Origin of the sequence: Rhodopila sp. (genome assembly GCF_965277825.1) — a bacterium.
Taxonomy (GTDB): Bacteria; Pseudomonadota; Alphaproteobacteria; order Acetobacterales; family Acetobacteraceae; genus Rhodopila.
Genome location: NZ_OZ255846.1, coordinates 397472 through 512370 on the forward strand (window position 1 = coordinate 397472; position 114899 = coordinate 512370).

Here is a 114899-nt window from a genome sequence, read left to right on the forward strand (position 1 = left end):
TGGTGCGGATCGAGCAGGCGTTGGGGGTCCGGCTGTCGTGCCGGGGCAATCGGGTGGCGATCGCGGGGGACGCGGTTCGGGTGGATGTGGCCCAGGAGATGCTGCGCGGGCTGTGGCGGCGGCTGGAACGCGGCGAAAGCGTCGGGCGGGCCGAGATCGAGGCGGCGATCCGACTGGCGGATGCGGAGAACGATCCGCGATTGCCGCTGTCGGACCTGCCGGCGATCCGCACCCGGCGAGGCGAGGTCGGTCCGCGCAGTCCGGGCCAGGCGGAATATATCGAAGCGTTGGCCAATCAGGAGATGGTGTTCGGGGTCGGGCCGGCCGGGACCGGCAAGACCTACCTGGCGGTGGCGCAGGCGGTGGCCATGCTGCAGGCCGGCAAGGTGGACCGTATCGTGTTGTCGCGTCCGGCGGTCGAGGCCGGCGAACGGCTGGGGTTCCTGCCCGGCGACATGAAGGAAAAGATCGATCCGTATCTGCGGCCGCTGTATGACGCGCTGCACGACATGATGCCGGCCGACCAGGTGATCCGGCGCATGACCAACGGCGAGATCGAGGTGGCGCCGCTGGCGTTCATGCGCGGGCGGACGCTGGCGCATTGCTACGCCATCCTGGACGAGGCGCAGAATACCACGCCGATGCAGATGAAGATGTTTCTGACCCGGATGGGGGACGGGACCCGCATGGTGGTCACCGGCGACCTCAGTCAGGTGGATCTGCCGAACGGGGTCCGCTCCGGTTTGCGGGATGCGCTGGACACCTTGGAGGGTATCCAGGGTATCGGCGTGGTGCGGTTCGGACAGCGCGACGTGGTGCGGCATCCCCTGGTGGCGCGGATTGTTGGCGCGTATGATCAGCGCGATGCGGCTTTGGGAGAGGCGCGCCGGGAACGGGAGCGGCCGAAAACCAGCGAGCAATTGAACAGCGATGGAACCTCCTAGTAGCCGTCCGTCCGACGCAGGTGGTGGCGCCATCGAGATCGTCGTGACGGATCCGGCCTGGCACCGACTGATACCGAACGCTGGTGCGATCGTGCGTCGTGCGGCCTGTGCCGCCGGTATGGCCGGCACCGTGGTGCTGGCCTCCGACCGTGTGCTGCGGGGTTTGAACGGGCGCCATCGCGGCAGGAACAAGCCGACCAACGTGCTGACCTACGCGCAGCCGGCGCCGGAGGTCATTCTGGCATTGGGTGTGGTGCGTGCCGAGGCCGCCGCGCAGGGCCGGCGGCCGGCCGATCACCTGGCCCACCTGGTGGTGCATGGCGCGCTGCATCTGGGCGGCGCGGAGCACGATCATCCGGGCCAGGCGCGTCGCATGGAAATGGCGGAGGCGCGGATCCTGCACCGTATCGGTGTGCCCAATCCGTGGAAACACCGATGAGCAGCCATCGCGGCACGTTCCTGGGCCGGCTGGGTCATCTGCTGGGGCGCAGGCAGGGCGAGCACTCGCTGCGCGAATCGATCGCCGAACTGGTGCAGGAAGCCGCCGACGCGCAGCAGCTTCCCGGCGAGCAGCCGGAGCTGGATCGGCATGAGCGGCTGCTGATCGCCAATGTGCTGCGGCTGCGCGAGACCACCGCTGACGACGTGATGTTGCCGCGGGCCGATATCGTGGCGATGCGCGCGGACGTGACGTTGGCGCAGGCGATCGAATTGATCCGCAATGACGGCCATTCCAGGCTGCCGGTGTATCGCGAGCAACTGGACGATGTGATCGGCATGATCCACATCAAGGATGTGTTCGCCTATGTCGGCCGGCCGGAGGCGTTTTCGCTGGAGGCGATCCTGCGCAAGCCGCTGATGGTGGCGCCGCAGTTGCCGGTGCTGGACCTGCTGCTGCAGATGCGCACGCAGCGTATCCATCTGGCGCTGGTGGTGGACGAATATGGCGGTATCGACGGGCTGGTGACGATCGAGGACCTGGTGGAGACCATCACCGGCGACATCGCCGACGAGCACGACGACGTCGAGGCGCCGATGATCAGCGAACGCCCGGATGGCGCGATGGACCTGAATGCTCGGATGCCGATCGAGGATTTCGAGAGCAAGGTGGGCCGCATCCTGACCGAGGACGAGCGTGACGCCGACATCGACACGGTCGGTGGGCTGGTGTTCACGCTTGCCGGGCGGGTGCCGACGAGGGGCGAGGTGATCAGCCATCCGTCTGGCATTGAATTCCGCGTGCTGGACGCCGATGCAAGGCGGATCCGGCGGTTGCGCGCGCGGCGGACGCAGACCGAAGCGGCCGCCGCTGCTTGAGGTTTGGTGCCAGGCCGGTCGTGCGGCGATCGCCTCAGGCCGCCGGCGATAGCACGTGGAGTGCCAGGCCGGCGTGCCGCGATCGCGTCAGGTCGCCGGCGACAGCACGTGGATCACCCGGCTGGCGATCAGATCCTTGGTCTTGGCGGCGTATTCGGCCATGTGGGCGGACGCGCCGTGGGCTTTGAGGTGGTCCATGCTCTGCCATTTCTCGATCACCACGAAGGTGTCGGCGCCGAACGGGGTCTGGATACGGCCGGCGTCTTCGGCGTCCACGGCGGGACCGTACTCGATGCAGCCGGCCTCGGCGTGGACGGCGGGCATGTTGGCGCGAAAGGCTTGCAGGAGGTTCTCGCGGTTGCCTGGCTTGGCGGTGATGATGGCGAGGACGTTGATCATTCGGTGGTTTCCTTCTGTCGGATCGGCGCGGTTTCGGGAGAGAGGTCCGGGTCCGCGCACGACCCGGGGGATGATGCGCCGATTGGGCCGGCGCGCGAAGACCGTCGGGGTCGGGCTGGTGGCTGGTCGGGCGGTTTCGTTGCTGTGTTCGGGGCTGCCGCGACGGTCGGGGTGCGGTTTGATGTCGCGGCGCTCGGTGCGGATCGGTTATCACCGCGGTCCCCCGATGTGAGCATGACGCCTTATGACGAACGCCTCCACGATCCTGCTGTTGCCGTTCATCGTCGCGTTTCTGATCTTCGTGCTGCGGTTCTACAGTCGCGAGGGGGCGGCTTCGATGGGGCAGCCGAGTTTCCTGCTGGCCGGGCTGACGGTGCTGATCGCCGGGGGCTATCTGGTGCTGGGGGTGATGGGGGTGTTGCCGCCGTACAGCACCGCGGGCTTCGCCGCGATCGGGCTGATCCTGCTGGGCACCGCGATCCTGCGCATGTTCATGATCTGACGGCGGGCGTTATACGAACCCGGCGTCAAGTGAACCCGGCGTCATCCGAAGCGGGCGTCATCCGGGCTCGAGCGCAATCCGGGCCCGAGCGTCATCTGAACCGGGGCGTCATCCTAATCTGGGCATCGTCCGAACCTGGCGTCATCCGAACCTGGGCATCGTCCGAACTGGGCGTCGTCCGAACCTGGCGCCGAACCGCGCGTGATCCGAATCTGGGCGTGATCCGAATCTGGGTGTGATCCGCATCGGGCGTCATTGCTGTAGCAGGCGGGACCAGAATCCGGTGGTGGCGCGTTTGGCGTTGGCTACATGGGGGGTGTGCGAGGGCGGCGGCAATGCGCTGCTGATCAGGTGGCGGCCGATGTCGCGCGCGGCGATCCGGCTGCGCTGGAAGGCAATGAGCTTGGCGGCGAGCTCGTCCGGTCCGTGCTGGGACATGTGGGTTGCCCAGGCCTCGGCTTCCTGGAACAGGGCGGCGCGGCGCAGCACGTCCAGCCGGCGCAGACCGAGTTCGACGTCGGTGGTGGCGTCCCACAGCGCCGCGACCTCGGTCCTGAGGCGAGCCGGTTCGGTCATCGCAGCGGCATCGTCGGCCGCCCAGGCGGCCTGCAGCAGGGCCTCGGCCTGGGCCGGACGGTCGCCGGTGCGCTGGCAGATCAGCGCCCAGCGGCGGAACGGCAGGGTTTCCTCGGGCGCCGAGGTGGTCAGTGTGCGGTATTCGTCAGAATCCACCACCGCGCGCGCGGTGGACGGCAGGGCGGCGAGATCCGGCGCGGCGGCGCCGCAGGTGGGGCAGAGTTGGATCCAGTCGCGCAGGGTGGAGCGTGCCGGTTCGCCTGGGCGCATGTCGAGGTCGGGAGCGATTTCGGGGGCAGGGGCCCGGAACGGTGAGCGGACCGGGCCGCCGCAGGCTCCGCAAACAGGTTCGGTCATCGTGCCATCTCCGCCCGTATGCCATCACGCAGGCGCTGCATCGCCCGCTCCATCAATCCGGCCGATTGCGCGAAACAGACCCGCAGCCAGCCTTCGCCGGCTGATCCGAACGCCACGCCCGGTGCGACGGCAACGCCGTGGCGGGTCACCAGTTGCTTCGCCAAGTCGAGGCTGTCGCGCAATCCGTCGACCTGCAGGAAGGCATAGAATGCGCCGGCGGGTGGCTGGTAGCGGATCCCGCCTAGTCCGGTCAGGGCTTGGGTGGCGAGGTCGCGGCCGATGGCGCAATGGGCGCGGAACCGGTGCAGTGTGTCGGTGTCGGCGATGGCGGCGACGCCGGCGAGCTGGATGAAGGGCGCGACGCCGGAATGCAGGGTCTCGACCAGGTCGACGATGAGTTCGCTGGTTCCGGCCGGCACCACCAGCCAGCCGAGCCGCCAGCCGGTCATCATCCAGGTCTTGGAAAAGCTGTTGCAGACGATGATGCGGTCGTCCGGTTCGGCGATGTCCAGCATCGAGGCGGCGGCGTCGCTGCCGTCGTAGACCAGGCGGGAATAGACCTCGTCGCTGATCAGCCAGGCGCCGTGGCGCTGGGCGATGTCGCGGATGGCACGCAGTTCGGCCTCGGTCGCGGTCCAGCCGGTGGGATTGCCGGGCGAGTTCAGCACCAGGGCGCGGGCGCCGTCCATCATCATGTCCAGGCGATCGAGATCGAGGCTGAAGCTGCCGTCGGGCTGGACGTCGAGGTCGATCTGTTCGACCACGGCGCCGCGCAGCACGGCGGCGCTGGCGATGTTGGGCCAGGCCGGGCTGGGCATCAACACGCGATGACCGGGACGCAGCACCGCGGACATCGCGACCGCGAGCGCGGTCATGCCCGACGCGGTCACCTGGATGCGGGCTTCCGCCACCGGTTTGGCATGCAGCCGGGTCAGGTAGCCGGCCAATGCTTCTCGGAGTGCGGGCAGGCCGCGGACGTCCGGGTAGCGCGTATGTCCTTCGGCCAGGGCGCGGGTTGCGGCGTCGCGGGCCGCCAGCGGGCTGGGCTGATCGGACTCACCGAAGCAGAGCAGATCGACGTCTGGGGTGGAAAACGCGAGGCGGGCGACCTCTAGGATGCGCGAGCCCGGAATGACGGTAAGGTCCATGGGCGACCGTATAACGGCTTTTGCTTTGATTCGGTATCATTCCCGATGCGCCTCGAGCCGGGATCGGGATTAAATCTGCCTCCGCCGTGGTGTCGGGCGGCGATCCGCAACGATCCCGGCGTTGTCCGGAGCCTGGACTGGCGTGGCGTGGCCGCGCTGGTCAGCGCGGGAGCGGGGGCGAAGCGGGTGGGGTGCGTTCCGTGTTGGTGCCGGTGTTGCGGATGCAGTTGCTGACCATGCGGTCGTGCACGAACAGGTCGGACAGGCCGCGGGTCGAATCGCCCGAGACGTAGTTGGCTGAATATGGGGTGTTGACCTGTGATTGGGGGCCGTAGATCTCGGCGCGGTTCTGCTGTTCGTAGGCTTGTTCGGCGCGGTTTTCACAGGCGGCGCGGGTCTCGGCATCGGCTCGGGCCTGCCCGGTTGGCGCGGGGCGATCGCAGCCGGCCAGGGCGACCGCGAGCAACAGGGCGACGGCTGGGATTTGGCCGAGGTCGAGGCGGGGGCGGTGCATCAGCGGGCTCCTGACAAGCGTTGCGCCGGTTGCGCGGTTTCGATCTGAAAGCCGCTGATGAAGCGCGACAGCCGGGTTCGGAAGCCGGCTTCATCGAAGCGGGCCTCGGTGGTGAGTGGCTGGCTGGCGGCGGCCTTGAGCAGAGCGGGATGAAATTCGGCACCGTCGCGTGCCAGGTGGAACAGCGAGCGGGCCCAGGGCGCGCGCGCCAGCAGATCGATCAGTGCCAAGAGACGCAGGCACAGGGACAGGCCGGTGGTGTTGGCGATACCGACCGAACGATCGACCGCGCCGACCCAGCAGCGCGCGTCGCGGTCGGCCAAAGCGAGGTCGGTGTGGCTGCCGTCCGGGCGGTTGAAGCGAAAGCCGCGCACCGCGCCCTGGCGTTCCGCAAGTGCGGCTTCGCGGGCGGCGTACCAGGCTCGTTCCAGGTCGCGGCGGCCGACGCTGGGCAACGCCTCGGGCGGCAGATCGATCAGATAGGTCATGAGCCCATCGGGATCGCCGCCGACGCGGATGGCGGCGCCGGACGCATCATTGTCCGGGGGCGGATGTCGAACGTTCATCGCGGTCAGGATGGACCCGCGCGCGCCGCGGCGCCAGTGTCGCCTGATTTCGAGGACGAGAATTCCGTGCTGTGGGTGGGTTTGCGCAGGGCTTCGTGGCGGTGGGTCGGCGGCGTTGCCGGCGGGTTGGGTGACGGTAAGGCAGCGTCGCTAGCCTGCACCGGCGTGCCGGGTCGGGACGCGTGGCGGTCAGCGGCGACATCGCGTTGGGTCGCAAGGCGGCCGGCCGATCGCTGGAATCCGTCAACAGGACCATGCAACAGGCCGGGTGCTGGCCTATTGCATGGTTGTGGGCGTCAGGCGGCAGGATCGTCGCGTCTTGGCTGCAAGCAATGGTCGCGTTGGGCGTGCTAGGTCGCCTTGGGCGTACTAGGCGGACGGGCGTTTCAGGCCGATGTCGGGGACTTGCGACGCCGGCTTGCCGCCAGTCCCAGCACGCCGGCGCCGAGCAGGGCCAATGAAGCGGGCTCCGGGACGAGGGCAGGATCACCGGTAACCAAGGTCTGCGTGCCCTGTTGGGAGATCAGCGCGATGACGTTGCCGCCATAGAGGGCTGCCTGCTTCGGGTCGCTCACAACGGTCAGATAATTGCTGATGAGACCGTTCAAGGTGGTGTTTCCCTGGTAGGTGAAGCTGGGGTATTCGACCTGCCAGATGGCGAGCTGGATCGCAGCCGAGACATTGTTGCTGGCGGTGGCGGGGTTGGCGAGCAGCGCGTCGCCGTAATTGACCAGCGCCCTGATCTTGCTGATCTGATCGTCGGTCAGTGCAACGGCGGTGGGTGTCGCATTGTTGGTTGTGATCGGGCCGGTGACGTAGGCGACGTTCTGGTTGGGGCCGACTTGATCGTCGTGGTAGATGTCGATGCACCAGGCATCGATGGTGCCGATACTGGTCGTCAGCACTTGCTGACCGACGTACGCCGTACCCGAGGTGGGTCCGTTGATGGTTAGGATGTCGTTGTATGGCAGCTCGATATCATTGATGGTGAAGGGACCGGCCATGGCTGGGGTGGCGAGGGCCAACGATACCGCCCCGGTGAGCGCGGCAAGGCCGAGGATTGCAGTCCGCATGAGAGTCTCCTGTCGCGAAGCCCATTGCTTCAAGGAAACCAATTCAATAAGCGTGCCAAGTTGTTTGTTGGCCGGATTTAGGTTACTTCTGTATGTCTGATCGGTTTTTACTGGTTATGGACATACGAGACGATGCAGAAAGCCTTTCTCGGCGGGAATTCTTCCGTGCGAGCAGGCTGACGCGGCGCTGCCGCGCTGGTAAAATCGCGGGAGCATTTGCCGTCTTACGGTAGTGTCTGGTGTGTCTATCTCTTTGTTTCGTTGTATCATTTAGATGAGGGGAACGATCGCGGATGGCGGTCCGGTGTCGAACATTCGTCGGGCGGTCGGTAATTCTTACACTGTTTTGATCGACCAAATCGGGTTTACCAACTCGATATTGGCTGAAGTCGGGCGTTTCGTGACACGAAGCAAGCGTGGCTGTGAATGCCGAAAGGGTCTAGCTCTTTGTTTTGTCGCATGATTCATGGGACTGGAACGTTCCGTTCAACGCGATCATGCTTCAAATCGGCTGGTCCGGAAATGCATGGGTATGGTCAGCCAAATTTACACCGACGGGTCACCGGGGGCGCCCTGCATCAAGGATTGGCGAATCATCCGGTGCATCAGCAGTTGCGGGCGGAGAATCGGGATCCGTTTTTAACTTGGCACGAGCTTGCTGACGATGCTTGATGTTGATTTTGTCATGACTGATCGCCGACCGCTTATTTACATACAGGAGTGTATATCATGCTTCCATTCAAGAAGACGGCGTTCGCCGGCATAGTGGCCGCTGCCGCATTGAGCGCGTCCTATGCTCCCGCTTCGGCTACGATTTATGATTGGACGTTCAGCGACGCCGCTGCATCGATCACCGGCAGCGGCCAGTTAACGACCTCGGATACTCCGGACGGCAAGGGCTATGACATCACGTCGATCACCGGCCTATTGGGGGGCGAGACGGTGACCGGTCTGGTCGGTGGTAATCCAGGTTACAGCACTGGCAACGGGTCTTCTCCGTCGATACTGACGCTTGACGGGCTGTTTTATTACGACAACATCCTATATGCCGCCGCCAACTCCGACCAAGGCTCGTTGCTCGACAATAGCGGCCTGCTGTTCTCCACGGCGGGTCATGTGGAAGCCAACATATTCGGCAATTTCTATGACTTCGGATATGCCAGCAGCATTTCAGGGCCAGCCGTCGGCTACGACCACAATGACGGCTCCGGCGCGACGTTCGCCGTTGCCGCGGTTCCTGAGCCGGCTTCGATAGCTGTCGTCGCCGGCGGGTTGATCGGTCTCGGCGTGATCCGGCGCCCCCAGCGCCGGCTTGCGCAAGCGCGGGTCTGAGTTGCCCGGTGATCCGGCAGGTCGGGTGGTCCGCTGCGTCTCGGTCGGTGGTGTTGGTCGGACCGAGTTGGCGGTGCGTTCGGTGCGGTTTGCGCCTGCAATGACGACGCCGACCGGGCCGGCTGGGCAAAACCTTCCGCGCTGCCTTGCTGGTGGGTCAGTTCTGCGGGCCGACCAGTCCGCGAGCAATGATCTGGGCCTGAATTTCCGCGGCGCCTTCAAAGATTGAAAGGATGCGGGCGTCGCAGAGCACGCGGCTGATAGGATACTCGACCGCGTAGCCGTTGCCGCCATGCACCTGCACCGCGCTGTCGGCGTTCGACCAGGCGACCCTGGCGGCGAGCAGCTTTGCCATCCCGGCCTCGATGTCGCAGCGTTGGCCGCTGTCCTTCTGCCGGGCGGCGAAATAGGTGAGTTGGCGGGCGAGCATGGTTTCGGTGGCCATCCAGGCAATTTTCCCGCTGACGCGGGGGAACGCCATGATGGGTCGGCCGAACTGGTTGCGTTCGGTGGCATAGGCGGTGGCGAGTTCCAGGGCGTTCTGAGCCACGCCCAAGGACCGGGCGCCGGTCTGAATGCGGGCGCTTTCGAAGGTCTGCATCAGTTGTTTGAACCCCTGGCCCTCTTCCCCGCCGAGCAGGGCGGATACCGGGACGCGGAAATCCTCGAACCCAATTTCGTATTCCTTCATGCCGCGATAGCCCAGCACGCGGATCTCGGTGCCGGTCATACCGGGTGCCGGGAACGGATCGTCGGGTGTTCCGCGCGGTTTGCCGGCGAGCAGCATGGACAGGCCGCGGTAGCCGGCGGCGGCCGGATCGGTTCTGACAAGCAACGTCATCAGGTCGGACCGTGACCCATGGGTGATCCAGGTCTTGGCGCCGGTGACACGATAGAAGTCGCCGTCGCGCACCGCGCGGGTTCGCAGGCTGCCGAGATCGGACCCGGTGTTGGGTTCGGTGAACACCGCGGTCGGCAGGATGGCGCCGGAGGCGATGCCCGGCAGCCACTGCTGCTTTTGCGCTTCGGTTCCGGCCAGCCCCACGAGTTCGGCGGCGATTTCCGATCGGGTGCCGAGCGAACCGACGCCGATATAGCCGCCGCTGAGCGCCTCGGACACCACGCACATGGCGATCTTGCCGAGGCCTGAGCCGCCGCGGTCCTCGGGAACGGTCAGGCCGAACACGCCCATCTCGGCCAGTTGCTGGACGATTTCGGTGGGGATCAGTTCGTTGCGCTGGTGCCAGGCTTGGGCGTGGGGTGCGATCTCGGCCTCGGCATAGCGGAGGAATTGCTCGCGGATCGCGGCGATGGTTCCGTCGGCGATGCCGACATCGCCGAAGGTGCGCAGTGCGGCGGCCTCGACGATGCGGTGGCGCGCGGCGGCCAAGGCGGCGGGGTCGCTGAGTTCGGCCAGAACCGGATCGCGCAGGAAGGTCCACAGCGCCTCGGGGTCGGTGCCGACGTCGGCGGGGCGGACCATCTCGGTCTGGCTGATGGCGATGCCGCCGCCCAATTGTGCGAGGTATTCGGCGAAGCCGAGGCGGAGCATGGCGGCCTCGACCGGGGTCAGGGCGTCGGTTTCGCGCAACGTGCGGGCCCAGATCAGGGTGCGGCGCAGCGCCTCGACATAGGTGGCCTGCCAGGCGAAGCCGTGCGCCGCGAGTTGATGGGCATCGAGAAGTTGCGGGTCGATGCGGCCGTCGCGGATCACCGCCGAGGCGACGGCGCGGCGGGAATGGGCGAGCAACTGTTCGGCGAGCGCGAGGCCGCGGTCGCACAGGATCAGGACGGCGTCGAGGTCGGGGGTGGTTTCGTTGGTCACCAATCGGTCCGTGATCAGCGTTTCGGGCCGGCGACCACGCCGGCATCGTGCAGCCGGGCATACTCGGCGGACGGCAGGCCGAGGATTTCGGTGAGTACGGCTTCGGTGTGCTCGCCGAGGCGGGGCGCGGCGGTCGGCCGGCGGCCGGCGGTGGCGGCGAAATTCAATGGCTGGGTGTTGACCATCAACGGGCCGACGCCGGGTTGGTGGATATCGCCGAACATGGGGTTGGCCAGGGAGCATAGCGGGTCGTCATGCAGCAACTGGCGGAAATCCTGGTACGGTCCCCATAACACGCCACTGCCTTGGAACGCGGCGCCGATTTCGGCCAGCGTGTGTTGGGCGAACCATGGTTCGAGCACCGCGGCGATGGCATGACGGGCTTCGAACCGGCCGCCTTCGGTGTCGAGGTCGACCTGCATCATCGGGCCGATCATGGCGAGGCGTTCGGATAATCCGGTGGCCTTGCCGATGGCGCGCCATTGCCGGTTGGAAATCGCCGCCAGCATGATGCGCCGGTGATCGGCGGTGGCGAAGTCTCGTCCGAAGGCGCCGTATAGATCGTTGCCCATCGGTGGCCGCACCGCGTCGTTGATCTGGACGTCGGCGAGGTAGCCCAGGTTGGACACGGTGGCGAGCATCACGTCGGACAGCGCGAGGGTGACTTCCTGGCCTTGGCCGGTTGCGCGCCGGGCGCGTTCCGCGGCGAGAAAGCCGGTGGACAAATAGAGCGCGGCGGTGACGTCCCAGGCTGGCAGCACGTGGTTGACCGGATTGTCCCCGGTGCCGGTGGTGAGCGGGAAGCCGCTGGCGGAGTTGACGGTGTAGTCGATCGCGTTGCCGCCGGCCGACGTGCCGGTCAGGCGCGTCATGATCAGGTCGGAGCGCACCTCGGACAGGGCCTGATAGGTCATCCAGCCGGCGGCGGGCAGGTTGGTCAACAGGTTGCCGCCTCCGGCCCCTGGGGCGCAGATCAGGGCGCGGGCGAGGTCCTGTCCCTGCGGCGTGTTCAGTGCCAGGGTGACCGAGCGCTTGGCTTTGTTGAGGCTGGCCCAGTACAGGCTGTTGCCGTCGCGGGCCAGCGGCCAGCGGCCGATGTCGATGTTGCCGCCGATCGCATCGACGCGGATGACGTCGGCGCCGAGCTGGGCCAGCGTCATGCCGCCAAGCGGCGCGGCGACGAAGGCCGATACCTCGACAATTCGGAGGTCGCTGAGCGGATGAGCCACGACGGTCAGGGTCCGCGGACCGGGGTGCGGTGGCGGTTGCCGCTGGTCTGTCGGACCGATCGGACTGCATCCGGGATGCCCGAAGGGCGGCTTGGCATGGCGGACATTCAGCGCGCTTTCGCGGTGTCGCGTAAGCCTCGGAGTGCGAGATAGTAGCCGAACACACCGAAGCCGGTCACCATGCCGAGGCTGACTGTCGCGGTGTCCGACACCGGGCCGCGGCGCACCGGATTGGAGATGTGCACCTCGATCACCGGGAAGCTGACCTGGCTGATGGCGGCGGTGAGTGCGGGGTAGCCGCGCGAGAAGCCGGCCGGATTAAATAGCGCGCCGTCACAGGCCTGGTCGTTTGCCTGGTATAGGCGGTTGATGACCTCGCCCTCTATATTGGAGTGGAAGATGTCGACCTGGATATCCAGTTCGGTGGCGTATTGACGGATGTGCTGGTTGTACTGGTCCAGTGTCATGGTGCCGAAAATCTCGGTTTGGGTTTTGCCGCGCATGTTCATGCCGGCGCCCTGGACAACGAGGATTTTCATCGCGAAGCTTCCTGTTGGATCGACACCGGTAGACGGTAGGCGTGCGGTCGGCGGCTGACAAGCGGTTCCGGCCGGGTGTCGATCGATGGGGAGCAGGTGGCGATCGGGGCGGGGATGCGGGGCTGCGTTCGCTGCATTCGACCGTATGGCTGGTGGGGAAGTTAGGTGCGGCGATGTTCGCATAGTTGTACCCACGGAAGCGGTCGACCCGCGGACGGGTCGACCAACTCCCTACTTACGCGGAACCCGTTTTGGCGACGCCTTGCCAAGCCGGCGGTCCAGCAGCCCAGCCTCGCCATCCGCCTCGAAGCGAACGCACCAGCAACGAAACGTCCGTTCGGTGATGCCGAGCAGCTCAGCCGCTTCGATCTGATTAAGTTCGGTCGATCCATAGCGGCCCAAAACACTCCGGAACTTGATCACTCGCACACCCTGAAGGGCTTCCGTCCAGCGCATTCAGGCTCTCTCCAAAGAGCCCAGTATCACCGGACAGATCGTGTCCTACCTAAACCGGACATATCGTGTGCTAGGGACATGCGCCCAGCTTTATCAGGCGGAGTAAACCGAGATGAAAATCGCCACCTGGAACGTCAATTCGATCCGCCAGCGCGAAGCCCACCTGCAACGCTGGCTGGGTCTATCGCAGCCCGATGTGGTGTTCCTGCAAGAGATCAAGTGCGAGACCGGCGCCTTCCCGCAGCTTCCGTTCCACGCCCTCGGCTACACCGCCGAGGCGGTCGGGCAGAAGTCCTACAACGGCGTCGCCGTCCTGGCGCGCAGGCCGTTCACGGTGGTTAATCGAGCGCTGCCGGGCCTGCCGGAAGACGACGGCCAGGCGCGTTACATCGAGATCGAGATCGACGACGTCACGCTGATCGGCGTGTATGCACCGAATGGCAACTCACGCGGCGACGAAGGGTTCGCATACAAGCTCGCCTGGATGGACCTATTAGCCGATCATGCCCAAGCGTTGCTGGAAGCCGACCGGCCGTTCGTGATCACCGGCGACTTCAATATTTGTCCGACGGACGAGGATTTCGCACCGGGGGCGTTGCCGCCGAGCGATGCATTGGTTCGTCCGGAGAGCCGACAGCGCCATCGCCGGATGATCTGGATGGGACTGACCGACGCGGTTCGGGCGGTGCATCCACACGGAGCGGTTTACACTTTCTGGGACTACCAGGGGGGCGCCTGGCAGCGCGACAGGGGCCTGCGGATCGATCACGCCTTGGTCTCGCCGAGCTTGGCGGAGCGGCTTGTTTCAGCCGATCCCGACAAGGACGAACGCGGCCAGCCGCAACCGTCGGACCACGTACCGGTGACGATCGACCTGCACTGACCCGGCTGGTTTTTCACGCTGCAGCTCGGCGACAGAGTCTACCCGCCGGGCCGGTCGCCTGCGGGTATTTTTTCACTCCCAGTGGGCAGGGCGCCAAATCCAGCGACGCTCCCGTGGACCCCAGATCCAGCGGCCTTGGAGGTAATGCCCGTAATGCGGTCCGCTCTCCACGTAGCGGCCTGGACGCCACCCGTAGCGAACCCCATCCCACTGCCAGTGCCCCGGCTCCCAGACCATGCGTCCGCCCGGGGGTGGTGGCACCACCTCCTCGCGCGGCGGTGGGATCGGTGCGTAGGCCGGCGGTGGGGGCGGCTGCGCATTGGCAGTTCCCATAGCAGTCACGCAGACCGCTGCTCCCGCAACGAACCACTTCATCGCCAAACTCCTCAAACCCTGCCGAGCGCCGACCTAGCACCGCCATCCGTAACCATGGGTGGAAGAATGTAACAGCCGAACGAAGGCGATTGCCGTACTAGATGTCGGCGTAACAATGCGTCTCCGACGCGGTGCCGGGGTGGGTCACCGCACCCAGATGGGCCGGCCCGACCAGTTGGGCATATTTCCAAATTGCGCCCGCGTTGTAGTCGGTCTTTCTCGATGTCCAGGCCGCCTTGCGCCGCGCCATTTCCGCGTCCGAGACGAACAGGTCGATGGTGCCGTTTTCGGCATCGATGACGATCTTGTCGCCGTTCTGCACCAGCGCGATCGGGCCGCCCACCGCCGCCTCCGGTCCGACATGGCCAATGCAGAAGCCGCGGGTGGCACCGGAAAACCGCCCGTCGGTGATCAGCGCGATCTTCTCGCCCATGCCCTGGCCATAGATCGCGCCTGTTGTAGAAAGCATCTCGCGCATGCCGGGACCACCCTTGGGTCCTTCGTAGCGGATGATGACAACATCGCCGGCCTTGTAGGCACGCGCTTCGACCGCCGCGAAGGCCGCTTCCTCCGAGTCGAAGCACAGCGCGGTTCCCTCGAACCGCAGAGCGTGCAGGCCAGCCACTTTCACGATCGCGCCGTCCGGCGCCAGGCTACCCTTCAGGCCCACGACGCCCCCAGTTGGGGATATTGGCCGCGACACCGGATAGATCACGTCCTGATCCGTGGGAAACACCACGTCCTTGTGGTTCTCCGCCAGCGTCCGGCCGGTGACGGTCAGACAATCGCCGTGCAACAGACCGCCGTCCAGCAGGGCCTTGATGATCACCGGAATGCCGCCGACGTTGTGAACGTCGAACGCTACGTATTTACCCCCGGGTTTGAGGTCAGCGATGTAGGGCGTGCGGCGCATGATCTCGACCACGTCGTCCATGGTGAAGCGAATGCCGGCCTCGTGCGCCATCGCCGGCAGATGCAGGCCGGCATTGGTCGACCCACCAGTGGCACCGACGACAACCGCGGCATTTTGCAACGCCTTCAAGGTCACGATGTCACGCGGGCGGATCCGCTGCTCGATCAGGTTCATCACCGCGCGCCCTGACTCCGCCGCGAACCGGTCGCGCTCCTCATACGGCGCCGGCGAGCCCGCCGAGCCCGGCAGCGCGAGGCCGATGGCCTCGGACACCGTTGCCATGGTGTTGGCGGTGAACTGGCCGCCGCAGGCTCCGGCCGAGGGACAGGCGGCACATTCCAACTCGTGCAGTTCGGCATCCGACATGCCTCCGGCGGCGTGCATACCGACCGCCTCGAACACATCGACGACGGTGACGTCGCGACCTTTGAATTTCCCCGGCAGGATCGATCCGCCATACATGAAGACGCTCGGCACGTTCAGCCGCAACATTGCCATCATCATGCCCGGCAGCGACTTGTCGCATCCGGCCAGGCCCACCAGAGCGTCGTAGCAATGGCCGCGGACGGTCAGTTCCACGCTGTCGGCGATCAGATCGCGGGACACCAGGGATGACTTCATCCCCTGATGACCCATGGCGATTCCGTCGGTAACGGTGATGGTAGTGAACTCGCGCGGCGTGCCGCCGGTTTCCGCAACACCTTTCTTGACCGATTGGGCCTGACGACTCAGCGCGATATTGCAGGGTGCGGCCTCGTTCCAGCAGGTGGCTACGCCCACAAAGGGCTGGTCAATCTCAGCCTCGGTCAGCCCCATCGCGTAATAGTAGCTGCGATGTGGAGCTCGACTTGGCCCGATCGTCACATGGCGGGACGGCATTCTTGATTTGTCCCAGCGCTTGATCGGCATTGCTGTTTTCCTTTCTCCGGTCTCGAGCCGGGGTTATAGACTCGGCACGAAGCCATGCCAAAGACCGTGACGCCGTTCATCCAGGTGGGGCCTCGCCAGCACGGGTTTATTGCAGAAGATTTCTCATAACCTGCAGGCCTCTGATGATTGATGGACACGGTCCGCACCGTTTTTGCCGATCCGTTGCCGGATGTGACCCTATTGACCAGGGCCACGGGACTCCGGTCCGACAGCGAACGCCGGCCTTGGTTTTGCCTAACTTCACGCGCCGTAGATATCCGGCCCAACGCGATAAAGCGGCTGATAATGACTTTCCGATTGCGATCCGAGTCTGTATCGGCCTTAGATCCCCCCCCGAGCCGGATGATTAAGCAAAGGTCGCTGTCGATGTATCGCTGTTATTTCACGCAACACGGGCAAGTCGAAGACGGCTACAATCTGGACGTGTCTACACTTGATGCCGCAATTGCCACTGGCCGAAAAATCCTGGCCGACGAACTAGAGCTGGATCGGTGCAACGGGCTTGAGATCTGGCTGGACCGCGCCTTGCTCTATCGGTTTTCGGCTTGAGCAGCAGCTAGACCGTAAATCTACTCTTATCGGCTTTTTCGTTACATATTACTTAAAAGTGTGTTGTCGTATCGATCCGCAGATGTCATCTGGGTGACTTCGGTTTCAGCACCTGGAGCACGTATCGAAATGAGGATTACCAAGGAAGAACTTTCTACCAAAGTGGTCGTACGCCGAGCTCGCAGAGGCGCAGCCCCGTTTGTGTGGGAGATCAACCGGGAAAATATGGCTGAACCGGTTTATGTTTCGTCCGACGGCTTCGAAAACATGGAGGATGCTTATCACGCCGGACGAGCCCGGCTGTCCGATTTCGTTTCATCGGCAAGTTCCCTAGCCGCTGCCACCAGGCATCAGCTTTGGCGGTCGGACCAACTCGGTGCATTGGACACTTGTTCGGCGGCCTTCGAGGCCTAAACTGCATCGCATTATGCGTCCGAGTTTGTCCGCCGGGACACTGAATCAATCGCCTGTTTACTCACACCAGAGCGAGCAACTCTATAGCCTGACTTTCTCGTCAGGCTGACGTTACTCTAGAGCGCTTTCTGGGTAAATGGTCACCGCGCTCTAGCTCTTTTTTTGAGCGAGCAACTTATCAGCCCGACTTTCCTGTCAGGCTGACGTTACTCCAGGAGGCAAGGGTCAGCGGACTAGGGTGCCGTTAATCCATCTTTAGGGTTTCTTCGCGACACTGCCGCCGGGCGGCAGGCGGGACGGCAATGCGACGGATGCGACGGGCGATTCTATTGGCGGCGGGTCTGACGGCCGGTCCAGCCTGTGCATTCGACCCGGCCGGTGTTGACATCATCGGCCTCCGCCTCGGGATGCAGATCCCCGAGGTTGTTTCTTGCCTCGGGCGTCAAGGCTATAAGCCGAACCTTACTCCGACTGTGATCACGGCCAATACCCTGGATGGGCGATTGAAGGTCATGGTCTCCGCTGAACGCGGCGTGACCGAAGTGCGCTACGTGTTTCGCGGGCACGGGGCGGGGGAGTTGGCGTTTATCCCTGAGTCGGTACGGGCCCGATTTGGCGATCCAGACCAGGCCAAGCCGCCCACTTGGTGTCGGGCGGTGTCACCCGACGGGACTTGTCCCGATGGCGAGCCGTCGCTGACGTTTCTGCCGGAAACGCTGACCTTGATCCTACGCGCTCAGGCCGACAGCGGGCCGTGAGAGAAAGCGGTCGCGGTCCCACACGGTTTGACCGCGTTCATCAACTTTTTGTTCATCTCCCGCTTGTAGGAAAGGCGGATGAATGGTCGGACGTTCGTTTTCCTGCTGGTGTTGCTCACTCCGTATTTAGCTTGTGCGGATACCGCCCCGATTCCGTCACTGGGCGCCAACGCTGCCTGCCGCCAGGCGATCGCGGCCGCCGAGCGCGCGCATCGTATTCCGACACATTTGCTGTCGGCGATCGCGCGGGTGGAGAGCGGCCGCAGGGACCAAGCCTCCGGTACGTTCAACCCGTGGCCCTGGACCATCAACATGGACGGCCAGGGCAGCTTTTATGACAACAAGGCGCAGGCGGTCGCCGCCGCCGTTTCGATGCGACCCCATGTCAGCCGATCGATCGATGTCGGCTGCATGCAGATCAGCCTGACCAATCATCCGGATGCGTTTTCCAGCATGGACCAGGCATTCGACCCCGCCTCGAACGCGGAGTATGGCGCTCGATTTCTAGTGCAACTATTCGAGAAGACGAACTCTTGGCCAAGAGCGGTGGAAATGTATCATTCCGCCACACCGGAAATCGGACAGGAGTATGGCCGCCTGGTTTATGCCGCGTTGCCCGAGGAGCAGAAGCTGGCCGAGGTGGCGCCACCTTATTTGCTGGCCAGTCCATGGGGTCCGGCTTTCGGCCGATCCACGATGCTCGCGCCACTACGCTCGGGCGCACCGCATATGATCCCACAGACTCTTAGCCTGGTAGGGGGAGTAACGGTCGGCCGGTCGCTGGCGTCCTACCGCGCGGCGCCGGTGCGGATGGCGTACCGCGCGCCGTAGTCAGGCCCGCATCGCTTCCAAACCATGCCGCAGGTCGGCGATCAGATCGTCGACGTCCTCCAGCCCGATGTGGATGCGCACGATCGGCCCGGAGAACGATGGGGCTCCAGCAGTTCGGGTGATAAAGCCGGTTGTCGGCACCGCCAGGCTCTCGTAACCGCCCCACGATGCGCCGATGCCAAACAGCTCCAGTGCTTCAACGAAACGATGAGTCGCCGCAGTGGTGATCTCGCGCCCAAATTCGACACCGAACAGACTGCAGGCGCCGGTAAAATCGCGGCGCCACAATTCGTGTCCCGGTGCGCCGGGAAGGGCGGGATGCAGCACCTGGGCGACCTCGGGCTGCTGGCGCAACCAGTGTGCCACCTGCAGACCAGACTCCATCTGCGCCTGCAGACGTACCCCCATGGTGCGGATGCCGCGCAGCGTCAGCCAGCAATCGTCGGGACTGGCGTATTGCCCCAGTGTTCGCCCGGCGGCGTGCAGAATTTGCCAATCGGTGTCGTTGTTCACCGTGATCGAGCCGATCAGCACATCCGAATGCCCGGCCAGATACTTGGTCGCCGCCTGGATCGACACATCCACGCCGTGCGTGAACGGCTGGAAATGATGGATGCCCCACGTGTTATCCATCAACAGCTTCGCTCCGCCGGCGTGCGCCGCTTTGGCGATGGCCGGCACGTCCTGCACCTCGAAGGTGTGGCTGCCGGGGCTCTCGGTGTAGACAACCTTGGTGTTCGGCCGCATTAGCGCGGCCAGTCCGGCCGCATCGATTTCCGGCAGATAGAACGTTGTCTCCACGCCGAAGTCGCGCAGCATCGTGGTGGCGAAGTTGCGCGCCGGGCCGTAGACATGATCCGGCATCAGCAAATGATCGCCGGCCTTCAGCCACGCCAGCAGCGGGGTGGTTACCGCCGCCAGCCCGGTCGAGACGATGTAGCAGCGGGTGCCCCCCTCGACCGCGGCGATCGCATCTTCCAGCGCCCAGTGCGTGGCGGAACCGCCGGTGCCGTAGGTCAAGACCCGTTCACCGCGCCTGGCCTGCAAGGCCTGACGTTCGGCAACCGTCGGGACCAGGACGGTGGACCCGCGCAGCAGCGGCGGGTTGACGAAACCATGCTCCCGCTTGGTTGCCCGCCCGACATGCGACAGGGTGGTGCGGAAGCCGCGTTTCTTGGTTTCGTCTGCCATAGGTTCAGCCTACCTCGATCGGCGTGTCGGAGCGCCCGCCCCATTCCGTCCAAGACCCGTCATACACCGCACCCTGGGGTATGCCGGCGATGCGCAGCCCCAATGTGAGGATGCAGGCGGTGACGCCGGAGCCGCAACTTGTTACCAGCGGCCGCGTGCCGTCGACGCCGGCGGACTTGAAGCGCTGGCGCAACTCGGCGGCGGAGCGGAAGGTGCCATCATCGTGCAGCAGGTCGGTGTAGGGAAGGCTGGTCGAGCCGGGGATGTGGCCGCTGCGCATGCCTGCGCGCGGTTCCGGCACCGCACCGCTGAACCGACCGGCGGCACGGGCGTCGAGCACCTGCTCGGATTTTTTGCCGACGTTGGCCAACATGTCGCCGATGCCGCGCACCTGGCCGGCGCGGTAGTCAGGGCGGAATGCAGCCGGCGCGGGCGCGGCCGGTTCGCCGTCCTGCACCGGCCGGCCTTGCTTCAGCCACTTCGGCAGGCCGCCATCCAGCACGGCGGCGTGGTCATGGCCAAACAGGCCCATCAGCCACCAGCCCCGGGCAGCCGACGCCAGGCCTTTCTGATCGTAGAAAATGGTTCTCGAGGTATTGCCGACGCCGAACCCGACCATGAGTTTGGCGAAGCGGCCGACAGAGGGCACCATGTGCGGCAAGTCGGTGTCCAGGTCGGCGATCTGGGCGATGTCGAAGTATCGAGCACCTGGAATGTGACACTTGAGGAATTCGCTGTGGCCGTCCTTCGGCTCGTTCGGCAGGTATTTCGTCGCATCGAACAGCACGAGATCGGTCTTGCCCAGCTCCCCTGCCAGCCATTCCGTCGTTACAAGCGGCCCCATGTGCATCCCCGTCGCCGACATCGGGGCATCCTAGAGCCAGTTTCGGTTGGGTCAAAATTGAGCGGCGAGCCGTCGCATTGCCCGACTGCTCGGGCGTTACCGACCTTGCGCGCTCAGGTGCTGCTGGTCTGCTTCCTCGATGCCAGCAATGCACCGATCCGATCGACCAACTGAGTGCCGGATACCGGCTTGCGCAATAGCGAGAACGCGCCGCTGATCGCGCCCCCGACCGCCAGCGCAGCGCCATCGCCGGCTTATCCGGTCAGCAACACGGCGGGCAGGCCGGGACGCCGCTCTTGCGCTGCCCGGATCAGTGTCAGGCCGTCCATCGCCGGCATCGTCAGGTCGGAAACGATGATGTCCACGCGCTGGCGCGTCTCCAGTTGGAGCAGCGCCGCTGCCCCGCTTTGAACCGGCAGCACGACATACCCTGCGTCTTCCAACGACAGCGTCAACACATCCAGCACAATGGCATCATCGTCGACGATCAACACACACGACTTATCCGGGCCGGCTTGTGGCTTTGCATGCTGGTCTGAAGCCAACGACTCCGCGGAAGCAGCGACGCTGGGCAGCCAAAGAACGATCCGCGTGCCGCGACCGATCACGCTGTCGATCGACAGACTCCCGCCGCTCTGCTCGACGAACCCTTTTGCCATCGCCAGTCCGAGGCCGGTTCCCTTGCCGGGTTGCTTGGTGGTGAAAAATGGTTCAGTCACCCTGGCAAGTACGGTTCGATCCATGCCGACGCCGGTGTCGCTCACGGCGATCCGCACGTAGCTGCCGGCTGCCAGTCCAGCCGGGTGCGGCGGACCGGGAGAGACGATCTCGGCATCCGCGGCGAGGGTCAGCGTGCCGCCGGACGCCATCGCGTCGCGTGCGTTGGTTGCCAGATTGACCAGCACCGTTTCCAACTGGCCACGATCCGCCAACAGCGGCGGCAAGCCGGCCGCAAGGTCCAGCTTGCAGACGACAGATCCACCCAGGGTGTGGGTCAGCACCTCGGCCATGTCGGTCAACAGCGTGGCGGCGTCGACGCGTTCGGCGCGCAGGTCGCCGCGGCGGGAGAATGTGAGCAGCCGGCTGGTAATGGCGGCGCCGCGCTTGGCCGCATCCAGCACCATGCGGGCATTGCGCAGGACGCGTTGCGCGTCCTGCGGATGGCGCTCGATGAGGGCCGCACCGCCGGAAACCGCCTGCAGCACATTGTTGAAGTCATGCGCGATGCCGCCGGCGATCTGACCTAGCGCATGCATCCGTTCGGCGTGGGCGGCACGCTGCTGGGCGGCTTCTCGCGCGGCCATTTCCTCGCGCACCTGCTGTTCGAGCGCCGTATTGATTCTTTGCTGTATATCTATCAGCCGTTTTTCGGAGTCTATGTCGGCAAAGATCGCCAGCACCTCCTGAACCTGGCCAGCGTCCCAACGTAGCGGGACGGCGCCGACCCTGAACCAGTTCTCCGTGCCATCGCCGTCGCGGAGTAGGTACTCGGCCCCCGGCAGAGTGGTTTCGCCGAGCCGCAGCGCTCGTTGAATCGGAAAGTCCTCGGGCGCCAGCCGAGTGCCATCCGAATCGGTAGCGATCCATGCACCGCGCGGCGGCGCTCCGGCGATTTGGGTGACCGGTCCGTTCAGGCGTTTCATCACGGCATTGCCCAGCACGACGTGGCCTTTGGTGTCGATGATACCCACGCCGATCGGCACCGCCTCGATGATTTCCGACAGCCGGCTCCGCTCGGTCTCCAGCATCAAGATCAACCGGTCGCGTGCCAACTCGGCTTCGTATCGGGCGGTTACATCCATGTTGATGCCGACCATCCGCACCGCACGGCCATCGGCGCCACGAATTGTCTGGCCGCGGCCCAATAGCCTGCGGCTCGACCCGTCGGAAAGAACCACGGTGTATTCGCTTGTGTATAGATGGCCTGGCGCCTTCAGCGCAGCCAGCAGTTCAGCTTGCGTGCGCTGCAGATCATTCGGATGAACCACCTGCCGCCAGAGCTCCGGAGAGGGTCCGCCTTGCTGCGATGGCAAACCGTGCAGCGTCCACTGATGGTCGCTCCAACTCAGCGTATCATTGGCGATATCCCAGTCCCAGATACCGAGGTTGGCGCCCTCTCGCGCCAGTTCCAACCGCTCTTCATTGGCTCGCAGGCCGGCCTCGGCACGCCTCAGATCGGTGACATCGATCTGATTGATCAGCATGAGGGTCCGGCCGGCCACTTGTACTGGCGCCACCGCGACCAGGACATCACGCGGCCCCAGCCGCCCCTTGATGCGTGTTTCGTATCGAAAGTTGGCGCCCGCGGCGGCCGATCGGCACAGCTCTGCGATGCGCTCCGGACTCGTCTGCAAGGCGAATTCGGTGATCGGGCGGCCGCGAAATTCCTCGACCGAATAACCGACATAGGCGGCCGCGGCGGCGTTGCCGTCGACAACCCGCGCGGTGGCGGGATCGAGAAGGATCGCTCCGCTGGGTGATAGCTCGAACAGCGCGCGGAACCGAGCCTCGCTCTCGGCTAAGGCCTTCGCGGCTTCGCGACGCCCCGCCGCCGCGGTCACCAGCGCGCGGGCGACCATGTCGGCTTCCGGCAGACCGCTTGTGGGAGGGCCGACCGGACCGACCCGGTCGTCGTCGACGGCAAGGCGGCGCAACTGTTCGATGGGGCGCATGATGTCCCTGGAGGCGAACAGCGCCAGACCCAGTCCTGCCGCCAGCACGATCGCACCAAGCCCGGCGGCCCGCAGGATCGCCTCTCGCAGCGGCCCGAAGAGGATCTCTTCGGGGGCACCGACGACCACGGCCCAACCGAACGGTGAGACATGCGTATAAGCGGCGAGCGCCGGAACGCCCTCCAGGGTCGGCACTTTCGTTACGTCCGAGTCATTGGTTCGCATCGCCTGCCACAGTGCCGGAACGATATGCGAGCCAACGAAACGGTCTTGATCTGGCAGTCTGGCGACGACTTTACCTGCGCTGTCGACAACAGTGAGGACACCGCCGTGGAACAGGTGCTGACCTGCAATCAGGTCCTGCATGCTTGCCGGCAGCAACCTGATATACAGGTCATAGGCTACTCGGCCGTCGCGGAACACCGGAACGTCGACGCTGAAGCCTTTCAGGCCGGTGATCCGGCCAAGGTGAATATCGGTCACGACCGGGCGGCCGGTTTCGAATACCTTGGCGCCGCCGGGGAACGATTCGCGTCGTTTCATCGGGTTGGGGAAATCTGGCGATGCTCCGTAGGCGCGAAGACGTCGCGGGTCGGGACCTGCCAGGCCCATGATCGACCCTGGCGGCTGCCGCGCCAGAAAGGCCGCGGCCTGCTTGTCGAAGTCGGCCAGATCGTCGGCTTGCAGAGCCGGCGACATGGCGAGGATTTCGAGTGCCGACACCCGAAGCTGCAGGTCGCGCTCGACCGAGACGGCCATCCCGCGGGCGATGACCAGAAGCCCCTGGTAAACCCTGTCCCGATCGGCCCGGTAGTCCAGATATTCCCGGACAACGCCCATGCAGGCCAACGGCACGACACTGGCGATGACCAGCATCAGCAATCTGGATCGCAGCGACAGGCTGAGCCGCCGACGGCGGCGAGGCCGGACCCGCGACGCGAAAGCGGCGTTCGGTTCATCATCGGCCGCGGACTTTTCCATCGGGGTTGCATCCCGGCGAGGCGCCAGGCTGGCTCACTCCTTCGCTTGAAGGAATGGTTATTAATCGAATCCATACCCGGCCAGGTAGTGATCGAAAATGCCGCGTTATCACAGTTCCGTGATCTGATCGCGAGCGCAGCGCCTGGGCTGAACCCCCTCGGGCTACCTTACGGCCAGTTCCCAGGCCAACTCGTCGACACTCTCGCGCTGGTCACCGGGCTGCGATGCCCGAGCCATTACATTTGATCGCAGCGCGACAAGGCGGGTGGTGGCCCAGTATCCGGCACCGGTGATCACCACGGTGCAGAGGGTCTGAATGAAGGCCTGGGGGATGACGAACATGTAGATCAGAAAGCCGGCGACGGTCCAAAGCGCCGCGATCGGATTGAACCCATGCCAGTAATCGTATGGGCCACCGCGCTCGAACAGGGCGACCACGTCGATCTGCATCCGCTTGACGAACACGTAGTCGGCGACGAGCACGCCGGCGATTGGCGAGAAGAAGTTGCCGAGCACGCCGACATAGCTGGTGTAGCCGTTCACCACGTCGGGCACGACGGACAGCGCGATGCCCAGCGCGCTGATGATCAGCGTACTCCAGAACCGGCCGAGTCGCTCGAAGATGTTGAGCAGGGAGAGACCGCCGGTGTAGAGGTTGAGGACGTTGATGGTCCAGTTGTCCAGCGCGATCACCACGACGAAGGCGAGCAGCGGCAGCCACCAAGTGGACAGCCCGGCGACGACCTGAAACATGTTGGCGGTGTGACCAAGGGTGGCGGAGGCGGCGTAGGCGCCAAGAACCGCGGAGAAGAAGGCGCCCCCGAGTTTGCCGGCGGTGGTTCCCCACCACATGTCCCATCGACTGCGTGTGTAGCGGCAGAAATCCGCCGAATCGGTCACCATTGTCAGCGAGTTTGCCGCCAGCACATTGATCCAGGTGATGAAGGTCAACCAGGTTCCCTTCGCTGTGCCGGCATAGTTCAGTACGGCGGCGGGGCTGAAATGGGGGTCGGAACTGGTTGCCATCAGCAGCAGGGCGTAGCCGAGAATGCCAAGTTTCAGCGGCAGCGCAATGCGCGACAGTTGCTTGAGGCTACTGTAGCCGACGATGGCGACGAAGGCCTGCAACACGGCGAACATCAAACTGACGTTGATCAGCGAGAAGCTATGGCCGGTCCAGCGCTGCAGAACGGCGACAAGGGCGATCGAACCGGCAACGGTCTGGAACGCGAACCAATAGACCGATGCGAAGGTGCGGATCAGCGACGGGATCCATTTCGCACCGCGCAGGCCGTAGGCCATGCGGGTACCGACCTGACCGGGCAGGCCGTAATCGACGCCCACCGTCGCCATGATGGTGTAGGGAACGACGGCGATTGCCATGCCCAGCGTGATCGCGGTGACGGCCCTGACGAAGGACAGGCCTGACAGGACCGCCAGACCACCGACCATGATCGAGCCCGGGCTGAGACATAGGCCGATGATGATGGAGAAGATGTCCAATCCGCGGACGGTTTTTTTCTCCTCCGGGATTGGCTCGACGCCGAATTGCTCGATGCCCTTGGGTTGGCGATAGCGGCGGCGGATCCGTTCCTCGATGGCGACGTTGTCGTGCATGGAGCGGGGTTCCCTGATGCCGATGAACCGTACATGCGGTCATGGGGTCCGGCAACCATGTTTGCCGTTATATTTGGCAATTTTCTGCCACCGGCGTGAGGGATTGTGTATGTTTTGCGCTATAAGCTCAAATCGCAGGCTGTGACTGGCTGATATTTGCGCATACTGCGACCTTACTGTTGCTGTTGCCGGGTCGGCAAGCTTGCTTAGAAGGTTGGGATGGCTTGGCGGGTGACCGCCCGGGAATTACTCCGCCGGCAGCGCGATCGCTTGAGCTGTCTTGGCGGAAACCTTCGCCGAGCCGGCACACAGCAGGCTGAGCAGCAGGATCACAGCGACCAGGACCAGGACCATTTCGGGGTGACCATGATCGATCAGCATACCGAACGGCACCGGCGTGACCGCGCTGCCGAGCGGCAGGCCGGCGCTGACGAAGCCGAACACCTTGCCGATCTGCCCTGGCGGGGCGGCATCCTTGACCATGATATCGCGGGGCGTGCGGCTGGCGCCGAGCGCCAGGCCGGATAGGAAGGTCATGCCGATGATCGCCATGATCGGCAGGTTGAGCCAGTCAACCGCGACAATCAGCAGCGCCGACAGGATCGTCAGTCCGGTCACGAACGGCAGCACGTGGTGATTGAACCGGTCGGCGAACCAGCCGCCGAACAATACGCCGGTCGTCGAGCCCAGCATGTAGGCGGTGAGCGCGGTGGCCGCGACCTCCAGCTCGATGCCCTTGAAGTCGTGCAGCACGGTCACCAGCCACGACTGCACGCCGCCGCCGGCCATGGCGCCCAGCATGAAGAAAAGGAAAAACAGGATCATGGTGCGGGAGGTGAGCAGGTCTCGGCCGGACATCGTGGTGGCGCCGTGCACCATTTCGCGCGCCTGATCCTTCAGCACGCGACTTTGCAGCAGGATCGAGAACACGACGGGGACGCCGAGCAGGCCGACTGTCAGCAACGCGCCGCGCCAGCCGATCCAGGCCATCAAGAGTGCCGCGACCGGGGGGCCGGCGGAAAATCCCAGGTTGCCGCTGAACGTATGCAGGGCAAACGAGCGGCCCATCCGGTCCTTGGCGACCGAACCGGAGAGAATGGCATAGTCGGCAGGATGGATGACGGAGTTGCCGACCCCCGACAGCGTGGCCAGCGCCAGGATTTGCCAGAACTGGGTGGCCAGCCCCATGGCGGCGAGGGAAAGCGACATCAAGAGGGTGCCCCCGATCAGGAACGGGCGCGCGCCGTGGCGATCCACCAGGAAGCCGACCGGGGTTTGCAGGATGGCGGTGGTGCCGGACATCAGCATGATGGTCATGCCAAGTTCGGCGAAACTGACGTCGAATGCGCGCTGCCAGGCGATGAACATCGGCGGCAGGCACAGCACGTAGAAATGCGACAGGAAATGCCCGTTGCCGATCAGGAAATTTACACGGGTGGTGCGGCTGAACGCCATGCAGGTTGAGCCTTGGATGGATTTTCGGTAATTTTGACGCGGGTTGCATGAGGGGTCAAGGAAATCGGCGGTCCGTTCGGATTGTCCGTTGCAGGCGGTCGCCGCGGTTCCAGCGGGATGGACAAATCGCCACAATCGAGGTGGCGGGCGTATTGCGTGGCCCCATACCCCATGCTAGACGCCGCCGCGCCGGTTCGGCCGGCCGGTCCTGACACTCGCCCGCGCCGGCTCCGGTATTTCCAGGATCCGGCCCAACGTATGGAAACCCAGGTGGCTTCTGAGGCTACGACCATTTCTTCCGGCGGCGGCCTCGCCGACCGGTATGCCGCCGCGCTTTATGCGCATGCCGATGACAACCACGCGCTCGACACAGTGGTGTCGCAGATGGAAGACCTCGGACGAATGATCGACACCAGCAGCGACTTCCGCCGCTTGCTGGAATCACCGCTGATCGATGTCAAGACCGCGACCGAAGCTGCCCAGGCGGTGCTTACGCAGGAAGGCTTCTGCAAGGAAGTCCGCGATTTCGTCGGCGTCATCTCGGTCAATCGCCGGCTGCGGGCGCTGCGCGACATCGTCTCCGCGTTCGCCGCGCTGGTGGCGCAACGACGCGGCATCATCACGGCCCATGTCGCATCGGCGCATCCGTTGAATGACGTGCAGCGCCAGCAACTGCGCGCCCGGCTGATCGAGGCCGGTTACGGCAACGTCAACATCGACGAACGGGTCGAACCCGACCTGCTCGGCGGCCTTGTGGTCCGCATCGGGGCCCGGCTTTATGACACCAGTTTGAAAGCGCGGCTGCAACGTCTGCAGTACGCCATGAAGGGAGCCGCCTGAGATGGAGATCCGCCCAGCCGAGATCTCGGAGATCCTGAAGAAGCAGATCGCCGCGTTCGACACCGAGGCCAACGTCGCCGAGACCGGCCAGGTGCTGTCGGTGGGCGACGGCATCGCGCGGGTGTTCGGACTGCAGAACGTGATGGCCGGCGAGATGGTGGAGTTTCCCTCGGCCGGGCTGCGCGGCATGGCGCTGAACCTGGAGACCGACAACGTCGGCGTGGTGATTTTCGGCGACGACAAGCAGATCCGCGAGGGCGACACGGTGTCGCGCACCGGCTCGATCGTGGAAGTGCCGGTGGGTCCTGGGTTGCTGGGGCGCGTGGTTGACGGCCTCGGCAATCCGATCGACGGCAAGGGCGCGATCGATGCCGCCGAACAGCGTCGTGTCGAAGTCAAGGCGCCAGGCATCATCCCGCGCAAATCGGTGCATGAGCCGATGCAGACCGGCCTGAAGGCGATCGATGCGCTGATCCCGGTGGGACGCGGTCAGCGGGAACTGATCATCGGCGACCGGCAGACCGGTAAGACCGCGGTGATCATTGACACGATCATCAACCAGAAGGGCATCAACGGCGGCGACGACGACAAGAAGAAACTGTTCTGCATCTACGTCGCGATCGGCCAGAAACGCTCGACCGTTGCGCAACTGGTGCGCACGCTGGAAGAGAACGGCGCGATGCAGTATACCATCGTAGTGGCGGCCACGGCTTCGGATCCGGCGCCGATGCAGTTCCTAGCGCCCTATACCGGCTGCACGATGGGTGAGTATTTCCGCGACAACAGCCAGCACGCGGTGATCTTCTATGACGATCTGTCGAAGCAGGCGGTGGCGTATCGGCAGATGTCATTGCTGCTGCGCCGGCCGCCGGGGCGCGAGGCGTATCCGGGGGACGTGTTCTATCTGCACTCCCGGCTGCTGGAGCGTGCGGCCAAGCTGAACGACAGCCTTGGCGCCGGATCGCTGACCGCGTTGCCGGTGATCGAAACGCAGGCCGGCGACGTGTCCGCCTATATTCCGACCAACGTGATCTCGATCACCGACGGGCAGATCTTTCTGGAAACCGAGCTGTTCTTCCGCGGCATCCGTCCGGCGGTGAATGTCGGGCTGTCGGTGTCGCGGGTCGGGTCGGCGGCGCAGGTCAAGGCGATGAAGCAGGTGGCCGGGCGCATCAAGCTGGAACTGGCGCAATACCGGGAAATGGCGGCGTTCGCGCAGTTCTCCTCCGATCTCGACGCTTCCACCCAGCAGTTGCTGGCGCGCGGGTCGCGTCTGACCGAATTGCTGAAGCAGCCGCAATACCACCCGCTGCCGATCGAGGAGCAGGTGGTGGCGATCTTTGCTGGGGTGCGCGGCTATCTGGACAAGATCGACGTGGGCAAGGTCGGGGCGTTCGAATCGCGCTTCATCTCCGAGTTGAAGTCGAAGGACCCGGGTATACTGGAGGCGATCCGCACCCAGTTGGAACTGAAGCCGGACACCGAGAAACAGTTGACCGGCTTTCTCGACAACTTCGCCAAATCGTTCAGCTAGAAGCCGCGGACAATGCCCAGCCTGAAGGCGCTCCGGACGCGCATCAACAGCGTGAAGTCGACGCAGAAGATCACCTCCGCGATGAAAATGGTGGCGGCATCCAAGCTGCGCCGGGCGCAGCAGCAGGCCGAGGCGGCACGTCCGTATGCCGAACGGATGGACCGCATGCTGCGGGCGCTGGCGGCTTCGGTCAGTGATTCGCCGACCGCGCCGGCGTTGCTGGTGGGCACCGGGCAGGACAGGACGCAGTTACTGATCGCGGTGACGGCGGATCGCGGACTGGCCGGCGCGTTCAATTCGCAGGTCGGGCGGGCGACCCGCAATCTGGCCCGGCGCCTGGAGTCCGAAGGCAAGACGGTGAAGATCCTCTCGGTCGGCCGCAAGGGGCGCGACTACCTGCGCCGTGAGTTGAGCGACCGGATCGTTGGCGACATCACTTTCGCCGGCAGACGCCGTGTCGAGTTTGCCGATGCGCAGGAGATCGGCGCCCGCGTTGCGCAAATGCTGGCGGCGGGTGAGATCGATGTGGCGACCATCGTCTACAACCGCTTCGCCTCCGTCATCTCCCAGGTGGTCACCGAACAGCAGATCATTCCCGCCCCGCCACCGCCCGAGGGCGAGCAGGACGATACCGGCGGCGCGATGTACGATTTCGAACCGGACGAAGAGACCATCCTGGCCAAGCTGCTGCCGCAGGCGCTGGCGATCCAGGCCTATCGGGCGCTGCTGGAAAGCTCGGCCGGGGAGCACGGCGCGCGGATGACCGCGATGGACAATGCCACGCGCAACGCCGGCGATATGATCAAGCGGCTGTCGCAGAACTACAACCGCGCCCGCCAGGCCAATATCACCAAGGAACTGATCGAGATCATCTCCGGCGCGGAGGCGGTTTAGGCGTGCCTTCGCCAGACGCCGTATAGGCGTGCCTTCGCAGTCGCGTTTTGGGCGTGCCTCCGCACGCGGGCTGATCTCGGAATAAAGGAGCTTATCGATGGCAAGCAATATCGTTGGACGCGTCACCCAGGTTCTCGGGGCCGTCGTGGACGTGCAGTTCGACGGCGAACTGCCGTTCATCCAGAACGCGCTGACCTGCAAGATCGAAGACCGCACGCTCGTGCTGGAGGTGGCGCAGGAACTGGGTGAACGCACCGTGCGCTGCATCGCCATGGACGTCACCGACGGCATGGTCCGCGGCCAGGAAGTCACCGACACCGGCGGACCGATCACGGTGCCGGTCGGCCCCGAAACCCTCGGGCGGATCATGAACGTCATCGGCGAACCGATCGATGACAAGGGCCCGGTCAACACCGCCCAGCGTTACCCGATCCACCGCGAGGCCCCGTCGTTCGAGGATCAGGCAACGTCGGCGGAAATCCTGGTCACCGGCATCAAGGTGGTCGACCTGCTCGCCCCCTACCTGAAGGGCGGCAAGGTCGGCCTGTTCGGCGGCGCCGGCGTCGGCAAGACGGTGCTGATCCAGGAGCTGATCAACAACATCGCCAAGGGTCACGGCGGCGTCTCGGTGTTTGCCGGGGTCGGCGAGCGTACCCGCGAAGGCAACGACCTGTATCACGAAATGATCGACGCCGGCGTGATCAAGGTCGATGAGCAGGGCAACCTGCTGGAAGGCTCCAAGGTCGCGCTGATGTATGGCCAGATGAACGAGCCGCCGGGCGCCCGTGCTCGGGTCGGCCTGTCGGGTCTGACCATGGCGGAATATTTCCGCGACGAGGAAGGCCAGGACGTGCTGTTCTTCGTCGACAACATCTTCCGCTTCACCCAGGCCGGCGCCGAAGTGTCCGCACTGCTGGGCCGCATCCCCTCGGCGGTGGGCTATCAGCCCACCCTGGCGACCGACATGGGCGCGCTGCAGGAGCGGATCACCTCCACCAACAAGGGGTCGATCACCTCGGTGCAGGCGATCTACGTCCCCGCCGACGACCTCACCGACCCTGCCCCCGCCACGTCATTCGCCCACCTGGACGCGACCACGACACTCAGCCGCCAGATCGCCGAGCTGGGGATCTATCCGGCTGTGGACCCGCTGGATTCGACCTCGCGCTCGCTCGACCCGCGGGTGGTGGGCGAGGAGCACTACAACGTGGCGCGCGAGACCCAGCGCATCCTGCAGACCTACAAGTCGCTGCAGGACATCATCGCCATTCTGGGCATGGACGAGCTGTCGGAGGAGGACAAGCTGGTGGTTGCCCGCGCGCGCAAGATCCAGCGCTTCCTGTCGCAGCCGTTTCACGTGGCCGAGGTGTTCACCGGGTTCCCCGGCAAGTTCGTGCCGGTGGCGGACACCGTGCGCAGCTTCAAGGCGATCTGCGCCGGCGAATACGACCACCTGCCGGAAGCCGCGTTCTACATGGTCGGCACGATCGAGGAAGCGGTGCAGAAGGCCGAGACGCTGAAGACGAATGCGTAAGGCGCGATTGGCGGGAGGCCACCTGCCTGAAGACGTCGATCGCCGTTTCAAAGGATAAGTCATGCCGACCAACCTGGAGATAGTCAGTCCGGAGAAGTTGCTGCTGTCCCGTCCGGTGGACATGGCCGTCATCCCGGCCTCGGAGGGCGATATGGGGGTGCTGGAGGGGCACGCGCCGATGATCGTCATGCTGCGCGGCGGCACGATCGACCTGTATGAGGGTGACCGGGTCATCGACCGGCTGTTCGTCGATGGCGGCTTCGCTGAGGTGACGCCGGAGCGCTGCACGGTGCTGGCGAACCACGCGATTCCGTTGGCCGAGGTCAACAAGGCTGATGCCGAACGGCGGCTGGCCGAGGCGGAAGCGGCGTATGAGGAGGCCGACAAATCCGACGTGGCGGTCGAGGACGCGGCTCTGGATGCTGTCCAATCCGCCCGCGCGATGGTCGAGGCAGCCGGATAGTTTAATCTGGCTCCCCCGGCGGGTTTATCTGAAGCCGACCGTGCGGCCCAGCGCTGCCGTGGGCAAGCCGCCAATGTGGCCGATTGGCATCGCCACCCAACTGTGACGCCTTGCAACGAACCCGATCGTGGCTTGGGCGGTTTCATCCTCGGTTCAGCATTCCTATAGTCAAGGCTGTTGACAGTCCCTGCCTTCAGTACAGCGAGCGTGATGACAGGATGAAACACTGGCGGATCGAAGATGTGGCTTGGGACCGGTTTGATCCGGTGGCGGTCGATCCGGCGCTCGTGCCGCTGGTCAAAGCCGCCGCGATGGTCGAGCGCAACGGCCGGGATTACGCCGTCTACCTCGGCCGGGTGTTCAGCGACGATCCGGATTTCCGTCAGGCGGCGGACCACTGGGCGGAGGAGGAGGTCCAGCACGGCGACGCGCTGGCGAAATGGGCCAGTCTCGCTGACCCGGCCTGGGATTTCGAGGTCGCTTTCGGTCGCTACCGCGCCGGCTATTCGGTCCAGGTCGACGCCGACGCCTCGATCCGTGGGTCCCGCACCGGGGAACTCATCGCCCGCTGCATGGTGGAGACCGGCACCTCCAGCTATTACACCGCCTTGGGCGAGGCGGCCACCGAACCGGTGCTGCGGCAAGTCTGCAAGCTGATCGCCGCGGACGAGTATCGGCACTTCAAGCTGTTTTACGACCACATGCGCCGCTATTTGTCGCGCGAGAAGCTGGGGGTCGTCACCCGTCTGCGCATCGCGCTGGGACGCATCGGCGAATCAGAGGACGATGAGCTGGCCTACGCGTACCACTGCGGCAACGAACCCGAATCGCAGGCTTATCAGCACGGCCGCTGCACCGCCGCCTACATGGCGAGTGCGATGGGGTTCTATCGCTATCGCCACATCGAACGCAGCACCGGGATGATCCTCAAGTCGGTCGGGCTGCCGCCACGCGGCCGGCTGTCGGTCGGCGCCACCAAGCTGGCCTGGAAGCTTTTGCAGTGGCGCCAGCGGCGCTTCGAGCAACAGTTGGCGGCGTAGGCCAAGCCGCGATCATGGTTTGACGAGCGCGGCCGGGGTCACCTTTTGCCGCGGCGATTGGCGCACCGGCTCAGCGTTATCCAAGAACCATTGCCGTCGGCATCAATCCTGTCCATCCAGGAAATCCAGCATGGCGGCATTGAATAGCGCCGGATCCTGCAGGAAAGCAAAATGGCTGACATTCGGCAGGATCAGCAAACCCGCTCGGGGAATCGTTGCCGCCATGTATTCGGTATGGTCGCGCCGAATCGCCTCGTCGTGTTGGCCATCGGCGATCAGCACCCGAACCCCGATCTTGCGAAGCTGATCATCCGTCCAGTTCGGCTGAGTGCGCCACATCTGTCCGATTTGGGTCAGGAACGCCGCGTAATCATGCGGCGTGGGGGACAGCTCGATGTATTCCTCCCGCGCCCGAGCGATGAACCGCGCGAAGGTCGGGTTGTGTTCGACATCCGGTTTCAGTCCGCTGGTGCGGGTGTTGGCGCCGAACGCGAACACCCGGTCCACTCGATCCGGATGGCGCATGGCCATATCGAGCCCGATGATTGCGCCGTCACTCCAGCCAACGATCCGGGCACGTGCGATGCCGAGCTGTTCGAGCAGCGCCACTACATCGTCGGTCATGAGGTCGTAGCTGAAGGGCTGTGCGTTTCGGGAGCTGCGACCGTGGCCGCGACTATCGAGAAGGATGATGCGATGATGCGGCGCGAGAGCGGGGACCTGATTGCCAAAATAGTCCGAGTTCGCGAGGCCGCCGTGCAGCATCACCACCGGCGTACCCGCAGCTGCGCGAGAACCTGCCTCCAGATAGTACAACTTGATGCCGTCAACCTGGGCATAGCCTGCCCGACCCTTTGGAGGCGGCGGCGTAGGCGGTAGAATCTGCCACCGCTCGGCTGCCAGCGCGCTATGAGGCAGGGCCAGCGCTGCGGCCAGACCAGCGGAGAAGGTTCGCCGTGAAGTGATGGCTGCGCTGATCAAGTCAGATATACGATATCCTCCTTATCGCTGTCCTGGAGCGCCGCTAGCCGAGGTCCGTCCGACGGCCGCGTGGTCGTGCGGCGGCGTAGCGTTTCGTTGGAAACTAACTGATGATGGCGATTTGTTCGCGTCGGAGTTGCACCGTCAAGTCATCCAGTGCCTGGCCGATCCGGTTGAGCATTTCGTCGATGTCCGCCTTGGAGATCACCAGCGGTGGACTGAAGCAAAGTGAATCGTTTGCCACGACCCGGACGATCACGCCATTCGCCTCGCATAGCGCGGTCAGGCGGCTCCCAACCTTCGCCTTCGGATCGAAGTTCTTGTGGCTCGGTTTTTCCGCTACCAGTTCGACCGCCGCGATCAGTCCCGTGCCGCGCACTTCGCCGACCAGCGGGTGATCGGCGAAGCGGCGGCGCAGTTCGGATTGCAGATGGGGCCCGACCGATCCGACATGGGCGCCGATTTCCATCTCGTCGTAGATCTTCAATGTTTCGATCGCCACCGCCGCCGGGACTGGATGGCCGGAGTAGGTGAAGCCGTGGCCGAACGTGCCGATGGTGTGGCTTTCCTTGGCCAGCGCCTGGAACACCCGGTCGTTCACCATCACCGCGCTGATCGGCAGATAGGACGATGACAGCGCCTTCGCGCACACCATCATGTCGGGCTGAATATCCAGCGTCTGGCTGCCCCAGTAGTTGCCGGTGCGCCAGAAGCCACAGATGACCTCGTCCACCACCAGCAGCACGTCATATTTGCGTAGCACGGCCTGAATCTTCGGGAAATAACCACGCGGGGGCAGGATCACGCCGCCCGCACCCATGATCGGTTCCGCCCACATCGCGGCGACCGTGTCAGGCCCCTCGGCCAGGATCATCTTCTCCAGTTCATCGGCGCAGCGCGAGGCGAAGTCGTCCTCCGATTCGCCGGGTAGCGCGCCGTGGTAGAAATGCGGCGTCATGGTGTGGATGAAGCCCGGCAGCGGCACGTCGAAACTGCGGTGATTGGCTGCCAGCCCGGTCAGCGAAGCCGATCCGATGGTGATCCCGTGGTAGCCCTTCAGCCGGCCGATGATCTTCTTCTTGTTTGGCCGACCGAGCGCATTGTTGAGATACCAGACCATTTTGATTGCGGAATCGTTCGCCTCGGAGCCGGAGTTGGCGAAGAATACCTTGCTCATGGGCAGCGGCGCCCGGGCGATCAGCATCTCCGCGAGGTCGATCATCGGCTCGTGCGACTTGGCGGTGAAGGCGTGGTAGAACGGCAGCTTGCGCATCTGGTTGGCGGCGGCCTGGACCAGGCGCTCGTTGTCGAAGCCAAGCGCCGCGCACCATAGGCCGGCGACGGATTCGATGTATTCCTTGCCGGTCTCGTCCCAGACCCGGACGCCCTTGCCGTGGGAAATGACGACGGGACCGGTCTGCTGGTGGGCCTCGAGGTCGGTATAGGGATGCAGCACGTTGGCGATGTCGCGTGCAGCCGCGGAGTTCGCGCCGAAGGGCGGGGGCGGTGCCATGGATGCTCCTGATTGGCTGGATGACTTAGGCTGGACACCCTAAACCCAGCGGGTGCCCGCGCAAACCCGTCGTTGAAGATCCCGCGGTAATACATTATGTAGCAGCGGTAATACCGAATGGACATCACATGAGCACCGTCACCGTCAAAGGTCAGGTCACGATCCCCAAACCGATCCGCGAGATTCTGGATATTCACCCCGGCAGCGCCGTGGACTTCATTATGGGCTCGGCCGGGGAGGTCGTGCTGCGCAAGGCAGGGGCAGCGGCTGGGGCTGGTGAGCGGGCCATACTGCGGTTCGACCGCGCGGTTGGCAGCGCTGGTCCTGGCATGACCACCGACGAGATCATGGCGCTGCTTCGCGGCGAGAACTGATTGACCCTAGTCGATACCAATGTCCTGCTGGATATCGTGACCAACGACCCGCGATGGATGTCGTGGTCGCGTCTGCAACTCGCGAGGGCGTCCGCTACCGGACCGCTGTTAATCAACGACGTGGTCTATGCCGAGTTGTCCGTGCGTTTCGAGTCGATCGAGAACCTCGAAGCCGCCCTCGCCGAGATCGGCACGCGGCTTGACGCAATCCCTCGCGCGGGCCTGTTTCTGGCGGCCAAGGCCTATCGGCTCTACCGCGGGCGAGGCGGAATACGCACAGGGGTCTTGGCCGACTTCGTCATCGGCGCGCACGCATCGGTTCTGGACTGCATTCTGCTGACACGAGACCGAGCGCGATACCGGGACTATTTTCCGGCGCTGCGCCTGATCGTGCCTGATTGAACCGTCGAAGCGAAGCCTGCCCGGAACGGCTTCGCAACCGGGTTCGGTTCCCTATTTGCCCAGCGTCTTGCGCAGGAACCCGGTGCGCGATTGCGCGCCCGCGAGCATGAAGGACGCGTCCTGGCCGGACAGGATGAACCGCGCACCCATGTCGATGTAGCGCGGCATGATAGCCTCGTTGTAGATGCCTGCCATGCCCGGGAATTTCCGGTGTTTCGCGCAGGCGGCGATCATCGTGCGGTAGGCCTCGGCCAGTCGGTCGTTGGCGAAATCGCCGGGGATGCCCATCTCCGCGCACAGATCGTTCGACCCGATCAGCAGCACGTCCACGCCGGGGACTGACGCGATCTCGGCTGCGTTGGCGATGGCGGTCGGGGTTTCCAGCATCACCACGGTCAGGTTGGCCGCGTTCAGCGCCTTCACCGCCTCGCCGGTGGTCAGCTTCTGCAACTGATAGTGCGGCCCCCAACCGCCAACCGAACGATGACCGATCGGCGGATACTTCAGTCTCTCGACCACCTCGCGCGCCTCGGCGGCGGTATCGACATGCGGCATGACGATGCCCATCGCGCCGTTGTCCAGCGCCCGTGTCGCGATTGCGTATTGCCCGTTCGGCACCCGAGCGATCGGGGCGATGCCGGCGTCAAGCGCGGCGGCGGAAATCTGCGCGCAGGCGTCCAGCGACATCGTGCCGTGTTCCATGTCCAGGAACAGCCAGTCGAAGCCTGCCGTGGCCATCATCTTGGCCACTTCCACGCTGCGCGTGGTGCGGATGCCGACCCCGAGCGATAGGTGTCCTTGCCGTAGTTGGTCGTGGGCGACGTTACGGACGGTCATGGTGCTTTCCTCGTCTTGCAGAGACCGAGCGGCGCCATTGTTGGTGCTGCATCATATCGAAGTTCGGTTGAACGGCCCTATTGCGCCGCTGCCATGTCAAAGGACCGCGACTTCATTCCCTTCTGGTTTTCGTAAAGCGAACCCTGGCGTGAAGCCGGCGGCAATGGCAAACGCACCGGCGCCGGGGCAAGTCTCGGGGGCTGCGGTTGGCCGGCGACCATCAGCCCGTCGAATGCCTCGATGCCGCCGGAAAAACCCAGGATCGGCCACGCGTCGCCGGCGCGGAACTGAAACAGCAACAGGCGCCGGTCGCGGTCGGAGACGTTCGGAGCGGACCCATGCACGGCGCGAACATGATGCACCGTAATCGAACCTGCCTTGCCGGTCAGCGGGATCGCTTTGGTATAATCGACGTCGTGATTGTCCGGACTCATCGCGCCGCAGAACACACCGTCGGCATGATGATCGAACGTCGGGCCTTTGTGGCTGCCGGGAATGATCATCAGCGGACCGTTTTCAATCGCCATGTCGTCGAACATGACACCGACAGCCGCGAGGTTCTCGTTGGTGTGGGGATAGAACGCCCAGTCCTGGTGCCATTCCACCGGCGCCCCGAAACCGGCACACTTCATGTTCAGCTTGGCGGTATCGAACCGGATGTGCGGGCCCCACAGCGCCTGCAACACGCCGATGATCTTCGGATGCCGGGTCAGCGCGGCATAAGCCGGATCGTGCAGGTTCGCGGCCTTGATCCGGCGCACCCTGGGATTGGCGGCGGAGTGGCTGTCTTCCAAGTCATAGATCTCGGTGTGGCTGGTCAGCCCGGCGGCGCGCTGGACGAAACTATTGGTGACGTCGCTGAGCGTGCGAACCTCGTCAGGGGTCAGCACGTCCGGCACGACGATGGCGCCGACATCGTTATATTCCTCGATCTGGGCCTTGTTGAGCATGAATTCCTCCGCGCTTTGCAGCAACCCTACATCGGCGCGCGACAAGGGTCGAGGCTGACCGAGTGACCAATCCGGCCCAACGGTGGTAACACGGCTGGACATCGAGAAAGGATCACCGATGGCGGCGCACTACGACCTTCTGATTCGCAACGGCACCTGCGTGCTGCCGTGGAGTTCGGAACGTATCGACGTCGGGGTGCGCGGAGGCAAGATCGCCTCGCTTGGCGTGGGCTCGGATGCCACCGCGGACGACACGCTGGATGCCACCGGCCTGCATGTGCTGCCCGGCCTGATCGACCCGCACGTGCATCTGCGCGATCCGGGTGACAAGACGGTCGAAACCATTCCCACCGGCACAAGAGGCGCCGTGCTCGGCGGCCTTACCACCGTGTTCGACATGCCGAACACCAGCCCGTCCATTACGGATCAGGATCGCTTGAGCTGGAAGCAGGACTACGTCCAGCAGGTCGCCTGGTGCGACATGGGACTCTATGTCGGGGGCACCAAGACCAACATCGCTTCGCTGGCTTCGCTGGAAGTGGGCGAGGGTGTCTGCGGCATAAAGATCTTTGCCGGCAGTTCGACCGGCGACCTGATGATCGAGGACGACGAGCACCTGGAAAAAGCCATGCGCGCCGGGCGCCGCCGGATCGCCTTCCACAGCGAGGACGAATACCGTCTGCAGGCACGCAAGCCACTGTTCAAGTCCGGCGATCCCCATGCCAACCACATGGTCTGGCGCGACGAGGAGTGCGCCTTCCTCGGCACCCGGCGGCTGGTGGCGCTGGCCCGAAAGACCGGACGCCCGGCGCATATCCTGCACGTTTCGACCGCGCAAGAATTGGACTACCTGAAGGACTACCGCGACATCGCGACATGCGAGGTTCTGGTCAACCATCTGACTCAGGTTGCGCCGGATTGCTACGAGCGACTGGAGGGCTTCGGCGTGATGAACCCGCCGATTCGTGGCCAGCAGCATATGGATGCGGCCTGGAGAGCGATCAACGACGGCACGGTTGATACGGTCGGGTCCGACCATGCGCCGCATCCGCGCGACAAGAAGCTGCTGCCCTGGCCGGAGTGCCCGGCCGGCCTGACCGGAGTGCAGACTTTGGTGCCGATCATGCTGGATCACGTCAATGCCGGTCGTCTGTCGCTGGCGCGTATGGTCGATCTGATGTGCGCCGGGCCCGCCAGGGTTTACGGCGTTCTCGGCAAGGGACGGCTGGCGGCCGGATACGATGGAGACTTCACTCTGGTGGACCTGCAACGCCGCCGGCGCATCGAGGAATCCTGGATCGCCGCGCCGTGCGGATGGACCCCGTTCGCCGGGATGCAGATCACCGGCTGGCCGGTGGCGACGATCGTGCGCGGCCAGATCGTCATGCGGGACGACGAAGTGCTGGACTCGCCATCCGGCCGGCTGGTGAACTTCAACGGGTGATGCGCGGCACCACGCGCGGGCCGCGCGATGACGGGCCAGTCCCGAACCACGTGATGACGAGCGATGCAATGCCGAGCCACCCGATAAAGGAAACGCCCAACCATGAGCAGCACAACCACCCCAAGCCCGTATTTGCCCGTGCGCGACGACTGGCTGGCACGCCGCCGCGAGCCGATCCTCGACCCGGCGCTGCCGATCGTCGATCCGCATCACCACCTGTGGGAGCGGCCGGACTGGCGCTACATGCTGGACGACCTGTTGGCGGATACGAACAGCGGCCACAACATAATCGGGACAGTGTTCGTTCAGTGCCGTTCGATGCATCGCGCATCGGGTCCCGAGGCGTTCAGGCCGGTCGGGGAGACCGAGTTCGTCAACGGCGTCGCGGCCATGAGCGCATCCGGGGGTTATGGTCCATCGAAGATCTGTGCCGGCATTGTCGGCCATGTCGATCTGCGCAATGGCGACAGATCACGCGAGGTGCTGGAGGCGCATATTCGCGCCGGCGGCGGTCGGTTCCGCGGCATCAGGCATATCACGGCGAATGACCCTGATCCGACCCTGATGAACCCGGCCTACGCGCCACCTTCGCGGCTGATGTACGACGAGACGTTCCGCCAGGGATTTGCCTGCCTGGCGCCGCTCAATCTGTCGTTCGATGCGTGGTTGTATCATCCTCAGATCGGCGACGTGACCGCGCTGGCTCGGACATTCCCCGGCACGCCGATATGCCTGAACCACGTCGGTGGCCCGTTGGCAATCGGTTCCTATGAAGGCAAACGCGCCGAGATTTCTGCCGAATGGTCGAAGTCGATCCGAGAGCTGGCGGCGTGCCCGAACGTGGTGGTGAAACTGGGCGGCATGGCGATGCGGATCAACGGCTGGGATTTCCATACCAAGGCGGAACCGCCATCATCGCAGGAGCTTGCCGCCGCCTGGAAACCCTACGTCGAGACCTGCATCGAGGCATTCGGCGCGGCCCGCTGCATGTTCGAAAGCAACTTCCCGGTGGACAAGGGGTCGTACGGCTATGCGGCGTTTTGGAACGCTTGCAAGATCCTGGCGAAGGACGCCTCGGCCGAGGAGAGGACCGCGCTATTCAGCGGCACCGCGGCGCGGTTCTACCGTCTGGAATTCTGAGGATCATGCCATCACCGGGATGTGCGCCACCGGGATGTGCGACGAGGCGCGCGAACTAGTATCACCAGGAACAAACGATGCAAGGTCTGAAGATCGGCGACATCGAGATAACCAGCATCATTGAGCGCGATGGTCCTTGGCGTAAGCCAGCCGACATGTTTCCGGCCTATGATCCCCAGGTGGCTGCGCGACATCTGAAGACATTGGATCCCATCGTGTTCGATCCGGTCTCCGGGATGATGTATATCACCTACCAGACATTTGTAGTGCGAACCCCGCATCATACGATCCTGATCGACACCTGCACCGGCGAGGACAAGGGTTACCCCGCGCCAATGGATTTTCCCAAGCAGCGCTATTTGGAGGAGTTCAAGGCCGCCGGACTTTCGTTCGACAAGATCGACTATGTTTTCTGCACCCATCTGCATATCGATCATTGCGGCTGGAACACAATCTTGCGTGACGGACGCTGGGTCCCGACCTTCCCGAATGCAAAATACGTGTTCCATAAGAACGAATACGCGGCGTGGGAGCAGGCGACGAAGGAAGATAAGCAGCCACCCGGGAATGTCTGGCGCTTCAACTGCCTGCCGATCGTCGAAGCCGGTCAGGCCCTGTTGGTGGATGATGGCTACACCCTTGACGATACCGTCTGGCTTACGCCGACGCCGGGTCACTCGCCGTGCCATTGTTGCGTGAACATCAAATCGGGCGGTCAACACGCGGTGGTCACGGGCGACCTGATGCACCATGCATTGCAGGTCCGCGAGCCAAGCTGGTCCACGATCTTTGACTGGGACGCGAAGCAAGCCGAGGCATCGCGGCGCCGGTTCCTGGGTGATATCGCGGGAACCGGAACGTTTGTACTGCCGATCCACTTTCCCAGCCCCACGGTCGGACTGGTGGAGGCGGCGGGAGACGCGTTCGACTATAAGTTCATCGCCTGAGGGCCGGGTCTCGGCTCTATCCCCGGGGCCGATACCCCAAAATCCGCGCGAAACGGTCGCAGTAAACATCCCAAACTTCGGGATTAAGCAGGCGCGGAGGCCGCTTCCCATCCAGGATATCGAGCATCTGCTCGGCGGCGATCTTGGCGATATTGTGCCGCGACTGCCGGGTTATCCCGGCAGTGTGCGGACTGACCACTACGTTGTCGAAGCCAAGCAACGGATGGTCGGACGGCGGCGGCTCGTCTTCCCAAACGTCCAGCCCGGCTCCGGCGATCTGACGCGCCGTCAGTGCCTGGGCTAGGGCGTGCTCGTCATGGATCCCGCCGCGCGCGGTGGTAATGAAATAGCCGTGCGCCGGCATCACCGCGAACTGCGCGGCGCCCATCATCCCCCTGGTTTCCGCGGTGTGCGGACAGTTGACCGAGATGTAGTCGGCGATCCGCAGCATCGCTTCCAGCGTCGGGACCTTCTCGGCGCCCTTCGCCGCGATCTGCTCCGCCGTCTGATACGGGTCGTAGGCGAGCACCCGCATCTGAAACAACCCGCGGCAAAGCTCCGCTACCCGAGCGCCGACATGGCCAAGACCGATGATCCCGATGGTACGGCCCTGCACGTCGTCGCCCATGAAGTCTTGCCGCCGATACGCGCTGCCACTGCGCATCGCATGGTCCGAGACGACGATGCGCTTCGACAGCGCCAGCATCATCGCCATCACATGTTCGGCCACGCCCTCTTTGTTGCCGCCCGCCTGGTTCACCACCATGACACCGGCAGAAGTGGCGTCAGCCAAGCTCACCGTATCGAACCCGGCGCCGTTGGTCGAAAGCACAAGCAGATTGGGACAACGGGCCAGCAACGGCGCGTAGCCTTGCAGCGCGATCGCCAGTTCCTGGCGGCTACTGCCGATCTGATAGGCATGCGCCTGTGACAGTACCGGTTCGACTTCGTCGGCCGGAGAATCGTTGACCAGCTTGTCCACCTGGAGGTCCGCGCGCGCCGCCAGGATATCGAGATAAATCTGCGCAGAAACGTTGTTTACGTAAAACACTCGCTTGGTATTCGGCGCCATCGGTGGCCCTTCGCTGCTCGGTCAAGATCCGGCAGATAGCCCGATGTTCGGCGTACAGGCAAATCGACCGCTCGGCTCGCTGGAGGACGATAACGGGCTTCCTTTGACCGACCCCGAGCTCCGTCGTTGATCGATCCAAGCCGACACATGCGCCAGCGATTGGCTGATGACCTGATGCATATCGAGATACTGATACGTTCCGCAGCGACCGATAAAGCTAACATTCGCGACCGCGGCCGCCAGCGCCTTGTAACGGCTGTAAAGCACCTGATACCTCCCGTCGGAGGTCTTCACGGGATAATATCGTTCATGGTTGTTTTCGGAGTAATCGCAAGGCTCCTCCCGCGTGATCGTCTTGCTCGGCCCTTGCCGGACGACGTGGCCCTGTATCCGGGTCCAGTCGGTCTCTCGCGTCAACGGACCGGCGTCGGTGAAGTTGATTGTCGCGGCCGACCCGCAGCCGTAATCGAACCGGACAGTGTGATGGTGGAAGCGTATGGATCGATATGGCAGCCGGCCGATCCGGTAATCGAAAAACGCATCTATCGGCATGCTGTTGAAACAATGCACGTAGCCACGAAGCATCGAGGCATCGAACGACTGATTCAGGCACACGCGGATACAAGGATGATCTAGTATAACCTCGAAAAGACGCGTGTAGCCCAGGCGCGGCATCACCTGGTAGGTTTCGCCCGGAAAGTAGCGATCCTCATTGTCGTAACGCAGTGGAATCCGCTTTACGACCGAGGCATCCAGATCTTCCAGATCGAGGCCCCACATCTTCCTGGTGTAAGGGCGAAAAAACAGATCCGACAATATCACGCCGACCTTGGTCGCGAGGTACTCGGCAGCATTGGCCGGATGAGCAATATCGACAGCCTGGGTCAGCAGAAAGGCGCGCACCGCCTCACTGTCGTTCAGCGTCACGCCAAAGACATCGTTGATGGTTGCGCGGTTGATCGGCAGCACGACGCACCGTCCGTCCGGCAACCGCGCTTGAACGCGATGCTCATAAGTGACGAACTCGCCGAACCGGGCGATCCAATCGATGACCCTTTTGTTGGAGGTGTGGAAGAGATGCGGCCCGTAGCGATGGATCCGAATGCCGTTGCAGTCGATTTCGTCGAATGCGTTGCCAGCGATATGGCTACGCTGGTCGATCATATCGACCTCCCATCCGGCGTCGGCCAGTTCGCGCGCGACTGTAGCGCCTGCGAAACCGCATCCGACAACCAGAATTCGGGTCATTTCGTAGTGTTTACAGGGTTTCCTGCGCTATCGCAACAACTTCGCCACGCCGGTTCATCGATCGTCGGCGGGAGGCGGATCGGCGGCGAGGCGAAAAACTGCCGCCAATGGAGCTTAAAACCGAAAATAGTGCGTCACCCGCGAGCACCCCACCGGCAGACACGGCAACTACCCGAGAGGACGCAATCGCCGGACCAAGCGCCCGCGTGGAGCTCGTCGGACATCGTGATGAAGTCGAAGCATACCAACCAGGATGTTCATGGGCGGAGCACGGTCATCTTGAAGGCGCCCCCATTGGCCGCGGCATGAGCGACCGCCTGATTCACATCGGCCAGATGGAACTCGGTGACTTCGAAGCCACCCAGATCCAGCAACCCAGAACGGATCAGCCCGATGAGGCGAATACAGGCCTCGGCCGGGTACATCCATTGACCGCGTATGGTGATGTTGTTCCGCATTATCCAGGGGTACGGCAGCGCGAGGTCCTCACCCCCCAACATCCCGACGCCGCCCATCAGCACGACCCTGCCGAATTCCCGCACCGTCATCGCCGCGGTCCGCACCGGCCGCGTGCCGGCGAACGGCGGCAGCAGGTCGAGCACACAATCGATCGGGCCCGGGGCCGCTTGCCTCATCCGCTGACCATCCTCCGCCTCTTCGCCAGTCAACGTCACCGTCCTGACCCGAGACCCGAAGCGCCGCGACAGATCCGCCAGCATCGTCTTGTTGCGGCCGGGTGCCACGACGCAGCCGGCGCCCATCGCCAGCGCGACGGCGACGCCGGCACTGCCGAAGTTGCCGGTGGCGCCGCTGACCAGGATCGTCTCGCCTGCCTGAAGGTCCGCCGCCAACAAGCCGCCATACGGCACCAGCAGGTGGTTCAACGCGCACCACCGTCCCGCCTCGGCCGGCTCGATCGGACCGATCGGCACCGCGTTCTCGGTCGGGACCAGCATCTGTTCGGCGAACGGACCGTGGTGGAAATGCTTCTGCAGGTGCAGGCCGCCTTCACCGCGAGCGCTCCAGCCTTGCAGGGTGATGTCGGGGGCCAGCGCATCGTCACGCGACCGCACGGTCGGATCGCAGCACACCCAGTCGCCGACCGCCAGGCGGGTGGCATCCGGTCCAACTGCCCTCACTCGTGCGATCGCCCCGCATCCAGGCGCCACCGGCAAGGTGAGCAGGTATTTTCGCTCGCCGCTGAACACCTCGCGCGCATAGGGCAGAACGGTAGTCGCGACGACATCGACAACGACCTCACCTGTGCCGAGGATCGGATCAGGCAGGGTATCGATCTCCAGCGGCGATCCAAGCGCGTTCAGGATTGCAGCTTTCATGTATGTGTCTTCCCCTTTTACCGGCGCTATCGTGACATACTCACGGCGCCCATCCAGGCCTGGCAGTATCCTAGGACTGTGTAATCCCTGCCTGGCCGCGCGGAACCAGAAGCCCACAGTTAAACAAGTCCTTCCGGCGCAGGAGCAAAGCTCATGGCGGACCCAAACAGAGACGCGTTCGGTGATTTCCTCAGATCGCGACGGGAACGGCTGAATCCTAAGGCTGTCGGATTGTCAACGGCGCGACGGCGCCGGACCCCGGGTCTGCGACGCGAGGAGGTAGCCGAACTCGCAGGCATCGGCGTTGACTGGTATATCCGGCTGGAACAGGGACGCGCCATTCGTCCGTCGGTTACCACGGTCGATGCCCTGGCACGCGCGCTGCGCCTCAACAAGGCCGAGCATGCCCATCTACGAGCGCTGACACGAGACGCTGACCGCCGCCGGTTCACTCGCGAGACCGTGCCTGAAACGCTTCGACGTATGGTCGAAAGCCTGGATCAGCCCGCGTATGTCACCGGACGCCGATGGGACGTCCTGGCGTGGAATGCCGCGGCGGCCGACATCTTCATCGACTTCGGCCGTCTGGCGGAGGCCGACCGCAATACCCTTCTCTATATGCTGACCGACCCGGGGGCTCGGCGGCTTTTCGCGGCAACCTGGGCGGCCGAGGCAAAGCGCATGGTGGCCCAGTTCAGGGCAACGCATGACCTGTGGGCGGCCGATCCGGCGTTTCTCGACCTTCTGCGCCGGCTTCGAATGGGCAGCAGCGAGTTCGCGATATGGTGGGAGGCCCACGATATCCGCGGCAACGGGGCTGGGCAGAAACTGCTGAACCACCCGGAGCGAGGCTTGCTGCGCTTCGAGTATGCAACATTTCAGGCCAATGACGATCCGACGCTGAAGCTGGCGATCTATACGCCGGTATAGCAGCGACTGAAGCCGTCCGCCAAACCGCTTGGGCGGCATGGCGTCGGGAACGGCCCTGGCTCGCCCATGGTCCCGCCTTGCTCAGCCGCCGCCACCGCCACCGCCGCCCTGACGCGCGAAATAACTCCCCAAACGCAATTTGAAGGTTTGCCCGTCGCAGGCGCGTCCCGCGGCCACGCCATGGATGGAAATCGTGCTTACCTGCGAGGTGAATTGCCCTGTCACGCTCGCTGTCCGACCGCCAGCAACGTCCGTGGCCGTGATCTGAAAGCTGTCGTCGTTGTTGAGCAGGCCGGACAAGTTAGCGATGCGCTGTTGCCCCTCGCTTGCCAGGAAGCCATTGATCGTCCGGTTTGAGTCAACCACAAACCGCCATTCAAGACGCGGACACGCTCCTGCCGGCGGAGTATGGACGCTGTACCACTGCCCGATCAGAAGTTGTTCGATCATGCAACCAGGCAGGAGGCCGGCAACCAGCACAACCAAGATCACGCCTGCGATAAGCGGACTCGGGCGTCTTGTTGTCATGGTCGCATGGCGCCTAACCGGCCGGTTTCGCAACGCCTCGACGACGGCCGCACGAAGGTTCGTCGGCCCCTTCCTGCCCGAATGTTCCATGCGATCGAACGCCAGCGTTCGCCAGTTTTGTTGGCCCATCGTGTTGGCCGTCTCCTGTTCTGTCTTTGCCAGTATATCGCGAGCTAGATTTGCTTCACCGCGAGTGTGTCCCACCGGCTTGACGCTCCAGGATGCATGATGAACCGATAACAGCTTGATTCGCTTCGCTCCCCTGGTGGCCATCGGCCATCTCGTCGATATGGACGGCAACGAAATTGATCAATGGCTGCACTTTGGCTGCCGGCGAAGGTCGTCGACCGAGATCGGCAGGCGAAGGGCACGATTCATATGCCGCGACAGCGAAAACAAGCGCGGCTGCACGCCAACAAGCCGGTCGGCGGCTTGATTGAGACGGCAGGAACCCGGCGGAAAAATCGAGCGTTGAAGCGCCCTTTGGGCGGCCCCGCAGGTTGACGGCAAAACCTTCGCGGACCACCTGACATTCGGGCCGAGAGCGGTCTGCTATGACCAGCCTAGTGCCGAAAGTGCCGCATCCCGGTGAACACCATCGCCACCCCGGCCGCATCCGCCGCCGCGATCACCTCGGCGTCCCGTTTCGATCCGCCCGGCTGGATCACCGCGGTCGCGCCCGCGGCGACCACCGCCTGCAACCCATCGGCGAACGGGAAGAATGCATCCGATGCTGCCACGCTGCCGTGCGTCAACCGTTCCGGCAGCCCCGCCGCCTTGGCGGCTTCCTCACCCTTCCACGCCGCGATCCGCGCCGAGTCGATCCGGTTCGGCTGGCCGGCACCGATGCCGACGGTGGCGCCCGCTTTCGCGTAGACGATCGCGTTCGATCTGACGTGCTTGCAGACCCGGAAGGCGAACAATAGGTCGGCGGTCTCGGCATCGGTCGGGGTACGGCGGGTCACCACACGCAGGTCAGCCGCGCCGACCCGCCCGGTATCCCGCGTCTGCGCCAGGAACCCGCCCGCCAGGCTGCGGAACGTCAGGCCGTCGGCGGCCGGATCGGGAATCCCGCCCGTCAGCAGCAACCGCAAAGTCTTCTTCCGAGCCAGAACCGCCCTCGCGGCTTCATCGGCATCAGGGGCGATGATGACCTCGGTGAAGATGGCTGCGATCTTTTCCGCCGCCGCCGCATCCAAGGTCCGGTTGACCGCGACGATGCCGCCAAACGGCGATATCGGGTCGCAACGAAACGCCGCGTCCCAAGCCTCCACCAGCCGATCGGCGCTGGCCACGCCGCACGGGTTGGCGTGCTTGATGATGGCGACAGTCGGCGCCTCGAACTCCGCCACGCACTCGAACGCGGCGTCGGTATCGTTCAGATTGTTGTACGACAATTCCTTGCCCTGAACCTGCACCGAAGTGGCCACACCGAACCGCCTGCCCCAGGCATAGAATGCCGCTGCCTGATGCGGGTTCTCGCCATATCGCAGGGTCTGCAGCCGGTCGCCCGATATTGTCAGTCGCTGGGGAAACGTATCCTCGCGCTGCGTCGAAAACCAGCTTCCGATCGCCGCGTCGTAAGCCGCCGTGCGGGCATAGGCTTCCCCCGCCAAACGACGGCGCAGCAGCTGCGAGGTGCCCCCGGATGACGCCAACTGCTCCAGCATTTCATCGTATTGCGCCGGGTCGACCAGTACAGTAACAAAATCATGGTTCTTCGCCGCGGCACGGATCAGCGCGGGACCGCCGATGTCAATCTCTTCGATGCAGGCGTCGTAGGCGGCGTCCTTGGCGACCGTTGCCTCGAACGGATACAGATTGACCACCACCAAATCGATCGGCGCGATCCCGAGCTGGCGCATCTGCTCTAGGTGCTCGGGCCGATCTCGGCGCCCCAGGATGCCGCCATGGATTTGCGGCACCAGCGTCTTGACGCGCCCGTCCATGATCTCGGGGAACCCGGTGTGTTCGGAGACCTCCTTCACCAACACACCCGCCTCGCGCAGCGTTTTTGCCGATCCGCCAGTGGACAGGATCTCGACCCCGTGCGCCGCGAGCGCCTGGGCGAACCGCACCAGGGCGGTCTTGTCGGACACCGATATCAACGCCCGGCGGATGGGAACGATGTCGATCATGGTGGCGTCCAGTCGTGCTGCAATCGCGGCGGGATAAACCTACAGCCCCAGCAGGTCCAGCGTTCGTGACAGAACCTTGGCCTCGTCGTAATGCTCCAGCGCCCGCCGCCGACCAGTCTGGCCCATCCGGCCACGCAGAGCGGGGTCGCGCACCAATCGTCCCAGAGCCGAGCCAAGGGCAGCCGGATCGCCGGGCGGCACCGATAGCCCGGATACCTCGTTGACCACCTGCTCCGCCGGTCCCCGCACGTTCGTCGCGACCACCGGCAGAGCGGTCAGCATCGCTTCGATCACCGACATCGGCAGGCCCTCAAACCGGCTGGGCAGGGTGAAGATGTCGGCGGCCGCCAGCAGCGCCGCGATGTCGGTGCGATAGCCCAGCATGCGAAGCCGGCTGCCCAGACCGGCCGCGCGCAACACCGCGGCCACGTCGACGCCGCGGTCGCTGTCCAACCGTTCTCCCACCACCCAGAGTTCCGCCTCCGGCACCAACTGCATCGCGGCGGCAAGTTCGGGATAGCCCTTGTGCCAGACCAGCCGCGACACCGCGATGATCACCGTTCGGTCCGTCGCCACGCCCAGTTCGCCGCGAATCCGCGCACGAGCCGAGGGGTCGGGACGAAACAGCGCCGGGTCGCGGCCGTTGCGGACAGCCTCGGCTAGCGGCGCGATATGCAGACGCCGGGCGTCGCGCGCCTCGGCTTCCGAGACGGTCAGGAACACATCGGTCACTCGACCGGCGGTCCACTCCATGACGAGCGACAACGCGCGTCGGGGCAGCGACGACGACGCGTGATTGAACAGAAACCCGTGGCAGGTATAGGCGATCCGCGGGACGCCGGCGACGCGGGCGGCCAAGCGGGCGAGGAAGCCGCTGATCGGCATATGGGCGTGCACGAGGTCGGGCTTTTCCGCCCGCAAGATGGCGACCAGGGAGTTGAAGGCCCGGATATGCGCCAACGGCGACATCCGACGGACGAACGGGATCGCAATGACACGAAATCCCTCGGCCCGCACATCGGCCAACAAGGGACCTTCGGCGCAGGCCCCGACGACTTCGTGGCCCCTTGCTCGGATGGCGCGCATCAGCGGCAGCAGGAAATGCCGCAGCGAAAAGTCGACATTGGTGATCTCGATGACCTTCACCGGCGCCAGCCGCCAAGTCGATGTCGCTCGGATCCCGCGGCGGCCGGGACTACCCGGACCCGACCTTGCGCGCGCGGCGCCAAGGCTGACACAGCGGGCTCCATCAGCCCGCGCGTTCGACCTTGCTGAGCGCCCATTTGATGTGTTGCGGCCCGTCAGCAAAGCCGGTCAGCAAGATCTGCTCGCCGCGGCGCGGTTCGGCGCCCCCCAGGTAGATCGTCTCTTCCAGGGACAACTGTGCGCCATCCGCACGCAATCGCCAAAAGGTGCCGGATTTCAACCGCAGCAGCACGGCCGCGCCATCCTGCTGCACACTCGCCTGCACATCCGGATGCAGATGAAAGCGCAACGTGAACGGCTGCGGTTCCAGCGCCTCGATCAGGTCCTCGCCGCGGATGTCCTCGCCGCTTTCCGCCATGTATAGGCGGCGGCGGTGAACCGCATTGAAGGTTTTCCGCCAGCCGTCATGCGACACGTCCAGCCAGTGCGCTCCGGCGGCCTCCTGGCGGTTCACCTCCACCGTTTCCGGGCGGCGGCCCAGGCCTTCCGGCTTCAACTCGCTGCTGTTCAGATCACCGATGACCAGCGTCGAGTGGGCCGCGGTGGCGCGTGCCGCATCGTGCCATTCCGGCGGACCAGCCACGAATGCCCCGCAATTGACGATGACCCGGTCGCGCATGATCGACAGTTCCATCGACAACGTTCCGGCATGCGCCAGGCGATCCAGCCCAGGCGGTGCCGGCACACCGCAGTCCACGATCAATACGCTGCGGCCGGCCTGCATGCGATGGAATCCGCCCTCGATCAGCGCCGAGGGACCGCGCCCGCCCTGACCCGCCTGGGTCAACACCAGTTCGACCAGCGCGTTGGTTTCTTCCCGGCTGCCGTTGAACAGTGCCAGGCCGCCATCGCCGTGCCGCATCACCCGTAGCGCCGTTGACATGCGTTCGATCGCATGGGCCAGGACCGGCGGTGCTTGGGTCTGTGAGGTGCGCAACAGCGCCCGAATCTCCGTCAGATCCTGCAGCGCCGACAACTGCGCCGCTGGGCTGCGTTCAGCATGGCAGCCGTCCGGCAGAATCTGGCGGCCGATTTCCTGCGGCAGGAACCTGAGCGCTCGGGTCAGAAAACCGGACTGCTCGCGCAGCGCGACCGCGGCAGCCACCAGTCCCTTCAACGCGGTCAGCGCGCGGGCGTCCAGTTCCTCGACCGGCAACGCCGCCGACAACCCGCGCGCATCCGACACCAGCCGACCCATCAACCGTTGGCGGAACGCATCGTCGGCGGTGGCGGCAAAAAACTCGTAGTGCCCAAGCCAGGCGGTTATGCGGGCGCCGACGACGTCGGGCCGATGCGCAACCGCGTCCGAGGGCGGGTTGGCGATCCAGTCCGACACCAGGGCACGGGCACGCAAGCGAGCTGCATCGGTGCCCAGCGCCTGCAGGTCGCGCAGCCAGGAGAAGCCGTGCGCACCGGCCCGCAGAACGGCGGAACCGCCAATCTGTTGCCAGCCGCCTTGCCGCAGCGGCTGCACCGCGCCGCCAAACTGCAGCTCGCCCTTGATTAACTGCGCGCCCCGATTGGCGTCGCCGGGCCACGGGTCGCGCACTGACAACGCTGGGGCGTCGGGCACTCGCCCCATCCGCAGGCTCGGCAGCCGAGCCATGGCCCTGCGCGCGCCTCGGATCCAACGGCTTGGACTCGAAGCGTTCATGCGCCGCTCCGCAGCGCCCCGATTGCTTGGGCGTAGTCGGGGGCGCGGAACACCGAGGTTCCGGCGATCAGCGTGTCGGCTCCCGCGGCCAGCACGGCCTTCGCTGTGGCGGGGATTATCCCGCCATCGACCGCCAGGGCGATCGGATGATCGGCGGCGTCGATCAATTGTCTCAGTTGGGCGATTTTCGGCAGTTGCGATGGCAGGAAGGACTGGCCGCCGAATCCGGGATTGACCGACATCACCAGGATGATGTCGGTCAGATCCAGTGCCCAGGCGATCGTGTCGGGTGACGTCGCGGGATTCAGCACAACGCCGGCTTTCTTGCCGGCATCGCGGATGTGCTGCAGCGAGCGATGCAGATGCGGCCCGGCCTCGGGGTGCAGGCTGATATGGTCGGCGCCGGCGTCGATATACGCGTCCAGGTACGGATCCACCGGGGCGATCATCAGATGCACGTCGAACGGCATCTTGGTGTGCTTGCGCAACGCCGCCAGGACCGGCGGACCGAAGCTGAGGTTGGGCACGAAATGGCCGTCCATGATGTCGAGATGCAGCCAATCGGCGCCAGCCGCCTCGATCGCGGCGACCTCCTCCTTCAGGCGGCCGAAATCGGCGGCGAGCAGACTGGGGGCGATGGTGACGTGCCGGGAGACGGGAGCAACCATGCGATGCTTCTAGACAACGGGACCGTTGTCACACAAGGAAACATCAGCCGTTGACCAGCCGCGCCGCGAAGAATCCGTCCATCCCGCCGCGATCGCGCCAGAGTCCGGGGTGGGTGCGCAAGAAGCCCTCCGAGGTTAAAGCCTCGGGCAGGGCGGCCAGTTCGTCGGCGCGGAACGGATCGTGCCGCAGTCCGGTCGTGGCAATCGAGGCGGCAATCCGCGATGCGCCTTCCTCAGGCTGTAGCGAGCAAACGGCGTAGATCAGCCGGCCACCTTTGCGAAGCATCCCGGCGGCATTTCGCAGCAGGTGGTCCTGCACCTGGACCACCGTCTGAACGTCGCGCGGCCGCTTGACGCGCGCGATATCCGGGTGGCGGCGGATGGTACCCGTGCTGCTGCACGGCGCATCCAGCAGCACGGCGTCGAACGGCTGCGAAGGCATCCACTCGGTCGCATCGGCATTGATCACGTCCGCGCGCAGACCCCATCGCGCCAGATTGGCTACCAGTCGATCGGTGCGGGCCGGATCGCGCTCGACCGCTGTCACGGCGGCTCCGGCAGCGGCAAGCTGGGCGGTCTTGCCACCGGGTGCGGCACACAGGTCGGCAACCCGCTCACCCGGTCCGGCCGCCAGAAGTCTGGCGGGCAATGCTGCCGCGGCGTCCTGGACCCAGAGCTCACCCGTCTCGAAGCCGGGCACGCAGGCAACCCCCGTTCCGGCTGGGAAGCGCACCGTTCCGGTCGGCAGCAGCACACCGCCCTGGGGCGTTGGGATACCCGGCTTAAGGCTGAAATCGAGTGGCGCCTCGGTCTGATGCGATGTAGCGATCGCTCGGGCGGATTTGCCCCACGCCGCCCAGAGCCACGCAGGTGTATCGAGCCGAGCGGTATCCAGATCCCCCAGCACCCCCGGTCCAGCCGCGGCAACCTTGCGCAGCACCGCGTTGACCAGACCGGCGAACGGCGCCAGGCCGCGGCGCTTGGCAAGGCTGACCGCAGTGGCGACAGCGGCGTGAGCCGGCGTTTCCAGCAGCAGCAGGCCAGCGGCACCGATACGCAGAACGTTGCGAACCGGGTCGGGGGGTTCCCGGCGCAGAAATGGCTCGAGCACCGCATCCAGTGTACCCATCCTGCGAAGAACAGCGGCGGCGAGGCGATGCGCCGCTGCACGGTCTCGCGGTTCAAGCTCCGACAGGCTGTCCAGCGCTTCTTGTAGCGGACGGAGCCGTTCCAGGACCGCGGTCAACAGGTCGAAGGCGGACTCGCGAGTCGGATCGGCCATCAGACCAACGGTCGCCCAACCCCATGATAGGCGAATCCGGCCTCGCGCATGGCAACCGGATCATAGACGTTGCGCAGGTCCACCAGCACCCGGCCGCGCATTGCATCGCGCAGCCGCTCAGGCGCCAGTGCGCGGAATTCGTTCCATTCGGTGATCAACACCAGCGCATCGGCGCCCGCCGCGGCATCCAGGGCGTCCGCACAGTAGTGAACCTGGTCTGGCAACAGCGGACGCGCCTGGTCCATGCCCTCGGGATCAAAGGCGCGGATGCTGGCACCGTCACCGGCCAGACGAGAGATGATCGACAGCGACGGCGAGTCACGCATGTCGTCGGTCTCCGGCTTGAAGGTCAATCCTAGCACGGCAATGGTCTTGCCGCGGACGGACCCGCCGCAGGCGGATATGACCCGCATAGCCATGCTGGACTTGCGTGCATCGTTGACCGCGACGGTGGCTTCGACCAGGCGAGACGGGGCGCCGTAGTCCTGCGCGGTGCGAACCAGCGCCAAGGTATCCTTGGGGAAACAGGATCCGCCGTAACCCGGTCCGGGATGCAGAAATTTGCGGCCGATGCGCCCGTCCAGGCCGATACCGCGTGCGACGTCGTGTACGTCCGCGCCGACCTTCTCGCATAGGTCAGCGACCTCGTTGATGAAGGTCACCTTCATCGCCAGGAACGCATTGGCGGCGTACTTAGTCAGTTCCGCGGTCTCGATGGCGGTAAACACGATCGGGGCCTCGATCAGGTAAAGCGGCCGATAAAGCCGCCGCATCACCTCCTTGGCGCGGTCGGATTCGGCGCCGATCACCACTCGATCCGGTCGCATGAAATCCCCGATGGCGTTGCCCTCGCGTAGAAATTCTGGATTCGACGCGACGTCGAATTCCAGATCGGGGCGGGTCGCGCGGACGATCTGCTGAATGTGGCGGCCGGTGCCAACCGGAACGGTTGACTTCGTAACGATTACCGCGTAGCCGGTCAGTGCACGAGCGACCTGCTCGGCAGCGGCGTAGACGTAGGTCAGGTCGGCATGCCCATCGCCGCGCCTGGTCGGCGTACCCACCGCGATGAACACCGCCTCCGTCCCGTCCACCGCTGCGGTCAGGTCGCCGGCGAAGGCCAGGCGGCCGGCCTTGACATTTTCCGCAACAAGCTGTTCCAGGCCGGGTTCGTAGATCGGCATCCGCCCCTCGCGTAGCGCGGCGAGTTTGCGAACGTCGGTTTCAACGATCGTGACTTCGGTGCCAAATTCCGCGAAACAGGCTCCGGAGACGAGGCCAACATAGCCGCCGCCAATCATCGTTATACGCACGTGTCGGGTTCCTCACGCGAATGCGACGCTGATTCAGCACAAGGCGACGGTCGATTCCAGCAAATTACCCAGGCGACCACTGCTTGGCGTCACCGAAACACGCTTGACAGGGCCACGAACGCGCGTGTGTCTGAGCAGACGTTGACTCAAGACCGGGGTTTCCATGCCGAACTCAGTGCTTCGGATCGGTATCGCGGGCGCGGGCCACTTCGGCCGCTACCACGCGCTGAAGGTCGCCGCATCCGGCCGTTGCCATCTGACCGGCGTCTTCGATCCCGACCTGGAACGGGCAAAGACCGTGGGTTGGGAGGCCGGCGCAAAGGAAGTCTGCTTCGAAGATTTGCTCGACATATCGGATGCGCTGATCGTCGCCGCCCCGGCCGAGGTCCATTATCAACTGGCTGCCCAGGCCCTCAACGCCGGCAAACACGTGCTGGTCGAAAAGCCGATTGCCGCCACTCTGACACAGGCGGATGAACTCGGCGCCTTGGCGAAACAGCGCGGCCTGGTGTTGCAGGTCGGCCATCTGGAGCGATTCTCAGCCGCATATCAGGCCATGGCGAGCAGAATCAACGCGCCGTTATATATCGAGGCAACCCGGATCGCACCGTTCAAGCCACGCGGCACCGACGTTTCCGTCATTCTGGATCTGATGATCCACGACCTGGACCTTGTGCTCGCCCTGGTCGACAGCGAGATCGAGAGCGTCGATGCGGTCGGTGCGGCGGTTGCCAGTCGCCACGAGGACATCGCCAATGCCCGGCTGAGATTCCGCAACGGCGCGGTGGCGACCATCACCGCCAGCCGGATTTCACCCCGAACCGAACGGCGCATGCGTATTTTCGGGCAAGAATGTTACATCGCCGCGGACTTCTCGGCCCGCAAGCTGACGGTGATCGCTCGCATTGCGGCCGACGGTGGCGGCCTGCCGCCCGGCCAGCAAGCGGTACCTGGGGTCGCCGGCTTCGCCAACGAGAATGTGTCATGGGAGGATCATGATTCGCTCGCGGCCGAACATGCGGCGTTCGCCGCCTCGGTGCTGGATGGCGCGCCGGTGCTGGTCGATGCCGCAGCGGGGCGCCGGGCGCTGGCGGCGGCGCTGGCGGTTGGCGAGAGCATGCGGGAGTCGCGCGAGAAGATGGCGGCCTCGGGACTTATCGAGGTCGCCGGCTCGGCGCATCATCCGAGCGGCATCACATGACCCGGATCGCTTCAATGTTAGCGGAAAGCGGTTCGCCTTGGACGCGTTCTTCGCCATCCATGCGCTGATGAACGCCCCTGGGCCTCGCGACCGGCTTCGCGGCATCGACCGCACGCTGCGCGCCGTCGCCATCGGCGCTCTGTTGTTGCTGGCCGCCAAGCTTTTGCAGGACGTCCTGCTACTGATTTTCGCCGCCATCCTTGCCGCCTGTATTCTGCACGGAGCGGCGGATTGGCTGCATCGACGTCTCGGACTACCGACCGGTTTATGGCTGTGCGTGGTCATCGTAGCGATCACCCTGTTGGTCGGCGGCGGTTTTTGGCTGCAAGGTCCGCGCGTGACCGCGCAGGCCGCCAGTGTTGCCGATACCGTCAGCCAACAGGTCCAGCACCTGTGGCAGACCGTGCAGGACAACCCGCTGATTCAGCGACTGATGCCGCAGATTAAGGCCAAGGCCGGGTCGGTGATGAGCAGTCTGTCGTCGATGGTGCCTGGCATGGCGTCTTCCACCATCGGGATCGGCGGTGATCTGGTGGTGATCCTGGCGACCGGTATCTTCCTGGCCGCCTCGCCTTCGACCTACGTCGCCGGGTTCCTGCGATTGCTGCCACCGGGTTGGCGACCGCGCGGGCGCGAGGTGATGGACGACCTGGGGAACACGTTACAGCTCTGGTTCCTTGGGCAGCTCGCCGACATGATCGTCGTGGCCGTGCTGACCGGGGCAGGTCTGTTTTTCCTTGGTGTGCCGCTTGCGCTGACCCTGGCGCTGATCGCCGGGCTGTTCAACTTCGTGCCCTATATCGGCGCCTTGGCCGGAGCTGTCCCTGCCCTGGCGGTCGCGGTGGCACATTCGCCGCAAACGGCGTTGTACGCCGCCATCCTGTTCGCTGTCGTGCAAACCCTGGAGGGGAACGTGATCGCGCCGCTGATACAGAAGCGCACCGTCGATCTGCCGCCCGCGCTCACGATCCTGTCGCAGACCGTGCTGGGCGCGTTGTTCGGTATCATGGGGTTGATCCTGGCCACGCCGCTGACCGCGGCGGCTACCGTCGCGGTGCGAATGATTTACGTTGAGAGCGTGCTGGAGAACGACGGCGACGGTCGGGAGGCCCGCAGGAGGTAGTTGTTCGTCATTGCGTTCCTTGTTGGGGATCAGGGTTCAGCCGAGACGGCGGCGATACAATGCGATCAGGCGCTCCCAGTGCCGTTCGGCGGCCGCCTTGTCGTAGCACCAGCGCTGCGGGAAAGCGAAGCCGTGGTGGACTTCGGAATACATTTCCAATTCCCCACTGTTGCCGGATTTGTCGAACAGTTCCTTCAGCTCCGCAACCATCGGCAATGGAGCCAGATCGTCGTGTTCGGCACAGGCAATATACAGTTCGCCCCTGGCCCTGCCCAGGTTGAGATGCGGGCTCTCCTGGTTCTCGCTGACCAGCCAGGTGCCGTAGAACGATGCGGCGGCGGCTACCCGATCGGGGTAGCGAGCGGCGGCGGCCAGCGAGTACGGTCCGCTCATGCAATAGCCGTGCGTGCCGACCATGCCGGCTTTGGCTTCCGGCTGTGAGTCGACGAAAGCCAGCATATCGGCGAAATCCTGCATCACCGGCGGGATGCTCATCTTGGTCCGGACCGCGCGCATCCGCGCCTGCTCGGGGCTGCCCTTGGTGGTGACGTCCGGCCCATACTTGGTGTCCCTGCCGGCGCGGTAATAAAGGTTTGGCAGCACGACGTAATAGCCGACGCTGCACAGGCGGCGCGCCATGTCATACAGTTCCTCGCGGATGCCGGGGGCATCCATCAGCAGGAACACAACGGGATGCGGGCCGTGACGATCAGGACGGACGAGAAACGTCTCCATCGCACCCGCCCGGGTGGTGAGATCGCGGATTTCTTCGATCATGGTCGTTCCTTCAGCCTCGCAGCCGATGCTTTCACGTGGCGCTTGGGCCGGCAAGATGGCCGCAATCCCGAAACCACGCGCGGCGCGCTTCGGCTCTTCCCGCACGTACGCCAGCAACGCTGGTGGTCTCGGCTGTCTCGGCGAGACGTTTGGCCGAACCAGGCGATCCGTCCGATGCGAATGTCAGAGTATTTCTTCCTATACCATATCAGATTCTATACCGTAACTTTTTACGCGCATAATGTGGCTAAATCGCTTATAACTACGTTATTAGGATCGGAACATCTTTAATTATTCAGCAAGGTTCGAAAATTTGGCTTATTTAAAGGTATGATATTACAGAGAAATAACGTAATTATCGGCAAAGTTCGATATGTTTCGCTAATAAGTTTCGATTCGCATTGCGCAAGATCACGTATCCGTGACTATCCTGCTGAATTATTACACGTTCCCGGGAGCATTGCAGAACATGGGTACCCAGACCACCAGCCAACCCGCCGCGCCGGGAAACTGGAGCGTTCAGTCGATAAACGGCATGCAATACATGGTCTTGTTGCCGGCCAACTACGATCCGAGCGTGAAGTATTCCACCGTGCTATACTTGCACCAATTGGACCAGGGCACCTACGGCCCGCAGAACCTGCAGAACCAGATCAATGCATGGTTCAACACGTCGACTTTCCGCACCGACTATCCCTCGATCATCGTCGCGCCGTTGCTTGATCAATCGGCCGACCTGTCCGGTCAGACGATAAACTTCGGCGGTGTCGACACGGCTGACAGTGCCGGTGAGGACAACGCCATCGCTGCGTTGAAGCAAGTCATGTCGCAATATTCCACTGATCCGTCGCGGGTCTACGTCACCGGCAACAGCATGGGTGGCATCGGCACTGAAGACATGATCATCAAATACAATGCCTATACTGGAACCGAGGGCAGAATTTTTGCCGCCGGCCTGTCGCTGGCGGGCGCCGACTACGGGCAAGGCTATCCGCAACCCAATCAGTCGGTTGTGAGCGGACTGAAGAACGTGCCGTTCTGGGCCATCCACGGCGGCCAGGACGGCCAAGTGCCGCTGGCCTGGGATCAGAACCTGTATGCCGCGGAACAGGCAATCGGCGGCGACATGAAATATACTCAGGACAACAGCCTGGGTCACGACGTCTGGGATACCTACTACCCGCAGACTGGCGCCGGTTCGCCGCTCGGCTGGCTGTTCAGCCAGTCGACCGGTGGTGCGGTAACGCCGACGCCGACCCCCGCGCCCACTCCCACGCCGACGCCGACGCCGTCGAAGAACGACACCGTGGTCACCGGCACCAGTGCCGCGATCATCGATGCCAGCGGCAACAAATGGACCATCACCGGCGGCGGTCAGGTGGCGATCAACGGTGTCGCCGACAGCACCACCGGCAACGTCATCGAACTGGCCTATGTCAACGGCACCATCTGGCAGGAGAACGCCGCCAAGCTGTGGTGGGGCGAGACCAAGAACAACGCCGCATGGTCACCCAGCGCCGGCACCGCCACCAGCCCGCTGCCGGCGACGCCGGCCCCGACGCCGACGCCGGCTCCCACGCCGACACCCACGCCAACACCCACGCCAACGCCGACACCCGCGCCGACGCCGACCCCCGCGCCCACTCCGACGCCGGCCCCCGCGCCGACACCGACGCCGGCCCCCGCGCCGACACCGACGCCGTCGAAGAACGACACCGTGGTCACTGGCACCAGTGCCGCGATCGTCGATGCCAGCGGCAACAAGTGGACCATCACCGGCGGCGGTCAGGTGGCGATCAACGGTGTCGCCGACAGCACCACCGGCAACGTCATCGAACTGGCCTATGTCAACGGCACCATCTGGCAGGAGAACGCCGCCAAGCTGTGGTGGGGCGAGACCAAGAACAACGCCGCATGGTCACCCAGCGCCGGCACCGCCACCAGCCCGCTGCCGGCAACGCCGGCCCCGACGCCGACGCCGGCTCCCACGCCAACGCCGACACCCGCGCCAACCCCGACGCCGACGCCGACGCCGACGCCCACGCCCACCCCCACGCCGTCGAAGAACGACACCGTGGTCACCGGCACCAGTGCCGCGATCGTCGATGCCAGCGGCAACAAGTGGACCATCACCGGCGGCGGTCAGGTGGCGGTCAACGGCGTCGCCGACAGCACCACCGGCAACGTCATCGAATTGGCCTATGTCAACGGCACCATCTGGCAGGAGAACGCCGCCAAGCTGTGGTGGGGCGAGACCAAGAACAACGCCGCATGGTCACCCAGCGCCGGCACCGCCACCAGCCCGCTGCCGGCAACGCCGGCTCCGACGCCGACCCCCGCACCGACGCCCAAGCCGACGCCAGCACCAACACCGACCCCTGCCCCGACACCAACGCCGACTCCCACCCCGCCGCCGACCTCGGCGAACGACACCATGGTGCTGGCCGGTGGCGCCAATGCGATCATCGATGCCAGCGGCAACAAATGGACCATCACCGGCAGCGGGCAGGTCGCGGTCAACGGTGTCGCCGATACGACCACCGCCAACGTCGCCGAACTGGCCTACGTCAACAAGCAGGTCTGGCAGGAGAACGCCAGCCAACTGTGGTGGGGCAAGACCACCCCGAACGCGGCCTGGGCGCCCGATCCGGGGACCAGCACCAGCCCACTGCCGGCACCGATCACGCTGGCCAGCGCCAGCGCAACGGTCAGCGCCAGCCAGGTCTCGGTGGTGGCGACCGCGGGGGCACACATGCTGTTCCTCAAGGGTGTGGGCGATGTGGTCAGCCTGTCGGGCGGTGCCGAGACCGTCACCGACAGCGGCGGCAACAACACCTTCGTGCTGCCGGCGGCGGGCCATGGCAGCGTCAGCTTCACCAGCAATATCCTGAGCAATATCCTGACCCTTGCCGATGTGCTGGACCTGAAGCCGGCGCTGGCCGCCACCAACTGGAACGGCGCGGCGGCGACGCTGGCGAACTACCTGACGGTGACCGACCAGGCTGGGGGCGCCACGCTGTCGATCTCCGCGACCGCGGGCGGGGCGAAGCTGGCAATCGCCTCGATCGCCGGGGCCTCCACCGCCAACCTGAACAGCCTGCTGGCGCACGCGATCACCTGATCGGGCGAGTCGCGCGGGAGGGTGGGCGCCGCCGAGGGGGACCTCGGCGGCGCGCTACCATCTATGGGGCCACTTTTGGGGCTAAACCACTATCCCTAGCGGTCAATGCGGAGGGTTATCCACATGATTTTGTGCGCCCCCACCGGATTCTCGTTGACCGTCCGCCGAGCAGCGGATAGTTCGGAACTGTGACATCGCATGACACAAAATCGCTGATCCGACTGCGCGGCCGCTCCATCATGGCGCTGGTGTTGGCGCCAGACGTGCCTTTGAACGACTGGCTCAACGCGCTGGATGCGCAAATGGAACGCTCGCCCAATTTCTTCGATGCGCGCCCTGTCGTGGTGGATCTCGGGGCCGTCCCGCGGGAACAACCCGGCGTGGCGCAATTCCTGCAGCTTCTGGAACAACGCGGCATCCGCATCATCGGCACCGAGGGCGCGCATCCGTCGTGGGACGGCATTGAAGCCTGGGGTCGGCCGCTGCCGGTGTCCAGCCGTCCAGGCCGCGAAATCGAGCCGCCCGAGGGGCGGCCCGCGCAAGGCCTGCCTGCGGTCGAGGCCACGCCGTCAACCGCCGAGGTCAACACGCTGCTGATTGACCAACCGGTGCGCTCCGGCCAGTCGATCGTGTTCGAGCGCGGCGACATCACCATTCTGGGGTCGGTCGCATCAGGCGCCGAAGTCATGGCCGGAGGATCGATCCATGTCTATGGAACGTTGCGTGGCCGCGCCGTCGCCGGGCTCTCCGGACATCCCGGCGCACGGATATTCTGCAGCAAGTTGCAGGCGGAACTACTGGCGATCGATGGCGTCTACCAGACCGCGGACGGCATGCCCGCCAATGCTCTGGGCAAGCCGGTGCAAGTCTGGCTGGACGGCGAGCAGATGAAAATATCAGTTCTGGATTAGGAGAAACCTATGGGCAAGGTGCTGGTGGTTACATCTGGCAAGGGCGGAGTCGGCAAGACGACCTCCACCGCCGCGCTGGGTGCCGCACTCGCGCGGAGCGGTGAGAACGTCGTGGTCATCGACTTCGACGTCGGATTGAGAAACCTCGATCTGGTGATGGGCGCGGAACGCCGGGTTGTGTTCGACCTGATCAACGTGGTGCAAGGCGACGCCAAACTGGCGCAGGCGCTGATCCGCGATAAGCGGATCGATACGCTGTCACTGCTGCCGGCATCGCAGACCCGCGACAAGGATGCGCTGACCATGGAAGGCGTCGACAAGGTCATCGCCGAGTTGCGCGAGAAGTTCGACTGGGTGATCTGCGACAGCCCCGCCGGCATCGAGCGCGGCGCGTTACTTGCGATGCGCAATGCAGATCTGGCGGTGGTGGTCACCAACCCCGAGGTTTCATCGGTGCGCGATTCGGATCGTATCATCGGGATGCTGGATTCGAAGACCATTCGGGCGGAAAAGGGCGAGAAGATCGACAAGCATCTGTTGGTTACGCGTTACGATGCCGGCCGCGCGGCCCGCAACGAAATGCTGAAGGTCGAGGATGTGCTGGAAATCCTGTCGATCCCTCTGCTGGGGATCATTCCGGAAAGCGAGGAGGTGCTCAAGGCCTCCAACATCGGGTCACCGGTGACCCTTAACAATCCCGCCAGCGTGCCGTCACGGGCCTACTTCGACGCCGCAAAGCGGCTCAAAGGCGAGACCGTCGATGTCGTTGTTCCGATGCAGCGCACCGGCTTTATCGGACGCCTGTTCGGACGGAGGGTGGCATGAGCCTGTTCGAGCTTTTTCGCAAGAAAACCACCGCACCGGTGGCTCGGGACCGGTTGCAGGTGCTGCTTGCCCACGAGCGCAGCGTGATCGGCAAATCCGATCTGCTGGCGACTTTGCAGGAAGAAATCCTCGCGGTCATCGCCAAGCATATAACCGTCGATCGGGACGCGGTTCAGATCAAGCTCGACCGCGGCGCGTCGTTCTCGACATTGGAAATCGATGTCGAAGTCCCGCTGGATGCGGCGAAGATGGCGAAAGCGCCGAACGAGCCCGGCGTTGCCGCGTCAGCCTGATCCGCGCTCAGGACCATTGCCGCCGAAGTAACGAGGCGGGACAGGACTGTGCCCGCCCCGCCGCAGGCTTGGTCAGCCCTCCTTGCTCTGATCCTTCAGCGTAACACCGACAAACACCGGCTGACCGTTGCGGATCACCCGCAATGCCATCGCATGGTCGCTGCCATTCATCGCCGTGCGCATGGCCCGCGCTGCCTCGCCCGGGGACCCAACCGGGTGGGTGCCCACGCCGACGATGACGTCGCCGGGCTGCAGGCCCGCCGCTTCAGCCGGAGAGTTAGGCTGTACCCCCTGCACCACCGCGCCGTTTGTTCCGTCCGGGACATCTAGCTGATTGCGCATATCGGGCGACAGCGGTGCCAGCGCCAGGCCAATTTTGGCGTGGTGCTCATCGCCCTGGTCTTCGTTGCTTGCGGTTTGCTCGTTCGGCAGGGTTCCGACCTTGACGCTCACATCCTTGACCTGGCCATCATGCAACACGCTTAGGTGCGCTTGATCGCCCGGTTGAATGCCGGCGACATCCAGCGCCAGTTCCTTCGGATCGGCGACTTTGGCGCCATTCACTGCCTGAATTACGTCGCCAGGTTCCAATCCGGCATGAGCTGCCGGGCTGTCCGACTGAACGCCGGCCAGCAGGGCGCCGTCATTGACCTTGAGATGCATCGCCTGCGCCGTTGTCGGGGTGATTTGTTGCGCCTCGACCCCGACATAGCCGCGAACCACCTTGCCGCTCTTTTCAAGCTGCGCCGAGACAGTGCGGATCATGTCGGACGGGATCGCGAAGCCGATGCCGACCGACCCGCCGGTTGGCGACAGAATCGCGGTGTTCATGCCAATGACCTTGCCGTCCTGGGTAAACAACGGACCGCCGGAATTGCCCTGATTGATCGGCGCGTCGACCTGGATGAACTGGTCATAAGGCCCGGCGCCGATATCGCGGCTTACGGCGGACACGATCCCGGCGGTAACGGTGCTGCTAAGGCCGAACGGATTGCCCATCGCGACGACCCATTCGCCCGGCTTCACATCGCGTGAATTGCCAAGCTGGATGAATGGCAGTGGATGCGAAGCATTGACCTTGAGGACCGCAATGTCGGTGCGAGGATCGGTGCCGATCACCTTGGCCGGCAGAACGGTCCCATCATCCAGCGTGACGCTGAGCGTGCGGGCGCCCTTCACCACATGGTTGTTGGTCACGATCGTGCCGTTGGCGTCGATGATGAAGCCCGAGCCTCGGGCCTCAACAGCGTGTTCTTGCTGCTGCTGCCCATGCGGGATCATCTGGTTGAATGGGAAGGGTAGTTGCGGCATCTGCTCACCTTGTTCCAGAGCTGCCGGGGTGGCTTTCAGCTTGTTGGTGATGGAAACGACCGCCGGCTTGACCTGGGTCACCAGACCAGTGAAGTCAGGCAGTGTATGCGGTTGCAGTTGCGCGCCGGGTGGATTGACCGGCGCGATATCGCCGGCCCAGGCGCTATGCCCCAGAGCGAAACCGCCGAGGCTGGTGCCGGCCAGCAGGGTGGCGGCCAGCGCGGCACGCCGAATGTGACTTGTTTGAGGTTTGGTGTTCATGCGAAGCATCTCCTGGTCGCCATTTGGGTTCGCGACGCGGAGCCGGTTTCGGATGGCCGCATCGACAACAGCGTGCACATAGCGACGCTGATGTGACCGTTCCCTTGGCGGAGCAATTAAACTCGTGTTATTCAAGCCACAGTCCACGGAAAAATAACTTGCCGAGCTCATGAAGCGATCGCTCACGGCATCGCACGTCAGCGGCGCAACATGCGTATTCTTCAATACCATAGGTCTTAAACGGCGCGCGTTGCCGGCATCACTGGTCAATTTTTGTGGCCGACGCAAGAGGCAGCCGATGACGATGATGGATCAATTAACCTCGACTCAAGAATGACCAAAGCCGTGCTTCTGCACGCTCGGCAGACCCGCCCGTTCAAGCCGCCCGCGTTCAATCAGGTTTCGGCGGTGGTGCGGCAATGCTTGCTCGGATCGAGAACACATCGGTTGTCGCGCCCTCGATGCGTGTAACTGGGGCGGCGAACGCAGCATCGCGGATCGCCTGATCCGCCGACAGGCCGGTGATCAATCGCGCCGCCGCAGCCGACCGACCGCCAAGCACCATCTGTCGATCGCGCAGCGAAAAATCAGTCAGGTATGTGTCATCGGGAAGAATGCGAGTCACCGTTGCCAGAGCCTGCAAGACATCGCCGGTGCGTTCCATTTCCCGTGCCAGCACCGCTTGTCCGGCGCCGTCGGCGGTGATGCCGCGGCGCATTGCCTCGACCCGTTTGATTGCCGGCTGCAGGTCGTCGATGGCTGTATTGGTCGCGTGCAAGGCGAGCCCTTGCAGCACCACCGGCAGAGCCAGCGCAACAACCGCCAGGCAAGCACAGGCCCAGGCCAAGGCGCGGATCGGCAGCCGACCGGCGCGGTCACCCGCGTCATTGTCGATCGCCAGCAACCGGGTTCGCTCCGCCGGCCCTGTCTCGATGAATCGCGGCTCGATTCCGGCTTTGGCCAACGTTTCAAGTCGGGCCGCCATGGCCGCTTTGGGCACCATCGTCAAAGTAACGGCGATCCGGCTCCGATCGCCTGGCTTCGGGTGACCGTCCCATCTCCAAAACAAGGTGTCCGACGTGAACGGCGTGATGCGCGCGAGTTCGTATCGAAGCAACAGGTCCAGGTCTCGCCGCGGCGCCGCTGGGACGACGTGGTGTTTCTCCAGGACGATATCGGGCGGCGCTCGCAGAAACACCGGTTTGCGGTTTGCCAGGCGCGCCGCCGCTCCGGAGGTGACGGACTCGTGCTTGCCCCTGCCGCGGATCGAAAGCGTCAGATTGTTCATCCGGTCGAGATCCGCCACGATCCCGTCCGGCGCCCCAACGCCGGCGTCGGTCCAGGATTTCGGCAGCAACTCGGCAATCCTAGCCGTCCACCAAGAAAAGAAACGCGCCAGCATTGCGTCAGTCTCCCGCACGACAGCATCGCCCGAGCGTCCGGCGAACACCAGTCGCGAGTGCGAGAGCATGGCGCCTCATCCGCCGGCAAGTTCTCGCGACAGCACCCGTCCGGTCAGCCAGTTGACCGAAATGGCGATCCGGCGTGACCCGGAGGCGAGTATCAACGTTGCGCCGGAGGCTCCGCCATCCGGCATGAAGATCACCTCGGCGCCGGTCAGGGCATCCCCGGCGGGCAGCAATGTAGCAGCGCCCCCGTCCAGCACGAAGCCGTTGCCGCGGGTTACCACCGCCACCTCACGATCCTGCGCGATCGCGCGCGACCGCGCCAAGCGCAGCGCCGAGGTCAGCGTCCGGACCGTCGCCTCGGTGTTAAGTGCTTCGCTGTGCCAGGGCTGTCGGACAAATACCAGTGCGGCGACCATGCCGACGATGACTATCACGACGATCAGTTCGAGCAGGGTGAATCCGGCCTGCCTTGTTTGTCCGGCTCTTGACCTCACGGGCGGCCTTATCTCAGGTCGCGCACAACGAAGCCACGTGGCAGGATCTGTACCTCGAACCCTTGTTCCAGGCATTGCTTTACCGGTTGGTCGCTGAAGCGCGTCGTGTTGTAGGGAGCTGATTGAACACAGACCTGGCAGCGAACCACGTTGGCGATGGCGGTGGGCGTTTCGGTTACGAGCTTCGGGTCGACCCTGCCATAATAGTTTCGGTTGATGATCTGGCGGCCCATCTCGTCCACCACGGATGCCTGCCGGCACACCGGATCGCGCTCACCGGCGCTTGCCGTGTCCGCCGAAACGATTGATATCAGGCAGAAAAACGCCGCCAACCAACGAGTCATCACGGCCCCCTAAACACTGAATCCAACAGCCCGCCGTAGAGCCACGCCAGCCAGAAGGCCATGGCGATGCAAGGGCCAAACGGAATTCGCGTCGTGGATGTCACCATTCGGCCCGCCAACGCCAGTCCCAAGGACGCGAGCAGGCCCGCGATGGCGCTTCCCAGCACCACGAAAGGCAGCAGCGCCAGCCCGCACCAAGCGCCCGCGGCAGCGATCAGCTTGCTATCGCCTCCACCCAATCCGTCCCGGCCACGCAGTCGCCGGTAGGCGAAGCCGAGCCCCTGGAATGACAGGTAGCCGAGGCAAGCGGCGAGGCAATGATCGGCGAGGGCATCGGGTTGTTCGGCAAACGTCAGCGCCAACCCGGCCAGCAGCAGTGGCAACGTCAAGACGTCCGGCAGCAGGAAACTGGTGCAGTCGATCCAGGCCAGTGTCAGCAGTGTCCATCCAAGGCCGCAATCCACCCACAGCCGAACCGGATCGTGATCGGCCAGCACGGCCCAGGCCGCGATGCCGACGGCGGCGAGTTCGACCGCGGGGTGCAGCAGCCCGATGGCGGCCCGACAATGGCGACAGCGGCCGCGCAGGACGACGAAACTGACCAGGGGAACCAACTCCCGGCTGCTCAGCCGCGCGCCACAATGCGGGCAGGCGGAGCGGGCCAATGTGACGGGCGCCCCAACCGGCAGCCGCACGATCAACACGCCGATGAAACTGCCGATGAACGGCGCTGTCAGGATCGGCCAGAGCCATGTCTCGGCGTCAATCACATGACATCTTTCAGTCGATTGAAGGATTGGTGACCGGTCAATGTTCGCGATCCCGAAGTGGCCGGGTGAGCCGTTGCTACGGATTACAGATCTGACTGTCGCCGCCGGTCCCGGATGGTCCGGCCGAACAGAGATCAAAATCATGTCCGGCGCGGTCAGACGGGTCGCGATAGGTATAGGGACGATTCCACGGGTCAACCGGAACCGCACCCTTCACATACGGCCCATTCCAGGTCGTCACCCCGCTGGGCTGCTCGACCAGCGCCTGCAGCCCTTGATCGGTGGTCGGGTAGCCACCGACATCGAGCTTGTACATGTCCAGTATAGAGCCGATGCGTTCGATCGACTGCTTGGCGACCGAAACCCGAGCGTTACCGAGCTGGCGCAGGACGGCCGGGGCGACGAGGCCGATGAGCAAGCCGAGAATGGCGATGACGACGAGCAGTTCGAGCAGGGTGAACCCCCTGTCGTCACGACGAAGACGGGGTTTCATGGATGGCTTTCTCGTGGTTGCTTTCATGCCCCAGCCATAGCAGTCGGCGCCAGTTTGGAAGGTCACGACCGGCGGAGGGAGATGATCTTTTGGCCAGCGTCAGGGTTGTTTGCGCTGCCGGCTGAACAAACCACCGGCGGCTGCAATAACTTTTTCCTGGTAGGCGGCTCCCAAACCCGGGGAATGCGAATGGTAGTATCCAATCGCCGCCATCAGGTTGCCGTGCGCTTCGTTCAGATAAAGCCGCATGATCGCCGCGGAGGCGGCGATATTGAAGCAGGGGTCATGCAACAAGCGGTCGGTTACTTCTTGCGGGCTGAGATGGGTAAACGCCGCCAGCGGTTGGACCCAGATCGTGTTGACCTGCATGACGCCGAGGTCCGCCGACCCGTTCGTGTTGAATTGCACGAGGCCGATCCGGCCCCCTTCGACCGCCTGGATCGACGGCAGCACGCGCGGCGGCAGATGGTAGAACGCCGCGACGGCAGCCATGCACGCGAGGAATGGGACGCTCATGGGTAGGCGCGAAGTGCGATCCTGCGGCCGGTCGCCTTCGTGCGATCGTCTGATGCGACCGCCTCGTCCCGAACCATGTCGATGTGCCCCCGAAAAGCGTTGACCGTATAGGGGAAGCAGAAGGTTTTGGTCAAGTTATCAATGACTAGGCTCAGGGGCTATTCATCCGGCATGAGGTACAAACCGCTTCTTCGATCGTTTGATTCTCTGTCATCACGCGACGGTAAGTGCGATCTTGCCTTGGATATGCCCGCGGGCAGCGCGTTCGAGCGAGCTATGCACCGACCTCATCCATGATCCATGTCTCGCGGCCCAGAAACATCGTCGTTCGGCGACCCCGCGTCCAGCGCCGCCTGCAGCATCCAGGCGGCGGCCGTCCGATCCACCGCTTGGGCCCGCTTCGCGCGCGAAACATCCGCCCCGATCAGCAAGCGGTTGGCCGCGGCGCTGGACAGCCGCTCGTCCCACAGTGCCGCTGGCAGACCGATGGCAGCCGACAGCGCGTGGGTCCAATCCCTGGCCGCCTGGGCCGCCGGGCCGATTGTGCCGTCCATCGACAGCGGCAGCCCGACGACCAGCCCATAGGCACCCTCGCGCAGCGCGATCGCCGCAATTTCACTGGCATTGACCGTCAGCTTGCCCCGCTTCAGCTTGCCGTACGGTGACGCCAGCCGGCGCCGCACATCCGACAGCGCCAGCCCGATCGTCCTTGCACCCGGGTCGATGCCGATCACCCGCTGATCCCGTCGCAGCGAGGCCAGAAGCTCCCTCAGGTTGAACACCGTCATGGCCATGGTTATGGTCCCGCCCTCGCATCCATCCAAGGATTTCCGCAATGTCGCTGGATCAGGCGACCCTCCGCCGCATCGCCTCATTGGCTCGGATCCGGGTCGAGGAGCACGAGGTCGAGAACCTCTGCCAAGAACTGAATGGCATCCTGGGCTGGATCGAACAGCTCAATGAGGTCGATGTTACCGGCATCGCGCCGTTAACCGGTGCCAGCGGCACAGCACTGGCGATGCGCCCCGACGCGGTGACCGACGGAGGCTATGCGGAAAAGGTATTGTCCAATGCCCCCGAGCGGCTGGGCGACTTCTACGTTGTGCCGAAAGTCGTGGAGTGATGCTGACGGATCTGACAATCGCCCAGGCCCGCGACGCTCTGCGCGCCAAGGACTTCACCGCGGTTGAGCTGACCATGGCGCATCTGCGTGCCATCGAGGCACTGAATCCGCGCCTGAATGCCTACATCACCGTGAGCCATGCCGCCGCAATGGACCAGGCGCGCAACGCCGATGCCCAGCTTGCAGCCGGCGAGACCCGCAGCCTGACCGGCATCCCGCTGGCGATCAAGGACCTGTTCTGCACCGATGGGGTTCGCACCACCGCCGGCAGCCGGATCCTTGGCCCGTTCGTGCCGCCTTATGAAAGCACGGTCACCGCCAACCTGCTGCGCGACGGAGCGGTGTTCCTTGGCAAGACCAACATGGACGAGTTCGCGATGGGCTCGTCCAACATGACTTCAGCCTACGGGCCGGTAGAGAACCCGTGGAAGCGCCGGCAGGACACGGCCGCGGTGCTGGTTCCGGGCGGATCGTCCGGGGGATCCGCCGCCGCGGTCGCGGCACGACTGGCGATGGGCGCAACCGGCACCGATACCGGCGGATCGATCCGTCAACCGGCCTCGTTCTGCGGCCTGGTGGGCGTCAAGCCGACCTACGGCCGCTGCTCGCGCTGGGGGGTGGTGGCGTTTGCCTCCTCGCTGGACCATCCCGGCCCGCTAGCCCGAACCGTCCAGGACAGTGCCATCCTGCTTGGTTCCATGGCCGGGCATGACCCGAAGGACTCTACCAGCGCCGATGTCGCGGTGCCGGATTTCGAGGCGGCCTGCCGGCGTGGCATCAAGGGCCTGCGGATCGGCATTCCCGAGGAGTATTGCGCCGACGGCATGCCGTCCGAGATCGAGGCACTGTGGCATCAAGGCATCGACTGGCTGCGCGCCTCGGGGGCCGAGATCGTCGATGTCTCGTTGCCGCATACCAAGTATGGTCTCGCCACTTACTACATCGTCGCCCCGGCCGAGGCGTCGTCGAACCTGTCGCGATACGATGGTGTGCGGTTCGGGTCGCGCCGCGACGGCGAGGACCTGCGGGATCTCTACGAGCGCACCCGGGCCGAAGGGTTCGGCCCGGAGGTCCGTCGCCGCGTGCTGATCGGCACCTACGTGCTGTCGGCGGGGTATTACGATGCGTATTATCTTCGCGCCCAGAAGGTTCGGGCACTGATCCTGAAGGATTTCACGGACAGTTTCACCCAGGTGGACGCGTTGCTGACCCCGACCGCTCCGTCGGCCGCATTTGCCCAGGGAGAGAAGATGGACGACCCGATCCAGATGTATTTGAACGACCTGTTCACGGTGCCGGCGGACCTGGCGGGCGTGCCGGCGAGTTCGGTTCCGGTGGGTCTGGACCGGAACGGCCTGCCGCTGGGCTTGCAGGTGATCGGCAAGCCGTTCGACGAGGAAACCGTTTTCACTGTCTCGGCTGCCCTGGAGCGGGCCGCCAGGTTTACCGCGCTGCCGTCGATCAGGGCTGAGTAACGCAGAGGGCAGCTTGATGTCGAAGCCCGTCATGGGCATCGAGACCGATCGACCACGCAACGCCGCACGCCCAGTCTTACATCTAAGCAAGTGCGATATCCGTCCGCGGAAAATCGTTTCCTTTGCACAGCAGAGGCATGTCGGCCTGTTTCGCGCAGGCGTACGCAAAGCAATCGCCCATGTTCAGAGCCGCAGCGTGACGTCTCTTGCCGAAACGGGCAAACGCTTCAAGCGCCGCGACCCCGATCTGCCGGTCGATGACGATCACCGTCGCGCCAATCTCGGTCAGGAAGCGATCAACCAAAGCCAGCGCGTCCGCCGGCGCCCCATTCGCGATACGCGCCAACCCCGCCGCGGCTTCGAAAATCGCCATGGCGGAGGTCAGGCAGCTATGCGCCGCCGCCAATCGGCCGGCCAAGCTGGCGCCATCCTCCTCCATGGCAATGATGGCGATAATGGCGGAAGCGTCCAGGAACATTACGAGTGTCCCGACAAGTCGTCGAAGAAAGCCTTGTCCGCTGGCCTGCCAGGGGACCGCCGCAACGACCGGAAGTCTTCCTGGATTGTCCGCAACCGTTCGATCAGGGGCGGCCTCCCACTGATCGCCGCATATTCCTTTTCAACCGCGTCACGGATCGTCTCGGTCAAGCTCTTTCCCTTGATCCGAGCAAGCTTGCGAACCGCGGAGTCGGTAGCGGTGTCCCGCACGTGAAAAGGCACTGTATAGACTCCATTGCGGCTTTATCTATATCATTTGTTGTAGACGATTGCCAACGGTCATTGCGCACGTTGCGAGCAGCCTTCATTGACATTAAATCGCCCAGCCACACACGAAGGTGGATTGATGAGTTACTCGCTGCAAGGCAGCACCGGACCGTGGGAAGTGGTGGTCGGCCTGGAAGTCCACGCCCAGGTCATCAGCCGGGCGAAACTGTTCAGCGGCGCGGCGACCAGCTTCGGGTCCGAACCCAACAGCCAGGTCAGCTTCGTCGACGCCGCGTTTCCCGGCATGCTGCCCGTGGTCAACGCCGAGTGCGTGGCGCAGGCGGTGCGCACCGGCCTGGGGCTGAACGCCCGCGTCAACCTTGTCAGCCGCTTCGACCGCAAGAACTACTTCTACGCCGACCTGCCCGCCGGCTATCAGATCAGCCAGTTCGAGCACCCCATCGTCGGCACCGGCGAGGTCGAGGTCGAACTCGCCGACGGCACCACCAAGGCGATCGGCGTCACCCGCCTGCACCTGGAACAGGACGCCGGCAAGTCGATCCACGACCAACATCCGACGAGGACGCTGGTCGACCTCAACCGCTCCGGCATCGGCCTGATGGAGATCGTCTCCGAACCCGATATCAGAAGCCCCGAGGAAGCCGGCGCCTACTTGCGCAAACTGCGCTCGATCCTGCGCTACCTCGGCACCTGCGACGGCAACATGGAGGAAGGCTCGATGCGTGCCGACGTCAACGTCTCGGTCCGCAAGCACGGCGACCCCTACCGCACCCGCTGCGAGGTCAAGAACGTCAACTCCATCCGCTTTGTCATGCAAGCGGTCGAGGCGGAAGCCAGCCGCCAGATCGAGGTCTGGGAAGCGGGCGGCACGGTGGCGCAGGAGACCCGCCTGTTCGACAGCGGGCGAGGGGTCACGCGCTCGATGCGGTCGAAAGAGGACGCCCACGATTACCGTTACTTTCCGGACCCGGACTTGCTGCCGCTGGTGCTGGAAGAAGACTGGGTCGCCGGCCTGAAGGCCGCGCTGCCGGAACTGCCCGACGCGAAGCGCGCACGATTCATCCATGCGTATGGGCTGAGCCAATACGACGCCTCGGTCCTGGTGGCCGAACAAGCCACCGCGGCGTTCTACGAAACCGTTGCCGAAGAGCGCGATCCGAAAATCGCCGCCAACTGGGTCACCGGCGAGTTTTTTGCCGCGATGAACCGCCTCGGTCGTTCGATCGAAGATCCCCCCGTCAGCGCCACGGCGCTGGGGCGCCTGCTGGACCTGATCGCCGACAACACCATCAACGGCCGCATCGCCAAGGACGTTTTCGAGGCGATGGTCGAAACCGGCAAGGGCGCCGCCGCCATCGTGGACGAGAAGGGCCTGCGCCAGGTCACTGATACCAGCGCGATCGACGCCGCCGTGGACCGCATCCTCGCCACCAATCCGGACAAGGTCGCCGAATACCGCTCAGGCAAGGACAAGCTTTTTGGGTTTTTTGTCGGTCAGACCATGAAGGCGATGGCCGGGAAGGGAAATCCCGGCCTGATCAACGAGACCCTGAAACGCCGCCTCGCCGAACAGTCTTAAGGCGTCGCATCCGGTCACTGGCGAACCCGGCGTAGCCTCGGCCTGACCCTTCGTTTCACCATCAGCAGCCAGATCTACACTGGTGCGGCGGTTCCCGTGAAAGATCGCGGCTGAACAGCGGATCGCCGCGCGCGCAACGGTTTCAGCGCTGCAATCGCCAGCACCGCGGTCAAAAAGTCGGCCGCGATCGCCAGCCCGAACACCGTCGTCCAGGTCCCGGTCGCCGCGTGCAGCAACGACGCCATCGGGCCGCCGAAGATCGCTCCGATCCCCTGCGCCATATACAGGCATCCATAGTTGCGCGTGGCGTGCCGGGTGCCGAAGGTGTCGGTCAGGGTAGACGGAAACAGCGAGAAGATCTCGCCCCAGCCGAAGAACACCACACCCGACAGCAGCACGAACAGCAGCGGATCAGTCCGCGCCATCAGCCACAGCGCCATCGCCAGACCTTCGAGCGCGAACGCCAGGCACATCGTGTTTTCACGGCCTATGCGGTCCGACACCCAGCCGAAGAACGGCCGGGTCAGCCCGTTGGTAAAGCGGTCGATGCTCAGCGCCAACGGCAGGGCCGCCAAGCCCCAGACGACGGCCTTGGTGATCCCGAACTCGCCGGCAAACGCCGCCATCTGCGATGTCACCATAAGCCCCGAGGTGGACATCAGCGTCATCATCACGAACATCAGCCAGAACACCGACGAACGCAGCATCTCTCGGGTCGAATTGCCCGGCGCATCCGCCAGCATGACCGCCGATGTCGGCGCCCGCTTCAGCCCCAGCGCGGCCAGCAGCCCGACCACGGCGAAGATCGCGCCAAATTGCAGCAAGGTCATCCGCGATCCGACCGCCGCCAGCGAGTGGCTGATCGGAAACGTAGTGACGATCGCGCCCATGCCGTACCCGGCTGCCACCACGCCCGCGGCCAAGCCGCGCCGGTCCGGAAACCAGCCGACCATTTGGCCCACGACACCGACATAGACAATGCCGGTGCCCAACCCGCCGATCAGCCCGTAGGTGAGATAGAGCATGGTCAACGATGAGGCGTACGACGCCAGCACCCAGGACAGCCCGGACAGCAGGCCGCCCACGCCGATCAACAGCTTCGGCCCGAACCGGTCGACCAGCCAACCCTGAAATGGTGAGAAGAACGTCTGCACCACGATCAGCAGCGAAAAGGTGACCTGCAGTGCCGCCGGCGCGACCCCGAGCGTTGTGCCGAGTGGCTTGGTGAACAAGGTCCACAAATATTGCGGGCTGGAGATCGCCATCATGCAAATTAGCCCAAGCCCGAGCTGAACCCAGCGCGTGCTGCCCTTACTGGAGACGGCGGGGCTGGAGGCGGCGGCGGGGAGAACGGCGCTCTCGGTCATGTTGGTCGGCCCTGATGGTCAGAGCTCAGTCCTAGCAAACGCTACGCCAGCCATGGGAACCCCGGCGCTTCGGCGCCGACAGTGAGCATTGCCTAAATCCACACCAAACGGCGGCGATTGTGGCGCGTTTTCAATCGACCGAGAAGCTGGTCCCGCACCCGCACGCCGATTTCGCGTTTGGGTTGCGCACCGCGAAATGGCTACCCATCAACTGGTCGGTGTAGTCCAGCTCCGACCCGGCCAGCAGGTCGAGGCTGACGGCATCGACCACCACCCTGGCGGCACCGCGTTGAATGACGAGGTCATCCGCCTGTGGCCGCGGATCAAGCTCGAAGCGATACTGGAAGCCACTACACCCCCCGGCCAGCACAGCCACGCGCAGTGCGGTTTCGGCGGCCTGGTTGGTCTGGGCGACGATCTCCGAGATACGCGCAGCGGCTCGATCGGTAACGGCGAACTGTTCCATGACAATCCATATAGGCGCTCGTTCATCGGAAGTGAACAGCCGCGACGGCCGCCGTGTGATTGAAGCCCCGGGAATCAGGGTGTATCCGCCTCATATGTTCGTTCGCCCGCCTGCCGCTGGCTATGCCGTCTCGCCCGCCACGGCGCGCGGACGGCTGTATCACGAACCGGAAGCCGCCACCCGCTCTCCATGGCAGCGCGACCGCGATCGCATCATCCACAGCTCGGCCTTCCGCAAGCTGCAATACAAGACGCAGGTGTTCGTCAATCACGAGGGCGACTTCTACCGCACCCGCCTCACCCACAGCATCGAGGTCGCCCAGGTGGCGCGTTCCATCTCCCGCGCGCTTGGCCTGGACGAGGACCTGACCGAGGCACTGGCGCTAGCTCACGACCTTGGCCATCCGCCGTTCGGCCACGCCGGGGAGGATGCGCTGAACGTCGTAATGAAGCCGTTCGGCGGCTTCGACCACAACGCGCAGAGCCTGCGCATGGTCACCCTGCTGGAGAGCCGCTACGCCGGCTGGGACGGCCTGAACCTGACCTGGGAGACGCTGGAGGGCCTGGTCAAGCACAACGGCCCGCTACGCCATCCCGCCGCCTACATCGTCGATTACAACGACCGCCATAAACTCGACCTGCACACCCAGCCCAGTGCCGAGGCTCAGGTCGCCGCCATCGCCGACGATGTCGCCTACCATTCGCACGACCTCGATGACGGCCTGCGCGCGCGGCTGTTCGCGGTGGATGACCTGGCCCACCTGCCGCTGGTGGGCGAGTCGCTCGCCGCGGCCAGGATGTCCAGCCTCGACGTGCCGCCGCCCCGGCTTCGCCACGAGACGCTGCGGCGTGTGATCAACGCCATGGTCACCGACCTGATCACCGAAACCCACAAGCGACTGGCGAAGCTCGAACCCGACAGCCCCGACGCGGTGCGCCGGCACAAACACCGCGTCGTGGCGTTCTCCCCGGCGATGGCCGAGGCGAACCAGGCGATCAAGGACTTCCTGTTCACCCGGATGTACCGGCACTGGCGGGTCAACCGCATGTCCGCCAAGGCCAAACGGCTGACCGAGGAGCTGTATCGGCTGCTGCACACCGACCCGAGGCTGCTTCCCGATGACTGGCGTACCCGCGCCGGCGTGGGCGGCACGCAACGCTCCGCCACTATCGTCGGCGATTACGTCGCCGGCATGACAGACCGCTACGCCATGGATGAGCACCGTCGGCTGACCGACGTCAACGTCAACGGCTGAGACAAACTGGTCGGATCGTTCCTGGCCGACTACGCCGAGGGCTCGGTCAGCGGGCGGCAAGCCACGCCGTGCGCCGATGACCTGCCCACAAGCTTCATCAGCGGCTGCCCCATGCGGATCGTCGTGCCCGGCTGAACGCCGGCGCTCAGGCTAAACCCCTCGGGCGCCAACACCACGATCGTCGACCCGTGCTCGAACCAGCCCATCTCTTCGCCTTTTTGAAGTGACGCGTTGCAGGCGAAGGTCCGCGGCTGGTCCCGACCTGGGGTCAAATCCAGAAACCGCAGCCGGATCCCCGACACCAGGATGGCCGCGATCGCGACCAGCGTCACCGGATGGCCGGTGTCGGATAGCGCCGTGCTGATCGCGGCCCGCTCGTTCTTGCAGAACAACCTCTCGATTCGCCGCAATGCGGTCGGATTGACGTTCCATACGTCGCCCGGAATATGCGTAACCGACCGGACGCGGCAGGCATAAGGGGCATGGAATCGATGATACATGCTCGAGGTCAGCCGCAGCGTCACGTAACATCCGTCGCGAAACGTTTTTCCATGCTCGGCATCCCCCAACAGGTCGGCCAGCGCGTAAGGAAACCCCTTGACCTGAAAAACTTCTCCGTCAACCACCGGCCCGACCGCGCCGACGATCGCATCGCACGGGCTGATCAGAACCGAACCGTCGGCTTCTATCGGCCTCGCGCCGTCCCTCAGTTGGCGGGTGAAACAGTCGTGCATGCTGCGGAAACGCGTCTTCTTGGCGTCGCTTAGATCCAGATCGGAGAAGAACCGCCAAACGCCGATCGAGGTATCACGGATCAACGGCTGCTCGATCTTGCTGAACCAGCCAATGAAACGCGAAGCCAGCCGCCTCGGAATCCGATTGGTCAGCAGGAAATTCAAATCCTCCTGAAGTACAATCTTCACTATCGCTGCGCGGATGGTCATGAGATCAGCATGGTCTTGTATGGAAGGCACAACGATGTCCGCGCCGTTCGCTCTTGCAGCAACTGCTGGCGCCGCCGCTCTCGGGATGGCGCTTGCCAAGGCCAAGACTCGTCTCGATCTGTCGCGGGCGAAGCATCCGTCGCTCGCCGGGCACGCCCGGATGGCGCGACGGGTCGCCTCGCTGATCCGGTTCTACGAATATGACGAACAGCGGTTCTTTTGTTCCGACGATGCGCCGCGTCAGATCGCGGAGCAACGACGCAGCGGCTTTCATACCCTGTCGCGGCTGTATCGCGAGCGTTTCGGAGAAACCAGCGCGCGGAGCGCCGATGCCGCGGCCGGGATTTCCGACCTCCAGTTCATCAACGCCTACCGGGTGCCGTTCCAGTACAGCCGCTTTGCCGATCAACATCTGCCGTCGGGGTCCTTTTTGGAATCATCGTCTGGCGTAACGGTCACCGACCTCGATGGCAATGTCTTCTACGACCTGACCGGTTCGTACGGTGTTAATCTTTTCGGACACGATTTCTATAAATCCTGCATTGAGCGTGGTGCCGAACTGGTGCGCGATCTCGGGCCGGTGCTGGGTGCCTATCACCCGACGGTCGCCTACAACGTGCGACGCCTGCGTGAGATTTCCGGACTGGACGAGGTCTCTTTCCATATGTCCGGGACCGAGGCCGTGATGCAGGCGGTTCGGCTGGCCCGCTATCACACCAGGCGGTCCCACCTCGTCCGTTTCTGCGGCGCCTACCACGGCTGGTGGGGTGACGTGCAGCCCGGCGTTGGCAATCCTTCCGCAGCGCGCGATACCTATACGTTGGCCGAGATGTCGGAACGCACACTTAACGTTCTGCGGCGCCGGCGCGACATCGCCTGCGTCCTGGTCAACCCGCTGCAGGCGCTGCATCCGAACGCTTCCGCGCCCGCGGACGGATCACTGGTGGATAGTTCGCGCCGGGCCGGATTCGACCGAGCGGCGTATACGACCTGGCTGCAAGAGCTTCGTGCGGTCTGCGACGAACGCAAGATCGTGCTGATCTTCGACGAGGTCTTCGTCGGCTTTCGCTTGGCGCCCGGCGGCGCCAAGGAGTATTTCGGGGTTAAGCCCGACCTGATCACCTATGGCAAGACATTGGGTGGCGGCTTCCCGGTCGGTGTTGTTTGCGGCCGCGGCGATCTGATGAAGCGCTATCGGGCCGATCGGCCCGCCGATATCTGTTTCGCCCGCGGGACGTTCAATTCCCACCCATACGTCATGGGCGCAATGACCGCGTTCTTGCGCTACATCGAGACATCCGACGCAGAAACATTATACGGCAGTCTGGAACGGATTTGGAACAACCGGGCGGCGCAGCTTAATCGTCGCCTTGCGGAGGCCGCTCTCCCCGTCCGGATCGCCAATCTTTCCTCGATCTGGACAGTGACCTACAACAGCCCATCACGTTACAATTGGATGCTGCAGTACTATCTGCGGGCTGAGGGCCTGGCGCTAAGTTGGATTGGCACCGGGCGCTTGATCTTCAGCCTGAACTACACCGATGCCGATTTCAGGGCGGTCGCGGATCGCTTTCTCGCCGCTTGCCAGGCGATGCAGCGTGACGGCTGGTGGTGGACCAGCACCGCGACCGCTGGCCGATCGATCAAGCGTCGGATCCTTTGGGAAATGTTGACCAGCCGCTTTTCACGTGGTTCGGCATCTCCAGGGAACGGTCCGATTCAGGAATGAACAGTTTCAGCCTTAACGACTACTTTGAACCGGTCTGGCCTTTTGTTGATCGCTGAACTCGCGCCGCGCCGAACGTGATCCTGTTCTAATGGTTAAATTCGGCGGCCTCTTCGGAAAGGTCGTCACCCAACGCCGGCTCCAGTATATGGCCCTTCAACAGATGCGCTGGTGCTCTGTAATACAGCTTGATGTCGTGGAACGGGTCGGTGATGATCTTGGTTGCCCAGACCAGTCCGGTCCGCAAATCCTCGATCAGAAACAGATGGATGGTCCGGAACAGCAGGCCGCCAAGTCCAACCACCAGCCACAGATAGCCGACATGACGAGCAAATCCGATCCAATTCGTCGGCGCGCGGCATAGTCCCAACATCGTGGGATCCAGCACGAAAGCCAACGGGGAAAGCGCCCAAATTGTCATCAGAACCGTCTTGCGGCGCAGGTTGTAGCCGACCTTGACCTGCTCTTTATACTGGTGGGTCGCCTGATTGATGACGTCATAGTCCTTCGGTTCGAAGAAGAAGTGACCGATTTGTCGGCTCGTCATCGCCACCAACCATCCGATCAGCGCCGCCAGCGCCGGATCGTTGAACGTTAGCGCGTAGGTGCAGACAAAGGTGACGGCGCTCAAAAGGTGCAGCGATTGGTTGATCCGACTGTGATGATAGTAGCGATGATCATCCCACCGCTGTACTCGAAGAAGTTCGAAAAAGCCGTTCATCGCTGATCCTCTTGAAGTGCATGCTGGCTTGCCAAAGTCAGCCGTTCCTGACGCGCGACGCAGCCAAAATCCGGGGCGCCGCGAAGGCACTGGAAACCGTCGCGATCAATCATCCAACCTGGCGAATCGAATGAGCCAGAAATGACCCAGTGGAGGCAGCGCCCGGCGTTCCAGCAGGCTGACTGGTGAATGCCGTGCCCACTGCTCGTAGCGCGCCCAAGGGAATTCGGTCCGCCAGCCCAATCGGCTTGTCAAAGGCATCAGCCACCTCTCGACGGTTCCGCGAAAGCCTGTTTCGGCGCCAATCCGACTCGTCAGAATAATCTCGCCACCGGGTCGCACAACCCGAACGAATTCGTCAAGCGCGTTTTCCGGATTCGGCACGGCGGTAACGACATACTGCGCAACGACTACGTCGAACGAGCCACGCGGATAAACCAGTTGTTCCGCGTCCATGACCTCGATCGTTTCGATATTATCAAGGTTCAACCGTTTCACTCGCTCGCGCGCTCGATCCAGCATGGGTCCCGAGATATCGACACCGACAATGCGGCTGCTCGGGGCATAGTAATCCAGCGACAGACCCGTCCCGACGCCAACCTCAAGAATGCGGCCGCCAATCCGTTCGGCGGCATCGACCGCCGCACGACGTCCCTGTCTGAACACCGGCCCGAAAACGACATCATACACCGGCGCCCACCGCCCGTAGGCCTCGGCGACGCGATCCCGTTCCAGTTGTTTCACGATTGGCAACCGCTCTGCCTCCGACAAGTAGATTCATCTACACTGTTTCGATGCCTGTCACCATACTGAACCCCCGATTCGTAACAGTGACGGACCTCCGTCCAATAGGTTTCATTGATGTTTCACACCAGACATCATAGTCCAGATTCCCAATGCTATGCTGAAATGACATCAATCTTTAACAGTAGACGCTGCTTTGTCCGCATGGATCGATGTCGTGATAATATGGCACCGATTGCCCGACCGGTCTCGCGGTATCGGTGAGCAGCCGCGCACACGAGGAAATCCGGACGCGCCAACTGTGTCGGGCATTCGTTTTTGACCGAATGCTCGCTGATGCGGCCCCTAATGAAATCAGGTCTCCTCGCCGACCGCGCGCCGCTTCAGTAAACGCAGACGCTCCTCGCCACCCGGCGTCTTCGGATCAAGCTCCATGACCTTCTGCCAGGCGGCATAGGCACCCTTCCAGTCTTGGCGCGCAGCCGCGATGTCGGCCAGCGTACGCCAGGCCGCGAAGTCGCGCGGTTCCAGCCGGATGGTCTCCTCCAGGTTCTGGATCGCAGCCTTGACGTTGCCGGCGTGATACAGTGCCAGCGCGCGCTGATGCCAAGCCTCGGCCACATCCGGCTGCAGCGTGATAGCATCAGAAAACGAGTTCACCGCCTCGTCGTCCTCACCGGTCTGCAAGGACCGCAGGCCGCGGCTCATCAGCAACGTTACCGCCGGTGACCCGGCATGCAGCCAGATCTGCTCCAATTGGCCTTCCAGCGTGAAAGCCGACTGCTCGTCCGGGGCGACCTTCAGCGCGTCAAGCAGGTGATCAGTGGCGGCACGTTTCTCGGCCGGGGATTGCGCGACCGCGACAACATTCAGTCCGAACAGCCACAGGCCGACCGCCAGCCCGGACCGCGTAATGACCATCTCAGCCGGCGACCCCGGGTGGCGCCGGCCCACCCGCCATCCAGTCCAGCAACTCGACGGTGTGAACCACCGGAAGCGTGTCGCCCGCCAACTGGGTGATACAACCGATATTGCCGGCCGTGATCAGGTCGGGCCGGATCGCCTTGAGGTTGCCGAGTTTGCGATCCCGTAACCGACCTGCGATCTCAGGCTGCAACAAATTATAGGTGCCGGCAGAGCCACAGCAGATGTGCGGCTCGTTCGGCTCGACCACCCGGAAGCCGGCGCGGGACAAAAGGGTCTTCGGTTCCGCCGTCACCTGCTGGCCGTGTTGCAGGCTGCACGCGGAATGGTAGGCCACGGTCAGGCCAGGCGCCGGCCGCGCCGGCTGGTAATCGAGACGGGCCAGAAACTGGGTTACGTCGAGCGTCATTTCGGCGACCTTCATCGCCTTGCTCCGCCACGGCTCCGGCTCCGACCGGAACATGAAGCCGTAGTCCTTGACCGTGGTGCCACAGCCCGAAGCGTTGATCACGATCGCGTCCAGGTCGCCGGCATTCGACCACGCCTCCATATTGGCCCGAGCCAGTGCCATTGCCCGGTCATGCTGGCCGAGGTGGTGATTGAGCGCGCCGCAACAGCCGGCGTTCGGCGCGACGACCACCTCAATTCCCAGCCGAGTCAGCAGGCGGATGGTGGCTTCGTTGATGCGCGGCATCAGCACCTGCTGGGCGCACCCGGTCAGCAGCGCGACGCGCGCCTTTCGCGTCCCCTCAGCGGCGTAGGTCCGCGGCGTTTCGGTCGGGCTCCGGCCTGGCAGCTTGGCTGGGGCCAGCGCCAGCATTGCGCGCAACCGTTGCGCCATCATCGATTGCCCAGGGATCAATGCACCGAGCGGACGGCCGAGCCGAGCCGCCGACAACGATAGCCGGAACAGTCCCGGACGCGGCAGCAGCACGCCCAATAGCCGCCGCAGCCAGCGCTCCGCCAGTGGGCGGCGATAGGTCTGCTCGATGTAGCTACGGGCGTGGTCGACCAGGTGCATGTAATTGACCCCGGACGGGCAGGTGGTCATGCAGGCCAGGCAGGACAGGCACCGATCGACATGGCGCACTACCTCCTCGGTGGCGGGACGGCCGGTCTCCAGCATGTCCTTGATCAGGTAGATGCGCCCGCGTGGGCTGTCGAGTTCGTCGCCGAGCAGCAGGAACGTCGGGCAGGTCGCGGTACACATGCCGCAATGCACGCAGGTGCGTAGTACGGCGTTGGATGACGCGGTATCGGGATCCCGAAGCTGTTCGGCGGTGAAATTGGTCTGCATCGCTACTCAATGGGTTTCATGGGAGGCAGCATACGAAGCTGGCGGATCATCCAGCTCAGGCAGCCGATCGCCAGCACGAAAAACGCCAGCGACAGCCAGGGGTTCTCCCTGTTGTACAACGCGACAATCAGGATCATGATCAGTGAAAACGCCATCATGAAAAACTGCAGGTTGGTGACCGGGTTCGGCCGCCTCAACCGCAGATGCTGAAACCCGGAAACCCAGCAGGTGATCAGGAACACAATGTTGGTGACCCAGGTGGGAATGAAGAACATGTTTAAAGCCCGGCGTAGAGGCGACCCGGATTGAGGATGCCGGCCGGGTCCATTGCCGCTTTCACCTCCCGGGTGATCCGCGCCAGCACGGCATCCTGATTGGGGACCACGCAAACCACGCTGCGCAAGGTGTCGGGCGCCCGCAGCAGGGTCCAAGTGCCACCCGCCTTCCGTGCCGCCGCTTCGACCGCCGCATGGGTGGCGGCATCGGCGGGACCAGCCAACCAGACCAGCCCACCGCCCCAATCGAGGAATCCGCCGACCTCATGCGCCCGAAGCCCATCGAGGACGGATGGGCCCAAGGACGGGCGAACCGAGATCCGCCAGACGGCGTCGCCCGAACCGGCTGCAAGCGGCCGCGCATCACGAACCTGCTTCCAGACCGCGTGTGAGGCGTCGGTGTCCAGCGTCACCGCGCCGCGCACCGCCAACTGATCCATCAGCCGGCCGACGCGGTAGCTGACCGACGCTGGGAAATCCTCGATCCGCAGCAACGCGACGGAACCGCCGACTTCTCCGAGGCCTGTCACCCGCGCGGCGGCTTCCGGGGGCAACCATGCGGCGCCCGAGACACCAAACGGCGAGCCCAGCCCGGCTGACAGCACGGCCACGCCGGTCGCGGCTTCCAGGTTCGGCAGCACCAGAGTGCCGGTGGCCTCCGGCGCCGGCAGCACCTTCAGGGTGATCTCGGTGATCACCCCCAGCGTGCCGTGGCTGCCGGCAAGTAACTTGCACAGATCAAGCCCGGTGACGTTTTTCAACACCCGGCCGCCGGAACGGATGATCTCGGCCCGCCCGGTCACCGCGCGAACCCCCATGACATGGTCGCGCATCGCGCCCCAGGCGACGCGCCGCGGACCGGACAGATTGGTTGCGACCACGCCGCCGATGGTTTGTGGTTTGCCGCCCTCGGCACCCAGCAGATCAGACAGATCCGGCGGTTCGGCGATCAGGTGCTGGCCGGGCGCCGCAAGGGCGGCCTCGATCTCGGGCAGCGGCGTGCCGGCCCAGACCGAGATGATCAGTTCCTTCGGCGCATATAGCTTGATGCCGGAGAGGTTTGCGGTGGACAGCGTTCGCGCTGCCTGCACCGGCCGCAGCATGCAGGACTTCGTGCCATTGCCCTGGATCAGCAAAGGCTCGCGGGTGCGCATGGCCTCGGCGACAACCGCAACGATCGAGTCCTCGGTGGTCATGCGGCGGTGGTCATGCGGCCTGGGTCTGCTCGGCGGCGTCGGGTTCGGTCAGCGGGAAAACCTTGCTGGGATTGAGCAGCCATTCGGGGTCGAAGGCCGACTTGATGCGACGCTGCTGTTGCAGTTCGTGCGGCTTGAACTGCACCGGCATCAGGTCGCGTTTTTCCACCCCGACGCCGTGTTCGCCGGTCAGGCAGCCGCCGACTTCGACGCAGAGCTTAAGGATGTCGGCGCCAAACGCCTCGGCCGCGTGGAAGCTGGCGGGATCGTTGGCGTCGAACATGATCAGCGGATGCAGGTTGCCGTCGCCGGCGTGGAAGATGTTGGCGACCTTCAGCCCGTAGCTGTCCGACATTTCCCCGATACGGCGCAGCACCAGTGGCAACTGGCTGGTGGGAATGGTGCCGTCCATGCACAGATAATCCGGACTGATCCGGCCAACCGCGCCGAACGCGCCCTTGCGGCCCTTCCAGATCGCCAGCGACTCCTCGGCCGACTGCGACACCTTCAGGCTGATCGGATCGAATTTCTCGCAGATCGCGGCGAGCTGGCTTAGCAGGCGGTCCTGTTCCTCGGCGCTGCCTTCGACCTCGATGATCAGCATCGCCTCGGCGTCCAGCGGATAGCCGGCATGGGCGAACGCCTCGCAGGCATGGATCGCGGGGCGGTCCATGAATTCGAGCGCCACAGGGATGATGCCGGAGGAGATGATGGCGTCCACCGCCGCCCCCGCGATTTCGTTGGATTTGAAGCCGGCCAACATCGCGCGTGCGCCCTCCGGCCCGCGCAGAATGCGCACGGTGACCTCGGTGATCACCGCTAACATGCCCTCGCTGCCGGTCAGCAGACCAAGCCAGTCGTAGCCGGCCGCGTCTAGGTGGGAGCCGCCAATGTCGATGATTTCGCCGTCGATGGTGACGATCTTAAGGCCCAGAAGATTGTTGGTGGTGACGCCATAGCGCAGGCAGTGCGCCCCGCCGGAGTTCATGTTGACGTTGCCGCCGATCATGCAGGCGAGCTGGCTGGAGGGGTCGGGCGCATAGAAGAACCCATCGGCCGACACCGCGTTGGTGATGCCGATGTTGGTCACGCCCGCCTGCACAACGGCGCAGCGGTCGGGGTAGTTGATGTCGAGGATCCGGTTCATCCGCATCATCCCGACGACGACGGCGTCCGCCATCGGCAGCGCGCCGCCCGACAGCGAGGTGCCGGCGCCCCTGGGTATAACCCGGACACCGTTTTTGCAGCAGAAGCGCAGTACAGCCGCTACCTGTTCGGTGGTCTCCGGCAGGACCACGGCGAGCGGCGTCTGGCGGTAGGCGGTGAGGCCGTCGGTCTCATAGGGTTTCAGCCGCAAGGCTTCGGCAATCACTCCACTTTCGGGCAACAGCGCACGCAGCCCGGCGACGATGGTGTCGCGGCGGCCGATGACTTCGGGTTTCGGGGCCGGCTGGCGGATCATCGTGGGCCTCCATCAGCGAGAATGTCCTTGGAACATAGCGATTTCTGATGGTGACGCCAGGGTTGCGAGGCCAAGAGGTTCCGGACCGAGCTGCCGCCTGTCCCGAATCCTCTCGATCGCGCAGATGCGATGGCCCAGGCGGCTCCTTTCTCCGCCCCAAGCTGCGTGGAGCATAATGTGTTATGAAGCTTCGAAACTGTGGCCGGCGTGGGCGGAACGCGTTAAAATCAGCGCGACGGCGCAGCGGACGTATGTTCGTCCGAGCAGCCCCGCCGGAACCATGGACCGTGAGGACGCAACCGTTGACGGTAACTGCCCTAGACACCCACGAAGTCGTCAAGGAACTGGAAGCGTCGGTTTCACTGATCAACAAGCCAAAGCCGTCACACGCGTACTCCGCAAATCCCAGGAAATCGACCTGTCCAACCTCATGACAAAGGCAGATCTCCAGCTTGGGATGACTTCTGCGAAAGCGGACCTGCAGATTGGATTGGCCGATACAAAGGCGAAGATCCTGAAATGGACGGTTGGGACCATCGGTGTTCAGACCGTCATTATCCTAGGGGCGGTGGCTGCTTTGGCGCGGTTCGTGCCGCATTGACGCAGCGTATCGCTGGGTGTCGCAGCCGGGTGCGGCAGCGATCCAGACAGCGAACAAGATAACAACCTCGCCCTATCTCCTGGCGGCTTCAACTTGCCGGCGCGATGGTTTAAGCCTTCCCGATGCCGCCCCCCCTGCTGAGCCTGCAAGACATCGCTGTGACCTTCGGCACGGCGCCGTTGCTAGTGGGCGCCGGACTTTCGGTCTCTGCCGGAGACCGCGTTTGCCTGGTCGGCCGCAACGGCGGCGGCAAGTCGACCATGCTGCGGATTGCTGCCGGCCTGATACAGCCTGATGCCGGACGCCGCTTCGCCCAGCCCGGCGCGACCATCCGATACCTTGCCCAGGAACCCGACTTCGCGGGCTTTGCCACCACCCGTGAATATGTCGAGGCCGGGCTGGTGGATAGCGCCGCGACCGACAGTCACCGAGCCGCCTATCTGCTGGAACAGCTTGGATTGACCGGCGCGGAACACCCGTCACAGCTATCCGGCGGCGAAGGCCGCCGCACGGCGCTGGCCCGCGTGCTGGCGCCGCAACCCGACATTCTGCTGCTGGACGAACCCACCAACCACCTTGACTTGCCCGGCATCGAGTGGCTGGAACAACAACTCGCCAACCTGCGATCCGGCATTGTGCTGATCAGCCACGATCGCCGCCTGCTCGAACGGATCTCGCGCCGCACTGTCTGGTTGGACCGCGGCTTCACCCGGGTGCTCGACCACGGCTTCGCGCAATTCGAGAGCTGGCGCGATCAATTGCTCGAACAGGAGGAGACCGACCGGCACAAGCTTCGCCGCAAGATCGTGATGGAGGAAGACTGGCTCCGCTTCGGCGTCTCCGCCCGGCGCAAGCGCAATCAGAAGCGGCTCGGCGACCTGCACGCGCTGCGCAAGAAACATCGCGAACAGCGCGCCGCGGTCGGCAAGGTGAAGCTGGATGCCGCCGAGGCGGATCTGTCTGGCCGACTGGTGGCGGTGGCGGAAGCGGTTTCGAAAACCTATGGCCAGCGCAGCGTGGTGCGGGATTTCTCCACTCGCATCATCCGCGGCGACCGGGTTGGCATCGTCGGGCCGAACGGCGCCGGCAAGACCACGCTGCTCAACCTGCTGACCGGCAAGTTGGCGCCGGACCACGGCGAGGTGAAGCTTGGCACCAACCTGGCCGAGGTCGAATTGGATCAGCGGCGGGAGACACTGGACCCGGATCAGTCGCTGTCGCAGGCGCTGACAGGGGGCGCTGGCGATACTGTGACCGTGGGCGGCCAGCAGCGTCACGTGGTCAGCTACATGAAGGATTTCCTGTTCGGTCCCGAACAGGCCAACACCCCGGTCGGCGTGCTGTCCGGCGGTGAGCGTGGGCGGCTGACCCTGGCACGCGCCTTCGCCAAGCCCTCCAACCTGATGTTGCTCGACGAACCGACGAACGACCTGGATCTGGAAACGCTGGAACTGTTGCAGGAAAGACTGGCGGACTACAGGGGTACCGTATTGCTGGTCAGCCACGACCGTGACTTCCTCGATCGCGTGGTCACTTCGGTGATTGCCACCGAGGGCGATGGACGCTGGATCGAATATGCCGGCGGCTACTCCGACATGTTGACGCAGCGTGGCCCGCGGCAGGCGGCGAGGCCAGCGCATGGCCGGGCTGCCGTGGTAGCACCGGCGACCAAGGCCGCGAGCCGGAAGCTGAGCTTCAGGGACAAGCACGCGCTCGACACCTTGCCGGGTGTGATCGCCGGTCTGGAGCAGGAGGTCACGCGGTTGAACGCGGTGCTGGCCGATCCCGATCTTTATGGCAAACGACCGGGCGAGTTTGCCGCCTCGACCGAGGCGCTGAGCGCCGCGCAGGCATCGCTAGCCCAGGCCGAGGAACGGTGGTTGCAACTCGAGCTGCTGCGAGAGGAACTGGAGGCTGCCGCACCCGGCGGCTGAACCGGCGGGTTCTGCTCTGATCCAGTTTCCCAGTTGTTGCTTTTTGCCAACTTTCTAATCCCATAGGTCCGCCGCATAACGCGGCGAACTTCCGAGGCAGGAAATTAGCGCCGGAACCGCAAATCCATTCCGCGCGAGATCCATCCGGCCTCGATCGCATCCAGATCGACCATTCCCGACGGCTCCGCCTTCGACGGCGCGATCCCCAATCGGGCGACACCCTCGGCCTTCCAGATCGACAATAGCCGGCGGAGTTCCGGCAGCGGTTCGGCGTGGTCATCGACCCGCAGATCCAGATCGGGAAAATCCTCGGTGGTGACCATCAGCATGGCGGCGGATTGCCTGCCGCGCCGATCGCCGCCGGCGGCTTCTCCGGCTTCCATCGCCGTCATCAGCCGGTCCGGCATCTGCACGGTCGGGTTGGCCTGCCACGATGCCAGCGTCGCTCGGACGGTCGGCTCCCCGGCCAGCATGTTGCCGGCGACGCTGATCCCGCCGGCGGATAGGCTGCCGCACCACTCGACGCAGTTGTCCCCGGTCCAGGCCGAGCTGCGTCCGTTGCGGTCGATGGCATGAACCTGGCGGATGCCGCGCCCGGCATCGCCCGCCAACGCGCCCTCGATCGCCGCCGCCGGCGCCAGGCCGCGTGCCATCGCGTCCAATATCGCCGGGCCAAGATAGCGGTTGGTCATCGACTGCGTCGAAACCGCGCCGACCTCGGCTCGCACGAACGGGCAGGATGCGCCGACCGCGAACGCCTTGGTGGCGACCGCCACCGCAAAGCTGCCGGAGTTCGGATTATGCGCAACGATCGACCAGGTCATGACAGCGATGTTCCCCTGGGTCCCAGGATATTTCCCCTTCCGCGAACATGCCCTAACCTGATGCCTGGAAACAGGGGACAACGCCAATGATCATCGAAATGCGCACCTACACGCTGCAGCCGGGTAGTCTGGCCGAGGTGGAGAAACGTTTCGCCGAAGCGATGCCGATCCGCGAGAAGCACTCCAAGCTCGCCGCCTTCTGGCACACCGAGATCGGGCCGCTGAACCAGATCATCCACGTCTGGACCTACGACAGCTTCGAGCATCGCACCGCGGTCCGCGCCGCGGCGATGAAGGACAGCGGTTGGCCGCCGCCGACACGTGAATTCACCATCGCGCAACAGAGCGAGATTTTGCTTCCGGCGCCGTTCTCACCGGCGCTGGAGCCGCGCCAGATCGGGCCGCTATTCGAGATCCGCCAGTATACGCTGATCCCTGGCGCAATCCCCGGCCTGATCGAGCGCTGGAGCGACAAGATCGAAGGCCGCATGAAAATTTCGCCACTGGTCGGGGGATGGTATTCCGAGTTCGGCGCGCTCAACAAATGGGTGCATATCTGGGCCTACAAGGATGCCAACGAGCGTTTCACCGCGCGGGCCGCCGCCACCGCCACCGGTCAATGGCCGGCGCGCAATCCTCCGGGCGTCGTGGTGAAGCAGGAAAACGCCTTGCTGATGCCGGCGGCGTTCTCGCCGATCCGGTAGTCGCCGAAATCCGCGCGGGGAACGGTCTCACTGCTGCCGCACCGCGGCGGCGATGCCGCGGTTCAAGGCGCGGTATTGCGCGATCCGCGGGGCATAGGCGGCGGCGAGATCGGGCCGCGGCGGAATCGTCTCGGCACGGGCCGGTGCCAGACAGACCACGTCCGGCGCCTCACCGGTGACCGCCATCCGGGCCAGCCGTGCCGCGCCGAACGCGGCGCCGGTTTCGCCCGTCGCCAGACGATGCAGCGGAATCCCAAGCGCAGAAGCGATGATCGCGATCCATGCCGCGGAGCGTGACCCGCCGCCGATCACATCGGCGTCCTCGATACGGGTGCCGGAGGCCGAAATCGCGTCCAGGCAGTCACGCAACGAAAACGCCACGCCCTCCAGCACTGCCTGGGTGAGCTCGCGCCGGTCAGTGTCATGCGACAGCCCGGCGAACGCGCCGCGGATCGTGCCGTCGTTGTGCGGCGTCCGCTCACCGCCCAGATACGGCAGGAACAGCGCGGAGCTTGGCTTGGCGGGCACGCCGACCTCGGCCAGCAACTGCGCCTCGGAGCATCCAGTGACCGTGGCCCACCACGCCAATGAGGCCGCCGCCGACAGCGTCACCCCCATCTGATGCCAGCGATTCGGCAGGGCATGGCAGAACGCGTGGACCGCAGCCTGCGGCCACGGCCGGAACCGGTCGGTGGCGGCGAACAGCACCCCGGACGTGCCCAGCGAGATGAACGCGTCGCCGGCCCCGATCGCTGCCAGCCCCACCGCGCCGGCGGCATTGTCACCCGCTCCGCCGGCCACGACCGGCCGCCGTGTCATGTGCCAGCGCGCCGCGAGTTCGGCGCGCAGCGTCCCCGCCGCGGCATTGCCCTCGACCAGGCGCGGCATCGCGAGCCGCGACAGCCCGGTGGCGGCAAGCATGACGTCGGACCAGTCGCGCCGACCAACATCCAGCCACAGCGTGCCTGACGCGTCCGACATTTCCTCGATCATCTCGCCGGTCAGTCGGTGGCGAATGTAGGCTTTCGGCAGCAGCACGGTGCGCAGCGCGGCGAACGTCGCCGGCTCGTGCTTGCGCAGCCACAGCAGTTTCGGCGCGGTGAAGCCCGGCATGGCGATATTGCCGGTGATTTGCCGGAGTTCCGGCACGGCCTGCTCCAGCTCGCTGCATTCCAGCGCCGAGCGAACGTCGTTCCAGAGGATTGCGGGACGCAACACGCCCCCGGCATGGTCCAACAGCACTGCGCCATGCATTTGTCCGGACAATCCGATGCCCTTAACGGCCGACAACGCGCCGGCATGGTTGCGGCCGATGTCGTCGACCGCGTCCAGCATCGCCTGCCACCAGGCCCGCGGATCCTGCTCGCTGTGTCCCGCCGCTGGGCGCTGCATCGACAGCGGCGCGGTGGCGCTGGCTAAAACGGTTTGCGCGCCATCCACCAGGAGTGCCTTGACCGCCGAGGTACCGAAATCCAGGCCGAGGAACACGGCCCGCGCCGCTCAGGCCGCCATTGGGTGCCGAACCCGCTGCGGCAGCGCCTGACCGGATTTGTCGAACAGATGGCACGCCGCCGGATCGACCGCCAGTCGGATCTGGTCGTGCGCGCGGGTCGCATCGCTGCCCTCGATCTGCACGGTGATCTGCTGTTTGTCCTCCAAGTTGACGTGCAGCAAAGTCAGGCCACCGAGCCGCTCGACCAATCCGACGGTTCCGCTGATCGGGCCGGCCGGGTCGATGCGCAGGCCTTCGGGACGGATGCCAAGCGTCAGCGGGTCGCTTGCGCTGTCGGGTACCGCATCGACCGGCACGGCGATCCGCGCGCCTGAGGCCAGCGCGACCAGGGCGCCGCTCGCGCTGGCCTCGATCACGTTCGCCGCCATCAGATTCATCCGTGGCGAACCGATGAAGCCGGCGACGAAAAGATTCGCCGGGTGATGGTAGAGCTCCAGCGGCGAGCCGACTTGCTCCACCCGGCCCGCCTGCAGCACCACGATCTTGTCGGCCATCGTCATCGCCTCGATCTGGTCGTGGGTGACGTAGATCATGGTTGCCTTCAGTTCCTCGTGCAGGCGCAACAGTTCGATCCGCATCTGCCCGCGCAGTGCGGCATCAAGGTTGGACAGCGGCTCGTCGAACAGGAAAACCTTGGGCTGGCGCACGATGGCGCGGCCGATTGCGACACGCTGACGCTGGCCGCCGGACAGGTCCTTGGGGCGCCGCTCCAGATACGGCTCCAATTGCAGGATGCGGGCGGCCTCGTCGACCTTGCGGTCGCGTTCCGACTTCGCCACCCGCGCCAGGCGCAACGCGAACGCCATGTTCTGGCGCACCGTCATGTGCGGATACAGCGCATAGGACTGGAACACCATCGCCAGGCCGCGATCCGCCGGCCCGACCCGATTGACCCGCTTGCCGTCGATCAGCAGATCGCCTTCGGTGATCTCTTCCAGCCCGGCGATCATCCGCAGCAGTGTCGACTTGCCGCATCCGGACGGCCCGACGAACACCACGAACTCGCGATCGGCGATATCGAGGTCGATGCCCTTGATCACCTCGAACGACGTGTAGCTCTTGCGGAGATTGCGCAGTTGCAGCGTTGCCATGGGCAGGCTCCTGTGTTTGATCGCGCGTTTACGCCCTCCGACCGCTGGCCTCGGACGATCACGCTCTATTTCACGGCGCCGAAGGTCAGGCCTTGCACCAACTGGCGCTGGCTGAACCAGCCGAACACCAGGATCGGTGCGACAGCCATCGTCGAGGCCGCCGACAGTTTGGCGAAGAACAACCCTTCTGGGCTGGAGAATGAGGCGATGAACGCGGTCAGCGGAGCAGCCCCAGCGGATGTCAGGTTGAGGCTCCAAAACGCCTCGTTCCAGCACAGTATCAAGGAAAGCAGGCCGGTTGAGGCAACACCGGGCAAGGTCAGCGGCAGCAGAAGGTGCCACACCTCGCCGGCGGTACGTGCTCCGTCCATCCGCCCGGCCTCCAGTATCTCGTTCGGGACTTCCTTGTAGAAGGTGAACAGCATCCACACCACGATTGGCAGGTTCATCAGGGCATAGATTGCCACCAGGCCGCTGCGGGTATCCAGCAGGCCGGCGGTGCGGAACAGCAGGTAGATCGGCACCAGCACGCCCACCGGCGGCAGCATCTTGGTCGATAGCATCCACAGCAGCGTGCCGCGGGTCCGTCGTGTCGGATGGAACGCCATGGAATAAGCCGCCGGGATCGCGAACAGCAGCGCCAGCACGGTGCCCCCGACCGAGATCACCACGCTGTTCAGTGCAAACGACAGGTAGTCCGAGCGGGCGAAGACCTCACGATACGAATCCAGCGACGGCGTAAAAAACAAGCTCGGCGAAGTCGCGTCACGCTCGGACTTGAAGCTGGTCAGCACCATCCAGGCGATCGGGAAGAACAGCAGCAGTGCCGCAGCCCAGCCGACGATGAAGGACAGCAGACGTTGCAGTGGCGTGGCGCGCATGCGCTATACCTCCAGCCGTCGGGCGATGCTGCGCACCAGGAAGAAGGCGACGATGTTGGCCAGCACGATGGCGACGACGCCGCCGGCCGACGCACCGCCGATATCGTACTGCAGCAAGGCCCGAGCATAGATCAGGAACGCCAGGTTGGTGGTCGCATTGCCGGGACCACCCGAGGTGGTGACGAAGATCTCGGCGAACACCGTCAGCAGGAAAATCGTTTCGATCATTATGACAACGCCGATGGCGCGTGACAGATGCGGCAAGGTGATGAAGAAGAACTGCGCCAGCACCCCGGCGCCATCCATGCGCGCGGCCTCGCGCTGTTCGTGGTCGAGCGACTGCACCGCGGTCAGCAAGATCAGCAGCGCGAACGGCAGCCATTCCCAGGACACAATGGCGATGATGGATGCCAACGGGAGCCGAGCGAACCAATCCACCGGCTGAAACCCTAGCGTGCTGGCCACCACGCCGAACACCCCGTAGATCGGATGCATCAGCAGGTTCTTCCAGATCAACGCGCTGACCGTGGGCATGACGAAGAACGGCGAGATCGCCAGCACCCGGGCGATGTTTCTGCCGACGAACGGTTGGTTGAACACCACGGCGAGCAAGGTGCCGAGGCCAACCGTGATCACCAGCACCGCGACCAGCAGGATCAGGGTGTTTTCCAGCGAAACCCAGAAGTCCGGATCGGTGACCAGATAGAAGTAGTTGTCGATGCCAGCGAAGCCATGCGTGGTCGGGTCGATAAGATTGTAGTATTGGAAAGAAAACCACAGCGTCATCACCAGCGGAACGATCATCCACGCCAGCAGCACGATGACGGAGGGCGCCAGCAGCAGCGGGCCCACCTTTCGGGTCGCCGGCGCCTCGGCGTCCAGCGGCGCCGCGGCACCTGGGGTCAGCGTCGTCGACATGACCGCGCCCTATTTCTTCGGGTAACCGGCCTGTCGCATGGTGCGTTCGGCGGCGGATTCGGCGACCTTCAGCGCCTGATTCACCGTGGTCTGACCGGTCAACGTGCCGGCGATGGTCTGCCCAACCTGAGTGCCCAGACCCTGAAATTCTGGGATCGCGACGAATTGCGCGCCCTGATAAGGACGCGGCTGCTGCGTCTGGCCATCCGGATTGGCCACGTCGATCGCCGTGTGCACGAACGACGCGAACGGCGCCGCCTTCTGGTAATCGGCGTTCTCATAAGTCGATAACCGCGTGCCGGGAGGCACCGACACCCACCCGTTGTCTTTCGCCACCAGTTGGATGTACTCCTTCGACGTCGCCCAGGTCACGAACGTCTTCGCGGCATCCTTCTGCTTTGATGTCGTCGGGATCGCCAGGTTCCAGCTCCACAGCCAGGTCGGCGCACCGGCGAAACTGCCGGTCGGCATCGGCGCGAAGCCCACCTTGTCGGCAACACTTGACTGCTTCTTGTCGTACAGCAGGCCGCCCGCCACGGTGGCATCGATCCACATGCCGCAATGGCCGCTGGCGAACAGCGCCAGGTTCTCATTGAAGCCGTTCGACGTCGCCCCTGGCGGACCATCGGCTTTCAGGATGTCATCATAGTAGCTGATCGCCTTGTGCCATTGCGGGCTGTCGATCTCCGGTTTCCATTGCATATTGAACCATTGGCCGCCCTCGGCATTCACCAGCGAGGTGACATAGGCCATGTTTTCGCCCCAGCCGGGTTTGCCGCGCAGGCACATGCCGTAGATCTGCTTCGACTTGTCGGTGATCTTGTCGGCGAAACCCCTGATCTGTTCGTAGGTCGGCTTGTCGGGCATCTTGATCCCGGCCTTCTGGAACAGATCAGTGCGATAATAGGTCATCGCGCTCTCGCCATAGAACGGTAGGCCGTACAATTTGCCGTCGTAGGTCAGCCCGGCGCGCACCGGCTTCAGCAGGTCATTGACGTCGTAGGACGCCGGCATATTGTCCATCGGCACCAGCCAGCCCTGCTTGGCCCAGATCGGCACTTCATAGTTGCCGATGGTCAGCACATCGAACTGGCCGGCCTTGGTCGCGATATCGGTGGTGACGCGCTGGCGCAGCACGTTTTCCTCCAGCACCACCCAGCGCAGATGGATGTCGGGATGCAGCTTCTCGAACTCCGAGGAAAGCCGCTGCATCACCACCATGTCGCCGTTATTGACGGTGGCGATGGTGATGGTCGAATCGGCCCGGGCTATGCCGCTGGCGGCCAACAGCATTGCCGCGGCGGACGCCAGAACCGTCAGGCCGTCGCGGAGAATACGAGCCATGGAAATCCCTCCTCGGTATTTTTCTGCCCTGAATCGGCGGTTTACAGTACGGTCTCATGGACGCGCGACCTGGTCAACCAAAGTTACGATATTGCAAGAAACCTGCCCCTGAGACGGCAACACCTCAAAATGCCAGGCTCCGCGACGCCTCCACGAGTGTCGCCGCCGCGCCGACGTCGTATAGCGACCCCAGCCATCGCCCAAGGGGCTGATACAGCCGCGGGTCCGATCCCAGGTCGCCGAACAACGGGGCTATCCCGAGTAGCGCGCGTGGATCCGCGCCGCCCTCGACTGCCTTGGCGGCCAATTCTTCGGCCAACGGGTGGCGGATCTCGATCGGCTGCCCGTGCTCGTCCTGGCCGCGCATCCGCCGCATCCACGCGGCCAGCGCCAGCGCCAGAAGCTCGACCGAGCCGCCGGCGCGGAGTCGATCGCGGATCGGGTCCACCAGAACGTTCAGCGGCGCGTCGGAGTTGACCCGTTCCACGGTGTCCTTGATCGCGGGATTGGCGAACCGTTCGATCAGCGTCGCCTTGTAGCGTGCCAGGTCGATCCCAGGGACTGCCGGCAGCGTCGGTCCGGTCTCTCGGTCCATCAGCGCGGCCATGAAACGGGCGATCGGCGGGTCCGCCATCGCCTCGGCAATGGTGACATGACCGATCAGGCGGCCGATGCCGGCAACCGCCAGGTGACTGGCATTGAGCAGGCGAAGCTTCATGAATTCATACGGCGCGACATCCGTCACGAATTGTGCCCCGACCTCCTCCCAGGGTGGGCGGCCGCTGGGGAAATCATCCTCGATGACCCATTGGGTGAACGATTCGGCGAACACCGGCCAGCGGTCGATCACGCCGTAGCGTTCAGCCAGCAGGGCGATGTCCTCCGCCGCCGTCACCGGCGTGATCCGATCCACCATCGTGCTGGGGAAGCAGCCGTTGGCGGCGATCCAGTGCGCCAGGGCGGGGTCGCGCATCTCGGCCAACGCCAGCACCGCCTGGCGAAGCACTGAGCCGTTGTGCTGGATGTTGTCGCAGGTCAGCGCGGTGAACGGCGCCGACCCCGCCACCATCCGCCGGCGATAGGCCTCCACCACGATGCCGATCGCGCTGGCCGGGGATTCCGGTTGCGCAAGGTCCCGGCGGATCAGCGGATGCTCCGGATCGAGCTGCTTGGTGGACCGGTTCAGGCAATAACCGTGTTCGGTGACAGTCAGGCTGACGATGCGAATTGCCGTCTGGTCGATCGCCGCCAGCAGGGCTGCGCTGGATTCAGCGGCGAACACCACGTCCGCGAGCGACCCGATCACCGCGACATTCTCCGCGGCGGCCTCGCGTTCGACCAGGGTATACAGGTTGTCCTGCGGCCCCAGGCTGTCGCGCATCCGCCGATCCGCCGGCATCAGCCCGGCGCCGATAATCCCCCAGTCAAGCGCGTCGTGGCGGCGCTGCATCAAGTCATGCGTGTAGCGCGCCATGTGCGCCCTGTGGAATCCGCCCAATCCCAGGTGAACAATGCCACCATTGACGCGGGCCGGATCGAAGCGGGGCACCGCGACGGGCGGCAGCAGGCGGCCAAGATTGACGCGGTTGAGCGGCACGGCTTCCACGGCATTGCTCCCTGTCTGTCCTGGCCAACGATGCAGACCCGCGGCCCTGGGTCAATTGACAGGTGTGGCGGCCGGATGCCCGCGTTGCACAGCCCGGGCAACCGACGCCTCCCGCCGTTTCTGCAGCTGCTGGTCGGCGAACACGCCCAGAAGGATGACCGTGCCCATCACAGCGAAGTTCAACGAGCTTGGAATACCAAGGATGTTGACCAGGTTCTGCAGCACCTGCAGCAGGGCGGTGCCGAGAACGATGCCCAGGATCGACCCTTCGCCGCCGCGCAGGCTGCAGCCGCCCAGCACCGCCGCGGCGATTGCGTACAGTTCATAAAAGTTGCCGAACGTCGAGGGCGATACGGAATTGGTGTAGAACACCAGGAAGATCGTCGATACGCCCGCCAGGAGGCCGCTCAGCACGTAGGCTCCGGCAATTACGAGATTTGTACTGATACCGGAATATCGTGCCGCTTCTTCGTTCTTCCCGACCGCGAACAGGTAGCGGCCGAACACCGATCGGTGTAGCACCACGCCGAGGATCAGCGCGACGACGATCATGAAGGTGAAACTGTGCGGCAACCCGAAGCTGCGTCCGGAGGCGAGCCAGCTCAGCGTGTCGGCGGAATTGCCATAGCCGAAACCCATGGTCGAATCATCGGTGTAGTAACGGGCCGCGCCGCGATAGATCAGCAAGCCGCACAGGGTGACGATAAACGGCTGCATGCGCAACCGGGTGATCAGCAGGCCCTGGATCGCGCCAAGCAACAGCCCCCCGGTCAACACCGCCAGCAGCGCCAGCGGCCATGCGACATCGCGGTTGGCGATCAGGTCGATGAAGATCACCCCCAGCAGCGAGAACATCGAACCGACCGACAGATCGATGCCGCCGGTGATGATGGTCAGGCCCTCACCGATCGAGAACACCCCGAACAGGCCGATCAGATTGGCCATGTCCAACAGGTTTACACCGGAAAGGAACTGCGGATTGAGCACCCCGGTGATGGCGCTGATGACGACCAGCAAAAGCAGCAGGCCGAGTTCCTTCTTCGGCAGCATCAGACCGCCTCGGCGGGGTCTGGCCCCTGGCCGATGGCAAGCCGCAGCACGCTGTATTCGCTGAACCGCGCGCGCTCCAGGATGCCGCTGATGGTGCCTTCGTGCATCACCGCGATGCGGTCCGACACACCGATCACTTCTTCCATGTCGGACGAAATCATCAGGATGCAGACGCCGCGGTCGGCGAGTTCCCGCATCAGCGTATAGATCTCGTTCTTGGCCCCGACATCGATGCCTCGGGTCGGCTCATCGAAGATCACCACTCGCGGCCGCATCGACAGCCATTTCGCCAGCACGACCTTCTGCTGATTGCCACCGGAAAGCGTAACGACCGTGGTCCGGTCCCCCGGTGCCCGGATCGATAGCTGGGCCCTCTGCGTGCGCGACGTCACCTGCTCCGCCGCCCGGTTGACCAGCCAAATCCTTGCATAGGCAACCAAGTTGGCGAGCGTGATATTTTCGACCACGGGCATGTCCACGATCAACCCGGCCCGTTTGCGGTCTTCCGGCACCAGATAGATACCCTGCCGGATCGCTCGGCGTGGCGAGCGGATCGTCATCCTTGCCCCGTCCAGACGGATTTCACCGTCGAGGATTGGGTCGATCCCGAACATGGCCCGAGCCAGCGACGTGCGGCCGGAGCCGACCAGTCCGGCCAGCCCAAGGATCTCGCCTCGGCGGACCGCCAGGTTGACCCGCCGACCCGGAAAATCCTTCGTCTCCACGTCCAGCAAATCGCAGCCGCCGGGCTTGGTTTCGGCTGCCGGCGGGATGTACAGCGCCTTCAGATCGCGCCCGATCATCAGCCGGATCATCGTTGCGTGATCGATTTTATGGCCTTGCAGCTCGCCGACAACCCGACCATCCCGCAGGCAAACGACCCGATCGGCGCAGGCCTTCACCTCACCCAGTCGATGCGAGATGTAGATCACCGACACCCCGTTCGCCCGCAACTCGGCAACCACCTGCAACAGCCGCTCGGTTTCCTGCAGGCTCAGGCTCGAGGTCGGCTCATCCATGATGATAATGCGGGCATCGACGGACAGCGCCTTGGCGATCTCCACCAGTTGCCGCTGCGCGATGGTCAAGCCTTGCACCGGCGTATCCGGCCCGAAATCCGCTCCCAACCGGACCAGCAACGGCGCCACCCGGTCGCGCAGACGCCCGCGGTCGATCAGCCGCAGTGGGCCGAAACGCAGCGGTTCACGGCCCATGCCGACATTGGCCGCGACGTCCAGGTTTTCGAACAGGTTGAGTTCCTGATGGACGAACGCGATGCCGGCGCGCATCGAGTCGTTCACACCAAGCATCGCGTGGTCGCGGCGTTCGATACGGATCGTGCCCGAGGTTGGCGCAACGACGCCACCCAGGATTTTCATCAGCGTGGACTTGCCGGCACCGTTCTCGCCGATCAGGCCCAGAACCTCGCCGCGTCCGACCGACATATTGATGTCGTCCAGCGCGGTGACGCCCGGATACAGCTTGGTGATCGCGGCAAGTTCGATCAGCGGCCCCGGCATCGCCCGCCTACTTCTTCAGCAGTTGCTTCATCGAGTCCTGGAATGCCGCCACGTTGGACTTTTCGATCACCCGGGTTGGGATGATGATCAACTTGTTGGCCGGAATGAACGACCGGTCGCCGTGGATGTATTTGATCATATCGACCATCGACTGGTAGCCGAACTGATAAGGCTGCTGCACGATCGTCGCCTGCACGGTGCCGTCGGCGACCCCGCGCAGCGTCTGCGGGTCCTCGTCGAAGCCGACGATCTTGATCTTTCCGGCTTTGCCGGCCTCTTTCACCGCCGAGTAGATCTGGGGCGTGTTATAGGAATACAGGCCGACCAGGCAATCGATGCCGCCTTTTGCCAGTGCATCCTGAACGTTGCTCTTGGCCTTGGCGAAATCGACGCCGTCGGTGCGGATGTCGACGATCTGGATGTTGCTGCCGGCCAGCGTGTCCTTGATCCCCCTCACCCGCTCCCTGGCGTTGTCCGCGTCCATGGTGCCGACGAACATCATCACCTTGCCGCCGCCTGGCAACGCCTTCTTGATCTCCTCACCCGCCTGTCGACCGGCAGCCACATTGTCGGTGCCGATATAGACGACACGATTGGACTGCGGCGCGTCGCTGTCGGTGGTGAACAGCGCGGCCTTGGCGGCGACCTTGTTGAACTCCTCGGTGGAGTTCTTCGGGTCGATCGCCGAAATCGAAACCCCGGCGACACCCCGAGCCAGCAGATCATCCAATTCCCGCCGCTGTTCCGCCGCCGTGGCCTGCCCGGTGATCACCACCTGCATGTTGTAATCGGGATGCTCGGTCTGCGCTTTCTCCACCCCACGCTTGGCTATGGTCCAGAAATCAGCGGCGGCGTTGGTCACCAGGGCGAGTTCTTTCTTACCCTGGGCCAGGGCAGGGACCACGGAAAGCGCGACGGCGAGGCATCCGGCAAATGCGGTCACAACAGGCTGTTTCATTGTATGGATCCTGGACGTTTCCAATTTTCGCCACCCTAGGGTTCATCGCCGCCCGCTGGCAACCAGGCGCCGGGGCGAAAGGTTGCCGCGCATGCGTCGGCTTCGTAGTGTTGCCCGCACGCCATAACTGGAGACCGCGCAGCATGCCTCGCCTCAACTTCGGCGCCTTCCTCGCACCGCACCATCCGATCGGCGAGCATCCCATGCTGCAGTTCCGCCGCGACCTCGATCTCGTCGAGCACCTGGACAGGCTCGGCTACGACGAATTCTGGTGTGGCGAGCATCACTCCAGCGGCTGGGAAATGATTGCCTCGCCGGAAATGTTCCTCGCCGCCGCTGGTGAGCGGTCGAAACGCATCAAGCTCGCCACCGGGGTGGTGTCGCTGCCTTACCACCATCCGTTCAACGTCGCCCAGCGCATCGTGCAACTCGACTACATGACTGGCGGGCGCGTGATCTTCGGTTCCGGCCCCGGTGCGCTCGCCTCCGACGCCCATACCCTTGGCGTCGATCCTATGCTGCTGCGCGACCGCCAGGATGAGGCCATCGGCATCATCCTGCGGCTGTTCAACGGTGAGCGGGTGACCGCGAAAAGTGATTGGTTCACCATGCAGGACGCCGCGTTGCAACTGCTGCCGTTGCAGCAGGACATACCGTTCGCCGTGGCCTCGCAAATCAGCCCATCCGGCATGACCTTGGCGGGCAAGCACGGCATCGGCATCATCTCGATCGGATCGCTGTCGCAGGAAGGCCTGAATGCCCTGCCGACACAATGGAGCTTCGCCGAATCCGCCGCCGCCAAACACGGCAAGACCGTGGATCGCGGGAAGTGGCGCGTGCTGTTGAGTTGGCACATTGCCGAGACCCGGGAGAAGGCACGGGCCGAGGCCCGCGACGGACTGCTACGTCACCATAACGAATACATCACCGCCACGCTGCAGCGCCCGGGCGCGAAACCGTTCAAGACCCCCGACGAGGCGGTCGACAAGACCGCGTTAGGCGACAGCGCGGCCGCCACCATCGGCACCCCGGACGACCTGGTGAAACGGATCAAGGAGGTGTTGGCTGTCAGCGGCGGCTTCGGCACCGTCGTCGGCTTCGTCCACGATTGGGCCAACCCGGAAAACACCATGCGAAGTTGGGACATGGTGGCGCGCTATGTAGTCCCGGAAATCAACGGATATCTCGCCAAGCTGCGCCAATCGCGCGAATTCGTCGCCAACAACCGCGAGTACTTCGACCGCGCCAAGGAAGCGGTGATGAGCAAGATCAAGGAAAACGACGCCGCAGCCGCGGCCCTTGCGGTCACCCGGTCATCGATGCTGGGCGCGTCAGCGAGCAACGTCCCTGACCTGGATGCCGCGCGGGCCAAAGCCGCCTCGCGTTAGCGCCCGGTAAACCCTCACCCGCGCTGGCGCCGATAGCGGTTGATCAGCGCGTTGGTGGAAGCATCATGCGACAGCTTCGGTTCCGTGCCGCGATCCAGCTCCGGAATGATGCGGCTGGCTAGAACCTTGCCAAGCTCCACACCCCATTGATCGTAGCTGTCGATCCCCCAGATCGCCCCTTGGGTAAACACGTTGTGCTCATACAACGCCACCAGGCTACCCAGCGTCGCCGGATCGAGCCGGTCGGCCAGAATCATGTTGGTCGGCCGGTTGCCTTCGGTGACACGGAACGGAGTCTGGAAATCCGGCGAGCCCTCCGCTTTCAGCTCCTGCTCGGTTTTGCCGAAGCTCAACGCCTCGGCCTGGGCAAACAGATTAGCCATCAGCAGGTCGTGCTGTTGGTGCAACGGGCTGAGAGGCTTGCAAAACCCGATCATGTCGCACGGAACCAGCTTGGTGCCTTGGTGCAGCAGTTGATAGAACGAATGCTGGCCGTCGGTGCCCGGCTCGCCCCAGATGATCGGGCCGGTCTGGTAGTCAACCACGCCTCCATCGAAATCAACGTGCTTGCCGTTGCTCTCCATCTGCAACTGCTGCAAATACGCCGGAAAGCGCGCCAGGTGCGCTGAATACGGCATCACCCCGATGGTTTGGGCGCCGAAGAAATTGTTGTACCAGACCGTCAGCAAACCGAGCAGCATGGGCAGGTTTCGCGCCGCGGGGGCAGTGCGAAAATGCTCGTCCATTGCATGGAAACCGCCCAGCATGGCGCGGAAACTGTCAGGCCCGATCGCGATCATGGTGGACAGCCCGATGGCGCTGTCCATCGAATAACGCCCGCCCACCCAGTCCCAGAAGCCGAACGTATTGGCCGGGTCGATGCCGAATTTCGTCACCCCGTCGATGTTGGTGGACACCGCCGCAAAGTGCTTCGCAACCGCTGCGTCGGAGCCCAACTTGCCCACCAGCCACGCACGCGCCGTCGCGGCGTTGGTCATCGTCTCCAACGTGGTGAATGTCTTTGAAGAAACGATGAACAACGTCTCCTCCGCGTTCAGATCCAGCGTCGCTTCGGTGAAATCCCCACCATCGACATTGGCGACAAAGCGAAACGTCATCGCCCGGTCGCTGAACGGGCGCAGCGCGCGATAGGCCATCTCGGGTCCTAGATACGACCCGCCGATGCCGATGTTGACCACGTTGCGGATGCGCTTGCCGGTGTGCCCAGTGAACCCGCCGCTGCGCAGCCGCGACGCGAAATCGGCCATCGCGTCCAGCACCTTGTGGACGTCGGGTACGACGTCCACGCCATCGACGGCGATGCGGCTGCCGCGCGGCGCGCGCAACGCCACGTGCAGCACGGCCCGGCGTTCCGTGGTGTTGATCTTCTCACCGGCAAACATCGCGTCGCGCCGTCTCGCCACACCGCGTTCTTCCGCCAGTTGCAACAGCAGCCGAAGCGTTTCGTCGGTGATGCGATTCTTCGAGTAATCCAGGAACAAGCCCCCGCCTTCCGTCGAATACCGCTCGGCTCGGCCAGGATCATCGGCAAACAGCTTGCGTAAATGCAGATCCTTGATCTGCGCATGATGCGACGACAGTGCCTTCCAGGCCGGCGTAGCGGTAAGAGCGGTCATCCAGCTTCTCCTGTGTTCACGCCATTTGCGCTTCGACATAGGCGGTCGGCGCCATCAGGTCGATGCCCGCCGAGTTCGAACACCCTCGTTTCGCCAAACCCCAGCGTCTCGAACTTGTCCACCCCGAACTGCCGGCAGGCCTCCTTCAATCCGCGAAGCGGCGCGTCGATTGCCTCATCGGTCAGATGGAACGTGCCGAAATGCATCCCCACCGATCGCCCGGCGCCCAATGCCAAATGCGCCTGCACCGCTTCCACCGGGTCCATGTGCACCGGCGCCATGAACCACCGAGGCTCATACGCCCCGATCGGCAACAGGGCGACATCGGGTGCCCCCAGCCGCGTCCGGATATCGCCCCAATGCGGCCCGGCCCCGGAATCCCCCGCGAACAACACCGTCCCAGCCGCACCGCCCACCATGAAGCCGCCCCACAAAGCGCGATTGCGATCGAACGGCGTGCGCGCCGAGAAGTGCCGCGCCGGAGTCGCGGTGATGCGCAGCGGTCCGACCGAAACCGCCTGCCACCAATCCAGCTCGGTGGCGACGATCCCCAGCCCGGCCAACCCACGCGCATTGCCCAGCATGGTGACGAACCGCGGTGCATGGCGCGCCTGCAGCGCACGCAGCGTCGGAAAGTCCATATGATCGTAGTGGTTGTGCGACAGCAGCACGACATCCGGCCGCGGCAGATCAGCCAGCGCCACACCCGGTCGCCGAGCGCGCCTCGGTCCAGCCCAGGAGACTGGGGAGCAACGCTCGCTGAAGATCGGATCGGTCAGCACCACGCCGCAAGGCAGCCGGATCAGGAAGCTGGCGTGATTGATGAAGGTGATCGCGACGCTGCCCGAGTCCACCGCATCCGGTGGCGGCGCGGCTTCCGGATCGGAAACCTCCACCGGCCAGGCAGCCCGCCCGCCACGCAAGCGCCAGCGCAGCACCTGCATCAATCCCCGCGCTGGCCGGTTCGGTCCCGGATTGAAGAAGCGCTGTCCATCGCAGTGGTCGGACAGCGGGAAGGATTGCCGCATCACCGGCCACCATCGGGCGCCAGCAACACCCCTACCGGATCGCCCCCTCCCGCTTCAACGCCCGCAGCGTCGCTCGGAACGCATCGACAGTGATCGCCATCTCCTCCTCCCCATGCATCGCCGAGATCGTCCCGGACGGCCCCGAGTTCATATCGACGCCGTTCACCAGCAACCCCATCCGAACCTGCCCGGTCACGCCCTCACCCCGAGGCTTGTCGATCATCTTCTGAATGAACCCCGCCGCATCGAACCGGCTCGGCACGATGTCGGCGGCCTCCGGGTTGGTGTAGATGTGCATCCCGGAATACGAACCGTGGACCGCCCATTTCACCTCCTCTTCCTCCAGCACCTCGTTCATCCTGGCGCGCAGCTCGGTGCCGAAAGCATTGGCCCGGGCACAGGCATCGGTGCCGGCCAGGATTTCCAGCGTGGCGATCCCGGCCGCCGCGGATACCGGGTTCGCATTGAATGTCCCCAGATGGGTGATCTTCTCCCTGGCCGCCTGCTTGCTCACCTTGAAGTCCAGCCAGTCCATGATGTCCTTCCGCCCGACCACTGCGCCGCCCGGCAACCCGCCGGACAGGATCTTCGCCAGCGTCGTCATGTCCGGCGTGATCCCAAGCACCGCCTGCACGCCTCCCGGAGACACCCGGAACCCGGTCACCACCTCGTCGAAGATCAACAACGTGCCGGCTTGCTGCGTCAGGTCCCGCAGCATTGTCAGGAACGACGGCAGGATCGGCATCTTGCCGAAATTCGCACCCGTAGGCTCCAGGATCACCGCGGCGATATCCTTGTGATCGTTGAAGATCCGCGTGATCCCATCGACATCGTTGGCATCGCACAGCAGCACGTTGTCGGCCACGCCCTGGATCACGCCGCTGGTCGCCGATCCGTCGAAATGATTGGTGTATCCGCTGGTCATGTGGTCGTGCCAGCCATGGAAATGCCCACGGAATCGCACCAGTTTCGATCGTCCGGTGTAGGCCCGGGCCAGCCGCAGCGCGATCAATGTCGCCTCGGTGCCGGACGAGGTGAAGCGAACCCGTTCCGCTGACGGCACCATCTTGGTGACCAGTTCAGCCCAGCGCACCTCCAACTCGTGGCAGGCGCCGAAATGGGTGCCGCGTTCCAATGCCGCATGCACCGCCGCCATCACCGCCGGGTGGTTGTGCCCCAGGATCAGCGCGCCATGGCCGCCAAAGTAGTCAACATATTTGTTGTTATCGACATCCCACTTCACCGGCCCCAGCGCCCGCTGGACATATAACGGATACGGATCAAAATGCCGGCTGTCGTGCGCGAGGCCGCTCGGCATCACCTCGCGCGCCTTCGCGGCCAGCGCGGCGGACCCCGGGGTCAGCGCCTCATAGGTCGCGGTCAAAGTGGCGTTCGGCAACGTGCTGGCGGACATGAACCATCCTTCTGGCTTCGGTGCCCCCCTGTATAGCGCCGCGCGGCAAGCCATGCACCAATCCCGCCTCGGGGGTTGCCTCGGGCGGCGCAAATCTGCCCTCATGCGCCACCTATCGACTGGCAGGACACGCTGATGTGGCAATTCTGGATCGACCGCGGCGGCACCTTCACCGATATCGTCGCGCGCGATCCGAAGGGGGCGCTGTCCACCCACAAACTGCTGTCGGAAAATCCTGAACGCTACCAGGACGCTGCCATCGCCGGCATCAAGACCATCTTGGGAGTCGCGCCGGATGCGCCGATCCCCGACGGTCTGATCGAGGCGGTGAAGATGGGCACCACCGTCGCGACCAATGCTTTGCTGGAGCGCAAGGGCGACCGCACCCTGCTATTGGTCAACACCGGTTTCGCCGACGCCCTGCGCATCGGCAACCAGGCGCGCCCCCGCCTGTTCGATCTCGCCATCACCCTGCCCCCGATGTTGTACGAACGCGTCGAAGAGGTCACCGGCCGCTTCGGCGTGGACGGCGACGAGATCGAGCCGCTCGACGACGCCCAGGCCCGCGACATCATGGCGAAAGCCCGAGCCGATGGCATCGAAGCCTGCGCCATCGTGCTGATGCACGCCTGGAAATACCCCGCGCACGAACAGCGCCTGGCCGAAACCGCGCGCGAGGCCGGGTTTACCCAGGTCTCGGCCAGCCACGCCGTCAGTCCGCTGCTGCGGCTGGTGCCGCGCGGCGATACCACGGTGGTGGACGCCTATCTGTCGCCCATTCTTCGACGATATGTCGATCAGGTTGCCAGAGAGCTGCCTGGAACCAGCGTCTATTTCATGCAATCTAACGGCGGCCTGACCGCGTCGGAAACCTTCCAGGGCAAGGACGCGATTCTCTCCGGCCCAGCCGGCGGCATCGTCGGCGCTGCCCGCACCGCCGGCATGGCTGGGCTGGATCAGATCATCGGCTTCGACATGGGCGGCACCTCCACCGACGTCGCGCTCTATGCCGGCGTGTTTGAACGTGCGTTCGAGACTGCGGTTGCCGGGGTGCGGATGCGAGCGCCGATGATGGCGATCAACACGGTTGCCGCCGGCGGCGGGTCCATCCTGCATTTCGACGGCGCGCGGATGCGGGTTGGCCCGGATTCGGCCGGCGCCAACCCCGGGCCGGCCTGCTACCGACGCGGTGGCCCGCTGACGGTCACCGACGCCAATGTTTGCGTCGGCAAGATCCAGCCGGCGCACTTCCCGCCGATCTTTGGTCCGCGCGCCGACCAGCCGCTCGACGCCGAAATTGTGCAAACCAAATTCGCCGCCCTGGCCGAGCAGATCGGCGGCGGCCGCACACCGCAACAGGTCGCCGAGGGCTTCCTGCAAATCGCTGTCGCCAACATGGCGAACGCGATCAAGCAGGTCTCGGTGCAGAAGGGCCACGACGTCTCCCGCTTCGCGTTGCAATGCTTCGGCGGCGCCGGCGGTCAGCATGCCTGCCTCGTTGCCGACGCCTTGGGGATGGAGACCGTCTTCATCCACCCCTACGCCGGAGTATTGTCCGCCTACGGGATGGGCCTGGCCGATCAGACCGCGATGAAGCAGCAGGCAATCGAAATCCCGCTTGGCGCTGAGACAATGCCCGAGCTCGAAGCCCTCGCCGACAACCTCGCCACCGATGCGGTCGCCGCGTTACAGGCCCAGGGCGCGAACCCTGGGGATGTGACCGCCGCGAAAACCCTGCACCTGCGCTACGCCGGAACCGAAGCGGCGCTGATCGTTGCCCTGAGTGACCTGGAAACCATCCTGGCGGATTTTACCGCCGCGCACCGTGCCCGCTTCGGCTTCGCCACCCCCGACCGCCCGGTCGTTGCCGAAACCGTCGCCGCCGAGGCCACCCTGCCGGGCACCGTCGCCGAGGACGCCACGCTGCCCGCACGCGAGACCGGCGGCCCCGAAGCCATCGATCACGTCACCATTTTTACCGGCGACGCCGCGCTACAAACCCCGGTGCTGGAGCGCACATCGCTGCTCGCCGGCGACCACATCGCCGGCCCGGCGCTGGTCCGCGAGGCCAACGCCACCACCGTTATCGAACCCGGCTGGACCGCCGAGGTCACCGCGCTGGATCACATGATCCTGCGCCGCACCGAAGCATTGCCCAGCCGCGTGTCGGCTGACAGCGAACGGCCCGATCCGGTGTTGCTCGAACTGTTCAACAACCTGTTCATGAACGTCGCCGAACAGACCGGCGCGGTGCTGCAGAACACATCGATGAGCGTCAACATCAAGGAACGCCTGGATTTTTCCTGCGCCATCTTCGACGCCGACGGCAACCTGGTGGCCAACGCGCCGCACGTTCCGGTGCATCTCGGCGCCATGGGCGAAAGTGTCCGCACCGTGCTCGACCACCGCCGCGACAGCCTGAAGCCGGGCGATGTTGTGGCGCTGAACAACCCGTTCAACGGCGGCACTCATCTGCCCGACATCACCGTCATTACACCGGTGTTCGATGAGGCCGGCAACGATATCCTGTTTTTCGTCGGCAGCCGCGGCCATCATGCCGATGTCGGAGGGATCACGCCCGGCTCGACGCCGCCGATGTCGCGCACGCTGGAAGAAGAAGGCGTGGTGATCGACGATTTCCTGTTGGTCGATGGCGGAAATTTTCGTGAATCGGAGTTTCGCGAGCTTTTGGCCGGGGCGAAATACCCGGCTCGCAGCCCGGACGTGAACGTCGCCGACATCAAGGCCCAGGTCGCCGCCAACGAAAAAGGCGTCCAGGAACTCGCCCGCGTGGTCGGCCAGTTCGGCTGGCCGGTGGTCAGTGCGTATATGCGCCACGTCATGGACAACGCCGAGCAGTCCGTGCGTCGGGTTATCGAACGGCTTGGTTCGGGCCGTTTCGACTACAAGATGGACAATGGCCGGGCGTTGTGCGTCTCGATCAGCGTCGATCGCGAATCACGCAGCGCCGTCGTCGACTTCACGGGTACCGGGGCGCAGCACGAGGGCAATTTCAACTCCCCGCCCGCGGTCACCAGGGCGGCCGTGCTTTACGTCTTCCGTTGCCTGGTCGGCGACGACATTCCGCTCAATGACGGCTGCCTGAAGCCGCTGACCCTGATCATTCCGCCGGGGACGTTTCTTTCGCCGCATCCCGGAGCGGCCGTCGTCGCCGGCAACACCGAGGTGTCCCAGGCTACCTGCAATGCGATTTTCGGTGCGTTGGGTGTGATTGCCTGCTCGCAGGCGACGATGAACAACTTCCTGTTCGGCGACGCCACTCGGCAATACTACGAGACCATCTGCGGCGGCACCGGCGCCGGACCGGGCTTCGACGGCACCTCGGCGATCCAGACTCACATGACCAATACCCGCATGACCGATCCCGAAATCCTCGAACTGCGCTACCCGGTGTGGCAGGAACTGTTCGCTATCCGCAAAGGTTCGGGGGGTGCCGGAAAGTGGCGCGGCGGCGACGGAGCGGTGCGCCGCATTCGTTTCCTGCAGCCGATGACCGCGGTCATCGTATCCTCCCGCCGTGAGGTTGCCCCGTTCGGCCTGGAAGGCGGCGATGACGGCCTGCCAGGCCTGCAATGGGTGGAGCGGGCCGACGGCACGAGCCAGTCGCTGACCGGAACCGACCGCGCCGAGCTAGGACCCGGCGACGCCTTCGTCATCCAGACACCTGGCGGCGGAGGCTATGGCCGGCCCTAAGCCGCCGATCCGATTCAGAACGGAAATCCGAAGTTGATGTGATACACTTTCAGGCCGCCGCCAAAGACGATCCCGGCACCGATCCGGGGGTTGGCCAGCGACAGCAGCTTGAACGGCTCCGCGCCCCCGATCGAGAAGCCGATCTCGTTTTGATTGTCGATCCGCAGCGGCGTGCGCAGATAGCGTGAGAACACCAGCGGGGACGGATAGTAGTATTCCGCTACAAAGATCCCAAGATCAGGTGTCCAATGGCCGATCCGAAAGCCAAGCGGGCGACGCACCTCAGCGGCAACCTGCAACGAAATATAGTGTTCGGCAAACCCCGAACCGGCGGTCGTATCCCCGGCGTAAATCGTCGCGTTGCCAAGCGAAATTGTGTAGTCGCCGGCTCGCCATTGCGCGACCGAGCGGGCACCAGCCAGATAGACCCATGCATTGGGATTTGAACTGCCGGTGCCGAACGCATGCCCGACACCGCCTTGGGCGAACGGCTTGACCATGAACCAGTCGTTGATCGGGATCTGCAGTTCAGCGCCCGGCACCGCCGTCAGAGACTGCTGCGAGACTGAGATCCTCTCGCCCGCCACCGTGGCGTTGAAGTCATAGAACCCGACCTGGATCGGCATCAGCAGCTTGAGCGTCCATTGGTCGCGAGGACCGGCCGGCAAATCATACGACAGCGGCAGCGTGTAGACATCGGCCGAAAGACCGCCAAGCGAATATCCGCCGAAGCCAAGCGAAGCGGCATAGACATAGTTGATGTTGACCGTGGTGTTCTGCGGTCCCGGCGGCTGAGCATGCGCGGGTGCGACCGGTAGCAAGGCCATCAGCATGGCGACGCCTGGGCCGGACCAGGGACGCATTATAGCTGCCCGAGATTGTTGGCCATCCGCTCGGATAACGACTGCACTAAACAAACCAAAGAAGTGTTGCCAGCTGAACGCAACGAAACTAGCAGACGCCTGACAGCTTACCAAACCCGTCGCCCCCCTGCCGTCATCCGGAACAACACCTGAACAGTCGCCAAAGCCGCGCCATTTGTATAGTGAACGCCATGCGCCCTATCGGCGAGGGTACTCTGGAACCGGAGGCATGGTGGAAAGCGAGACAACAACGGGCAATAAGGCAACCGGCGATTCGGGCGCATCCGAAGCCGGACGCGACTTCATCCGGGACATCGTGCAGGCCGATCTGGACGCCGGACGCGCTACTGCCGTGGTCACCCGCTTCCCGCCGGAACCGAACGGCTTCCTGCACCTCGGACACGCCAAATCGATCTGCCTCAATTTCGGTGTCGCCCGAGACTTCGCCGGCCAGTGCCATCTGCGCTTCGACGACACCAACCCGATCAAGGAGGAGCAACTTTTCATCGACGCCATCCAGCGCGACGTCCGCTGGCTGGGCTTCGACTGGGGCGATCACCTGTACTACGCCTCGGACTATTTCGAGCAACTCTACAGCTGGGCCGAACACCTGATCCGCGTCGGCAAGGCCTATGTCGACGACACTCCGCCGGAGGCCATGCGCTCGCAGCGCGGCACGCTGACCGAACCCGGCCAGAACAGCCCCGACCGGTATCGGTCGGTCGATGAAAACCTCGATCTTTTCCGCCGCATGCGCGCCGGCGAATTCGCCAACGGCGCCCGCGTGCTGCGAGCCAAGATCGACATGGCCTCGGGCAACATGAACCTGCGCGATCCGGTGTTGTATCGCATCCTGCACACCCCTCATCCGCGCACCGGCGATACCTGGTCGATCTACCCGACCTACGACTTTGCCCACGGCCAGTCCGACGCCATCGAGCATATCACCCACAGTGTCTGCACGCTGGAATTCGAGGATCACCGCCCGCTGTACGATTGGCTGATCGACAACCTGCCGGTTCCGTCCCGCCCGCGGCAATACGAGTTTGCCCGGCTGAACGTCAGCTACACCGTGCTGTCCAAGCGCCACCTCACCCGGCTGGTCACCGAACACCACGTCACCGGCTGGGACGATCCGCGCATGCCGACGCTGGCTGGCTTGCGCCGCCGCGGCGTTCCGGCGGCCGCGCTGCGCGAATTCATCCGCCGCGTCGGCGTCGCCCGGGCCTACAGCACGGTCGACGTGGCGATGCTAGATTCGGCGATCCGCGATACCCTCAACCCGCTGGCACCCCGCCGCATGGCGGTGCTGCGGCCGCTGAAGCTGATCATCGAAAACTACCCCGAAGGCCAGACCGAGACGCTGCAGGCGCGCAACCACCCTGACGACCCTGACGCCGGCAGCCGGCCGCTCACCTTCGGGCGCGAACTCTACGTCGAGCAGGACGACTTCATGGAGCAGCCGCCGAAGAAGTTCTACCGGCTTTCCCCCGGCAAGGAAGTCCGCCTGCGCTACGGCTACTTCGTCACCTGCCGCGAGGTGGTAAAGGACAGCGCCGGCACTGTCGTCGCGCTGCGCTGCACTTACGATCCCGCGTCAAAGGGCGGCAACGCGCCCGATGGCCGCAAGGTCCAGGCCACCCTGCACTGGGTCGCCGCCGCTGACGCCGGGCCGGCCGATATTCGGCTGTACTCGCACCTGTTCAGCCGCCCCGATCCCGGCGCCGACGGCGACGTCCTGGCCGACCTGAACCCGCACTCGCTCGAAGTGCTGACCGGCTGCCTGGTCGAGCCGACATTGTTGCACGCGGCGTTGGGCGAGGCGGTGCAATTCGAACGCACCGGGTATTTCGCCCTCGATCCCGATACCCTCCCCGAACGCCCGGTGTTCAACCGCACGGTCGGGCTGCGCGATACCTGGGCCAGGCTGCAAGCCGGAGCGAGTGGTCAAGCGACCGCCTGATCACGGTCATTCCGGATAGATCATCTTGCGCGTAACCCCGCCGTCCACCACGAACTCCGCCCCGGTGATGAAAAGGCTTTCGGGCCCGACCAGGAACGCGACCAGGCCTGAGATATCATCTGGCCGCCCGACCCGTCCGGCCGGATGAAACGCCTGTTCCGCCTCGGTCGGCTCCGGCCCCTTGGTCAGAATCCAGCCCGGGCTGACGCAGTTGACCCTGACGTCGGGCCCCAGGCTGATCGCCAACGCGTGCGTCAGGGCAACCAGCCCACCCTTCGAAGCCGAATAGCACTCGGTATCCGGTTCCGACATTCGCGCCCGCGAGGATGCGATCGTCACCACCGCGCCGTTAGCCGCGCGCAGCAACGCCTCGGCCTCGCGCACCAGCAGAAACGCGCTGGTCAGGTTGGTTGTCAGCATCGAGGACCATTCAGCCAGCGTCAGCTCGGCGATCGGCTTGCGAATCATGTAGCCGGCATTGCAAATCAGCGCATCCAGCCGCTGTTCCGTCGCCGCGACGGATCGCAGCAACGCCGCGACCGCCGCCTCGTCACCGACATCGCATATCACGTAACGCCCGCCGGACGGCGCCCCGCCCGCGGGATCGCGATCCGCCACCACCAAACGCCAACCGTCGCGCGCCAGACGCGCCGCGATGCCCGCGCCGATTCCCTTCGCACCGCCTGACACCAGTGCGATCCGCGAGGATGCTGCATCCATGTTCATCTCCGAATAACAATCGGAGCTGAAAGCGCCGGCAACGCCGCGGGTTCGATCTGCTGCCCGTTCAGCCCTTTGCCGCGTCGAGCGCCTGCGACAGATCGGCCAGGATGTCGTCGATGTGCTCAAGCCCGATCGACAGCCGCACATAGCCCGGCGTCGCACCGGTGGCCGCCTGCTCGGATTCGGTTAGCTGCGAGTGGGTGGTACTCGCCGGGTGGATCGCCAGGCTGCGGGCATCGCCGATGTTTGCTACATGGTAGAACAGCTTCAGCGCATCGATGAACCGGCGCCCGGCGTCGGCGCCGCCCGCCAGCTCGAACCCCATCAGGCCGCCATGACCGTGCGGCAGGTATTTCGCGGTCCGCTCCGCGCCAATCCCCTTGTGGTGTGCCGGGTGGATAACCCTGGACACGTCCTTGCGCCCGGCGAGATAGTTGGCGACCGCCAGCGCGTTGCGGCTGTGTTCCCGCATACGCAGCGGCAGGGTCTCGATGCCCTGAATGAACAGAAACGCATTCATCGGTGCCATTGCCGCACCCAGGTCGCGCAGCAACGTCACCCGCATCTTCAGAATGTAGGCGATCGGGCCGAGCGGCTTGGCGGCCTGCGACCAGACCGCGCCATGATAGGATGGGTC

The 114899-nt window shown here is 64.3% G+C and carries 103 protein-coding genes (2 of these 103 running past the window's edge); 36 read left to right on the forward strand and 67 right to left on the reverse strand.

The window, feature by feature from the left end; all coding sequences use genetic code 11:
* The 3 genes in view from ACQY4T_RS02420 to ACQY4T_RS02430 are tightly spaced (each overlapping or abutting the next) and all read left to right on the forward strand, a layout consistent with a single transcriptional unit that may run on beyond the window.
* Nucleotides 1-944: the 3' portion of a PhoH family protein gene (locus tag ACQY4T_RS02420; RefSeq protein WP_428542669.1), read on the forward strand. It extends 127 nt beyond the left edge of the window; 944 of the gene's 1071 nt are visible here — the last part of the coding sequence; its start codon lies off the left edge, out of view; its stop codon occupies nucleotides 942-944.
* Nucleotides 931-1383, forward strand: coding sequence for an rRNA maturation RNase YbeY (ybeY, locus tag ACQY4T_RS02425; RefSeq protein WP_428537136.1), 453 nt, complete (start codon nucleotides 931-933; stop codon nucleotides 1381-1383). Before ACQY4T_RS02420 ends, ybeY begins: the two co-directional genes overlap by 14 nt.
* A complete protein-coding gene (locus ACQY4T_RS02430) occupies nucleotides 1380-2261 on the forward strand; it encodes a hemolysin family protein (RefSeq protein WP_428537139.1) in 882 nt (293 codons plus the stop codon). Before ybeY ends, ACQY4T_RS02430 begins: the two co-directional genes overlap by 4 nt.
* Before the next feature lie 87 nt (nucleotides 2262-2348).
* Here ACQY4T_RS02430 and ACQY4T_RS02435 read toward each other — a convergent pair whose 3' ends face one another.
* Nucleotides 2349-2660 carry a putative quinol monooxygenase gene (locus ACQY4T_RS02435; protein WP_428537142.1) on the reverse strand — a complete coding sequence of 104 codons (312 nt, stop codon included), beginning with the start codon at nucleotides 2658-2660 and terminating at the stop codon, nucleotides 2349-2351.
* Nucleotides 2661-2904: 244 nt separating this feature from the next.
* Between ACQY4T_RS02435 and ACQY4T_RS02440 the strand changes: the two genes are divergently transcribed.
* Nucleotides 2905-3162 (forward strand): hypothetical protein, encoded by a 258-nt coding sequence (locus ACQY4T_RS02440; protein ID WP_428537145.1) that lies wholly within the window; start codon nucleotides 2905-2907, stop codon nucleotides 3160-3162.
* 252 nt (nucleotides 3163-3414) lie between these two features.
* Here the strand turns inward: ACQY4T_RS02440 and ACQY4T_RS02445 are convergent, their stop codons facing one another.
* The 5 genes from ACQY4T_RS02445 to ACQY4T_RS02465 all read right to left on the reverse strand — a co-directional run bounded on the left by ACQY4T_RS02445 (nucleotide 3415) and on the right by ACQY4T_RS02465 (nucleotide 7396).
* Nucleotides 3415-4095: a hypothetical protein gene (locus ACQY4T_RS02445; protein WP_428537148.1), complete on the reverse strand. Its 681-nt coding sequence runs from the start codon at nucleotides 4093-4095 to the stop codon at nucleotides 3415-3417.
* Nucleotides 4092-5243: a pyridoxal phosphate-dependent aminotransferase gene (locus ACQY4T_RS02450; RefSeq protein WP_428537151.1), complete on the reverse strand. Its 1152-nt coding sequence runs from the start codon at nucleotides 5241-5243 to the stop codon at nucleotides 4092-4094. Before ACQY4T_RS02450 ends, ACQY4T_RS02445 begins: the two co-directional genes overlap by 4 nt.
* A gap of 160 nt (nucleotides 5244-5403) precedes the next feature.
* Complete coding sequence (locus ACQY4T_RS02455) at nucleotides 5404-5757, reverse strand: hypothetical protein (RefSeq protein ID WP_428537154.1); 354 nt, start codon at nucleotides 5755-5757, stop codon at nucleotides 5404-5406.
* Nucleotides 5757-6245: a hypothetical protein gene (locus ACQY4T_RS02460; protein ID WP_428537157.1), complete on the reverse strand. Its 489-nt coding sequence runs from the start codon at nucleotides 6243-6245 to the stop codon at nucleotides 5757-5759. The genes ACQY4T_RS02455 and ACQY4T_RS02460 overlap by 1 nt, the downstream gene beginning before the upstream one ends.
* A 464-nt stretch (nucleotides 6246-6709) precedes the next feature.
* Nucleotides 6710-7396, reverse strand: coding sequence for a PEP-CTERM sorting domain-containing protein (locus ACQY4T_RS02465; RefSeq protein WP_428537160.1), 687 nt, complete (start codon nucleotides 7394-7396; stop codon nucleotides 6710-6712).
* Nucleotides 7397-8125: 729 nt separating this feature from the next.
* Here ACQY4T_RS02465 and ACQY4T_RS02470 point away from each other — a divergent pair.
* Nucleotides 8126-8728, forward strand: coding sequence for a PEP-CTERM sorting domain-containing protein (locus ACQY4T_RS02470; protein ID WP_428537163.1), 603 nt, complete (start codon nucleotides 8126-8128; stop codon nucleotides 8726-8728).
* A gap of 157 nt (nucleotides 8729-8885) precedes the next feature.
* Here the strand turns inward: ACQY4T_RS02470 and ACQY4T_RS02475 are convergent, their stop codons facing one another.
* From ACQY4T_RS02475 to ACQY4T_RS02490, 4 genes are all read right to left on the reverse strand, one after another.
* Entirely contained in the window at nucleotides 8886-10553 is a 1668-nt protein-coding gene (locus ACQY4T_RS02475; protein ID WP_428537166.1) for an acyl-CoA dehydrogenase family protein, read from the reverse strand.
* A gap of 14 nt (nucleotides 10554-10567) precedes the next feature.
* Nucleotides 10568-11782: a CoA transferase gene (locus ACQY4T_RS02480; protein WP_428537169.1), complete on the reverse strand. Its 1215-nt coding sequence runs from the start codon at nucleotides 11780-11782 to the stop codon at nucleotides 10568-10570.
* Nucleotides 11783-11889: 107 nt separating this feature from the next.
* Entirely contained in the window at nucleotides 11890-12321 is a 432-nt protein-coding gene (locus tag ACQY4T_RS02485) for a type II 3-dehydroquinate dehydratase (RefSeq protein WP_428537172.1), read from the reverse strand.
* A gap of 231 nt (nucleotides 12322-12552) precedes the next feature.
* Nucleotides 12553-12777, reverse strand: coding sequence for a helix-turn-helix domain-containing protein (locus tag ACQY4T_RS02490; RefSeq protein ID WP_428537175.1), 225 nt, complete (start codon nucleotides 12775-12777; stop codon nucleotides 12553-12555).
* Between the two features lie 112 nt (nucleotides 12778-12889).
* On the opposite strand from ACQY4T_RS02490, the gene xth reads away from it, so the two are divergent.
* The gene (xth, locus tag ACQY4T_RS02495) at nucleotides 12890-13660 is read left to right on the forward strand and encodes an exodeoxyribonuclease III (RefSeq protein ID WP_428537178.1); all 771 of its coding nucleotides are present in this window, start codon (nucleotides 12890-12892) and stop codon (nucleotides 13658-13660) included.
* Nucleotides 13661-14132: 472 nt separating this feature from the next.
* Here xth and ilvD read toward each other — a convergent pair whose 3' ends face one another.
* Nucleotides 14133-15857, reverse strand: coding sequence for a dihydroxy-acid dehydratase (gene ilvD / locus ACQY4T_RS02500; protein WP_428537181.1), 1725 nt, complete (start codon nucleotides 15855-15857; stop codon nucleotides 14133-14135).
* 1286 nt (nucleotides 15858-17143) lie between these two features.
* Here ilvD and ACQY4T_RS02505 point away from each other — a divergent pair.
* Together ACQY4T_RS02505 and ACQY4T_RS02510 are read left to right on the forward strand one after the other, a co-directional pair.
* Nucleotides 17144-17599 carry a hypothetical protein gene (locus ACQY4T_RS02505; protein WP_428537184.1) on the forward strand — a complete coding sequence of 152 codons (456 nt, stop codon included), beginning with the start codon at nucleotides 17144-17146 and terminating at the stop codon, nucleotides 17597-17599.
* Nucleotides 17600-17677: 78 nt separating this feature from the next.
* The gene (locus ACQY4T_RS02510) at nucleotides 17678-18430 is read left to right on the forward strand and encodes a lytic transglycosylase domain-containing protein (protein WP_428537187.1); all 753 of its coding nucleotides are present in this window, start codon (nucleotides 17678-17680) and stop codon (nucleotides 18428-18430) included.
* Here the strand turns inward: ACQY4T_RS02510 and metC are convergent, their stop codons facing one another.
* The 5 genes from metC to ACQY4T_RS02535 form a co-directional block, all read right to left on the reverse strand.
* Nucleotides 18431-19621, reverse strand: coding sequence for a cystathionine beta-lyase (gene metC / locus ACQY4T_RS02515; protein WP_428537190.1), 1191 nt, complete (start codon nucleotides 19619-19621; stop codon nucleotides 18431-18433).
* A 4-nt stretch (nucleotides 19622-19625) separates the two neighbouring features.
* The gene (locus ACQY4T_RS02520; protein ID WP_428537192.1) at nucleotides 19626-20486 is read right to left on the reverse strand and encodes a sulfurtransferase; all 861 of its coding nucleotides are present in this window, start codon (nucleotides 20484-20486) and stop codon (nucleotides 19626-19628) included.
* Nucleotides 20487-20719: 233 nt separating this feature from the next.
* Nucleotides 20720-24118, reverse strand: coding sequence for a PAS domain S-box protein (locus tag ACQY4T_RS02525; protein WP_428537195.1), 3399 nt, complete (start codon nucleotides 24116-24118; stop codon nucleotides 20720-20722).
* Nucleotides 24119-24280: 162 nt separating this feature from the next.
* A complete protein-coding gene (locus ACQY4T_RS02530; protein WP_428537197.1) occupies nucleotides 24281-25735 on the reverse strand; it encodes a purine-cytosine permease family protein in 1455 nt (484 codons plus the stop codon).
* A 246-nt stretch (nucleotides 25736-25981) separates the two neighbouring features.
* The gene (locus ACQY4T_RS02535; protein WP_428537200.1) at nucleotides 25982-27190 is read right to left on the reverse strand and encodes an MFS transporter; all 1209 of its coding nucleotides are present in this window, start codon (nucleotides 27188-27190) and stop codon (nucleotides 25982-25984) included.
* Nucleotides 27191-27448: 258 nt separating this feature from the next.
* Between ACQY4T_RS02535 and ACQY4T_RS02540 the strand changes: the two genes are divergently transcribed.
* From ACQY4T_RS02540 to ACQY4T_RS02565, 6 genes are all read left to right on the forward strand, one after another.
* Complete coding sequence (locus ACQY4T_RS02540; RefSeq protein WP_428537203.1) at nucleotides 27449-28030, forward strand: F0F1 ATP synthase subunit delta; 582 nt, start codon at nucleotides 27449-27451, stop codon at nucleotides 28028-28030.
* 1 nt (nucleotide 28031) lies between these two features.
* Nucleotides 28032-29564, forward strand: a complete 1533-nt coding sequence (atpA, locus tag ACQY4T_RS02545) for a F0F1 ATP synthase subunit alpha (RefSeq protein WP_428537206.1) — start codon at nucleotides 28032-28034, stop codon at nucleotides 29562-29564.
* Nucleotides 29565-29576: 12 nt separating this feature from the next.
* A complete protein-coding gene (locus ACQY4T_RS02550) occupies nucleotides 29577-30458 on the forward strand; it encodes a F0F1 ATP synthase subunit gamma (RefSeq protein WP_428537209.1) in 882 nt (293 codons plus the stop codon).
* A 97-nt stretch (nucleotides 30459-30555) separates the two neighbouring features.
* Nucleotides 30556-31992: a F0F1 ATP synthase subunit beta gene (atpD, locus tag ACQY4T_RS02555; RefSeq protein WP_428537211.1), complete on the forward strand. Its 1437-nt coding sequence runs from the start codon at nucleotides 30556-30558 to the stop codon at nucleotides 31990-31992.
* A gap of 61 nt (nucleotides 31993-32053) precedes the next feature.
* A complete protein-coding gene (gene atpC, locus ACQY4T_RS02560) occupies nucleotides 32054-32455 on the forward strand; it encodes an ATP synthase F1 subunit epsilon (protein ID WP_428537214.1) in 402 nt (133 codons plus the stop codon).
* Between the two features lie 218 nt (nucleotides 32456-32673).
* Nucleotides 32674-33495, forward strand: a complete 822-nt coding sequence (locus tag ACQY4T_RS02565) for a ferritin-like domain-containing protein (RefSeq protein ID WP_428537217.1) — start codon at nucleotides 32674-32676, stop codon at nucleotides 33493-33495.
* A 102-nt stretch (nucleotides 33496-33597) separates the two neighbouring features.
* Here the strand turns inward: ACQY4T_RS02565 and ACQY4T_RS02570 are convergent, their stop codons facing one another.
* Together ACQY4T_RS02570 and ACQY4T_RS02575 are read right to left on the reverse strand one after the other, a co-directional pair.
* Nucleotides 33598-34476, reverse strand: coding sequence for an alpha/beta fold hydrolase (locus tag ACQY4T_RS02570; protein ID WP_428537220.1), 879 nt, complete (start codon nucleotides 34474-34476; stop codon nucleotides 33598-33600).
* 103 nt (nucleotides 34477-34579) lie between these two features.
* Entirely contained in the window at nucleotides 34580-35989 is a 1410-nt protein-coding gene (locus ACQY4T_RS02575; RefSeq protein ID WP_428537223.1) for an aspartate aminotransferase family protein, read from the reverse strand.
* Between the two features lie 128 nt (nucleotides 35990-36117).
* Here ACQY4T_RS02575 and ACQY4T_RS02580 point away from each other — a divergent pair, with 128 nt between their 5' ends.
* Both ACQY4T_RS02580 and ACQY4T_RS02585 read left to right on the forward strand, forming a co-directional pair.
* Nucleotides 36118-36363: an AbrB/MazE/SpoVT family DNA-binding domain-containing protein gene (locus ACQY4T_RS02580; protein WP_428537226.1), complete on the forward strand. Its 246-nt coding sequence runs from the start codon at nucleotides 36118-36120 to the stop codon at nucleotides 36361-36363.
* Entirely contained in the window at nucleotides 36364-36765 is a 402-nt protein-coding gene (locus tag ACQY4T_RS02585; protein WP_428537229.1) for a type II toxin-antitoxin system VapC family toxin, read from the forward strand.
* A gap of 51 nt (nucleotides 36766-36816) precedes the next feature.
* Here the strand turns inward: ACQY4T_RS02585 and ACQY4T_RS02590 are convergent, their stop codons facing one another.
* Both ACQY4T_RS02590 and ACQY4T_RS02595 read right to left on the reverse strand, forming a co-directional pair.
* The gene (locus ACQY4T_RS02590) at nucleotides 36817-37602 is read right to left on the reverse strand and encodes an HpcH/HpaI aldolase family protein (protein ID WP_428537232.1); all 786 of its coding nucleotides are present in this window, start codon (nucleotides 37600-37602) and stop codon (nucleotides 36817-36819) included.
* Between the two features lie 77 nt (nucleotides 37603-37679).
* A complete protein-coding gene (locus tag ACQY4T_RS02595) occupies nucleotides 37680-38552 on the reverse strand; it encodes a phytanoyl-CoA dioxygenase family protein (RefSeq protein ID WP_428537235.1) in 873 nt (290 codons plus the stop codon).
* 118 nt (nucleotides 38553-38670) lie between these two features.
* Between ACQY4T_RS02595 and ACQY4T_RS02600 the strand changes: the two genes are divergently transcribed.
* The 3 genes from ACQY4T_RS02600 (at nucleotide 38671) to ACQY4T_RS02610 (ending at nucleotide 42083) form a co-directional block, all read left to right on the forward strand.
* The gene (locus ACQY4T_RS02600; RefSeq protein WP_428537238.1) at nucleotides 38671-39996 is read left to right on the forward strand and encodes a dihydroorotase; all 1326 of its coding nucleotides are present in this window, start codon (nucleotides 38671-38673) and stop codon (nucleotides 39994-39996) included.
* A 102-nt stretch (nucleotides 39997-40098) separates the two neighbouring features.
* On the forward strand, nucleotides 40099-41136 hold the full coding sequence (locus ACQY4T_RS02605; RefSeq protein WP_428537241.1) for an amidohydrolase family protein: 1038 nt from the start codon (nucleotides 40099-40101) through the stop codon (nucleotides 41134-41136).
* A 77-nt stretch (nucleotides 41137-41213) separates the two neighbouring features.
* Nucleotides 41214-42083 carry an MBL fold metallo-hydrolase gene (locus ACQY4T_RS02610; RefSeq protein ID WP_428537244.1) on the forward strand — a complete coding sequence of 290 codons (870 nt, stop codon included), beginning with the start codon at nucleotides 41214-41216 and terminating at the stop codon, nucleotides 42081-42083.
* A gap of 16 nt (nucleotides 42084-42099) precedes the next feature.
* Here ACQY4T_RS02610 and ACQY4T_RS02615 read toward each other — a convergent pair whose 3' ends face one another.
* The 3 genes from ACQY4T_RS02615 to ACQY4T_RS02625 all read right to left on the reverse strand — a co-directional run bounded on the left by ACQY4T_RS02615 (nucleotide 42100) and on the right by ACQY4T_RS02625 (nucleotide 45740).
* Nucleotides 42100-43155, reverse strand: coding sequence for a hydroxyacid dehydrogenase (locus ACQY4T_RS02615; RefSeq protein ID WP_428537247.1), 1056 nt, complete (start codon nucleotides 43153-43155; stop codon nucleotides 42100-42102).
* Between the two features lie 21 nt (nucleotides 43156-43176).
* Nucleotides 43177-44403, reverse strand: a complete 1227-nt coding sequence (locus ACQY4T_RS02620) for a UDP-galactopyranose/dTDP-fucopyranose mutase family protein (RefSeq protein ID WP_428537250.1) — start codon at nucleotides 44401-44403, stop codon at nucleotides 43177-43179.
* A gap of 257 nt (nucleotides 44404-44660) precedes the next feature.
* Nucleotides 44661-45740, reverse strand: coding sequence for an alcohol dehydrogenase catalytic domain-containing protein (locus ACQY4T_RS02625; RefSeq protein WP_428537253.1), 1080 nt, complete (start codon nucleotides 45738-45740; stop codon nucleotides 44661-44663).
* 153 nt (nucleotides 45741-45893) lie between these two features.
* Between ACQY4T_RS02625 and ACQY4T_RS02630 the strand changes: the two genes are divergently transcribed.
* Nucleotides 45894-46670 carry a helix-turn-helix transcriptional regulator gene (locus tag ACQY4T_RS02630; protein ID WP_428537256.1) on the forward strand — a complete coding sequence of 259 codons (777 nt, stop codon included), beginning with the start codon at nucleotides 45894-45896 and terminating at the stop codon, nucleotides 46668-46670.
* Nucleotides 46671-46751: 81 nt separating this feature from the next.
* On the opposite strand, the gene ACQY4T_RS02635 is transcribed toward ACQY4T_RS02630, so the two are convergent.
* From ACQY4T_RS02635 to ACQY4T_RS02665, 7 genes are all read right to left on the reverse strand, one after another.
* The gene (locus tag ACQY4T_RS02635) at nucleotides 46752-47471 is read right to left on the reverse strand and encodes a hypothetical protein (protein WP_428537259.1); all 720 of its coding nucleotides are present in this window, start codon (nucleotides 47469-47471) and stop codon (nucleotides 46752-46754) included.
* A 290-nt stretch (nucleotides 47472-47761) separates the two neighbouring features.
* Nucleotides 47762-49336 (reverse strand): bifunctional phosphoribosylaminoimidazolecarboxamide formyltransferase/IMP cyclohydrolase, encoded by a 1575-nt coding sequence (purH, locus tag ACQY4T_RS02640; protein WP_428537262.1) that lies wholly within the window; start codon nucleotides 49334-49336, stop codon nucleotides 47762-47764.
* Nucleotides 49337-49375: 39 nt separating this feature from the next.
* Nucleotides 49376-50482 (reverse strand): glycosyltransferase family 4 protein, encoded by a 1107-nt coding sequence (locus tag ACQY4T_RS02645; RefSeq protein WP_428537265.1) that lies wholly within the window; start codon nucleotides 50480-50482, stop codon nucleotides 49376-49378.
* Nucleotides 50483-50585: 103 nt separating this feature from the next.
* Nucleotides 50586-52148, reverse strand: coding sequence for a heparinase II/III family protein (locus ACQY4T_RS02650; RefSeq protein ID WP_428537268.1), 1563 nt, complete (start codon nucleotides 52146-52148; stop codon nucleotides 50586-50588).
* A gap of 44 nt (nucleotides 52149-52192) precedes the next feature.
* Nucleotides 52193-52864: a ribulose-phosphate 3-epimerase gene (gene rpe, locus ACQY4T_RS02655; RefSeq protein WP_428537271.1), complete on the reverse strand. Its 672-nt coding sequence runs from the start codon at nucleotides 52862-52864 to the stop codon at nucleotides 52193-52195.
* 43 nt (nucleotides 52865-52907) lie between these two features.
* Nucleotides 52908-54146, reverse strand: coding sequence for an RsmB/NOP family class I SAM-dependent RNA methyltransferase (locus tag ACQY4T_RS02660; RefSeq protein ID WP_428537274.1), 1239 nt, complete (start codon nucleotides 54144-54146; stop codon nucleotides 52908-52910).
* Nucleotides 54146-55459, reverse strand: coding sequence for a UDP-glucose dehydrogenase family protein (locus ACQY4T_RS02665; protein WP_428537277.1), 1314 nt, complete (start codon nucleotides 55457-55459; stop codon nucleotides 54146-54148). The genes ACQY4T_RS02660 and ACQY4T_RS02665 overlap by 1 nt, the downstream gene beginning before the upstream one ends.
* 163 nt (nucleotides 55460-55622) lie before the next feature.
* Here ACQY4T_RS02665 and ACQY4T_RS02670 point away from each other — a divergent pair, with 163 nt between their 5' ends.
* Together ACQY4T_RS02670 and ACQY4T_RS02675 are read left to right on the forward strand one after the other, a co-directional pair.
* Nucleotides 55623-56660, forward strand: coding sequence for a Gfo/Idh/MocA family oxidoreductase (locus ACQY4T_RS02670; protein ID WP_428537280.1), 1038 nt, complete (start codon nucleotides 55623-55625; stop codon nucleotides 56658-56660).
* A gap of 37 nt (nucleotides 56661-56697) precedes the next feature.
* Nucleotides 56698-57783 carry an AI-2E family transporter gene (locus ACQY4T_RS02675; protein WP_428537283.1) on the forward strand — a complete coding sequence of 362 codons (1086 nt, stop codon included), beginning with the start codon at nucleotides 56698-56700 and terminating at the stop codon, nucleotides 57781-57783.
* 36 nt (nucleotides 57784-57819) lie between these two features.
* Here the strand turns inward: ACQY4T_RS02675 and ACQY4T_RS02680 are convergent, their stop codons facing one another.
* On the reverse strand, nucleotides 57820-58560 hold the full coding sequence (locus tag ACQY4T_RS02680) for a dienelactone hydrolase family protein (RefSeq protein ID WP_428537286.1): 741 nt from the start codon (nucleotides 58558-58560) through the stop codon (nucleotides 57820-57822).
* A gap of 421 nt (nucleotides 58561-58981) precedes the next feature.
* Between ACQY4T_RS02680 and ACQY4T_RS02685 the strand changes: the two genes are divergently transcribed.
* The 4 genes from ACQY4T_RS02685 (at nucleotide 58982) to minE (ending at nucleotide 63710) form a co-directional block, all read left to right on the forward strand.
* Nucleotides 58982-61681, forward strand: a complete 2700-nt coding sequence (locus ACQY4T_RS02685) for a hypothetical protein (protein ID WP_428537289.1) — start codon at nucleotides 58982-58984, stop codon at nucleotides 61679-61681.
* A 188-nt stretch (nucleotides 61682-61869) separates the two neighbouring features.
* Nucleotides 61870-62592, forward strand: a complete 723-nt coding sequence (minC, locus tag ACQY4T_RS02690; RefSeq protein WP_428537292.1) for a septum site-determining protein MinC — start codon at nucleotides 61870-61872, stop codon at nucleotides 62590-62592.
* Nucleotides 62593-62601: 9 nt separating this feature from the next.
* Nucleotides 62602-63417 (forward strand): septum site-determining protein MinD, encoded by an 816-nt coding sequence (minD, locus tag ACQY4T_RS02695; RefSeq protein ID WP_428537295.1) that lies wholly within the window; start codon nucleotides 62602-62604, stop codon nucleotides 63415-63417.
* On the forward strand, nucleotides 63414-63710 hold the full coding sequence (gene minE / locus ACQY4T_RS02700; RefSeq protein WP_428537298.1) for a cell division topological specificity factor MinE: 297 nt from the start codon (nucleotides 63414-63416) through the stop codon (nucleotides 63708-63710). Before minD ends, minE begins: the two co-directional genes overlap by 4 nt.
* Before the next feature lie 72 nt (nucleotides 63711-63782).
* On the opposite strand, the gene ACQY4T_RS02705 is transcribed toward minE, so the two are convergent.
* The 8 genes from ACQY4T_RS02705 to ruvX all read right to left on the reverse strand — a co-directional run bounded on the left by ACQY4T_RS02705 (nucleotide 63783) and on the right by ruvX (nucleotide 70096).
* Nucleotides 63783-65552: a Do family serine endopeptidase gene (locus ACQY4T_RS02705; protein WP_428537301.1), complete on the reverse strand. Its 1770-nt coding sequence runs from the start codon at nucleotides 65550-65552 to the stop codon at nucleotides 63783-63785.
* Nucleotides 65553-65673: 121 nt separating this feature from the next.
* A complete protein-coding gene (locus ACQY4T_RS02710) occupies nucleotides 65674-66753 on the reverse strand; it encodes a PilN domain-containing protein (RefSeq protein WP_428537304.1) in 1080 nt (359 codons plus the stop codon).
* 6 nt (nucleotides 66754-66759) lie between these two features.
* Nucleotides 66760-67185, reverse strand: a complete 426-nt coding sequence (locus tag ACQY4T_RS02715; RefSeq protein WP_428537307.1) for a GspH/FimT family pseudopilin — start codon at nucleotides 67183-67185, stop codon at nucleotides 66760-66762.
* An 8-nt stretch (nucleotides 67186-67193) separates the two neighbouring features.
* On the reverse strand, nucleotides 67194-67517 hold the full coding sequence (locus ACQY4T_RS02720) for a hypothetical protein (RefSeq protein ID WP_428537310.1): 324 nt from the start codon (nucleotides 67515-67517) through the stop codon (nucleotides 67194-67196).
* 11 nt (nucleotides 67518-67528) lie between these two features.
* Complete coding sequence (locus tag ACQY4T_RS02725; protein WP_428537313.1) at nucleotides 67529-68299, reverse strand: prepilin peptidase; 771 nt, start codon at nucleotides 68297-68299, stop codon at nucleotides 67529-67531.
* Between the two features lie 76 nt (nucleotides 68300-68375).
* Nucleotides 68376-68792: a type II secretion system major pseudopilin GspG gene (gspG, locus tag ACQY4T_RS02730; protein WP_428537316.1), complete on the reverse strand. Its 417-nt coding sequence runs from the start codon at nucleotides 68790-68792 to the stop codon at nucleotides 68376-68378.
* A gap of 99 nt (nucleotides 68793-68891) precedes the next feature.
* Nucleotides 68892-69308, reverse strand: coding sequence for a lytic transglycosylase domain-containing protein (locus ACQY4T_RS02735; RefSeq protein ID WP_428537319.1), 417 nt, complete (start codon nucleotides 69306-69308; stop codon nucleotides 68892-68894).
* Between the two features lie 287 nt (nucleotides 69309-69595).
* Nucleotides 69596-70096, reverse strand: coding sequence for a Holliday junction resolvase RuvX (gene ruvX / locus ACQY4T_RS02740; protein ID WP_428542672.1), 501 nt, complete (start codon nucleotides 70094-70096; stop codon nucleotides 69596-69598).
* 47 nt (nucleotides 70097-70143) lie between these two features.
* On the opposite strand from ruvX, the gene gatC reads away from it, so the two are divergent.
* A complete protein-coding gene (gatC, locus tag ACQY4T_RS02745) occupies nucleotides 70144-70431 on the forward strand; it encodes an Asp-tRNA(Asn)/Glu-tRNA(Gln) amidotransferase subunit GatC (protein ID WP_428537322.1) in 288 nt (95 codons plus the stop codon).
* Nucleotides 70428-71906, forward strand: a complete 1479-nt coding sequence (gene gatA / locus ACQY4T_RS02750) for an Asp-tRNA(Asn)/Glu-tRNA(Gln) amidotransferase subunit GatA (RefSeq protein ID WP_428537325.1) — start codon at nucleotides 70428-70430, stop codon at nucleotides 71904-71906. The genes gatC and gatA overlap by 4 nt, the downstream gene beginning before the upstream one ends.
* 82 nt (nucleotides 71907-71988) lie before the next feature.
* Here the strand turns inward: gatA and ACQY4T_RS02755 are convergent, their stop codons facing one another.
* Both ACQY4T_RS02755 and ACQY4T_RS02760 read right to left on the reverse strand, forming a co-directional pair.
* Entirely contained in the window at nucleotides 71989-72384 is a 396-nt protein-coding gene (locus ACQY4T_RS02755; RefSeq protein ID WP_428537328.1) for a type II toxin-antitoxin system VapC family toxin, read from the reverse strand.
* Entirely contained in the window at nucleotides 72384-72626 is a 243-nt protein-coding gene (locus ACQY4T_RS02760; RefSeq protein WP_428537331.1) for a type II toxin-antitoxin system VapB family antitoxin, read from the reverse strand. Before ACQY4T_RS02760 ends, ACQY4T_RS02755 begins: the two co-directional genes overlap by 1 nt.
* A 124-nt stretch (nucleotides 72627-72750) precedes the next feature.
* On the opposite strand from ACQY4T_RS02760, the gene gatB reads away from it, so the two are divergent.
* Nucleotides 72751-74211: an Asp-tRNA(Asn)/Glu-tRNA(Gln) amidotransferase subunit GatB gene (gatB, locus tag ACQY4T_RS02765; RefSeq protein ID WP_428537334.1), complete on the forward strand. Its 1461-nt coding sequence runs from the start codon at nucleotides 72751-72753 to the stop codon at nucleotides 74209-74211.
* Nucleotides 74212-74285: 74 nt separating this feature from the next.
* On the opposite strand, the gene oxlT is transcribed toward gatB, so the two are convergent.
* Together oxlT and erpA are read right to left on the reverse strand one after the other, a co-directional pair.
* The gene (oxlT, locus tag ACQY4T_RS02770) at nucleotides 74286-75578 is read right to left on the reverse strand and encodes an oxalate/formate MFS antiporter (RefSeq protein WP_428537337.1); all 1293 of its coding nucleotides are present in this window, start codon (nucleotides 75576-75578) and stop codon (nucleotides 74286-74288) included.
* 130 nt (nucleotides 75579-75708) lie between these two features.
* Nucleotides 75709-76044 carry an iron-sulfur cluster insertion protein ErpA gene (gene erpA / locus ACQY4T_RS02775; protein WP_428537340.1) on the reverse strand — a complete coding sequence of 112 codons (336 nt, stop codon included), beginning with the start codon at nucleotides 76042-76044 and terminating at the stop codon, nucleotides 75709-75711.
* A gap of 94 nt (nucleotides 76045-76138) precedes the next feature.
* Between erpA and ACQY4T_RS02780 the strand changes: the two genes are divergently transcribed.
* Entirely contained in the window at nucleotides 76139-77299 is a 1161-nt protein-coding gene (locus tag ACQY4T_RS02780; RefSeq protein ID WP_428537343.1) for a deoxyguanosinetriphosphate triphosphohydrolase, read from the forward strand.
* A 29-nt stretch (nucleotides 77300-77328) separates the two neighbouring features.
* Here ACQY4T_RS02780 and asd read toward each other — a convergent pair whose 3' ends face one another.
* Nucleotides 77329-78222: an archaetidylserine decarboxylase gene (gene asd / locus ACQY4T_RS02785; RefSeq protein ID WP_428537346.1), complete on the reverse strand. Its 894-nt coding sequence runs from the start codon at nucleotides 78220-78222 to the stop codon at nucleotides 77329-77331.
* Between the two features lie 55 nt (nucleotides 78223-78277).
* Here asd and ACQY4T_RS02790 point away from each other — a divergent pair, with 55 nt between their 5' ends.
* Nucleotides 78278-79972, forward strand: coding sequence for an aminotransferase class III-fold pyridoxal phosphate-dependent enzyme (locus tag ACQY4T_RS02790; protein WP_428537349.1), 1695 nt, complete (start codon nucleotides 78278-78280; stop codon nucleotides 79970-79972).
* A gap of 85 nt (nucleotides 79973-80057) precedes the next feature.
* Here ACQY4T_RS02790 and ACQY4T_RS02795 read toward each other — a convergent pair whose 3' ends face one another.
* The 7 genes from ACQY4T_RS02795 to ACQY4T_RS02825 form a co-directional block, all read right to left on the reverse strand.
* On the reverse strand, nucleotides 80058-80780 hold the full coding sequence (locus ACQY4T_RS02795; RefSeq protein WP_428537352.1) for a hypothetical protein: 723 nt from the start codon (nucleotides 80778-80780) through the stop codon (nucleotides 80058-80060).
* Nucleotides 80781-80795: 15 nt separating this feature from the next.
* Nucleotides 80796-81434 (reverse strand): class I SAM-dependent methyltransferase, encoded by a 639-nt coding sequence (locus ACQY4T_RS02800; RefSeq protein ID WP_428542675.1) that lies wholly within the window; start codon nucleotides 81432-81434, stop codon nucleotides 80796-80798.
* A 354-nt stretch (nucleotides 81435-81788) separates the two neighbouring features.
* Nucleotides 81789-82355: a tetratricopeptide repeat protein gene (locus ACQY4T_RS02805; protein ID WP_428537355.1), complete on the reverse strand. Its 567-nt coding sequence runs from the start codon at nucleotides 82353-82355 to the stop codon at nucleotides 81789-81791.
* 1 nt (nucleotide 82356) lies between these two features.
* Complete coding sequence (glcF, locus tag ACQY4T_RS02810) at nucleotides 82357-83655, reverse strand: glycolate oxidase subunit GlcF (protein WP_428537358.1); 1299 nt, start codon at nucleotides 83653-83655, stop codon at nucleotides 82357-82359.
* Between the two features lie 2 nt (nucleotides 83656-83657).
* On the reverse strand, nucleotides 83658-83930 hold the full coding sequence (locus ACQY4T_RS02815) for a hypothetical protein (RefSeq protein ID WP_428537361.1): 273 nt from the start codon (nucleotides 83928-83930) through the stop codon (nucleotides 83658-83660).
* Between the two features lie 2 nt (nucleotides 83931-83932).
* Nucleotides 83933-85126: an FAD-binding protein gene (locus tag ACQY4T_RS02820; protein ID WP_428537364.1), complete on the reverse strand. Its 1194-nt coding sequence runs from the start codon at nucleotides 85124-85126 to the stop codon at nucleotides 83933-83935.
* Nucleotides 85127-85136: 10 nt separating this feature from the next.
* The gene (locus ACQY4T_RS02825; RefSeq protein WP_428537367.1) at nucleotides 85137-86588 is read right to left on the reverse strand and encodes an FAD-linked oxidase C-terminal domain-containing protein; all 1452 of its coding nucleotides are present in this window, start codon (nucleotides 86586-86588) and stop codon (nucleotides 85137-85139) included.
* 723 nt (nucleotides 86589-87311) lie between these two features.
* Between ACQY4T_RS02825 and ACQY4T_RS02830 the strand changes: the two genes are divergently transcribed.
* Nucleotides 87312-89123, forward strand: coding sequence for an ABC-F family ATP-binding cassette domain-containing protein (locus tag ACQY4T_RS02830; protein ID WP_428537370.1), 1812 nt, complete (start codon nucleotides 87312-87314; stop codon nucleotides 89121-89123).
* A gap of 104 nt (nucleotides 89124-89227) precedes the next feature.
* On the opposite strand, the gene ACQY4T_RS02835 is transcribed toward ACQY4T_RS02830, so the two are convergent.
* Nucleotides 89228-89947 (reverse strand): DUF1028 domain-containing protein, encoded by a 720-nt coding sequence (locus tag ACQY4T_RS02835; RefSeq protein ID WP_428537373.1) that lies wholly within the window; start codon nucleotides 89945-89947, stop codon nucleotides 89228-89230.
* 86 nt (nucleotides 89948-90033) lie between these two features.
* On the opposite strand from ACQY4T_RS02835, the gene ACQY4T_RS02840 reads away from it, so the two are divergent.
* Nucleotides 90034-90651, forward strand: a complete 618-nt coding sequence (locus ACQY4T_RS02840) for an NIPSNAP family protein (RefSeq protein ID WP_428537376.1) — start codon at nucleotides 90034-90036, stop codon at nucleotides 90649-90651.
* Between the two features lie 27 nt (nucleotides 90652-90678).
* On the opposite strand, the gene xylB is transcribed toward ACQY4T_RS02840, so the two are convergent.
* The 9 genes from xylB to ACQY4T_RS02885 form a co-directional block, all read right to left on the reverse strand.
* Nucleotides 90679-92139: a xylulokinase gene (gene xylB / locus ACQY4T_RS02845; protein WP_428537379.1), complete on the reverse strand. Its 1461-nt coding sequence runs from the start codon at nucleotides 92137-92139 to the stop codon at nucleotides 90679-90681.
* Nucleotides 92140-92151: 12 nt separating this feature from the next.
* Complete coding sequence (locus ACQY4T_RS02850; protein WP_428537382.1) at nucleotides 92152-93255, reverse strand: ABC transporter ATP-binding protein; 1104 nt, start codon at nucleotides 93253-93255, stop codon at nucleotides 92152-92154.
* Nucleotides 93256-93320: 65 nt separating this feature from the next.
* Nucleotides 93321-94136 carry a carbohydrate ABC transporter permease gene (locus ACQY4T_RS02855; RefSeq protein ID WP_428537385.1) on the reverse strand — a complete coding sequence of 272 codons (816 nt, stop codon included), beginning with the start codon at nucleotides 94134-94136 and terminating at the stop codon, nucleotides 93321-93323.
* 3 nt (nucleotides 94137-94139) lie between these two features.
* Complete coding sequence (locus ACQY4T_RS02860; RefSeq protein ID WP_428537388.1) at nucleotides 94140-95054, reverse strand: carbohydrate ABC transporter permease; 915 nt, start codon at nucleotides 95052-95054, stop codon at nucleotides 94140-94142.
* Nucleotides 95055-95063: 9 nt separating this feature from the next.
* Nucleotides 95064-96398 (reverse strand): ABC transporter substrate-binding protein, encoded by a 1335-nt coding sequence (locus ACQY4T_RS02865; RefSeq protein WP_428537391.1) that lies wholly within the window; start codon nucleotides 96396-96398, stop codon nucleotides 95064-95066.
* A 124-nt stretch (nucleotides 96399-96522) separates the two neighbouring features.
* The gene (locus ACQY4T_RS02870) at nucleotides 96523-98004 is read right to left on the reverse strand and encodes a mannitol dehydrogenase family protein (RefSeq protein WP_428537394.1); all 1482 of its coding nucleotides are present in this window, start codon (nucleotides 98002-98004) and stop codon (nucleotides 96523-96525) included.
* 51 nt (nucleotides 98005-98055) lie between these two features.
* Complete coding sequence (locus tag ACQY4T_RS02875) at nucleotides 98056-99054, reverse strand: ABC transporter permease (protein ID WP_428537397.1); 999 nt, start codon at nucleotides 99052-99054, stop codon at nucleotides 98056-98058.
* A complete protein-coding gene (locus ACQY4T_RS02880) occupies nucleotides 99054-100574 on the reverse strand; it encodes a sugar ABC transporter ATP-binding protein (protein WP_428537400.1) in 1521 nt (506 codons plus the stop codon). Before ACQY4T_RS02880 ends, ACQY4T_RS02875 begins: the two co-directional genes overlap by 1 nt.
* Nucleotides 100575-100581: 7 nt before the next feature.
* Nucleotides 100582-101532, reverse strand: a complete 951-nt coding sequence (locus tag ACQY4T_RS02885) for a sugar-binding protein (protein ID WP_428537403.1) — start codon at nucleotides 101530-101532, stop codon at nucleotides 100582-100584.
* 143 nt (nucleotides 101533-101675) lie between these two features.
* On the opposite strand from ACQY4T_RS02885, the gene ACQY4T_RS02890 reads away from it, so the two are divergent.
* Nucleotides 101676-102920, forward strand: a complete 1245-nt coding sequence (locus ACQY4T_RS02890; RefSeq protein WP_428537405.1) for an LLM class flavin-dependent oxidoreductase — start codon at nucleotides 101676-101678, stop codon at nucleotides 102918-102920.
* Nucleotides 102921-102934: 14 nt separating this feature from the next.
* On the opposite strand, the gene pgi is transcribed toward ACQY4T_RS02890, so the two are convergent.
* From pgi to ACQY4T_RS02905, 3 genes are read right to left on the reverse strand one after another with little or no spacing between them, the layout of a single operon-like run.
* Nucleotides 102935-104557 (reverse strand): glucose-6-phosphate isomerase, encoded by a 1623-nt coding sequence (pgi, locus tag ACQY4T_RS02895; RefSeq protein ID WP_428537408.1) that lies wholly within the window; start codon nucleotides 104555-104557, stop codon nucleotides 102935-102937.
* A complete protein-coding gene (locus ACQY4T_RS02900; RefSeq protein ID WP_428537411.1) occupies nucleotides 104554-105585 on the reverse strand; it encodes an MBL fold metallo-hydrolase in 1032 nt (343 codons plus the stop codon). The genes pgi and ACQY4T_RS02900 overlap by 4 nt, the downstream gene beginning before the upstream one ends.
* Nucleotides 105586-105616: 31 nt before the next feature.
* Nucleotides 105617-106999, reverse strand: coding sequence for an aspartate aminotransferase family protein (locus tag ACQY4T_RS02905; RefSeq protein WP_428537414.1), 1383 nt, complete (start codon nucleotides 106997-106999; stop codon nucleotides 105617-105619).
* 135 nt (nucleotides 107000-107134) lie between these two features.
* On the opposite strand from ACQY4T_RS02905, the gene ACQY4T_RS02910 reads away from it, so the two are divergent.
* On the forward strand, nucleotides 107135-110713 hold the full coding sequence (locus ACQY4T_RS02910) for a hydantoinase B/oxoprolinase family protein (RefSeq protein WP_428537417.1): 3579 nt from the start codon (nucleotides 107135-107137) through the stop codon (nucleotides 110711-110713).
* 14 nt (nucleotides 110714-110727) lie between these two features.
* Here ACQY4T_RS02910 and ACQY4T_RS02915 read toward each other — a convergent pair whose 3' ends face one another.
* Nucleotides 110728-111576 carry a hypothetical protein gene (locus tag ACQY4T_RS02915; protein ID WP_428537420.1) on the reverse strand — a complete coding sequence of 283 codons (849 nt, stop codon included), beginning with the start codon at nucleotides 111574-111576 and terminating at the stop codon, nucleotides 110728-110730.
* A 229-nt stretch (nucleotides 111577-111805) separates the two neighbouring features.
* Between ACQY4T_RS02915 and ACQY4T_RS02920 the strand changes: the two genes are divergently transcribed.
* A complete protein-coding gene (locus tag ACQY4T_RS02920) occupies nucleotides 111806-113539 on the forward strand; it encodes a glutamine--tRNA ligase/YqeY domain fusion protein (RefSeq protein WP_428537423.1) in 1734 nt (577 codons plus the stop codon).
* A gap of 6 nt (nucleotides 113540-113545) precedes the next feature.
* Here ACQY4T_RS02920 and ACQY4T_RS02925 read toward each other — a convergent pair whose 3' ends face one another.
* Nucleotides 113546-114259 carry an SDR family oxidoreductase gene (locus ACQY4T_RS02925; protein ID WP_428537426.1) on the reverse strand — a complete coding sequence of 238 codons (714 nt, stop codon included), beginning with the start codon at nucleotides 114257-114259 and terminating at the stop codon, nucleotides 113546-113548.
* A gap of 67 nt (nucleotides 114260-114326) precedes the next feature.
* Nucleotides 114327-114899 carry the 3' end of an O-acetylhomoserine aminocarboxypropyltransferase/cysteine synthase family protein gene (locus ACQY4T_RS02930; RefSeq protein ID WP_428537429.1) on the reverse strand. It continues 726 nt past the right edge of the window, so the window shows 573 of its 1299 coding nt (coding positions 727-1299); the start codon falls outside the window, past its right edge — the gene reads right to left on this strand; the stop codon is at nucleotides 114327-114329.

Excerpts from the sequence above, each read along its gene's own strand:
- ACQY4T_RS02660 (WP_428537274.1), bottom strand. The coding sequence starts at position 54,146 with ATGGCCGATCCGACTCGCGAGTCCGCCTTCGACCTGTTGACCGCGGTC.
- ACQY4T_RS02925 (WP_428537426.1), bottom strand. The coding sequence starts at position 114,259 with ATGGATGCAGCATCCTCGCGGATCGCACTGGTGTCAGGCGGTGCGAAG.
- atpD (WP_428537211.1), top strand. The coding sequence starts at position 30,556 with ATGGCAAGCAATATCGTTGGACGCGTCACCCAGGTTCTCGGGGCCGTC.
- ACQY4T_RS02905 (WP_428537414.1), bottom strand. The coding sequence starts at position 106,999 with ATGTCCGCCAGCACGTTGCCGAACGCCACTTTGACCGCGACCTATGAG.
- ACQY4T_RS02900 (WP_428537411.1), bottom strand. The coding sequence starts at position 105,585 with ATGCGGCAATCCTTCCCGCTGTCCGACCACTGCGATGGACAGCGCTTC.
- gatC (WP_428537322.1), top strand. The coding sequence starts at position 70,144 with ATGTCGCTGGATCAGGCGACCCTCCGCCGCATCGCCTCATTGGCTCGG.
- ACQY4T_RS02520 (WP_428537192.1), bottom strand. The coding sequence starts at position 20,486 with ATGTCGGCGACGGGGATGCACATGGGGCCGCTTGTAACGACGGAATGG.
- ACQY4T_RS02650 (WP_428537268.1), bottom strand. The coding sequence starts at position 52,148 with ATGGCTCGGCTGCCGAGCCTGCGGATGGGGCGAGTGCCCGACGCCCCA.
- atpA (WP_428537206.1), top strand. The coding sequence starts at position 28,032 with ATGGAGATCCGCCCAGCCGAGATCTCGGAGATCCTGAAGAAGCAGATC.
- ilvD (WP_428537181.1), bottom strand. The coding sequence starts at position 15,857 with ATGCCGATCAAGCGCTGGGACAAATCAAGAATGCCGTCCCGCCATGTG.
- ACQY4T_RS02540 (WP_428537203.1), top strand. The coding sequence starts at position 27,449 with ATGGAAACCCAGGTGGCTTCTGAGGCTACGACCATTTCTTCCGGCGGC.
- ACQY4T_RS02875 (WP_428537397.1), bottom strand. The coding sequence starts at position 99,054 with ATGCTGCCGAAGAAGGAACTCGGCCTGCTGCTTTTGCTGGTCGTCATC.
- purH (WP_428537262.1), bottom strand. The coding sequence starts at position 49,336 with ATGATCGACATCGTTCCCATCCGCCGGGCGTTGATATCGGTGTCCGAC.
- ACQY4T_RS02525 (WP_428537195.1), bottom strand. The coding sequence starts at position 24,118 with ATGGAAAAGTCCGCGGCCGATGATGAACCGAACGCCGCTTTCGCGTCG.
- ACQY4T_RS02550 (WP_428537209.1), top strand. The coding sequence starts at position 29,577 with ATGCCCAGCCTGAAGGCGCTCCGGACGCGCATCAACAGCGTGAAGTCG.
- minE (WP_428537298.1), top strand. The coding sequence starts at position 63,414 with ATGAGCCTGTTCGAGCTTTTTCGCAAGAAAACCACCGCACCGGTGGCT.
- ruvX (WP_428542672.1), bottom strand. The coding sequence starts at position 70,096 with ATGACGGTGTTCAACCTGAGGGAGCTTCTGGCCTCGCTGCGACGGGAT.
- ACQY4T_RS02830 (WP_428537370.1), top strand. The coding sequence starts at position 87,312 with ATGCCGCCCCCCCTGCTGAGCCTGCAAGACATCGCTGTGACCTTCGGC.
- xth (WP_428537178.1), top strand. The coding sequence starts at position 12,890 with ATGAAAATCGCCACCTGGAACGTCAATTCGATCCGCCAGCGCGAAGCC.
- ACQY4T_RS02680 (WP_428537286.1), bottom strand. The coding sequence starts at position 58,560 with ATGATCGAAGAAATCCGCGATCTCACCACCCGGGCGGGTGCGATGGAG.
- minD (WP_428537295.1), top strand. The coding sequence starts at position 62,602 with ATGGGCAAGGTGCTGGTGGTTACATCTGGCAAGGGCGGAGTCGGCAAG.
- ACQY4T_RS02620 (WP_428537250.1), bottom strand. The coding sequence starts at position 44,403 with ATGACCCGAATTCTGGTTGTCGGATGCGGTTTCGCAGGCGCTACAGTC.
- ACQY4T_RS02915 (WP_428537420.1), bottom strand. The coding sequence starts at position 111,576 with ATGCGTCCCTGGTCCGGCCCAGGCGTCGCCATGCTGATGGCCTTGCTA.
- ACQY4T_RS02460 (WP_428537157.1), bottom strand. The coding sequence starts at position 6,245 with ATGACCTATCTGATCGATCTGCCGCCCGAGGCGTTGCCCAGCGTCGGC.
- ACQY4T_RS02790 (WP_428537349.1), top strand. The coding sequence starts at position 78,278 with ATGTCCGCGCCGTTCGCTCTTGCAGCAACTGCTGGCGCCGCCGCTCTC.
- ACQY4T_RS02575 (WP_428537223.1), bottom strand. The coding sequence starts at position 35,989 with ATGGCACCGCCCCCGCCCTTCGGCGCGAACTCCGCGGCTGCACGCGAC.
- ACQY4T_RS02435 (WP_428537142.1), bottom strand. The coding sequence starts at position 2,660 with ATGATCAACGTCCTCGCCATCATCACCGCCAAGCCAGGCAACCGCGAG.
- ACQY4T_RS02625 (WP_428537253.1), bottom strand. The coding sequence starts at position 45,740 with ATGAAAGCTGCAATCCTGAACGCGCTTGGATCGCCGCTGGAGATCGAT.
- ACQY4T_RS02755 (WP_428537328.1), bottom strand. The coding sequence starts at position 72,384 with ATGTTCCTGGACGCTTCCGCCATTATCGCCATCATTGCCATGGAGGAG.
- ACQY4T_RS02825 (WP_428537367.1), bottom strand. The coding sequence starts at position 86,588 with ATGATCCGCCAGCCGGCCCCGAAACCCGAAGTCATCGGCCGCCGCGAC.
- oxlT (WP_428537337.1), bottom strand. The coding sequence starts at position 75,578 with ATGACCGAGAGCGCCGTTCTCCCCGCCGCCGCCTCCAGCCCCGCCGTC.
- ACQY4T_RS02885 (WP_428537403.1), bottom strand. The coding sequence starts at position 101,532 with ATGAAACAGCCTGTTGTGACCGCATTTGCCGGATGCCTCGCCGTCGCG.
- ACQY4T_RS02510 (WP_428537187.1), top strand. The coding sequence starts at position 17,678 with ATGAATGGTCGGACGTTCGTTTTCCTGCTGGTGTTGCTCACTCCGTAT.
- ACQY4T_RS02440 (WP_428537145.1), top strand. The coding sequence starts at position 2,905 with ATGACGAACGCCTCCACGATCCTGCTGTTGCCGTTCATCGTCGCGTTT.
- gspG (WP_428537316.1), bottom strand. The coding sequence starts at position 68,792 with ATGAAACCCCGTCTTCGTCGTGACGACAGGGGGTTCACCCTGCTCGAA.
- ACQY4T_RS02600 (WP_428537238.1), top strand. The coding sequence starts at position 38,671 with ATGGCGGCGCACTACGACCTTCTGATTCGCAACGGCACCTGCGTGCTG.
- ACQY4T_RS02535 (WP_428537200.1), bottom strand. The coding sequence starts at position 27,190 with ATGGCGTTCAGCCGCACCACCCGTGTAAATTTCCTGATCGGCAACGGG.
- ACQY4T_RS02490 (WP_428537175.1), bottom strand. The coding sequence starts at position 12,777 with ATGCGCTGGACGGAAGCCCTTCAGGGTGTGCGAGTGATCAAGTTCCGG.
- metC (WP_428537190.1), bottom strand. The coding sequence starts at position 19,621 with ATGGCAGACGAAACCAAGAAACGCGGCTTCCGCACCACCCTGTCGCAT.
- erpA (WP_428537340.1), bottom strand. The coding sequence starts at position 76,044 with ATGGAACAGTTCGCCGTTACCGATCGAGCCGCTGCGCGTATCTCGGAG.
- ACQY4T_RS02465 (WP_428537160.1), bottom strand. The coding sequence starts at position 7,396 with ATGCGGACTGCAATCCTCGGCCTTGCCGCGCTCACCGGGGCGGTATCG.
- ACQY4T_RS02635 (WP_428537259.1), bottom strand. The coding sequence starts at position 47,471 with ATGGCCACCAGGGGAGCGAAGCGAATCAAGCTGTTATCGGTTCATCAT.
- ACQY4T_RS02595 (WP_428537235.1), bottom strand. The coding sequence starts at position 38,552 with ATGCTCAACAAGGCCCAGATCGAGGAATATAACGATGTCGGCGCCATC.
- ACQY4T_RS02630 (WP_428537256.1), top strand. The coding sequence starts at position 45,894 with ATGGCGGACCCAAACAGAGACGCGTTCGGTGATTTCCTCAGATCGCGA.
- ACQY4T_RS02450 (WP_428537151.1), bottom strand. The coding sequence starts at position 5,243 with ATGGACCTTACCGTCATTCCGGGCTCGCGCATCCTAGAGGTCGCCCGC.
- gatB (WP_428537334.1), top strand. The coding sequence starts at position 72,751 with ATGAGTTACTCGCTGCAAGGCAGCACCGGACCGTGGGAAGTGGTGGTC.
- ACQY4T_RS02485 (WP_428537172.1), bottom strand. The coding sequence starts at position 12,321 with ATGAAAATCCTCGTTGTCCAGGGCGCCGGCATGAACATGCGCGGCAAA.
- ACQY4T_RS02820 (WP_428537364.1), bottom strand. The coding sequence starts at position 85,126 with ATGACCACCGAGGACTCGATCGTTGCGGTTGTCGCCGAGGCCATGCGC.
- ACQY4T_RS02530 (WP_428537197.1), bottom strand. The coding sequence starts at position 25,735 with ATGCACGACAACGTCGCCATCGAGGAACGGATCCGCCGCCGCTATCGC.
- ACQY4T_RS02565 (WP_428537217.1), top strand. The coding sequence starts at position 32,674 with ATGAAACACTGGCGGATCGAAGATGTGGCTTGGGACCGGTTTGATCCG.
- ACQY4T_RS02855 (WP_428537385.1), bottom strand. The coding sequence starts at position 94,136 with ATGCGCGCCACGCCACTGCAACGTCTGCTGTCCTTCATCGTCGGCTGG.
- ACQY4T_RS02815 (WP_428537361.1), bottom strand. The coding sequence starts at position 83,930 with ATGTTCTTCATTCCCACCTGGGTCACCAACATTGTGTTCCTGATCACC.
- atpC (WP_428537214.1), top strand. The coding sequence starts at position 32,054 with ATGCCGACCAACCTGGAGATAGTCAGTCCGGAGAAGTTGCTGCTGTCC.
- ACQY4T_RS02580 (WP_428537226.1), top strand. The coding sequence starts at position 36,118 with ATGAGCACCGTCACCGTCAAAGGTCAGGTCACGATCCCCAAACCGATC.
- rpe (WP_428537271.1), bottom strand. The coding sequence starts at position 52,864 with ATGGTTGCTCCCGTCTCCCGGCACGTCACCATCGCCCCCAGTCTGCTC.
- ACQY4T_RS02880 (WP_428537400.1), bottom strand. The coding sequence starts at position 100,574 with ATGCCGGGGCCGCTGATCGAACTTGCCGCGATCACCAAGCTGTATCCG.
- ACQY4T_RS02735 (WP_428537319.1), bottom strand. The coding sequence starts at position 69,308 with ATGAGCGTCCCATTCCTCGCGTGCATGGCTGCCGTCGCGGCGTTCTAC.
- ACQY4T_RS02455 (WP_428537154.1), bottom strand. The coding sequence starts at position 5,757 with ATGCACCGCCCCCGCCTCGACCTCGGCCAAATCCCAGCCGTCGCCCTG.
- ACQY4T_RS02710 (WP_428537304.1), bottom strand. The coding sequence starts at position 66,753 with ATGCTCTCGCACTCGCGACTGGTGTTCGCCGGACGCTCGGGCGATGCT.
- ACQY4T_RS02780 (WP_428537343.1), top strand. The coding sequence starts at position 76,139 with ATGTTCGTTCGCCCGCCTGCCGCTGGCTATGCCGTCTCGCCCGCCACG.
- glcF (WP_428537358.1), bottom strand. The coding sequence starts at position 83,655 with ATGCAGACCAATTTCACCGCCGAACAGCTTCGGGATCCCGATACCGCG.
- ACQY4T_RS02505 (WP_428537184.1), top strand. The coding sequence starts at position 17,144 with ATGCGACGGATGCGACGGGCGATTCTATTGGCGGCGGGTCTGACGGCC.
- ACQY4T_RS02430 (WP_428537139.1), top strand. The coding sequence starts at position 1,380 with ATGAGCAGCCATCGCGGCACGTTCCTGGGCCGGCTGGGTCATCTGCTG.
- ACQY4T_RS02605 (WP_428537241.1), top strand. The coding sequence starts at position 40,099 with ATGAGCAGCACAACCACCCCAAGCCCGTATTTGCCCGTGCGCGACGAC.
- ACQY4T_RS02835 (WP_428537373.1), bottom strand. The coding sequence starts at position 89,947 with ATGACCTGGTCGATCGTTGCGCATAATCCGAACTCCGGCAGCTTTGCG.
- ACQY4T_RS02445 (WP_428537148.1), bottom strand. The coding sequence starts at position 4,095 with ATGACCGAACCTGTTTGCGGAGCCTGCGGCGGCCCGGTCCGCTCACCG.
- ACQY4T_RS02590 (WP_428537232.1), bottom strand. The coding sequence starts at position 37,602 with ATGACCGTCCGTAACGTCGCCCACGACCAACTACGGCAAGGACACCTA.
- ybeY (WP_428537136.1), top strand. The coding sequence starts at position 931 with ATGGAACCTCCTAGTAGCCGTCCGTCCGACGCAGGTGGTGGCGCCATC.
- ACQY4T_RS02910 (WP_428537417.1), top strand. The coding sequence starts at position 107,135 with ATGTGGCAATTCTGGATCGACCGCGGCGGCACCTTCACCGATATCGTC.
- ACQY4T_RS02840 (WP_428537376.1), top strand. The coding sequence starts at position 90,034 with ATGATCATCGAAATGCGCACCTACACGCTGCAGCCGGGTAGTCTGGCC.
- ACQY4T_RS02670 (WP_428537280.1), top strand. The coding sequence starts at position 55,623 with ATGCCGAACTCAGTGCTTCGGATCGGTATCGCGGGCGCGGGCCACTTC.
- pgi (WP_428537408.1), bottom strand. The coding sequence starts at position 104,557 with ATGACCGCTCTTACCGCTACGCCGGCCTGGAAGGCACTGTCGTCGCAT.
- ACQY4T_RS02615 (WP_428537247.1), bottom strand. The coding sequence starts at position 43,155 with ATGGCGCCGAATACCAAGCGAGTGTTTTACGTAAACAACGTTTCTGCG.
- ACQY4T_RS02865 (WP_428537391.1), bottom strand. The coding sequence starts at position 96,398 with ATGGCTCGTATTCTCCGCGACGGCCTGACGGTTCTGGCGTCCGCCGCG.
- ACQY4T_RS02805 (WP_428537355.1), bottom strand. The coding sequence starts at position 82,355 with ATGGTCATTACGCGGTCCGGGCTGGCGGTCGGCCTGTGGCTGTTCGGA.
- ACQY4T_RS02470 (WP_428537163.1), top strand. The coding sequence starts at position 8,126 with ATGCTTCCATTCAAGAAGACGGCGTTCGCCGGCATAGTGGCCGCTGCC.
- ACQY4T_RS02610 (WP_428537244.1), top strand. The coding sequence starts at position 41,214 with ATGCAAGGTCTGAAGATCGGCGACATCGAGATAACCAGCATCATTGAG.
- ACQY4T_RS02850 (WP_428537382.1), bottom strand. The coding sequence starts at position 93,255 with ATGGCAACGCTGCAACTGCGCAATCTCCGCAAGAGCTACACGTCGTTC.
- ACQY4T_RS02860 (WP_428537388.1), bottom strand. The coding sequence starts at position 95,054 with ATGTCGACGACGCTGACCCCAGGTGCCGCGGCGCCGCTGGACGCCGAG.
- ACQY4T_RS02890 (WP_428537405.1), top strand. The coding sequence starts at position 101,676 with ATGCCTCGCCTCAACTTCGGCGCCTTCCTCGCACCGCACCATCCGATC.
- ACQY4T_RS02920 (WP_428537423.1), top strand. The coding sequence starts at position 111,806 with ATGGTGGAAAGCGAGACAACAACGGGCAATAAGGCAACCGGCGATTCG.